Below are 107,062 nucleotides of genomic sequence, written 5' to 3' on the forward strand. Positions count from 1 at the left end.
CGCCCGAACCGCCATGGATGTTGGCGGTGGCGCGGGCGATCGCGGACATCGCCGTGCGCAGCTCGCCGACCGCGGCATTGAAGTCGCTCTGGAGCTTTGCGTAATCGGCCGGGAAGCCCTGCAGCTCGGCGGTGAGGTCGCCCGCGGCGAGCTTGCCGAGGCCCGCGCCGACTTCCTCGACGACATGCTTCTGCTCGGCATCGGCCTTGGCCTTGATGACGGCCGCCTTCTCCATCGCGACGGCATTGTCGCGGAAGACCAGTACGGCCTTGGCCATCGTGCCCACTTCGTCGCCGCGGTCGATGCCGGGCACGTCGAGCTTGGTCTCGCCGCCGGCAAGGCGACCCATCATGTCCTGCAGCCCGGCGAGCGGGCCGGTGATGCCGACGCGGGCGACGATGACGCCGAGACCGATGCCCAGGCCGATGCCGATCAGGCTGACCACGAGCATGGCGACCGCGGTTGCCGAGCTGTCGGCCGTCAGCGTCTCCGCTTCGTCCTTGCTCTCCTTGATCAGCTTGTCGTTGACGACCAGGCTAAACTCCGAAAATGCCTGAGCGTCGGCGTCGACGGCGACGAGTGTGGTCCGCGCGTCGAGGTCGTTATTCTGGAGCCCGAACTCGATGGCCTTCAGTGCATTCGCTCGAACCTTTTCGAGGAGATCGTCGAGCTTGCGCATATCGGCCGTGATCGCCGGCTGCTTCTCGATGGACGATTCGATCGCTTTCTTGGCCTGGTCATAAGCGCCGTCGGCGTCCTTGACGCTTTGTTGCGCCTCGGCGCTGGCGCCGTCATAGGCCATGGCGCGGTATGCCGCATAAGCGATCTGAGTGGTGGCGCGGTTTGCGCGCACGATTTGGGTCGTAGTCGGCAGCTTGTCGTGGACCAGCTCGCCATATTCGCTATTGACGCTCTTCAGCGTGTTGCTGCCGTAAAAAGCCCCGCCGAGGCTGATGACGCCCAGCAGCAGCAGCACGGCGACGATCTTCACCGAGATCTTCGCGTTCCTCAGAAATCCCATTTTGACTTGCTTTCCTTGCCAGCGGCTCGTGTCCGCCTCGATCTTGACGAGGCCGCTGCACGCAACCCCAGGCCGGCGCTGCGCGGCCCCCTTTGTGCTCTATAGGAAGGGAAATGAGCCGCTTCGGCGGACCAGTAATGGCACTGCAGTAGAGTTACGAGGACGCCACCGGGTCTCTTGTTGCGGCGCGCCTAGTGTTGGCGACGATTATTGCCCCCCGCCCTTAGCCCTTGCGTTTGGCGAGCCGCATCACGAAGCCGATGATCTCGGCCACGGCCTTATAATGTTCGGCCGGAATCGGATGGTCGATCTCGACCGACGCGTAGAGCGCGCGCGCCAGCGGCGGGCTCTCGACCACCGGCACCTTGTTGGCCGTCGCGATCTCGCGGATCTTGAGCGCGACCAGGTCGACGCCCTTGGCCACCACCACGGGCGCGGCCATGTCGCCATGCTCATATTTGAGCGCGACCGCATAATGGGTCGGGTTGGTGACGATCACGCTCGCGGTCGGCACCGCCTGCATCATCCGCTGGCGCGAGCGCTTGATGCCGATCTGGCGGATCTTGGCCTTGATCTTGGGGTCGCCCTCGCTCTGCTTGTGCTCGTCCTTCACTTCCTGGAGCGTCATCCGCATCCGCTTGAAGAAGGACCGGCGCTGGTAGACGAAATCGAACAGGGCGATCGCCCCGACCAGGATCGCCACCGCCTTCAGCATGACGAACACCAGTTCCAGCGCGACGTCGCCGATCCGCCCGGCGCCCGAGCCGATCAGCTGGTCGAGCCCGATCATCTTGGGCCAGACGACGACCGAGGCAACGATGATCACCGCCGCGAATTTGAGCAGGGTCTTGCCGAACTCGACCAGCGCCCGGACTCCGAACAGGCGGCCGAGCCCGGAGACCGGGTTGAGCTTCGACCATTTCGGCTTCACCCGCGACCAGGCCAGGGTCGGCCGTCCCTGCACGAACAGGGTCAGCAGGGCGAAGCCGGTGAGCAGGCCCAGGATCGGCGCCATCGCGAACGCCGTCTCGCCGGCAATGCCGGTGACGAGGCCCTGCGCGCCGTCCGGGTCCATGCGGAAATCCTCCGCCCCGCCCCATATCCGGACCAGGACCGCGCCGAGGCCGGAAAGCGTCATCGCCCCCAGCCCGCCGGCGACGATGATCGCGCCGACGAACATCATGGCGTGCTTCATCTCCGAGGAGATCGGCACGTCGCCCTTCAGCCGCGCATCCTCGAGCTTCTTGTCGGTCGGCTCCTGGGTCTTCTGGTCCTTGTCGGGCGCTTCGGACATCGGTCAGGCCCAGGTCGTCTGCATCCACTCCGCCATCGCCTGGGCGAAGGTGGAGAGCATGGTGCCGATCACGATCGCGAACAGCGCGATGCCGAGCATGATGTTGAGCGGCTGGGCGATGAAGAAGACCTGGATCGCCGGCGCCATGCGCGCGGTAAGGCCCAAGGCGACGTTGAAGACGATGCCGTAGACGAGCAGGGGCGCGGCGAGGCTCAGCGCCAGCGCCATCGACTGGCCGGTGACCTCGACTGCGAGCCGGGCGAAGTCCTCGCCGGGCGGCAGCCCGCCGACCGGGAACAGGCCGTAGGACTGGACGATCGAGGCGATCCAGAGATGGTGGACGCCGATGCCCATGCACACCAGAGCGGCGGCGACGCTGACGAACTTGCCGAGCGCGGCGGCGTGCCCGCCCTGGCCGGGGTCGAACAGCATGGCGGCGGAGAGGCCGATCTGGATGCTGACGATCGATCCCGCCATCGCGGCGGCCTGGAACATGATGCGGACGATCATGCCCATCGCCAGCCCGACCAAAGTCTCGGCGATGATCAGGCCAGGCAGCGCCGCGTCGCTCGCCACCGCGGGCCCGACCTTGGGCGAGACGATGCCCCACAAGGCGGCCGACATGCCGAGCGCGATCAGCAGCCGGATGCGGACCGGAACCGCTTCTTCGGAGAATACGGGCAGCAGCATCAGCACCGCGCCGACGCGGCAGAACAGGATCAGGAAGGTCGTCGCCTCGAGCGGAAAGCCGAGCATGGCCTCAGCCCGCTATGATCCGGTCGGCGAGGACGCCCATGAAGTTGGAAAGCGACGCTCCGATCATCGGCAGCGAGAGCAAGAGGACGACGCCCAGCACCAGCAATTTGGGCACGAAGGTCAGCGTCATCTCCTGGATCTGGGTCAACGCCTGGAACAGGCCGATCGCCACGCCGACGATCAGCGATGCGAACAGCATCGGGCCGGCGACGGTGAGCATCACCCACATCGCGGCCTTGGCCAGTTCCATGACGTCCGCCGGATCCATCGTCAGATTTGCATGCGCATGATGTCGGAATAGGCGTTCACGACGCGGTCGCGGACGGCGACGACGGTGTCGAGCGCCATTTCGGCGGCGCCGATCGCGGTGACGACGTCGACGAGGTCGCCCTTGCCGGCGACCTGCTTGGCGCTGGCCGCCTCGGCGGCGCGCATCGATCCGGCGGCGTCGGTCACCATCGTCTCGATCAGGCCGCCGAAGCCGCCGCCGGAAACCGCGCCGGCCTCTTCGCCGCCGCCGATCCCGCCGCCGATCCCGCCAATGCCGCCGGCCTTGCCGCCGCCGGAGATGCGGCCATAGGCCGAGGTCGCGTCGAGCGCTCCAATGGACATTGCTCTAATCCTTTATTTCAGAAGGTCGATGGTGCGCATGGTCAGGCTCTTGGCCGCCTCCAGCGCATTGAGATTGGCTTCGTAGGCGCGCTGCGCCGCCTTCATGTCGGCCGCTTCGACGAGGCTGTTGACGTTGGGCTTCAGCACATAGCCGGCGGCGTCCGCGGCCGGATTGCCCGGCTGGTAGACGCGCTGGAAAGCGCTCTTGTCGCCTTCGATGCCGGTGATCTTGACGCCCTCGGCGCCGTTCGCGCGGTCGACTTCGGCCTGGAAGGTGGTGACCTTGCGCCGATAGGGCTGGCCGCCGGGAGTCGTCGCGACGCTGTCCGCGTTGGCGAGATTCTCCGCGATCACGCGCATCCGCAGCGACTGGGCGCGAAGCCCGGAGGTCGACACTGCGACGCTGTCCTTCAGATCCATGACGTCTCCGTTCGAATGGCGGGGCGCCTGCGCGCCGTCTTCCGATCTTATAGGCAAATTTTTCCTAGCGGCCCGAAAGACCCTCAAAAATTAATCCTATAAGTTGGTCAAAGGAGAACGGCCTCATGTCCGCTGTCGAGGAAATCAAGGTTGACCTGGAGATCGTGCTGGGTTCGGCCCAGTTGCCGATCCGCCAGATATTGAAGATGAGCCGCGGCGCCATGATCCCGCTCGGCCAGAGCCATGACGAGCCGACCCGCGTCTATGTGAACAACCAGCTCGTCGCCGAAGGCAAGGTGCTGGTCGCGGGCGACCAGATGTCGCTCGAGATCACCGAGATCGTGAAGAAGAAGGCCGGCTAAGTGGACCTTCTCGCCCTCCTGCGCACTTTGGGCGCGCTCGGCACCGTGCTCGGCATGCTCGCCGGCGCGCTCTGGCTCGTGCGCCGCTACGACATCAAGCTGCCCGGCCGCGTCGCCGTCGACGCCCGCCGCCGCGTGGCCGTGGTCGAGCGCAGCGCGATCGACGCGCGCCGCTCGGTGGCGCTCATCCGCCGCGACGGCGTCGAGCATCTGCTGCTGATCGCGCCCGAGGGCCACGTCGTGATCGAGAGCAATATCGTCCGCGCACCCGAAGAGATCGCCGCCGCCGTCGAGGCTGCCGCCGGCGAAGAGGCGCGCACCGTCGCTCAGGATTTCGCCACCTTCCAGGAAGTGCTCGGCAAGGTCCGCGGCAAGGCCGAGATCGTCGCCGGCAAGGTCAAGCAGGCCCGCGCCACGCGCGCCCGGGCCAAGCTGCCGCCGCCGCCCGCGCCGCGCCGCGCGCCGGCCAAGCTCAAGGTCGTTGATCCCAAGGCTTCCGCCAAGGTCTCCACCCATGCGTAAGCTCGCCCGCTACGGCCTGCTCGCGCTCGCGGTCGCCACCCCGGCCGTCGCCTTCGCGCAGAGCGCCAACGTCAATCTCGGCGACGGCTCGCTCTCGGGCCGCGCCATCCAGCTCGTGCTGATGCTGACCGTGCTCAGCCTCGCGCCCGGCATCCTGATGACGGTGACCTCGTTCACCCGCATCGTCGTCGCCCTGTCGCTGCTCCGTACCGGCATCGGCGCGCCCGGCGTGCCGCCCAATCCGGTGATCATCAGCCTTGCCCTCTTCCTCTCCTTCTTCGTGATGGCGCCGACCATGGACACGGCGTGGAAGCAGGGCGTCACCCCGTACAATGAGGGCCGGATCAACGAGACCCAGGCGTTCGAGCGCACGTCCGCGCCGTTCAAGGCCTTCATGCTGAAGCATGTCCGGCCCGAGGACGTCCGCCTGTTCGTCGAGCTGTCGGGCAAGCCGGCGCCGTCGCGCGCCGACATGCCGCTCACCACTTTGATGCCGGCCTTCATGATCTCCGAGCTGCGCCGCGCGTTCGAGATCGGCTTCCTTTTGCTCCTCCCTTTCCTGGTCATCGACCTCGCGGTGGCGGCGGTGCTGATGGCGATGGGCATGATGATGCTGCCCCCGGCTACGATCTCGCTGCCGATGAAGATCATCTTCTTCGTCCTGGTCGACGGCTGGGCCCTGGTCGCCGGCTCGCTGGTCCGCAGCTTCGGCGGCCCGGGCTGACGGGCCGGCCCAGTGCGGACAAGAAATAGGCCGCGTCCCGGATGATCGGGGCGCGGCTTTTTTTGTTCGTTGGGAGATCAGGCCTGGTGGGAGAGGCGGCCGCCGCCGTAGCGGGAGTCCGGATCCTGCAGCCAGCGCGCGACGTCGTCGAACCGCAACACGTCGAAAAAGGCGATGCCCGCCTCGTCGCCGCGCACCCAGCGCACCGCGCCGCGGACGGTGGGCAGGCCCGGAATGGCGAGGGTGAGCTGGTCGCCCTCGCACACAGGCTCGGCAAGCCGGATGCGGGTGCCGCTCTGCGACAGATCGAGCAAAGAGGCGGGCAAGGTCCGTCCGTCGCAGCGCACCAGCACCATGCAGTCGGCCGCCATGCGCGGCGCGCGCGCCACCTGCTCGGCCGAGGCCATATTCGGCGCCAGCACCTGCTCGAGATCGACCGGGCCGTCGAACTGGACGCCCGCGGCCGGGCGGTCTGCCCAGACCACGGCGCCGTCGAGGATGCGGCCGTTGCGCAGCTCGAGCCGCACCCGGTCGCCGGAGCGCAAGGTGGCGGCGCTGTGCATCATCAGCCCGCCTTCGGAAATGTTCATGACCCGGCAGAGCTGGTCCGATTGCCCGGTGACCAGCCGTGCGACCAGCATGACGCGGGTCGCGCGCGGCGCGCGCGGCACCCGCGGCGTCGGGCCGGTCGGCAGCCCGAGTGCGCTGTCGCTTCCCCAGAGGCGGCGGCCCAGCATCAGGCCGGAGTCGCCTGGGTGACGGCGGCGCGGACGACGACGCCCTTGCCGAACGCCTCGTCGGCGGCCTCGGTCACGACCTTGCGGAACAGGCCGATATTGGGCAGCAGCCCGTCGGGCCCCGCCGCCAACGGCGTCCTGTAGGTGCGCATGTTGATCGCGTGGAGCAGCAATGGCAGCCGCGCGGCGACGAACTCGCTCTGGTCGGCACGGACCTCGAGCGCCATCTCGAACGCGACATAGCCCGAAAGCCGCCCGTCGGCGAAAACGAGGGGCGCCAGCACCTTGCCGGCGGGCACGAAGGCGGTTCCGGCCGCGCGCGCCTCCTCGGCCGGGCCGAGCAAAAGCCCGGTCGCATAAGCCGCGCCGCCGCCGACGCCGATGCCGGCGGTCAGGACGAGCAGGGAAAGCAGGGTCTTCTTCATGCGCCTCTCAGAATTTGAAGCTGACGTCGCTCGGCAGCGCGGGCGCCTCGCCGAGCACGACCACGGTGATGCGGCGATTCTCCGGCCGGTCCGGCTGGTCGGGGTAGATCGGCGCGGTGCCGGCCTTGGCGACGACCTCCGCGATGCGGTCGGGGGTCAGCCCTGCCCCCATCATCGCGGCGCGTGCGGACTGGGCGCGGTTGCCCGAGAGCCGCCAATTGCCGTCGCTCTGCCCGCCGGTGGAATCGGTATGGCCCTCGATCGCGATCCGCGAGCCGGACTTGGCGACGCTGCGCGCGATCCGCGCCAGCAGCCCCTTGGCATAATCGTTGAGCTCGGCGGTCGGGCCCTTGAACATCTGCTGGTTAGCGGTGTCCATCAGGTTGATGCGCAGGCCGTCACGCTCGGGATCGAGGCGCACGTTCTTTTGGCCGGGGTCCGACGGCGTGGAATCGATGGCGATCTTCAGTTCCTGCGCCAGCATCCGCATCGACGCGTCCGGCACGTTGGCGGTGCCGCCCCGCGCCGTTCCGGCCGTCGCCGCCTCGACCGTGGGCTGGCCGTTGGACGTGGTGCTGTCGGACTGCGCGCGGCGCGTGCGGCCGCCAAGGCCCGGAGTCTCGCCGGTCGAGCCCGACGGCGAGGGGTCGTTGGGCGTGAAATATTCGGCCAGCCCCCTCAGCTTCTCCTTGTCCGGGGTCGAGAGCAGCCAGAGCAACATGAAGAAAGCCATCATAGCCGTCACGAAGTCGGCGTAGGCAACCTTCCAGGCGCCGCCATGATGCGCCGCGGTCGCCTTCCTGCGGACCTTGCGGATTATGATGATCGGGCGCTCGTTGGCGCCGGGCGCGGCCATATTCAGGCCGCCCTGAGCGCGGCGCGGAGACGATCCTGGACCACGCCGAGACGGACGCCTTCGACCGCTTCGAGCGAATGCAGGCCGTTCGCCAGTCGCTCGAGCAGGTCGGCGCTCTCGTCGGCACGCTGGATGACGAGGTCGAAGGTCTGGAGCTGCTCGGTATAGGTCATCGCGAATTGCTCGTCCGCGACAAGGGTCTCGGCGAGCTGCTCCACCAGCCGGCGCAGGTCGCGTATTTCTTCCGCGATCGCCGCCTTCAGCGAGGGTGCGAGATGATCACTCTGGGACATAGTCTTTTATAGAGGGGCCGCGCCCCCTTGCGGGCATCGGGCCCAAGATTCAGAACAGTTCGAGGTCGCCGCCGAACGCGAATACCGGCGCCTTCTCGACCGGGACATACTCTGCGACGAGCGTGCAGCGCGCTTTGCCTTCGAAAGGCAGGAACTCGACCTTGCGCGCCTGGCGGCCGCCGATGTCGGCATGGCCGATGGCGATACCCTCGGTCTCCAGGAAACGGCGGGCGAAGGCGGCATTGCCGTGGCCGATCCCGCCGAGCCCTGCAACGACGTTGGCGCCGCCATAAAGCTGGGCGCGCATCCGCGAGCGCAGGCCGCCGAGCTTCATGATCTCGTTGATCAGCAACTCCATCGCGTGGATGCCGTAGCAATGCATGTCGGCTTCATCCACCACCGAGTCCGGATTGGGCTCGGACAGCAGGAAATGGTTCATCCCCCCGACGCGCACGACCGGATCGCGCAGGCACACGGCGATGCACGAGCCGAGCAGGGTGGTGATCATCACGCCGGGCTCGGCGACGACGCGATGTTCGCCCTGGACGATCGGGAAGCGCTTCATTGGGGGATCAGGTGAGCTCGCCGAAAACGCGCTCGATCTTCTCCTTGAGCGCGGCCGGGGCGAACGGCTTCACGACATAATTGTTGACGCCGAGCGCCGCCGCCTTCTGCACGATCTCCTTGTCGGCCGATCCGGTCAGCATGATGAAGACGGTCTTGCCGATCACCGGGTCCTTGCGGACGGCTTCCAGAAACTGGAGCCCGTCCATATCGGGCATATTGTAGTCGGAGATGATGAGGTGGACGCGGTCGCTCTTGACTGCGTCCAAGGCCTCGACCGGGCCGGCCTTGTCGCGCACGTCCTTGAACCCGAGATCCTGCAGCGCGCGACGGATCATCGCCCGCATCGACGCCTGATCGTCGACCACCATTACCTTGATTGCAGCAGCAGCTGGCATCGTCCGTTCCCAATCTTCAGTGCCGGCACGCCGCGAGGATCGCCTCGGGCATGGCGGATAAACTCAGCTCCCTTTCGACGGCGCCTCGTTCGAAGGCCGCCTTGGGCATTCCATAGACCACGCAGGTCGCGGCATTCTGGCCTAGCGTCCGCGCCCCGGCCTGCCGCATCGCGAGCAATCCTTCGGCGCCGTCCGCCCCCATGCCGGTCAGGATCACCCCGACCGCCGCCGCGCCCACTTTCGCGACCGAATGGAATAAGATGTCGACCGAAGGGCGATGGCCCGACACCAGATCCGCCGGGCGCAAACGGATCCGTCCGTTCACGCCGCCCGACAGCTCCATGTGCCGTTCGCCCCCAGGAGCAATATAGACGGTCCCACGCTCGACAGGCATGCCGTCGACCGCTTCGACGACCCGTATAGTGCAATCACGATCGAGCCGTGCGGCGAAGCCGCCGGTGAACGCGGCAGGCATGTGCTGGACGACCAGCACCGGCGGGCAATCGGGCGGGAGCGCGCCGAGCAGGCTGAACAACGCCTCGACCCCGCCGGTCGAGGATCCGACTGCGACGACGCAGTCGCGCAGCGCTCCGGCCGAGGCCTGGGCCGCTGCGGCAATCGCCTCCGGCGCGCGCCGCACCGACGATCGCGACGCGGCCTTGACGGTCGAGCAGAGCAAGGCGGCATTCCGGGCCATCTCGGCGGCATTGCCGCTCGGCTTCTGGATGCAGTCGACCGCGCCGAGCCGCAGCGCCTCGATCGTCGCGCCGGCGCCGCGCGCGGTCAGCGTCGAGCACATCACCACCGGCATCGGCCGCAGCCGCATGATCTTCTCTAGGAACGACAGGCCGTCCATCCCCGGCATCTCGATGTCGAGCGTGATGACGTCCGGGTTGAGGTCCTTGATCATCTGCCGCGCGGCATGCGGTTCGGGCGCCAGACCGATCACCTCGATCTCGGGATCGGAGCCCAGGATCCGGTTGAGCGCCGCGCGCATCGAGATGCTGTCGTCGACGATGAGGACGCGAACCTTGCCGCTCATCGGCGCGCCTCTTTGTGATAGATAGTATGGCCGGCCGGCTTCATCGGCGTCGCGCCGACGCCGATCAGCCGCTCGCTATGGCCGATATAGAGGTAGCCGCCGGGCGCGAGCATATCGACCAGCCGCGCCTCGAGTTCGGCTTTCGCGTCATCGTCGAAATAGATCATGACGTTGCGACAGAAGATGACGTCGTATTTCTGGCGCATCGGCCACGGCCCGAACAGGTTCAGCACGCGTGCGGTCACCATAGCCCGCACCTCGTCGGCCACCGCGTAATTCTGGCCCTCGGGGTGCAGCCAGGCGCGGCGATAGGCTTCCGGAATCGGCTCGACCGAGGAGGCGGAATAGACGCCGCGGCGTGCGGTCTCGACCACCTTGGGCGAAAGGTCGGTCGCGAGCAGCTTCACGTCGGCGCGGTCGAGCCAGGCGGCGGTCGAGCGGTCCTCGCCGCGCAGGCACATGGCGATCGAATAGACTTCCTCGCCGCTCGAGCAGCCCGCCGACCAGATGCGGATCGGGCGCTGCTCGGCATGCGCCTTCAGCCACGGCATCGCCGTCGCGCGAAGATGGTCGAAATGATGGTTCTCGCGGAAGAAGTGGGTGTGGTTGGTGGTGAGCGCCACCACCATCGCCGCCCGCTCCTCGGCGTTCGACTGGACCAGCTTCACATAATCCTTGAAGCTGGAGACGCCGTTGTCGCGCAGCCGCCGGCTCAGCCGCGAGTGGACCAGAGTGGCTTTGCTCTCCGCGAGGTGAATGCGCGCGTCACTCTGCATGATGGCGGCGATCGCGGCGAACTCTTTGGGTCCGAGCTCGCCGCTCAGCGCCACCCGCGCCGCTTCCGGAGCCGCCGGGCGCGACGCGACCTTGGCTCCGATCGACATCAGGCTGCGAGGTCGAGGTGCTGGGTGACCCTGAGGGCCTCGAGGTCGAGCAGCAGCACCATCGTCCCGCTGTCATTCTCGGCCGCTGCGCCATGGGCCTTGGTCGGAACCTGGACGAGGCCGGCGATCACGTCCTGCTCGCCGATCTCGACTTCCGGTGCCGGCTGCACGTCGCTTTCCTGGATCGGGATGATGTCCCGGACCTCGTCGACCAGGAAGCCGGCCTGCTTGCCGGCGATCTTCACGACCAGGATGCACGAGCGGGCGTGAAGCACGCTCGGCTGCCAGCCGAGGCGCTCGGACAGGCCGACGACCGGCACGACCGTGCCGCGCAAATTGGTGACGCCGCGGATATAGGCCGGGACGCTCGGCAGCGGCGTCGGCTCTTCCCATTCGCGGATCTCGATCAGCGACTTCATGTCGATGCCGAAGACCTGCTGGCCGAGGGTGAAGGTGACGATCTTCCGCTCCGCGGCGGCGATGGTCTCGACAGTGTTGGTCATGCTGCGATTCCTTTGTGGGCGTATTTGGTGTTGCCGAGGTTCGCGCCGGCGAGCAGCGCGTCCACGTCGAGGATGAGCGCGATCGAGCCGTCGCCGAGGATGGTGGCGCCGCCGATGCCGCGGATCGGGTGGAGATTCTCGTCGAGGCTCTTGATCACCACCTCGCGGCGGTCGTCGATCGTATCGACCATCAGGCCGACGCTGCCGGCCTCGCTCTCGACGATGATGACGAGCGAATCCTCGGCGCTGCGGCGGTCGTTGGCGGCGAGGCCGAACATCTCGCTGAGGCGCTTCACCGGCAGATAGGCGCCGCGCAGCTCGATCACCTCGGTGGTCGGGGTCATCGGCTGGACCTGGCCCGGCTCGGGCCGCACCGCCTCGATCACGTTCGGCAGCGGCAGCACGAAGCGCTGGTCGGCGAAGCGCACGATCATGCCATCGAGGATGGCGAGGGTGAGCGGCAGCGCCATGGTGAAGGTCGTGCCTTCGCCCGGCACCGACTGGATCTCGACGCGGCCGCCGAGCGCCTCGACGTTGCTGCGCACCACGTCCATGCCGACGCCGCGGCCGGAAATGTTCGAAATGGTCGCAGCGGTGGAGAAACCGGGCGCGCAGATCAGCTGGTCGATCTCTTCGTTGGAAAGAACCGCATCGGCGCTGATGATGCCCTTCTCGACCGCCTTGGCGCGGACGCGCTCGCGGTCGATGCCCTTGCCGTCGTCGGCGACGCGGATGAAGATGCGCGCGCCCTTCTGCTCGGCCGAGAGGCGGATCGTGCCTTCGGCCGGCTTGCCGGCGGCAGCGCGCTCGGCGGCGCTCTCGATGCCGTGGTCGACGGCGTTGCGGATCATGTGGGTCAGCGGGTCGCCGATCTTCTCGATCACGCCCTTGTCGACCTCGGTCATCTCGCCGGTCGTTTCGAGCACGATTTGCTTGCCGGTCTCGGACGAAAGGTCGCGCAGCATGCGCGGCACGCGGCTGAACGCCTGGCGGATCGGCTGCGCGCGCAGCGACATGACATTGTCCTGGATCTCGCGCGTCAGGCGGGCGAGTTCGGGCAGCTCGACCCGCTCCTGGTCGCGCGGCGACAGCCGGTCGGCCAGGATCGAGCCGCGGATCACGAGCTCGCCGACCAGGTTGAGCAGCATGTCGAGCTTGGTGAGATCGACGCGGATGGTCTGCGCCGCCGTCTCGCCCGAGCGTTCGGGCATTTCCCGCGCGGGAGCGGCAACCGCGACCGGGGCTGCTGCGACCACGGCCGCCTCGCCGTCGGCTTCTACCGGGGCGATCTCGGCATCCTGAGCTTCGGCCGCGGCGCGCTCGATCTCGATCACGGCATCCGGCGCGACGAAATCGAAGCATTCGCGGACGGCTTCCTCGGCGACGTTGCCCGGCACCCTGAGCGTCCAGCCGAGATAGGCCTCCTCGGGATCGAGGTCGCGCAATTCGGGCAGGGTCGAGCAATCGACCGCCGTCACCCGGCCGCCCAATTCCTCGAGCTCGCGGACGACGAGCATCGGCTCGGCGCCATTGGCCATGGCCGCGCGCGACGGTCGGAAGCGGATCGTCCAGTCGGCCGGCGCTGCGGGCCCGCCGTCGAGATCCTCGAGCGAGACTCCGACAGGCTCGAAGCCGAACGGGTCGAACTCGATCTCGGCGGCGACCGGCACGAAGCCGAACTCGTCGGCGTCCGGCTCGGCCGGAGCCGCCGCGGGCACTTCGGCCGCCGGCGCCGGCGCGTCGCCGGCCCCCTTGGCCTCGAGGATCCGGTCGAGCTCGGCGGCGACCGCTGCGTCGTCGGGCGTATCGTTCTTGCCCTGGGCGGCGCCGACATGGTCCGACAAGATGTCGAACGCGCTCAGCAGCGCCTTGGTGACTCCGGCGGTCGGCGCGATCTTTCCGGCGCGAACCTCGTCGAGCACATTCTCGAACCGGTGCGAGAAAGCGAGCAGGGCGGCATGCCCGAACGCGCCCGATCCGCCCTTGATCGAGTGGACGGCGCGGAACACGCCGGCGATCGTCTCGGCCGAAACGTCGCCGCCCGCCATCGCGGACAGGCCTTCCTCGGCAACCGCTAGGCCTTCGGCGCATTCCTCGAAGAAGATCGCCTGGATTTCGTCGAGTTCGTCGCTCACGGGCACACCCGGCGGATCGCCGCCCCCAATTTGGCCGCGTCGAACGGCTTGGTGATCCAGCCGGTGGCGCCGGCCTCGCGGGCCCGCGCCTTCTTGTCGTCGGAAAATTCGGTCGAAAGCACCAGGATCGGCAGGCCGCGGAACTGGGGAAGCTTGCGCACTTCCTCGATCAGCCCGAAGCCGTCCATCTTGGGCATGTTGATATCGGTGATGAGCAGGTCCGGATTGACCTCCTGGATCCGCTCGAGGCCGTGGACGCCGTCATTGGCGCCCTCGATGGCGAAGCCCTGCGCGGTGAGCGAGGTCTTCAGCAGCATGCGCATGCTGGCCGAATCGTCGACGGTGAGAATGAGTTTGCTCACTGAAGAATCTCTTCCTGTTCCACCCCGAACATCCCCCCCATCCCGCAGGCGCGGATGCGGTGCAGGAAGGCCGGGCTGGGATTGGCGATGGCGAAGCTCTGGCCGTTGCGCAGCGCTTCCTCGCGCGCCGCGACCAGCAGCTGGAGCACGGCCTGGCCGACGCTCTCGACCTCCGACGCATCGACCACGATGTCGCCATTGACGTCCGACGCCAGCACCAGGCGCACGCGCAGATCCTCGGCGATTACGGTCGTGCCGTGCGCGGGAAGGCGCAGGCCGTCGGCCCCGGCCTCGTCAAATGGGGATTGCATTGAGCTCATCTTTGGTCTCCTCGAGAGCGATCTCGAGCTGATGGAAAGTCGGCGCGTAGGACGAAGGCGTCATGCGCCGCGCGATCTCGATCGCGACCTGCACCGGGACGCCCTGGGCGTAAGCGACGATCGCAGTCTTTGCGATCGCGAACGGCTTGGAATCGGCCTCGACGATCTCGAGCAGCTTGGATGCGAGCGGCCCCACGAAGCAGTAAGCGAGCAGCACGCCGAGGAAGGTGCCGACCAAAGCGCCGCCGATCATCGCGCCGAGCACGTCGGTCGGCTGGTCGATCGAGGCCATCGTCTTGATGACGCCGAGCACCGCCGCGACGATGCCGAGCGCCGGCAGGCCGTCGGCCATCATCTGCAAGGCGTGCTGCGGCTGCAGCTCCTCGTGATGGTGCCGCTCGATGTCGTTCTCCATGGCTTCGGCCATCTGGTGGGGATCGTCGAAATTGACGGTCATCATGCGCAGATAGTCGCAGATGAACTCGATCAGGTGGCCATCGCCGAGCAGGCGCGGGTAGCGCTCGAACAGCGGGCTTTCCTCGGGCGTGTCGAGATGCTTCTCGATCGCCATCGCGCCGCCCTTCTTGAAGGTCGCGAGCAGCGCGAACAGCAGCGCGAGCAGGTCGCGATAATCGTCGTCCTTCCAACGCGCGCCCTTGAACACGCGCTTGATGCCGCGGCCGGCATTCTTGACCGTGGCCATCGAGTTGGCGACGAGGAAGGCGCCGGTCGCGGCGCCGCCGATCGCCAGCATTTCGTGCGGCAAGGCGTGCATGATGACGTCGAGGCTTCCGCCCGAGATCATGTAGCTGCCGAACACGCAGACCAGGATAACGAGGAAGCCGATACCGTTGAGCATGGAGGGGTCTACTTATTCAGAAGCCGGATGATGGAATTATAGAATGATCGACGCCCCTGCGGTCGCGGCCGGCCAAAACATCACCCACGCGGGGCGGGGCGGACGCTCGGCAACGGCAGGCTCATTATAGAGGGCGGGGCCAGGGCCTTGGGCGGTCGGCGAAAAATTTGCCTATTGATGCCGGTCGGGCCGCGCACGTCCTAGAATGAAGGGCAACCAAGGAGTTTCTATGTCGCTCGACGCCTATCGCCGTGTCCGCAGCATCGCCGAGACGCCCCGCGCCCAGGAATATCGCCTGATGAGCCAGATCACCGGCGAGATGATCAAGGCGCGCGACACCGGTCTTGCCGGCGCCGCGCTGATGCCGACCCTGCACCGCAACCGCGAGGTGTGGAGCACCTTTTCCGCGCTCTGCGGCGCGCCGGGCAACCAGCTGCCCGCCGAGCTGCGCGCATCGATCATCTCGATCGCGCTCTGGGTCGAGCGTTACACCAGCGACGTCGTCGCCGGCCGCGACACGATCGAGGAGCTGATCGAGGTCAACCGCTCGATCATCGAGGGCCTGGCGAGCGAGAATCTCCACGCCGCAGCCTGAGCGGCCCCCGTTTCCTCGTTTCCAAGAGCCTCTTCCGCCAGCGCGGGGGAGGCTTTTCTTTATCGGCCGCGCCGACGCGCCGGCCTTCGCGCGCGCGGCCGATTGTTTTTCTGGCCGCGCCGCCCCGCTTCCCATGCCGGCCCCTATAATTCATCTATCCTTACAATGAGAAAGACACAGATGATTGGTTTCACCACGCCGGTTCTGGCGAGCCGCGCCCGGCACATGCTCAGCTTGCTGGCTGCCGCCGCTGCCGCCACCGTCGGCCACGGCGCTGCCGTCGCCGCCCCGCTGCACGATGCGATCGGCGCACCCGAGAATTTCAAGCTCAAGGGCACGCACCGCTCGCGCTTTGAAGCGATCGACGGCCAGTTCCGCCCCACCGGTCCCGAGAGCGACGCGATGTGGTCGATGCGCACCCAGATCTCCGCCGAATATGATGCCGGCCCGATCCGCTTCGGCGCCGAAGTCATCGACGCCCGCGCCTATTTCCAGAAGGACAACAGCACGGCCGGCACCAGCGAGATCAACCCGGTCGAGCTCAGCCAGGCCTATCTGGCGATCGACCTCGACGACAGCGGCACCGGCTCGAAGGGCGCGTTCACGCTCGGCCGGTTCACCATGTCGGCCGGCTCCAAGCGCCTGATCGATTCCTACGGCTCGAGCAACCGCGTCTCCGCCTTCACCGGCGCCAATCTCGACTGGCGCAGCGCCGAGGGCGACCGCTTGCTGGCCTTCTGGGCCATGCCGCATCTGCGCGAGCCGTCCGACGCGGCAAGCGTGCGCGACAACGAGATCGAATGGGACAACGAGACCACCGATCTGCAATTTTACGGCGCCAGCTTCACCAAGGCGAAGCTGCTCGGCGGCAGCCTCGAACTCTATGGCTACGGCCTCCACGAGCGGGATTCGGCCGAGGTCCAGACGATGAACCGCCGCATCTTCACGCCCGGTGGCCGCTTCGCCCGCACGCCCGCAAAGGGCCGCTTCGATTACGAGTTCGAAGGTGCCTACCAGTTCGGCAAGATCCGCGCCTCCCGCGCCGCTGCCGACGTCACCGACCTCGACGTCTCGGCCTGGTTCGCTCACGCCGAGATCGGCCGCACCCTGGCCGGCGCATGGTCGCCGCGCGTCTCGGTCCATTTCGACCAGGCCAGCGGCGACAAGGCGAACCCGAACAGCTACAACCGCTTCGACGCCCTGTTCGGCGCCCGCCGCACGGACTTCGGGCCGGTCAGCCTGTACGGCCCCGTCAGCCGCTCCAATCTCGTCTCCGGCGGCCTCCGCCTCGACGTCGCGCCGAGCAAGCGCGTCGACGCCTCGATCATGGGCCGCGCTTTGTGGCTCGATTCCGCCACCGACAGCTTCGGCGCCACCGGTGTGCGCGATGCGCGCGGCGCGAGCGGCGAATATGCCGGCACCCAGATCGAGGGGCGCGTGCGCTACTGGATCATCCCCGGCGCGATCCGCGCCGACGCCGGCGCTGCGTGGCTGAACAAGGGCCGCTTCCTCAAGGATGCGCCGAATGCCCCAGGCACGGGCGACACGGCCTACGCCTACCTCGATCTCACGCTAGACTTCTAATCCGGTTTGCCCTCTCCTGCGTGCAGGAGGGGGCAGCCTCGGGGGGCGCATGATCCGACCGACTTTCGCATCCGTCCTCTCCTGCGCTTTGGCCTGCGCGCTCGCTTCGCCCGCACGCGCCGAGCCTGCAATCGTGGTCGACGCCGCCTACAAGGCCGAGGCCATGGCCGTCGTCGACGGCGGCCTTTCCCGCGGCATACGCCTGCTCGACAATCTCGACATCGTCCTCGATGCCGATCTCGACCGACTGGTCGGCTGGGGCGGCGCCCGCGGCCGGCTCTATTTCCTCAGCAACCAGGGCGGCGCGCCTAACGACTTGGCCGGCACCGCCCAGGGCGTCAGCAACATCGAGGTCGCCGATCATCGGGCTAAGCTCTACGAAGCGTGGATCGAGCAGGATCTGGCCGACGGCCGCGCCGCTTTGCTGCTTGGCCTCGCCGATCTCAACGCCGATTTCTACGCCAACGATGCCTCGGCCTTGCTGCTCGCGCCGGCCTTCGGCATCGGCTCGGAACTCGGCGCCACCGGTCCGAATGGCCCGTCCATCTTCCCCTCGACCGCCCTCACGGCGCGCCTGCGCGTCTCGCCGACCGATCAGAGCTACGTCCAGGCGGCGCTGATCAACGCGCGCGCCGGCGTGCTGGGCGATCCTGGCGGCGTGGATTTCGGCTTCGACGAGGGCGCGCTTGCGATCGCCGAGGCGGGCGTGACCGGCCGCGGCAAGATCGCGCTCGGCTACTGGCGCTACACCGAGCGGCAGGACGATATCCGCGCACTCGGTCCGGCCGGCGATCCGTTCCCCCGCATCGCCCAAGGCGCCTATCTCCTCGCCGAGCGCCGCCTGATGGGCGCGCCGGACGGCCCCGGCCTCGACGGCTTCGTCCGGCTCGGCCTTTCCGACGGTAAGACCACGCCCTTTCGCGGCGGCTGGCAGGCCGGCCTCCTGTTCGGCGGGATCGTGCCCGGACGACCCGACAGCCAGCTCTCCTTCGGCGTCCACCAGGCCTGGCTGAGCCGCGGCTACCGCGCCAATGCGCGCGATGCCGGCGAGGATCTGGCCGCGGCCGAGACCGGCTTCGAGCTCACTTATTCGGACCGTATCCTGCCCTTCCTCACGGTCCAGCCCGACATCCAATATGTGCTCGATCCGGCCGGCGAGCGTGCCGTCGAAGACGCGCTCGTGATCGGCCTGCGCCTCACCTTCGAGTTCGGCAGCCGCTAGGCTGGTGTGCTGTCCGGCAACAGGCCGGCGGTGAATGCGACGCGAAGCACATCGGGAAGACTCTTCACGTCGAGCTTCTCCATCAGGTTCGCGCGGTAAATCTCGACCGTGCGCGGGCTGATGGAGAGGTCGAATGCGATCAGCTTGTTCGAGCGGCCCTCGATCAGGCCGTCCAATACATCGCGCTCGCGGGCCGAGAGTTGGCCGACCTTGGCCTGGGCGTCGGCGACCAGAGCCGCCTCGGCATGGCTGTGCTCGAGCCGCGCGAAGGTCTGCTCTACCGTCGCCAGCAGGGTCGCATAATCATAGGGCTTCTCGAGGAAATCGAGCGCGCCCGCCTTCATCGCCTGGACCGCGACCGCGACGTCGCCATGGCCGGTGAGGACGATCGAGGCGAACTTGTCCTTCTCGCCGACCAGCACCTTCAGCACATCGAGCCCGGTCGCGCCCGGCATATGGAAATCGAGCAGGACGCAGCCCGGGTCGAGCTCGCCGATGCGCTCGAGGAAGGCGTCGCCCGAGCGGAACGTCCAAATCAAAGTGTTCGACAGCGTCGACAGCAGGCTCTGAAGCGAGGTCCGGACGTCGTCGTCGTCGTCCACGATATAGATGCTGCGGGTACTCATTCTACGAACTGGGCCTCCCTAAAAGCCTGAAGCGTGAAGCAAAATACGGCGCCGCCCTCGGGCCGGTTCTCCGCCGAGAAACGCCCGCCATGGGCCTCGACGATGCGCCGGCAGATCGAGAGGCCGACGCCCATCCCGTCCTTCTTGGTCGATGCGAACGGTTTGTAGAGCTGGCCGATCGCCTCGTCGGAAAGGCCGGGGCCATTGTCGCTGACGCTGATCTCGATCATCCCTTCGTCGTGGCGATAGTCCGAGGCGATGACGATTTCGCGATCCCCCACGGGCTGGTGGCTCAGCGCCTCGACTGCGTTGCGCAGGAGATTGACCAGCACCTGCTGGATCTGGACCCGATCGGCCAGCATGGTCTCGCCGGAGGGGTCGAACACGGTGCGCACCGCCACTTCGTGCTGGCCAAGGCTCGCCCGCGCCAGCGCGACCGCGTCGGTGACGACCTCCTCGACCGGCTCGGGCTGCTCCTGGACCTCGCCGCGCGACACGAAGGCACGCAGCCGGCGGATGATGATCCCGGCGCGCAGCGCCTGGGCATTGGCCATCTCGATAAGCTCGCGGATCTTGGCCTCGTCGGCGTCGCCGCGCGCGAGCAGCAATTCGGCGGCGCCGAGGAAATTGACCGCGGCCGCCAGCGGCTGGTTCAATTCGTGGGCGAGGCCGGACGCCATTTCGCCCATCGCGCTCAGCCGCGACACGTGCATCAATTCGGCCTGCAGCTCGCCGAAGCGCGCTTCGGCCGCCAGCCGTTCGGTCAGATCGCGGACGAAGCCCGTGAACAGCCGCTCGCCGCCGACCTGTGCCTCGCCGACCGCGATCTCGAGCGGCATCTCGCGCCCGTCGCGATGGCGCCCGCGCATCCGGATCGCCCCGCCCTTGCGGCTGCCGCGCTCCAGGAAGCGCTGGATGAAGCCCTCGGCGCTGACATCTTCGGGCACCAGCAAGGCGGCCGGCTCGCCGACCACCTCGTCTGCGGAAAAGCCGAACAATTGCTCGGCCGCGGCGCTGAACGTGCGGATCGCGCCGGCCTCGTCGACGATCACCATCGCGTCGGGCACCGTCTCCAGCACCGAGCGGAGCTGGGCCTCGCGCGCCTCCAGCGCCGCCTCCCACTGGTGGCGCTCGGTGACGTCGAGATTGACGCCGACGATGCGCTCGAGCTGCCTGTCGGCATCGTAGAGCAGGGTGGCGGAGCCCTCGATCATCCGGGTCTGGCCGTCCGGAAGCCTGAGGCGATAGCGATAGGCGGAGCGCGTCGAGCCGGCCGCGCCGGCGCCGGACAGGCTGCGCAAGACCGTCGCCGCATCGCCCGGATCGACCCGCGCGCGCCAGTCTTCGATCGTTCGGATCGTGCCGGGGGGGATCTCCATCCACCGTTCGATTTCGGGAGCGACGTCGAGCCGGCCCGACGCGATATCCCATTCGAAGATGCCGATCCGCGCCGCCTCCACCGCGAGCTTCAGCCGCGCCTCGCTGTCGCGCAAAGCCGCCTCCGCCCGGGTGCGGTCGCTGATGTCGGTCATCGACAGCACGAAAACCGGTTCGCCGCCGTGGCGCGGCTCGAGCCGCCGGGCATGTTCGAGGACGTGGAGCACGCTGCCGTCGGCGCGGTGCTCGACGATCTCCTCCTCCCACGCCACCTGCGTCGCCATCCGCGCGGCGAGCCGGTCGGCTCCCTCCGGCGCTTCCGACCGGAGCAGGTCATATTTGCGCCGTCCGTGCGCCGCCTCCGCGGACCAGCCGTAAAGCTGCTCGCACCCTGCCGACCAGTGCAGGATCCGTCCTTCGGTGTCGGTCAATGCGATCGGGGCCGAATCGAGCGCCCGGGTCAGCGCCCGCCGCGCCCTGTGCTCGCGCGTGATCCGCGCCGCCGACCACAGCAGGATCGCCGCCATCGCGACGATGTTGAGCGCGGTCTCGAGCAGATCGGCGGCGTCGTGCGGCAAGATCCGCTCGCGCTCCGTCCAGGCCTGGATCGCCTCGGTCGCGAACGGCGTCGCCAGCACCAGCAGCAGGATCGTGCGCATCACCCGCCCTTCGACGCCCTCGGCGACAAGCAAGGCCGGCCAGCCTTCGTCGCCGCGCCAGGCGAGCAAGGCCAGCGCCAGCGCCACCGTCGCCACCGCGGTCGGCAGCGAGATCACGACGTAGCGCAGCATCGGATCGGGCACGCCGATCGCGAGCGGGATCGCAACCAGCGACGTCGCCCCCATCACCACCACCGCGCTCGCCAGCGCCACCACCGCCAGCCCCCAGCGCCGCCCCGGCCGCGGCGCCAGCCATATCGCCAGCGCCATCAGCACCAGCACGATTGCCACCGACGCCCCCGGCCGTCCCGGATCCTTGCGGGCCTGCGGCGCCACCGCGTCGGCGAACAGCCAGGCGTCGCTGCCCAACGAAATGCCGGTCGCGTCCTGGAACAGGGTCAGCGCCGCAATCCCGAGCGGCACGGCCAGCAGGGCCAGCGCCGTCCTGCGCGCCCCGCGCGCCGTCGCCAGCGCCGCACCGGCCAGGCCGAGCAAAGCGGGCGCGGTCAGCGGCTGCATCAGATAGTCGCGAAAGCCGAATCCGGCGAGCGCCGGCAGGCCGAACGTCCAGCCGGCGAGCCCCGCCAGCGCGCAGGCCCAGGCGACCGCCACTGCGGCGACGACGTGCCGGCTTCCCGGGGGGCCGCTCTTTTGGCTTGGACTCAACGCTTTGCGCACATGCTCGTTTGTGGCCGGGGGCCGCCAGCCCGACAACCGCTAATGGCACGGTATAAACCACAGGCGGGCGCGCTCGCGCGGGCCCCTCCCGCTTGTGGCTCCCCTCGGGGAAGGCACGATATCTAGCGCCTCGATCGTCTCCTCCCCGCAACATCCAGTGGTTTATCCCCAGATTTTATCCACACCCCGTCTTTTTCCGGATAGCCTTTCCGGCCTCTTTCCCATAGCATCGGGAAATAGTAGAGACACGAACGAATAGGGAACAGGAGCGCGATATGGGCCTTCTCGAAGCCAGGAAGCAGTACAAGCCCTTTGAATACCCCTGGGCGTTCGATTTCTGGAAGCGCCAGCAGCAGCTCCACTGGCTGCCCGAGGAAGTGCCGCTCGGCGAGGATTGCCGCGACTGGGCGCAGAAGCTGACCGACCACGAGCGCAACCTGCTCACCCAGATCTTCCGCTTCTTCACCCAGGCCGACGTCGAGGTGCAGGACTGCTACCACGACAAATATGGCCGGGTGTTCAAGCCGACCGAGATCAAGATGATGCTGACTTCCTTCTCCAACATGGAGACGGTGCACATCGCCGCTTACTCGCACCTGCTTGACACGATCGGCATGCCCGAGAGCGAATATGGCATGTTCCTTCAGTATAAGGAGATGAAGGACAAGCACGATTATCTCTCGACGTTCGGTGTCGACACCGACGAGGACATCGCCCGCACGCTCGCCATGTTCGGCGGCTTCACCGAGGGGCTGCAGCTGTTCGCCAGCTTCGCGATGCTGATGAACTTCCCGCGCTTCAACAAGATGAAGGGCATGGGCCAGATCGTCTCCTGGTCGGTGCGCGACGAGTCGCTGCACTGCGAGGGCATCACCAAGCTGTTCCACGCCTTCTGCGCCGAGCGCGACTGTCTGACGGCCGCGGTCAAGCAGGACATTCGCGACGTCTGCCACACCACGGTGGGCCTCGAGGACGCCTTCATCGACCTCGCCTTCGAGCAGGGCCCGGTGCCCGGCATGACGCCCAAGGAGATCAAGAAGTATATCCGCTACATCGCGGACTGGCGCCTCGGCCAGCTCGGCCTGAAGCCGATGTTCATGATCGAAGATCACCCGCTGCCGTGGCTCGCGCCTCTCCTCAACGGCGTCGAGCACGCCAATTTCTTCGAGACCCGCGCCACCGAATATTCGAAGGCCGCGACCCGCGGAAACTGGGGCGAAGTCTGGGACAATTTCGACCGCCGCAAGCAGGCCAAGGCCAACGACACGGTCGAGGAAGCCGACGGCGCGGACATGTTCTCCCAGGCAGGAGTGGCCGCGGAGTAAGTCCTGGAGGCGGTCATGGCGGGTCCATCGACACAGGTCGAGATTCGCCAGACCGCCGACTACGACCGTTGGTTCTCTACCCTGCGCGACATCCGCGCACGCGCCCTGATCGATGCGCGTATCCGCCGCCTCTCGCTAGGCCATGTGGGCGACGCCAAGGCGCTCAGCGGCGGCATCAGCGAACTGCGCATCGATTACGGTCCAGGCTACCGCGTCTACTTTGCCCGACGCGGCGAAAGGCTGGTTCTTCTCCTCGCGGGAGGTGACAAATCGCGCCAATCGGCCGATATTGCACGCGCGCGTGCGCTTGCCGCTGCATGGAAGGCCGATTGATGGGCACCGAAACCAGCCGGTGGGACGCAGCCGAGCATCTGGACAGCCGAGAAGCCGTCTTGGCCTATCTCGAAGCCGCATTCGAAGATGGCGATCCAGAGTTGATCACTGCCGCCTTCGACGATGTGGCTAGGGCAAAAGACCTCACGGGCGCTCCGCTGCTTTCATCGACCGAAGTAGGCGAAATGCGCCGAATGCTGGAACAGGTTCAGGATGCCAGCGGCGCAATGTCTGTTTCGGATGAAACTTCGTCCGCTGAAGAGACGGTTATCCGCCGCGCCGCGCCGGCCCGCGCAACGCTTCCTCCAGGAAAGAGAAGTGGGTTGGCTTACAGGCGCAGGAAGGGCGGCGACACCTGGCATTGGTGCCGCAACTGCAGCACTTGGCCCACGCACGCTTACGACGAGCGGCCGACCAAGCCGAGTTCGGGCGACCTCTGCAACGAGTGCAGAGCCAAGGACGCCGCCGGCAATTGCGCAAGGTAGGCGGCGCTCAATGGAGCGCGGCGACGAACCGCTGATTGTCGGCCATGCCGAGCCGGAGTGCTCCGGCTTGCGCGGCGTCGCCAAACCGGCGCATCTTCCTGCAACAAGACGGGGAGGAACTGCCATGTCGGAAGCCAATGAAACGGTCGTCCGCGCCATTTATGCCTGCATGGCGGCGGGGGACGGGCCCGGGTTGATCGCGCGCATGGATCCGGACATCGTCTGGACCGAGGCCGAGAATTTTCCTTATGCCGATCGCAGTCCCTATCGCGGCCCGGACGCCGTCCTCGCCGGCCTGTTCGCGCGCTTCGGCAGCGAGTGGGACGGCTTCGCGGCGGTGCCGGACGAGTTTCTCGACGCCGGCGACACGATCGTCGTTCTCGGCCGTTATCGCGGCACCCACCGCGCGACCGGGCGCGCGCTCGACGCGCAATTCGCCCATGTCTGGACGGTAGAAGGCGGCCGTGCCGCGGCCTTCCGCCAATATACCGACACGCTCCAGGCGGCTCGGGTCACCGGCACCGACTGACCTAGAATTTCACGCCGACATTGACCATCACGCGCTTGCTGATCTCGCCGTTCGGCATGACCACGGAATCGACCGTGACGGTGCCGCGGACGCCATCGCCGAGCGCAATCCCGCTCTCGCGCGGGCCGCTTTCGTAGATTTTCGCCATGTCCTCGAGCGGATAGTCGCCGCCGGGCGGCGGGCGGCCGCAGACGACGATCTCGTCGGGCGTGGCGCCGGCGCAGGCGCGGCGCAGCACCGGCTCCGCGGGCTTGGCCCGGGCGAGGTCGAAATCGACCGGCGCGACCGCCCCGCGTCCGGCCGGGTCGGCCGCCGCCTGCAGCGCCAGCAGCAAAGTCAGGGTCATGCCGATCTCCCCCCATTGCCGCACAACGTCCGTCGCCATTGCGGCGGGGATAAGGCGGGCGATCCATCCATTCCGGACCGATCTTGCTCCGGAGCGGACCGGATTGTCCGCCTCCCTAAGCCGGCTTGCGCTAGGCTCCGCCCCGGAAGGAGAAGTGGGATGTCCTACAGGCGCAAGAGGGACCGGGACACCTGGCATTGGTGCCGCAACTGCAGCAACTGGCCGACGTCCGATTATGTCGAGCAGACGAACAAGCCCTCGGGCGAGCAGTGCAACGAGTGCAAGGGCAAGGACGCCAACGGCACCTGCACCAGGTGAACGCGCTCAATCGAGCGCGGCGACGAACCTTTGGTTGTCGGCCATGCCGAGCCGGACAATGCCGGCGCGCTTCACCGCCGCGGCGACCGCGTCGAAGCGGGCATAAGGCGCCTCGCCGTCGGCCTGGAGCACGAAATCGCTGTCGGGCGCGGCCGCCTGCAGCCGTGTCAGCCGCGCCTGCAATTCGGCGAGACCGACCGGCGCGCCGTCGAGCCGGACCGTCCCCGCCGCATCGAGCGTGATGCGGTGGATCACCGGCTCCTGCTGCGCGGCCGGACCATTGGGGAGATCGACCGCGACCTTGTGGCTCGCGATCGGGATCGTGACGATGAACATGATGAGCAGGACGAGCATCACGTCGATCAGCGGCGTCGTGTTGAGCGTGCCGATCGGCTGCTGCTCGGCAACGGCGTAAGCGGGGAGGGGACGGCGTCTGATCATGTCGCGCTCCTTATTGTGATGTGACAACATGACATAGCCGGAACGGTTGGGGAAGCCCCTGCCGCGGTACGGCCTCGCCGGTGCCCAGCCTCTCGATCGCCGGGTCGCGCGCGCGGTGGCCCGCACTCTCCTCCCGCTCGGGCCCTCCGCGCCTCCGCGCGAACCCTTACCCCGCTCGCGGAACAAACAACGAACTTGCCAAATAGGATTTCGTCTGATGGGATGAAACCGGCTCGGTTTCCCGCTGCACTAGCGGCAGTCCGGGAGACCTTCGCCACCCGCTCTTTCTCAGCTCGCAACACGTTTTCAGCCCGCCCGGGCGGATGGCACGGTCGCCGCCTGAGCAGTCGTCCTGGCGTGACCCAAGTGTGACCTTTCGCGCCATGCGCGCGCTCAGCGCGTCACGCGCACCAGGGTTCGCGGCGGCCGGTCCAGGTCCGGGCGAGGCCTTCGGCAACCAGCCTGTCGCCGAGGCTCCGCCCGTCGCGGGTCACCACGCGCAGCTTGCGGCCGTAGCGGTCTTCGTCGCGGTCGACGCGGTGGAGCTCGAACGGGCCCTCGTTCAAGAGCGCCTCCATCCGCCGCGTCGCGCGCGCGGCGAGCGCGCTCTCCTCCGGGCAGCGGCCGCGCACTTCGGGCGTGTCGATATCGGCCACGCGGATCTTGTCTTCGCCGAGCCAGAAGGTGTCGCCGTCGACGATCCGGATCGCCGCGTCGCCCGACGGCACGCCGGCCCGGCCGCTGTCGAACCCGGCATAAGCGAGCCCGCCGAGCACGCCGACGACCAGCATCAGGCGGATCTCGGGCCAGGCGAAACGGGGACGGCGCGCGGCGCGGCGGCCGGCGGGGCGGGTTTTGGGTCTGCGCATGGGAAGGGAGGCTAGAAGAGAGAGGTCGCCGCCCGGTTAACGGGTCCGCGCCTGTCCCGGCGATGAACGGCAGGTTTTGTTCGGTTCACGCAACCCGCACTAAACCGGGCTCGTTCTACCTCCAGAACAAGGAGAGTGACATGAGAAGCCTGATCCTCGCCGCTGCCATGGTCGCGGTCGCCGCGCCGGCAGCCCCGGCGCTGGCCAAGCCCGACAACAAGGCCGCCAAGGAATATCGCAAGGATGTCCGCAAGGCGCAGAAGGAGTATCGCAAGGACGTGCGCAAGGCGGAGCGCGACTGGCGCAAATACGGCAATTACGACTATAACCGCTACGAGAGCGGCCAGGACCGTTATTATGCCGACCGCTATTACCGCAACGGCTCTTATTACCCGACCCGGCGCCTTGCCGCGAACGACCGCATCTATCGCGGCTCGAACGGGCAATATTATTGCCGCCGCCCGGACGGCACGACCGGCCTCATCATCGGCGGCCTCGCCGGCGGCCTGCTCGGCAATCTGATCGCGCCGGGCGACAGCAAGACGCTGGCCACGATCCTCGGCGCCGCCGGCGGCGCGGTCGCCGGACGCGCGATCGACCGCAACAACGTGCGCTGCGACTGACGCAAGAAAGGGGCCGGCTCGGGTGAGCCGGCCCCTCCCAATTGCGGCGATGCGCTCAGAGCTTCTCGGTAAGCTCGGGCACGATCTTGAAGAGGTCGCCGACCAGGCCGATGTCCGCCACCTGGAAGATCGGGGCGTCCTCGTCCTTGTTGATGGCGACGATCGTCTTGCTGTCCTTCATGCCGGCGAGGTGCTGGATCGCGCCCGAAATGCCGATCGCGACATAGACTTCGGGGGCGACGATCTTGCCGGTCTGGCCGACCTGATAGTCGTTGGGCGCGTAGCCGGCATCGACCGCGGCGCGGCTGGCGCCGACCGCGGCGCCGAGCTTGTCGGCGAGCGGATCGATCACGGCATGGAACTGCTCGGACGAACCGAGCGCGCGGCCGCCCGAGACGATGATCTTGGCGCTGGTCAGCTCCGGCCGCTCGCTAGCCGCGATCTCGGCGCCGACGAAGCTCGACAGGCCGGCATCGCCCGGGCCGGAGACGGCCTGGATGTTGCCCGAACCGCCCTCGGCCGCGGCCTTCTCGAACGCGGTGCCGCGCACGGTCAGGACCTTCTTGGCGTCGGATGACTGGACGGTGGCGATCGCGTTGCCGGCGTAGATCGGGCGCGTGAACGTGTCCGGACCCTCGACCGAGAGGATGTCGGAGACCTGCATCACGTCGAGCAAAGCGGCGACGCGCGGCGCGATATTCTTGCCGGTCGTGGTCGCCGGAGCGACGAACGCGTCGTGATCGGCCATCAGCTGCGCGACCAGCGGCGCGACATTCTCGGCGAGGCCATGGCCATAAGCCGCGTCGTCGGCGACATGGACGGTACCGGCGCCCGCGATCTTCGCGGCCGCCTCCGCCACCGCGCCGACGCCTTGGCCGGCGACGACCAGGTTCACGTCGCCGAGCTTGGACGCGGCGGTCACCGCGGCGAAGGTCGCGTCCTTGAGCTGGCCGCCTTCATGTTCGACCCAGACGAGCGTCTTCATGCCACCACTCCCAGCGTCTTCAGTTTACCGATCAGCTCGTCGACCGAGCCCACCTTCACGCCGGCCTCGCGCTTCGACGGCTCGGTCACCTTGAGCGTCTTGAGGCGCGGCGTCACATCGACGCCGTAATCCTCGGGCGCCTTGGTCGCGAGCGGCTTCGACTTGGCCTTCATGATGTTGGGCAGCGAAGCGTAGCGCGGCTCATTCAAGCGAAGGTCGGTGGTGACGATCGCGGGCAGCTTGAGCTTCACGGTCTCGAGGCCGCCATCGACCTCGCGGGTGACGCTGACCTCTTCGCCGGCAACGTCGACCTTGGAGGCGAAGGTGCCCTGCGCCCAGCCCAGCAGAGCGGCGAGCATCTGGCCGGTCTGGTTGGAATCGTCGTCGATCGCCTGCTTGCCGAGGATCACCATCTTCGGCTGCTCTTCCTCGGCGACCTTGTGCAGGATCTTGGCCACGGCGAGCGGCTCGACCTCGGCATCGGTCTGGACCAGGATCGCCCGGTCCGCGCCCATGGCGAGCGCGGTGCGGAGCGTCTCCTGCGCCTTGGCGGGGCCGATCGACACGACCACGATCTCGGTCGCCACGCCCTTTTCCTTCAGGCGAATGGCTTCCTCGACCGCGATCTCGTCGAACGGGTTCATGCTCATCTTGACGTTGGCGAGATCGACGCCCGAACCGTCGGCCTTGACCCGCGGCTTGACGTTGTAATCGATCACGCGCTTGACCGGCACCAGCAGCTTCATGCTCGTTCCTTCTATCTTGTCGTCACCCGGGCGTGGTTACGCCGCCTCCTGCACCTGCGCGACGATCTTGCGGGCGGCGTCGCCCAGATCGTTGGCCGGCACGATCGGCAGGCCGGATTCGGCCAGGATGCGCTTGCCTTCCTCGACATTGGTGCCCTCGAGGCGGACCACCAGAGGCACCGACAAATTCACTTCCTTGGCGGCGGCGATGATGCCGTCGGCAATGATGTCGCAGCGCATGATGCCGCCGAAGATGTTGACGAGGATGCCCTTCACGGCCGGATCGCTGAGGATGATCTTGAACGCCTCGGTCACCTTCTCCTTCGAGGCGCCGCCGCCGACGTCGAGGAAGTTGGCCGGGAAGGCGCCGTTCAGCTTGATGATGTCCATCGTCGCCATGGCGAGACCCGCGCCGTTGACCATGCAGCCGATATTGCCGTCGAGCTTGATGTAGGCGAGGTCGTGCTTCGAGGCTTCGAGCTCCATCGGTTCCTCTTCGCTCTCGTCGCGCAGCGCCATCAGGTCGGCATGGCGGAACAAGGCGTTGGTGTCGAAGCCGACCTTGGCGTCGAGCACGAGCAGCTTGCCGTCGTCGGTGACCGCGAGCGGGTTGATCTCGATCTGCGAGGCGTCGGTGCCCATGAACGCGTCATAGAGCTTGGCGACCATCTTCTGCGCCTGCTTGGCGAGATCGCCCTCGAGCTCGAGGGCGGCGGCGACGGCGCGGCCGTGGTGCGGCATCAGGCCGGTGGCCGGGTCGACGGTGATCGTATGGATCTTCTCGGGCGTCGAATGCGCGACTTCCTCGATGTCCATGCCGCCCTCGGTCGAGGCGACGATGGCGATGCGGCCGGTGGCGCGGTCGACGAGCAGGGCGACGTAGAATTCCTTGGCGATGTCGACGCCGTCGGTGACGTAGAGGCGCTGGACCTGCTTGCCCTCGGCGCCCGTCTGGATCGTCACCAAAGTGTTGCCGAACATGTCCTGCGCCGCGGCGCGGACCTCGTCCTTGGAGCGGGCGAGGCGAACGCCGCCCTTCGCGTCGGGGCCCAGTTCCTTGAACTTGCCCTTGCCGCGGCCGCCGGCGTGGATCTGCGCCTTGACGACATAGAGCGGCCCGGGAAGCTGGTCGACGGCGGCGACCGCCTCCTCGACGCTCATCGCAGCGATGCCGGCGGGAACCGGTACGCCGAACTTCGCCAGCAGCTCCTTGGCCTGATATTCATGGATGTTCATGGGACGAGGAATCCTTCCGCGGACAGATTTTGCCACGGCCTTAAGCACAGTGATGCGGTGAAGGGAAGCGGCGGAAGCCCTCGCGGCCCCCGCGGCGGCTCAACCCTTCAGGGCGGCCGCGATTCGCCTGCGGTCGATCAGCCCGGCGCGGGCGGCGTGGAAACGGGCGATCACGGCCGGGTCCAGCCGGTAGAGGCGCCCCAGGAAGCCGGTGCGCGCCTCGCCGGGAAGCGCGAACAGCTGGCTGTTGTAGCCGCGGTAATATTCGCGCTTCTTCCACAGAAGCGACGCTTCCTCCTCGAACAGATCGTGCAGCGCCGCGCCGTCGAGGGTTTGCTGGTCGGCGAGCAGGACGGCCGCGCCGACCGCGTCGGGCAAGGCCGCGCCGGTCGCCGGGTGGAAGAATCCGCCGCGTATGCCGAGCTTGGCCACACGGGCGCCGCCGACCCGCCAGAAGGCGTTGAAATCGCCGCCGAGCGGCAGCGGCAGCTGTGACTGCTGCTCGCTCTCGACCTCAGCTGGAATCCAGCGGCGCCGTTCGAGATAGGCCTCGATCCGCGCGCCGGCCTCCGCCGGCTCCGAGTCGGGCGTCGCGCCGTGATCGACATATTCGACCAGCATGCGATCCTCCGACAGCGGCAGGCAGCGGAAGAAGCCGGTGCCGCCCGCGACCGTGGCGTCGATCAGCACCGGGCGATCGAGGCCGTGGGGGGCGGCGAAGCGATAGGTTCGGCCCACGCAGAGGCGCCAGCCGAGATCAAGCAGCGACAGGTTGGTGGCGCCACGCGCATCGACGGCGGCCTCCCCGCCCAGCTTCTCGCCGCCGGGCAGCACCAGCTCGTTGTCGCGCACGGCGACGATGCGGGTGCCGAGCCGATACTGGTCGGGCCGCAGCGTCTCGCGCATCACCGCATCGAGCCGCTCCGCGCTGATCGCGTGGAGGGGCGCCTTGAAATTGCGGCTCTGCCCCGGGAACGCGACATAGTAACCGGGCCAGCTCGCAGTGATCAGTGGTTCGAGCAGCCAGCGGTCGGCCGGGTCGATGTCGCTTTCGAAGAAGGTCCAGGTCCGGTCCCCGCCGCCGAAAGTCTCGCTCTCCTCGACCAGCAGCAGCGGCAGGTCCGGCCGCGCTTTCGCCATGGCCAGGGCGGCGAGGCAACCGGCCAGCCCCCCGCCTGCAATGAGCAGCCCGTCCCTTTTCCCCTTCGCCATAGTCGTTTGCATGTACAGAAGCGCTTCGCCTTAGGCCACGGATTGTTGTAAACCGACCACGGTCGCGTCATTTTGGCACTGTTTTCTTGGCGTTACGCCTGGGGACCGGAACTTCCGGGCGCGGCTGGCGCTGGGCCGCTATCCGGCGAGCAGGGGGAAAGACCATGAAACAAGCATTGCGCGTCGCGGCGCTGTTGCCGCTCCTGTTTTCGGCGCCCGCTCTGGCGCAGGCGACCGAGCCGGTTGACGACGGCCGCGACAATTTCACGCTCGGCCTCGGCGCGAGCTATACCGCCTCCTATGAGGGGTCCGACAATTATGTCCTGAGCGGCGCCGGCCTGGTGCGCGGCCGCGTCTCGGGCTTCAACTTCTACAGCCGCGCGACCGCCCTCTACTTCGACGTGGTCCGCGAACCGGTCGGTACGCCGCTCAACGTCGAGATCGGACCGATGGTCAACGTCCGCTTCGACCGCGCCGGCCGCATCCGCGACCCGCAGGTCAAGGCGCTCGGCGAACTCGACACGGCCATCGAAGCGGGCGCCTTCGTCGGCGTGACTCGCAACAAGGTCTTCCACGATTACGACTTCCTGACCTTCCGTCTCGACGCGATCCACGACGTGACCGACACGCACGACAGCATGATCGTCGCGCCCAACATTGAATATGGAACGCCGCTCAGCCCCACCTTCTTCCTCGGCGCGTCGCTGTCGGCCGAGCATGTCGGGGGCGGCTTCGCCGACACCTATTTCAGCGTCACGCCCGCCGGTAGCCTCGCCAGTGGCCTGCCGGTCTACGACGCCGACGGCGGCTTCAAGAATGTCCGATTCACCCTGCTCGGGACCCAGTCGCTCTCGGGGGACCTGCGCCACGGCCTCGCGATCTTCGGCGTCGCCAGCTACTCGCGTCTATTGGGCGACTTCAAGGATTCGCCCGTGACAAGTATTGCCGGCGACGCGGACCAGTTCTTCGGCGCACTTGGCCTGAGCTACACCTTCTGAGGCCTCCGCTTCCAAGGAACTCCCCTCGCTCTTTGTTCGTTAGAACGGCGAAGAACAGGGAATGATATAGTGCAGGTCTCCAAGCGCCCGATCGCTGCGGCGCTGATACTGCCTTTCGTCCTAATACAGCCCGCAATGGGCCAGGGATTGACAGACACGCGCAGCGCCCAGCGGACCGACATCATCGGTCCATCCTATGTCCCAGGGCCCGATCCGGCCAAGCGCCCGATCGCGTCGCAGGTGAGAAGCGGGCTCAGCGTCACCACCATGCCCTATGTCGAGGATGACGGCGCGTCCTCGGTCCGGCGCGGAGTCGTCGGCAGCATGCCGGTGTCGAGCCGGGCGGAATTCCGCGTCGGCCTGCTCGAGGTGACCCGCACCTCGCACAAGGAACGCGCGCTCGCGCGGACTCAGCCGATGAAGGAGGTCTACGGCCGCACCGACCGCATCGCCGCGATCGGCCTCAACATCAGCTTCTGACTTTTCCCAAGGCCGCGCCTCCGCTAAGAACACAGCGTGAACGACGCGCCGATCCGAAAGATCATCCACATCGACATGGACGCGTTCTTCGCGTCGGTCGAGCAACGCGACAATCCCGAACTGCGCGGCAAGCCGGTGGCGGTCGGCGGATCCACCGCGCGCGGCGTGGTCGCGGCGGCGAGCTACGAGGCGCGCAAGTTCGGGGTGCGCTCGGCCATGCCCTCGGTGACGGCGAAGCGGCGCTGCCCCGAGCTTATCTTCGTCAAAGGCCGTTTCGACGCCTATCGCGAAGTCTCGAACCAGATCCGCGCCATCTTCCGCGATTATACCCCGCATGTGGAGCCGCTCTCGCTGGACGAGGCCTATCTCGACGTCACCGAGGATCTGAAGGGGATCGGCGTCGCGACCGCCATTGCCGAGGAGATACGCGCGCGCATCCGCGCCGAGACCGGCCTCACCGCATCGGCCGGCGTCTCCTACAACAAGTTCCTGGCCAAGCTCGCGTCCGACCAGAACAAGCCAGACGGAATCTGCGTCGTCACGCCCAGGCAGGGGCCGGCCTTCGTCGCCTCGCTGCCGGTCAAGCGCTTCCGCGGCGTCGGCCCGGTCACCGCGGCCAAGATGGCGAGGCTAGGTATCGAGACCGGCGCGGACCTGCGCGCCTGCAGTCTCGAATTCCTGCAGGCGGCGTTCGGCAATTCCGCCGCTTATTATCACGACCTCGCCCGCGGCATCTGCCACCGTCAGGTGCGCGCCAATCGCGAACGCAAGTCGATCGGCGCCGAGGACACCTTCTTCACCGACCTTCGCGCCGAGCCGGATCTGCTCGCCGAGCTCGATCGGATCGCGACCACGGTCTGGACGCGCATCGCGGACAAGGCCGTGCGCGGCCGGACGGTCACGCTCAAGGTGAAATATCAGGACTTCCAGATCGTGACGCGGGCGCGGTCGCTGCCAGCGCCGGTCGCGGACCGCGAACAGTTTCTCGGCATCGGCGCCCATCTGCTCAAGACGCTGCTGCCGCCGCCCAAGGGCATCAGGCTGCTCGGCCTCACCCTGTCCGGCCTCGAAGCCGAGAAAGAGACGCCGCAGCTCGGCCTGCCTATCTGAAAAGGCCGACGACAAAAAAAGAGCGTCCCGAAAATACGCTCGGGACGCTCATCGATCGCGGAAAGGGAGCTGTCGCGATCTACTGGTTGTTCACGACCACATCGGCGTCGTCGATCGCCTCTTCCTTGGCCTCGCCGGTTTCGCGAACGACGTCGGCCTGGTCCTGGAGATTTTCCTCGACCGCTTCGCTGGTGGCGTTGTCGGCCATTGCGTCGAGGCTATCCGCCTTGGCTTCGGCCGCGTCGGCAACGTTGTCGCCCAGCGCGTCGTCACCCTGGCCGCCGCATGCTGCAAGCGCGAGCATGCTGCCGCCGATCATGACCTTGAGAAGCAACTTCATGTAATTCCCCTTTTTCCTTGGAAGGCGAGGCAGGAATCCGATTGCCGGCGCCATGCCCCAAGGGCCGCGCAGCGCAGCCGCACGCCCAGCCCGAGAACCTCAATTCGCCGGGAGGGCGGAAAGTTCCATGGGGGGAACCTTGCATGAGCTTCGCGCGCTGACTGGCCTTACACGCGGAGCACCGATGAAATATCCGATTACATTGACACCGGGCGAGGACGGCCGCGTGCTCGTCACCTTCCCGGACGTTCCCGAAGCAGTCTGTTGCGGGCCGAGCGAGGACGTAGCGATCGCGCGCGCCGGCCCGATCCTCGATATCATCCTGACCGGCTATGAGAGCGAAGGCCGCCCGATTCCGCGGCCTTCCAGGATCGCCGACGCTCCGACGGTGGCGACGCAGCGTTTCGGGCGGTAGCGCGTCAGCCGTTGTCGGCGACCAGCGCGGTCAGCAAATAAGCGGGGATCGCGACCGGGCTGACGAAGACGGTGAGCAGCACCATGGTCACGCGCACCAGCAGCGGATCGACATCCATCCAGCGGGCGAGGCCGGCGCAGACGCCCAGCATCTTGGCGTTGCTTTTGTCGAGTGCGTAGCGGCTGTTCATAGTCTCAAATCCTGCGTTTCTGTTCTTGTTGCTTCTTCTTCGGCGGGGCGGGGCCGGTCGCTCAGACGAACTGAGAGACCGGACCGACCGCTGCGGACACGAGAAGGACGGTGGCGAAGAGCGCGCCGACGACGGAAGCGGCGAACTGGTTGAGGCTGGCATAGGTCATTTTCTGTCTCCCTGAACCGGCTGCCGGACTGCCCGGCGGCCTTGCCAGAACATTAGCAGGGAGCGTGCCAGATGGCGCAAATGGCGGAAATCCGTGGATCGAGCAGTACGCAGGGGTAAAGTCGGGAATCCTAACCGCCGAACAATGGTGATTTGCACCACTTTCTGGGGCGGTATTTCGCAGCCAGTGTCCGGTTCGGTGACCGCACTGTCCGAAACCGGCCACTCCTTGAAGCGAACCGGCCGCCTGCCTAGTTCGTGGACTAGGAAGAGGAGCAATTATGGCCGAGCCGATGCTGTGCCCCGTCGATCGCACGCCGCTGGTGATGAGCGAGCGACAGAATATCGAGATCGATTATTGCCCGACCTGCCGCGGCGTGTGGCTGGACCGGGGCGAACTCGACAAGATCATCGAGCGCAGCGGGGCCGCCTCCGCGCCTCCCCGCGCGGCCGATCCGCCGCCGGCGGGCCATGCCCCGCGCCCGGGCTTTGGCGGCGGTTACGGAGGCGGCTATGAGCAGCCGTACCGGAAACGGAAGAAATCTTTCCTGGAAGAGCTGTTCGACTAAGCTTTTGCTAATCGAATCAGGGCTAAATATGGGTCGGGGGCGGTTCGATCAGGAAGCCCAAGCCGATGTCATTGTCGTCGCGTCTCTCTCAGGCCCTCGCGTCCGGCCGGCGAACCCGCTGGCGGCCGCAAAGTCGCGAACAGATACTCGCCCGCTTGCTGGTCAAGCGGGCCGAGGCGCAGCAGGCCGGCTTGCACGATCTCGAGGTGGCGCTGCGCAAGCAGATCGCCTGGTCGCTGCCGGTCCGGCGCGGCGACGAGGTTGAGGAATATCCGGATGCGAACGCTCTCGACCATAGGCTATGAAGGCAAGACCCAGCCCGAATTGCTCGAGGAGCTGAAAGCGGCCGGAGTCGCGCTGCTCGTCGACGTGCGCGCCGTTGCCGCCTCGCGCCGCCCCGGCTTCTCGAAGACCGCGCTCGGCAGTGCGCTGCGCGATCAGGGCATCGACTATCTCCATCTGCGCCCGCTCGGCACGCCGGCGGCGGGGCGGGAGGCGGCGCGCAAGGGCCGCATCGCCGAGATGCGCGCCATCTATGCCGAGCAGCTCGAGACTCCGGAAGCGTTGCTGGCGATGGAGCAATTGTTGGCGGAGGCCGGCGAGCGCCATGTCGCCTTGCTGTGCTACGAGAAGGAAGCGCCCTGCTGCCACCGCGCGATGCTGGCCGAGCGCATGCTCGAGCGCGCCGAGTTCGACGTCCGCAATCTCTAGCGCGGGCGCCGTTCCAGATAGAGGAAAGCAGGGCTGAACTCGCCCACCCGCTGCAGCCGCTCCCAATCATGGATCACGACTTCGCCGCTGCGGAAGGTGAGCAGTCCGTCGTCGCGCAGCTTCTTGAGCATGCGATTGACGTGCACGGAGGTGAGGCCGCACGCGTCTGAGATATCGGTCTGGGTCAGCGGCAGGCTGAAATGGAAGTCGCGCGCCAGCCCGACGATCTCGAGCCGCATGTAGAATTCGCACATCAGATGCGCGATCCGGGCGAGCGCCGTGCGGCGGCCGACCGAGAGAATGCGTTCGCGATGCAGCGCCGCGTCGAGCAAAGTCGAGAACCACAGCATGCGGGCGAGATGGGGGTGGCTTTCCGTGATCCCCCGAATTGCGTCGTGCGGCACGAGCGCGATCCGTACCGGCGTCATCGCCCCGACATTGTGCTCGAGCCGCTTCAGCAGGAAGCTGTGAAGATCGAGGAAGTCGCCCGGGACATGGACCTCCATGATCTGCCGCTGGCCGTCGGCCAGATCCTTGTAGCGCGCGACGAAGCCGTCGATGAGCAAGGTGCAGTCGCTCAAGGGAACGTCGGCCCGGACCAGCACCCGCCCCTGCGGAAACTCGCGGATGTCGCCCAGGACCTTGCGCAGAACCTCTTCTTCCTCCGCGGTAACGACATCGCGCGCCCGGAATTTGAGCAGGAGGCGCTCGACCGGGTCGACGGTCAGGGTCCGACTCGAATCATTCGCCACGCGCGGGCTCGCTCGTTGTATGAGGGCGCACGCCCGCGGCGGCGAGTTCGCGGTCGATCCGGCCGGTCAGCCACAGCGCCCACATGCGGAAGTCGGCGATCAGCGACCAGGCTGGATAGGTGAACGTCGCCGGCCGGTTGCGCTCGATCAGGGCATGGCTCCCCCAGGCGAAGGCGTAGCCGGCCACCGGCATCGCCAGCAGCAGCCACCAATTGCCGGTGACCAGCGCGATGAGCGCGATCGCCACCACCAAAGTGGTCCCGGCATAATGGAAGGCGCGGGTCCGCGGCTTGCTATGCTCGCGCAGGTAGAAGGGCCAGAATTCGGCGAAAGTCCTATAGGTTCGCATCGACTGCCTCCGGTTTGCGCGCGCGCGGCTCGACGAGATGGCTGGCGGCGAGCGCGCCCAGCAGCGGCGCGAGCACCGCCGAAATCTGCATCCACACCGGATGCGGGATCATCATGACATTGACCACGGCCGCGCAGGCGACGAGCCCCGCCACCGGCCAGGCCGCCCACCAGCGCCGGCAGATCCGCTTCGCCACGACGCCGCCGGCCAAAGCGCCGACAAGCCATGCGAAAATGACGACCAGTTTTGCGGGAAGGGGAATGGCAGCCACGACCTGCCCGGACGCCTCCGGATTGCGCAGTTCGAGATCGTCGGGAAGCGGGTAGGCCATGTGGCCGAGCAGCTCGACCAGGACGATGGTGGCGAACGCCGCCACAATTCCCAGCGCTATGCCGACGACAATGCGGACCATCGCGCCCCCTTTCCTGCCGATTGTATAGCACGAAAGGCGCAGGGTGACAGGGCTTCAGCCGTTGACGATCGTCCCCCCATTGGGGTGCAGCACCTGGCCCGACATGTAGCTCGAATCCTCGCAGGCCAGGAACAGGAAGCTCGGCGCAACCTCGTTGGGCTGGCCCGGCCGCCCCATCGGCGTGTCCTTGCCGAAATCGGGGATCTTCTCGGGCGGCTGCCCGCCGAACGGATTGAGCGGCGTCCAGATCGGCCCCGGCGCCACCGCGTTTACGCGAATCCCGTCCTCGATCAGGTTCTCGGACAGCGAGCGGGTGAAGGCCGTGATCGCGCCCTTGGTCGCGCTGTAGTCGAGCAGGATCTTGGCGCCCTTGTACATCGTCACCGACGTGCAGTTGACGATCGCCGACCCGGATTTCAGGTGCGGCCGCGCCGCCTGGACCAGATAGAACATGCTGAAGATGTTGGTCTGGAAGGTCCGCTTCAGCTGCTTCTCGCTGATGTCGGTAATATCCTGCTCATAATGCTGCTCGCCGGCATTGTTGACGAGGATGTCGAGCCCGCCGAGCTTGTCGACCGTCTCCTGCACGGCGCGGTCGCAAAAGTCCTTCTCGCCGAGATCGCCGGCGATGGTGATGGCGCGGCGGCCCTCGTGCTCGACGATCTCCTTGGTCTTGGCGGCGTCGTCATGCTCGCACAAATAGAGGATCGCGACGTCCGCGCCTTCGCGGGCGTAGAGCGCGGCGACGGCGCGGCCGATGCCGCTGTCGGCGCCGGTGATCAGCGCCACCTTGCCCTCGAGCCGACCCGATCCGGGGTAGCGCGGCTCCCAATCGGGCTTGGGCTCGAGCTCGCTCTCGTGTCCGGGAAGATCGTCCTTGTGCACCATGTCGACGATTTCGGTCTCTGACATTGCTTGTCTCCGCTGGTCCTCGGCTGGTTTTCCTCTAGAGCGCTCCAGCTTGGGGCCGGTTCCGGCCCGTTCGTCGAAGGTTCAGGCGACCTAGTCGAAAAGGGGCGCGCCGCGATCCGCTTCGGTGGAAGAGACGGGCCGCCGTGCTTGATGGAACGTAAAGGCCGGACGGCAGACGAAAAGGGGAAGGCATGAGGGTCCACGCGCTACGCCTGACGAAGGCGATGCTGCTGCTGTCGACGGCGTCGGCCGCGCCGGCCTCGGCGCAGGAAACGGGAAACGCCCCGCCCCCGGCGCCGACGCTCCCCGCCGCCCAGGGCGCCAAGAGCTACACCCCGGCCGACTTCGCCCGCTTCTCGCCCAAGACCGCGCTGGACATGCTGCGCCAGGTGCCCGGCTTCACGATCCAGCAGCAGGACGAACGCCGCGGCCTCGGCCAGGCGACCGCCAACGTGCTGATCAACGGGCAGCGCATGTCCGGCAAGTCGAATGACGTCGTTACCGAGCTCGGCCGCATTTCCGCGACGAACGTGGCCCGCATCGACATCGTCGACGGCGCGACCCTCGACGTTCCCGGCCTGTCGGGTCAGGTCGCCAATATCGTCACCGCCGCCAAGGGCCTGAGCGGCAGCTTCGCCTGGCGCCCTCAGGCCCGGCTGCGCCGCACCCCGCCGCGCCTGCTCAACGGCGAGGCATCGATCAGCGGCACCGCCGCGGGCATCGACTATACGGTGAGCCTTTCCAACGACAGCTATCGCAACGGCAATGCCGGGCCCGAAATCGTTTTCACGCCCGACCGGACGATCATCGACCGGCGCGCCGAAGTGCTCGACGTCCGCGGCGAGGTTCCCAAGATCAGCGGCAGCTTCCGCCGCCAGGGCTCCGACGGCTCGATCGCCAACCTCAACGCCTCGGCCTCGCTCGACTATCAGGATATCGAGGAAATCTCGCTGCGCTCCGGACCGGGCCAGCCGGACCGCGACCGCCTCCTCACCGAACGCCGCCGCGAATGGAATTACGAAGTCGGCGGCGATTACGAATTCGCGCTCGGCGGCGGCCGGCTGAAACTGATCGGCCTGCGCAGCTTCGAGCACACCCCCTACCGCCAGATACTCACCACCGATTTTGCCGACGGCCGGCCGCGCGTCGGCGACCGCTTCGAACAGGTCGCCGACGAGGCCGAGACGATTGCCCGCGGCGAATATCGCTGGAAAAGCGGCGGCGCCGACTGGCAGATTTCGGCCGAAGGTGCGCTCAACATCCTCGACGTCGCCAACAGCCTGTCGACGCTCGACGCGGCCGGCGCGTTCGTCGCCGTCCCGCTCCCCAATTCGGTGGCCACCGTCGAGGAGAAACGCGGCGAAATCATGCTGAGCTATGGCCGGCCGCTGTCCCCGGCGCTGACGCTGCAAAGCTCAGTCGGCGGCGAATATTCGCAGCTCAGCCAATCGGGCGAGGCCGGCCTCACCCGCACTTTCCTGCGCCCCAAGGGCTTCGTCTCTTTGGCCTGGAAGGCGTCGCCGCGGCTCGACGTCAGCGTCAAGCTCGAGCGCGAGGTCGGCCAGCTCAATTTCTTCGATTTCGTCGCCTCGGCCAATGTCAGCGGCGGCACCACCAATGCCGGCAACGTCAATCTCGTCCCGCAGCAGAGCTGGAACCTCGACATCGAGGCGACGCGCAACCTCGGCCCCTGGGGCACGGCCACCGCGCGCCTGTTCGGCCGCCAGATCACCGACATCGTCGACATCGTCCCGATCGGCGAGGCCGGCCAGGCGCCCGGCAATCTCGACAGCGCGACGATCTACGGCATGCAGTGGACGAGCACGCTCAATTTCGATCCGATCGGCTGGCGCGGCGCCAAGCTCGATCTCGACCTGCAATATCAGAAGAGCCGTCTCGAGGATCCGGTCACCGGCGTCCACCGCCCGATCAACGAGAACGAGTTCCGCCGCATCGTCGCGAATTTCCGGCACGACGTGCTCAAAACCGACTGGGCCTATGGTTGGGGGTTCGAGAATTACGGAAACACCGCCGGCTACCGGCTCGACCAGCGCTTCCGCTTCTTCAACAATCCCGGCAATCTGGGAATCTTCGTCGAGCACAAGGACGTTTACGGGCTGACGGTGCGCGGCAGCGTCGACAATATCCTCGGCACCAACGAAGCGTTCGACCGCAGCTTCTACGATCGCCGGCGCACCAACGATTTGCTGTTCACCGAAAGTCGCGACCGCTTCTACGGTCCGATCCTGACGGTCTCGATCAGCGGAAAGATCTAGCGGCTGGCGAGGCGGAGCTTGGCGAGGCTTTCGTCGCGCGAGGATGGCAGAGCATCGGCCTCAGGCAGCGCAACCTCTTCTGGGAACAGGCTCTGCGACACCGGCGCATCGGCGCGGCGGCACTGGGCAACGACCACCGGGAAGAGCAGGTCGGTATTGCGTTCCACCGCCGCGGCCGTTGCGTCGTTGCACGCGGCCTCACTCCGATAGACGGTGTCGGCCACGCTCACTTGCTGGCAGGCGGTATCCGCCTCGCCGCAGCCGAGAATCGCCAGTACGTAAATTGCCGGACCCATCACTGCCTCCGCTCCTTCTAAGAGCTAAATGCTTGAAGGTATTTGCAGTTCCTATTGTTTCGCTTGCATAACTTGGTGGGCCCGTCGCGCATCCCTATTTAGACGAGAATGCCTCCTGAAACGACGAACCTGACTTCGCGCGACGAACCCGGCTGGGCCGCCCTGCGGCGCTTCCTGCCCTATCTGTGGCCGGCCGGCGAAACCGGGCTGCGCGTGCGCGTCGTCCTGTCGCTGCTGCTCGTCTTCGTCTCGATCGTGGTGACTACCCTGGTGATGCCGCTCGCTTATGGCGAGGCGGTCAACCGGATGACCGAAGGCATGGAGGCAGGCGCCGCAGTCGCGATCGCTCTGGTCGTCGCCTATGCCGCGGCGCGGTTCACCGGCGTATTGTTCGACAATATGCGCAATGGCGTGTTCGAGCGGGTCGGCCAGGACGCCACCCGCCGGCTGGCCGAGACCACGTTCCGCCACCTCCACGATCTGTCGCTGCGTTTCCATCTCGAGCGGCGCACCGGCGCGGTCACCAAGATCATCGAGCGCGGCACCAAGAGCATCGACATGATGCTCTATTTCCTGCTGTTCAACATCGCCCCGACGGTGCTCCAGCTCGGCATCGTGCTCGTCATGTTCTGGGTGAAGTTCGGCCTCGGGCTGGTCCTCGCCACGGTCGCGATGGTCGCGGCCTATATCGTCTACACGCGCATCATCACCGACTGGCGCACCAAGCTGCGCGTCGAGATGAACGACCTCGACACCGGCGCGGTGGCGCGCGCGGTCGACAGCCTCTTGAACTACGAGACCGTCAAATATTTTAACGCCGAGGACCGCGAGGCGCGCCGCTACGGCCGGGCCGCGCGGCGCTATGCCGAAGCCGCGGTCAAGAACGAGACCTCGCTCGCCTGGCTCAACGTCGGCCAGTCGCTGATCACCAATCTGATGATGGCCGGGGCGATGGGCTATGTCGTCTGGGGCTGGGCGCGCGGCTGGTTCACGCCCGGCGACGTGGTGGTGGTGAACACCCTGCTGGCCCAGCTCTTCCGCCCGCTCGACATGCTCGGCATGGTCTATCGCACGATCCGCCAGGGCCTGATCGACATGGAGGCGATGTTCGATCTGGTCGATACGCCGGCCGAGGTCGTCGACGCGCCGAGCGCGCCTGCGCTCCACGTCGCCGCCGGCCATGTCCGCTTCGAGGACGTACATTTCGGCTACGAGCCCAATCGCGAAATCCTGAAGGGCATCGATCTCGACGTTCCGGCCGGGACGATGCTGGCCGTGGTCGGCCCCTCGGGCGCCGGCAAGTCGACTCTGTCGCGCCTCCTCTTCCGCTTCTACGAGCCGACCGGCGGCCGGATCACGATCGACGGCCGCGACATATCCGACGTGACCCAGCACAGCCTGCGCGCCGCGATCGGCATCGTCCCGCAGGACAGCGTCCTCTTCAACGACACGATCGGCTACAATATCGGCTATGGCCGCGACGGCGCGACCCAGGCCGACATCGAGGCGGCGGCGCGGGGCGCAGCGATCCACGATTTCATCCGCAGCCTGCCCGAGGGCTATGATTCGAAGGTCGGCGAGCGCGGCCTCAAGCTGTCGGGCGGCGAGAAGCAGCGCGTGGCGATCGCCCGGACCTTGCTCAAGGACCCGCCGATCCTGATCCTCGACGAGGCGACCAGCGCATTGGACAGCCGCACCGAGGCGGCGATCCAGGCGACTTTGCGCGACGTCGCGGCGCGGCGCACCAGCATCGTCATCGCCCATCGCCTTTCCACCGTGGTCGATGCCGACCAGATCGTCGTCCTCGACCAGGGCCGCGTCGCCGAGCGCGGCACCCATGCCCAGTTGCTCCGCAAGAACGGCCTCTATGCCGAGATGTGGACGCGCCAGCAGAGTGAGCGCGAGGCCGAGACGGAAGCCGCCGAATAGGAGACGAACCGGGCTCGACTTCGCTTCCTCCCGGTGCATAGGGTCGCCGCGTGACTGAACCCCTCGACATCCTCCACACGACCTTCGGCTTTCCCGCGTTTCGCGGCGTCCAGGAGCAGGTCGTCGGGCGAGTCATGGCCGGCGCCCATACGCTCGCCGTGATGCCGACCGGCGCCGGCAAGTCGCTCTGCTACCAGGTGCCGGCGCTGGCGCGGGAAGGGACGGCGCTCGTCATCTCGCCCTTGATCGCGCTGATGCACGACCAGATCAGGGCCGCCGACGCGTTCGGCATCCGCGCCGCCGCGCTCACCTCGGCCGACGACAACCGCCAGGAAACCGTGGCCCGGCTGCGCGCCGGCGAACTGGACCTGCTCTATGTCGCCCCCGAACGCGCCTCGGGCGAGGGCTTCCAGAGCCTGTTGCGCCAGATCCCGCTGTCGCTGATCGCGATCGACGAGGCGCATTGCGTGTCGGAATGGGGCCACGATTTCCGCCCCGATTACCGTCTCCTGCGGCCTCTGCTCGATCGCTTCCCGCATGTGCCGCGGCTGGCGCTCACCGCCACCGCCGACCGCCAGACGCGCGCCGACATCCTGCGGCAGCTCGGCATTCCCGAGGATGGGCTGATCCTCGCCGGGTTCGACCGGCCCAACATCCGCTACCATATCCGCCCGCGCGACGGCGTCGGCACGCAATTGAAGGCCTTGCTCGCCGAGCATGAAGGGCCGGGCATCGTCTATGCATCCAGCCGCGCCGCGACAGAGAAACTGGCCGATCAGCTCGGCACGCCCGGCCGCAGGGTACTGCCCTACCATGCCGGGCTCGACGCCGGCGTCCGTGCGCGCAATCAGGCCGCCTTTGTCGCGTCCGAGGACATGGTAATGGTCGCCACGATCGCCTTCGGCATGGGCATCGACAAGCCCGACGTGCGCTTCGTCGCCCACGCCGGCCTGCCCAAGTCGATCGAGGCTTATTATCAGGAGACCGGCCGCGCCGGCCGCGATGGCGACCCGGCCGAGGCGCACCTCTTCTGGGGCGCCGAGGATTTCGCCCGCGCCCGCCAGCGGATCGAGAGCGAGGTCGCCGAGGACCGGCGCCAGGGGGAGCGCCATCGCCTCAACGCGCTGGCCGGCCTGGTCGAGGCGGCCGACTGCCGTCGCGCCATCCTGCTCCACCATTTCGGCGAAGACCCGCCGGCGCGCTGCGGCAATTGCGACAATTGCCTGTCGCCGCCGAAAACGGTCGACGCGACCGAGGCGGCGCGCAAGCTGCTCTCGGCCGCCTTCCGCACCGAGATGCGCTTCGGCATCGGCCATCTGACCGATGTGCTCGCCGGCCGCGAGACCGACAAGGTCCAGAATTTCGGCCACCATCGGCTGTCCGTGTTCGGCATCGCCGATGCCGACGAGCTGGCGCTGATCAAGCCGGTGGCGCGAGCTTTGATGGCGCGCGACGCGCTCCGGGCCGACGATTATGGCGGCCTCTCCTTCGGGCCGGGCGCCCGGCCCGTGCTGAAGGGCGAGGAGGAAGTGCGGATCGTGCTGCCACCGCCCAAGACACGGCGGCGCCGCGGCGGCGGCGCGGCCGAGGATCATCCCCACGACCCGTTGTTCGAGGCGCTCCGCGCCTGCCGCCGCGACCTTGCCAGGGAAGCGGGCGTGCCGCCTTATGTGATCTTCCACGACAGCACGTTGCGCGAGATGGCGGGGCTCAAGCCGACGACCCTGTTCGGCCTTTCGCAGGTGTCGGGCGTCGGCACCGCCAAGCTCGAAAAATATGGCGATGCCTTCGTGGAGGCGATCCGCGCTTATGAATCGAGCGGAGTGAATTGATGCGGGCCATCGACGAGAGCATTTGCGTGTCCGGACAGGTCATGCCGGACCAGATCGAGGCGCTGAAGGCGGCCGGCTTTACGATGCTGGTCCAGAACCGTCCCGACGGAGAGGCGCCGGGCCAGCCAGGCAGCGCCGAACTGGCGGCGGCGGCGCAGGCGGCGGGCATGGCCTATCGCTACGTTCCGCTTGGGGCGGCCGGGCTCTCGCCGGAGCTGGTCGACGCCATGGGCGAGGCGCTCGATGCTGCGGAGGGGAAGGTGCTCGCTTTCTGCGCGGCCGGAATGCGCTCGACTTTCCTGTGGGCGCTGGCCCGCGCGGCGAGGGGCGACGATGCCGAAAGCCTGATCGCGAAGGCGGCGGCCGCAGGCTACGATCTGGGCCCTATTCGTCCGTATCTGGGCTGAGCAGGGCTGCCGCCTCCGCGCGGTCGCGTTCCTCGACCATCAGCCGCATCGGCGCGAGCATGCCAAGGCCGAGGCCGGCAACGCCCTGGTCGAACAGAATCGTTTCGATCCCCTCGGCCGCCAGCCGCGCCCGCGCCATCCCGGCGCTCATGCTGTCGTAGAACAGGGCGATCTCGACCAGCGCCATTACCAGGGCACGACCTCGCCGGCCGCAATCTCCTCGGGCCGTGGCGTCCGGCCGAGGACCGCATTGCGATGAGGAAAGCGGCCGAAGCGAGCGATGACGTCATGGTGCAATTGCGCGAAACGCAGCAGCTCCGGATCGCCCAGCGCGCCCATCAGCCGCACCGCCCGCTCCTGGTCGGCGAGCCTCTCGCTATGCTCGAACGGCATGTAGAGGAATGTGCGCTCGTTCTTGCCGAGTTGCTCGTCACAGCCGCGATCGACCGCCGCCCCGGCAATCGCCAGCGCGAGATGATCGGTGGCGAAGCTATCGGCATGGCCGCGGAACATGTTGCGCGGAAACTGGTCGAACAGGATCACGGCAGCCAGCGCCTCGCGGGGCGAACCGAGAAAGTCCTCGGGCAGGCGCTGCGCCTGCTCCTTCCAGAGGGCGCCGAACCGCTCGGTCGTTTCGGCGTCGAGCTCTGGGTCTGCCTTGAACCATTGCTCCGGCCGCAGCGCGAACCAGAAAGCGAGGACGTCGTCGGCCCAGGCGGTCATGCCGCCGTGCCGCCGATGGTCAGGCCTTCGATCAGCAGGGTCGGCTGGCCGACGCCGGCCGGGACCGACTGGCCGCCCTTGCCGCAAATGCCGATGCCTTCGTCCAGCTCCATGTCGTTGCCGATCGCGCGCACCTTGGTGAGCACCGACGGTCCGTCGCCGATCAGGGTCGCGCCCTTGATCGGCGCGCCCAGCTTCCCGTTCTCGATCTTGTAGGCCTCGGTGCAGGAGAAGACGAACTTGCCGCTGGTGATGTCGACCTGGCCGCCGCCGAAGCTCTTGGCGTAGATGCCATTCTTGGCCCGGGCGAGGATTTCGCCCGGATCGTCCTTGCCGCCGAGCATGAAGGTGTTGGTCATGCGCGGCATCGGCGCGTGGGCAAAGCTCTCGCGTCGACCGTTGCCGGTCGGCTCGACGCCCATCAGCCGGGCGTTGAGGCGGTCGTGGATGTAGCCCTTGAGGATGCCGTCCTCGATCAAGGTGTTGCACTGCGTCGGCGTGCCCTCGTCGTCGATCGACAGCGAACCGCGCCGCTCGCCGATCGAGCCGTCGTCGACCACGGTGACGCCCGGCGCCGCAACCCGCTCGCCGATGCGGCCGGAGAAGGCCGACGTGCCCTTGCGGTTGAAATCGCCCTCCAGACCGTGCCCGATCGCCTCGTGCAGCAGCACGCCGGGCCAGCCGGGGCCGAGCACGACCGTCATTTCGCCGGCCGGCGCCGCGACCGATTCGAGGTTCACCAGTGCCTGGGCGAGCGCCATGTCGACGCCGCGGTTCCACGTCGCCGGATCGAACAGGTCGTCATAGAGATAGCGTCCGCCGAGCCCGTGGAAGCCGGTCTCGCGCCGGCCGTTCTGCTCGACGACGATCTGGACGTTGAGGCGGACGAGCGGGCGCACGTCATGCGCGACGAAGCCGTCCGGGCGGACGATGTCGATCACCGACCAGGATCCGGCCAGCGAGACCGACACCTGCTGGACGCGCGGGTCGCGCGCCCGCGCCGCGGCGTCGATCTGCTGGCAGAGCGCGACCTTGCGGGCGAAGGGGATCGCGCTCAGCGGGTCGGTATCGGTGTAGAGCGTGGCGTTGGTGCGGCGCGGCGGCGCGGGCCGGGGGCCTTTGGCGGGATCGAGCACCGCCATCGTCTCGGCGGCGCGTCGGATGGCCGCCTCGGACAGTTCGTTGGCGTGGGCGAAGGCGGTGGTCTCGCCGGAGACGCCGCGCAGTCCAAACCCGGCCTGGGTGTTGAAGTCGGCGCTCTTCAGCCGGCCGTCGTCGAAGCTGAACGCTTCCGAAGCCGTATATTGGAGATAGAGCTCGCCATCGTCGCAGCTTTGCAGCGCGTCGGCGGTGAGGCGGAGGGCCGCTTCGGGGCTGAGCCCGTCACTGCGGTAGAGGAAGCGGCGGGGATCGGCGATGCTGTTCATGGCGCCGATATAGGGGCTTTAGGCCTCGTTGGCACCCTGATCCGCGGGCCCGCCCTTCAGGACGAACCTTTTGTCGCAATAGCCGCAATCGACGAAGCCCTTCTCGTCGATCTGCAGGTAGATGCGCGGATGGCCGAGCGCGGCGCTGATCTCGGTCGCGCCGTCGCAGGCGACGCGCGGCATGGTGACGTAGCTGATCTCGGGCGTGAAAGGATCGTCGGTCATGGCCGCGCCCTTAGCAACGGGACGGCCTGCAGGCAATCAGGCGAAAGCCGGCGCCGCCGTGGCGACCAGCGCAATGAACGCCGCGCCGATCGCCGAAAGCAACAATGCCCGGCTCGACCGAGATACGAGAGAAGCTGATCCGAGCATGGCCCCTGATCGCACGAGGCACGTAAAGCCCGCGTTGGCGTATAGGGTAAACATGTCCTTCTTGTTTGCGGCGACCGCAGGACGGGCTATGGCCCGGCCATGTCCGACAGCAGCGCCGCCATCTCGATCCGCAATCTGGAAAAGACCTACAAAGGCGGCAAGCGCGCGCTCGACGGCGTCAGCCTCGATGTGCCGCGCGGCCAGATCTTCGGCCTGCTCGGGCCGAACGGCGCCGGCAAGTCGACGATGATCAACATCCTCGCCGGCCTGGTGAACAAGACCGGCGGCAGCGCGGAGATCTGGGGCTTCGACATCGACAAGCACCCACGCAACGCCAAATATTCGATCGGCATCGTCCCGCAGGAAATCCTGTTCGACCCCTTCTTCACCCCGGCAGAGACGCTCGACCAGCAGGCCGGGCTCTATGGAGTACCCAAGGCGAAGCGACGGACGATGGAGCTGCTTCGCGCCGTCCACCTCGAGGACAAGGCCGGGGCCTATTCCCGCACCCTTTCCGGCGGCATGAAAAGGCGCCTGCTCGTCGCCAAGGCGATGGTCCATTCGCCGCCGATCCTGGTGCTCGACGAACCGACCGCCGGGGTCGACATCGAGTTGCGCCAGCAGCTCTGGGACTATGTTCGCCGTCTCAATACCGAGGGCGTGACCGTGGTGCTCACCACCCATTATCTCGAGGAGGCCGAGCAATTGTGCGATCGCATCGCGATCATCAACCACGGCCGCCTGATCGCCAACGAGCCAACCCGCGCGCTGGTCGGCATGGCCCAGGAAAAAGCCGTCGAGGTCACCGTCGACCGCGACATCACCGCCGCGCCGGACGCCTCCTGCTTCGACAAGATCGAGATCATCGGCGAGCGCACGCTCGCGATCACCTACCGCAAGGACCGGGTTAATGCGGGCGAAGTGCTGGCGGCGCTGCAGCGCGACGGCTTCGGCATCGTCGACGTCTCGACTCGCGAGGCGGACCTCGAGGACGTGTTCCTGAATCTCACCCGCGCCTCCAACGCCCATGGCTGATCACGCCTTTGACGTCATCGTCATCGGTTCGGGCGCAGCGGGGCTGAGCGCCGCCCTCAACGTTGCGCCGCACCTCAAGGTGGCGGTGCTGGCCAAGGGCGACATCTCCGCCGGATCGACCGCTTTTGCGCAGGGCGGCATCGCCGCGGTGCTCGAGGAAGGCGACACGTTCGAAAGCCATATCGAGGACACGATCGTCGCCGGGGCGGGGCTCAACGACCGCAAGACGGTCGAGTTCGTGGTCGAGAACGCCCCCGCGGCGATCGAGCGGCTGGCGCAGCTCGGCGTCCCGTTCAACCCGGGAGAGACCGACCGCTGGCATCTGACCCGGGAGGGCGGCCACAGCCATCGCCGCATCGTCCATGTCGACGATGCCACCGGCTGGGCGGTGCAGCAGGCGCTGGAGCAGGCCGCGCTGCGGCGGCCCAACATCACTTTGGTGCCGGACATGGTCGCTATCGACCTCGTCAGTGGCCGCCACACCGTCGCCGAAACCGACGCGAAGCATGTCTGGGGCGTCTATGCCGTGAACCGCAAGACGGGGCGGGTCGACCTGCTGACCGGCCGTGCAACCGTGCTGGCCACCGGAGGCGCCAGCCGCGCCTGGGTCTATTCGACAAATCCGCGCGGCTCGACCGGAGACGGCATTGCCATGGCGTGGCGCGCCGGCTGCCGCGTGTCGAACATGGAATTCAACCAGTTCCACCCGACGTGCCTCTACCACCATGACGTCAAGAATTTCCTGATCACCGAGGCGATGCGCGGCGAGGGCGGACAGCTGAAGATCCCGGGCACCGGCTACCGCTTCATGCCGGACTTCGATCCGCGGGCGGAGCTGGCGCCGCGCGACATCGTCGCCCGCGCGATCGACCATGAGCTGAAGCGGCTCGGCCTCGATTTCGTCCATCTCGACATCAGCCACCGCGATCCCGAATTCATCGGCCAGCATTTTCCGACGATCCAGGCCAAGCTGGCCGAGCTCGGCATCGACATCACGCGCGATCCGATCCCGGTCGTGCCCGCCGCCCATTATACGTGCGGCGGCGTGATCGTGGATCTCGACGGTCGGACCGACGTCGCCGGCCTCTACGCGGCCGGAGAGGTGACACAATCGGGCCTCCATGGCGCCAACCGGCTGGCGTCCAATTCGGTGCTCGAATGCATCGTCTTCGGCCTTGCCGCGGCCGGGCATATCAACAGCAATTGGGCGGAGCTCCCCCCGCCGCCGCCGATCCGAGCGTGGGACGAGAGCCGCGTGACCGATTCGGACGAGGAGGTCGTCGTCCACCACAATTGGCGCGAGATCCGCCGCTTCATGTGGGATTATGTCGGCATCGTCCGCACCACCAAGCGGCTGGAGCGCGCGCTCAATCGGGTCAATCTGCTGCGCCAGGAAACCGAGGAATATTACGGCAATTTCCGCGTCACGCCGGATTTGGTCGAATTGCGCAACCTGGTCGAGGTCGCCGGCCTGATCGTGCAGTCCGCGCTGACCCGGCAGGAGAGCCGGGGCCTCCATTACACGCTCGATTATCCGGACCTGTTGCCGGACGCGGTCGATACGGTGCTGTCGCCCTAACCGGCGAGGAAGGCCTTCAGCTCGGCGCGGAATTTCGCGGGCTGGTCGTACATGATCATGTGGCCGCTATTGGCGATCGCCGCGAGCCGCGCCTTGGGGGCGCGGGCGTAGGCGCGGCGATAGTTCGCCGCGACCCGCTCGGGAGGCACGTTTCCGCCCGGCGCCGGCGTCGCAAACACCACGGTCATCGGCGCGGCGATCCTGGGCAACTCCGGCGTCAGGTCGAGCAAAGCGAGTTCGTGGCTGGCGCGGGCAACGACGTCGGGGTCGCTCTTCGGCCCATTGGGTTCGTCGCTGCCGAACCGGCCCATCAGCGAGCTCATTAGCTGCCGCCCGCCAGGCGAGGACCCGAACAGGTCGCGCAGGCTGTTGGCCAGCGGCGCGATCCCGCTCGCGCTGGCGCCGAGGAGGCCGGCCGGCTCGGGCAGCATGTCGACGACCATCAGCCGCCCGACTTTGGCCGGATGGCGCACGGCGACCATCATCGCCAGCGTGCCGCCCATCGAATGGCCGACCAAGGCCGGCGCGCGCAGCCCCTCGGCCTCGATATAGCGGGCGATCTCGGCGGCAAGCGGCTGCAGGATCGCGCCCTTGGCGTTGCCGCCCGCCGGATGGCCGGCAAAGCCGGCGACCTGGACGAGGTGGTAGCGATGGCCGGGCACAGCCGCGACCGTACCGTTCCAGATCGCGCGCGAGGCCGTAAGCCCCGGGATCATGATCACATCGGGCCCGCTGCCGTGCACGGTTACCGAAATCCTGTTGGACGCGAAGCGCGGGGCGGCGAGCAACGGCGACGGCATGACGCCACAGAAGCCGATCGCGAGCGCGGACTGGAGGAAGGACCTGCGGTTCATGATGCTGTCCCTGCCACCGCCGGGTTGAACGGGGGATTACGAAAGGGCGCGGCGATCCCCACACGCTGTCGCACCCCCTCCCATTGGCCGGACGACTAGGCTAGACCCGGCCGATGTCCTCCCAGCATCTCTACCTCGTCGACGGCTCGAGCTACATTTTCCGCGCCTTCCACCGGTTGCCGCCGCTGACAAACCGGCACGGACTCAATGTCGGTGCCGTCTATGGCTATACGACGATGCTGTGGAAGCTGGCCGAGAGCCTGCACAAGCAGGATGGCCCGACGCATCTGGCGGTGATCTTCGACGCGTCGTCCAAGACGTTCCGCAACGAGATGTACGACAAGTACAAGGCGCATCGGCCGCCGCCGCCGCCCGAATTGATCCCCCAATTCCCGCTGATCCGCGACGCCACGCGCGCCTTCTCGCTGCCTTGCATCGAGGAAGAAGGGCTGGAGGCGGACGACATCATCGCCTGCTATGCCAAGGCGGCGTTGCGCGAGGGCTGGAACGTCACGATCGTCAGCTCCGACAAGGATCTGATGCAGCTGATCGAGCCCGGCCTCGACATGCTCGACACGATGAACGACCGCCGCATCGGCCCGGATTATGTGATCGAGAAATTCGGCGTCCCGCCCGAGCAATTGGGCGAAGTGCTGGCGCTGATGGGCGACAGCGTCGACAATATTCCCGGCGTGCCCGGCATCGGCCCCAAGACGGCGTCGAAGCTGATCATCGAATATGGCGACGTCGAAGCGGTGCTCGCCGCCGCGCCGTCGATGAAGCCTTCAAAGATGCGCGACAATCTGATCGAGCATGCCGACAATGCGCGGCTGTCGCGCGAGCTCGTCCGGCTGGTCTGCGATTCGCCTCTGCCCGAGCCGCTCGAAGACCTGACGATGAAGGGCATTCCCGACGCCCCGCTGCGCGAATTCCTGGAGGACCAGGGCTTCCGGTCGTTGCTCGCCAAATTGAACGGCAATTCGCAGGTCCAGGCACCGTCCACTTCGCCGTCGGCGACCCCGGTCCAGTCCGAGGTCCGCCCGGAGCCGAAGATCGACCGCTCGGCCTATGCCATGGTCACCGACGAGGCCGAACTCGACCGCTGGATCGCCGAGGCGCGCAAGAACGGCTTCATCGCGCTCGATACCGAGACCAATTCGGTCGACTGCGTCAGCGCCACCCTGGTCGGCATCAGCCTCGCCACCGAATGCGGCAAGGCCTGCTACATTCCGCTCGAACATGGCGGCCACGATCTGCTCAGCGAGCGCCCCCACCAGCTCCCCGCCGCGCTCGTGCTCGGCAAATTGAAGCCGTTGCTCGAGGACCCGGCCGTCCTCAAGATCGGCCATAATTTCAAGTTCGACTGGGTCGTGCTCGATCGCCGCGGGATCAAGGTCGCGCCGCTCGACGACACGCTCGTGATGAGCTTCGACCTCGATGCCGGCGGGCTCAACAGCCATTCTATGGACGATCTCGCGCGCAAGCATCTCGATCACGAATGCCTCACGTTCAAGGAATTGTGCGGCACCGGCCAGAAACAGATCAGCTTCGACCAGGTGCCGATCGCGCGCGCGACGGAATATGCGGCCGAGGATGCCGACGTCACCTTGCGCCTGTGGAATCGCTTCAAGACGCGGCTGGCACACGAGCGCGTCGCCCGCATCTACGAAATGGTCGACCGCCCTCTGGTACCGGTCGTCGCGCGCATGGAGCGCGAGGGCGTGAAGGTAGACCGCGAGGAGCTGCAGAAGCTCTCGGCCGAATTCTCCGCGCAGATCGGCGAGCTCGAAGAGCGGATCTGCGGCGAGGCCGGCTGCCGCTTCACGATCGGCTCGCCCAAGCAGTTGGGCGAAATCTTGTTCGACAAGATGGCGCTGAAGGGCGGCCGCAAGGGCAAGTCCGGCGTCTGGTCGACCGACGTCACCGAACTCGAGCGGCTCGCCAAGGACGGAGTGCCGATCGCCAACCTCGTGCTCGAATGGCGCCAGCTCTCGAAGCTCAAGTCGACCTATACGGACGCGCTGCAGGAGCAGATCAACAAGGATACCGGGCGGGTCCATACCAGCTACTCGCTGTCGGGCGCGCAGACCGGCCGGCTGTCCTCGACCGACCCCAACCTGCAGAACATCCCGATCCGGACCGAGATCGGCCGCCGCATCCGCGACGCCTTCATCGCCGAGGAGGGCCATGTCATCCTCGCCGCAGACTACAGCCAGATCGAGTTGCGCCTCGCCGCGCACATGGCCGACGTGCCGCAGCTCCGCCAGGCCTTCGAAGAGGGCGCGGACATTCACAACATGACCGCGCAGGAGCTGTTCGGCGAGGTCAACCGCGACACCCGCGCCAGCGCCAAGACGATCAACTTCGCGATCCTCTACGGCATCTCGCGCTGGGGCCTGGCCGGACGCCTTGGCGTCACCGCCGACGAGGCGCAGGCGATCATCGACCGCTATTTCGAGCGCTTCCCCGGCATCAGCAACTATATCGCCGATACGCTCACCAAGGCGCGCGATGTCGGTTTCACCACCACCTTGTTCGGCCGCAAGACGCATTTCCCGCGCATCAAGGCCAAGAATCAGGGCGAGCGGCAGGGCGCCGAGCGCGCCGCGGTCAACGCGCCGATCCAGGGTACCAGCGCCGACATCATCAAGCGCGCGATGGCGCGGATGTGCCCGGCGCTGGAGGCGGCCGGCCTGGGTTCGACGCGCATGCTGATGCAGGTCCATGACGAACTGGTGTTCGAAGTGCCCGAGGCCGATGTCGAACGCGCCAGCATCGTGATCCGGCAAGTGATGGAGGGCGCCGCCGAGCCGGCGGTGAAGCTGTCGGTGCCGCTCGGCGTCGAGATCGGCACGGGCCCCAATTGGGGCGCCGCGCATTGAACACGACTGCCCCGGCCGACGACGACATCGCCGCGCTGGCGAAAGGCGGGCGGACCAATTTCTTCGGTTTCCTGCTGAGGCTGGCGGCCCGGCTCCCCTTCCTGTTCATCGCCGGCCGCATCTACGGCCCCGAGGCGCTGGGCCGGTTCGCCTACGCCGTCCTGATCGTTGAGTTCGCGGCGCAGCTCGCCACATTGGGCCTGAAGCGCGGCCTTGCGCAGCAGCTTTCGTCGACCGACAAGCCCCATGTCTGCGTCGTCGCAGACGCGATGCTGGTAGCCTTCCTGGCCTCCGCCGTGGCGACGATCCTGCTCGCCATCTTCCCGCAGGCGATGTTCCCGAACAGCGCGATTCACGGGCTCGAATGGCTGTTGCCGCTGATCGTGTTCGCCGTGGCCGGGTCCGACGTCGCGCTGGCGGCCCTGGCCTATCGCCACAATGTCCGGGCCACCGTGACGGCGCGCGCGATCGTCGAGCCGTGGACGATCAGCATCGCCGCCTTCCTGCTCGCCTTCGTGTCGTCGCGCGACGGCCTGATCATCGCCTACGTGCTGTCGATGCTCGCGGCCCTGCTCGCGTCGCTATGGCCGCTCTACAAGAGCTACGGCCTGCCGCGCGGCTGGCGCCCCCAGCCCGGCGTCCTGTGGGCGCTCGCCCGGCGCAACACCCCGCTCGCCATGGCCGACGCGATCGAATGGGGATCGCGGCGCATCGACATCGCCATCCTCGGCCTGTTCTTCTCTCCGGCCGTGGTCGGCATCTATTATGTCGCGCAGCAGGTCGCCTCGCTGCCGCAGAAATTGAAGACCAGCTTCGACCCGATCCTCGGGCCGGTCATCACCGAGAAGCTCGCCGAGGGCGACCGCAAGGCCGTCGCTAACCAGGTGCGCCAGGTCGGCTTCTGGATCATCGCCGCCCAGGCCGGCATCGCGCTCGCGCTCGGCATTCCCGGCGAGGCGGTGATGGGCCTGGTCGGCCCGCAATTCGTCGGCGGCACCGGCGCGCTCGCCTTCCTGCTCGCCGCCGAAGCCATCGCCGCCACCGCAGCCGTCTCGGAAGCGGCGCTGGTCTATGTCGCCCGCCACCGCAATCTGATGATCTCGCTGCTGATGATCGTGGTCCAGATTGGCTTGTCGGTCGCGTTGATCCTCGGCATGCGCGCGCTCGACTGGCCGATCATTTTCCAGGCCGCGGGTCCTGCGATCGCCTTGTGCCTGGCGCTCGGGCTCTCCTCGATCCTCAAGGCGCGGCTGCTCAGCCGGCTGCTGGAGGCGCCGGTGCAGGGCTGGCGCTGGCCGCTCGTCTGGGCCGCCGCCGCGGCCGCCCTGGTCGGCTACGTCATTACGATCCTGCCGCAGTCGTTCGAATGGTTCGAGCTGGTCGTCGGCATCCCGCTCATCCTCGGCACCTTCGGAATCGTCGTGTGGAAGCGCGGTTTCACCCACGAGGACCGCATCCTTTTCCGGATGAAGAAGCCGAAGGAAGTTACTCTTCCGCCGCCGCCAGGGGCTTCACCGCCGGCCCGTTGAGGACCTGCCCGTCCGGCGCGAATTGCGAGCCGTGGCAGGGGCAGTCCCAGCATTTCTCAAACCCGTTCCAGTGGACGAGGCAGCCCATATGGGTGCAGGCGGCCGAGCGGCGGACAACGGTGCCGTCCTCCGCCTTGTAGGTGGCGATCTTGCTCAGCCCTTCGCGGATGACGGCGCCTTCGCCCGGCGCGAGATCGTCGGCCGAGGCGACCTGCCCCGGCGTCAGATATTCGGCGAAGTTCTTCGCGGCGCCGGCCTGGCCCTTCAGGAACTCCTTCGCAGCAGTTGGCGCGGCCGACTTACGCGCCGGATCGAAGACGGGGGCGTAGCGGCTGTCCTCCCCGATGATCAGCGGCAGGATGGTCAGGCTGCCGGCGACGCCGTTGGTGATGCCCTGCCCGGAATCGCCGGTGTGGATGTAGATGTTGGTATTGCCCGGGTTGCGTCCCGAGAACGGCATGAAGTCGATCGGCTCGAGAACCTGGCCCGACCAGCGATATTCGGCGCGGGTGAAGCTCGGATAGCGCTCGCGCGTCCACCCTTCCAGCGCGGCAAGCCGCTCGTCCATGTCGGCGGCCTCGCCGCTGCGATGGTCCTCGCCGCCGACGATGAGCAGGTCCTCGGTGTCGCTCAGCGGCTGGATGCGGACATAATGATAGGCGTCATAGGTGTCCCACGCGAGTGCGTCGGGCACCGAGCCCTTCGCCACCCGGCCGGCAATCGCATAGGTGCGGGCGGGAAGCTGCTTGGCGTGGATCGCGACCTTGTCGTTGGTCGGCGAGTTCGTGCAGAAGACCGCTGCCGACGCACGGATCACATGCCCGGCCTCGGTCGTGATCTCGACGCCGCCGTCGACCTCTTCGTCGGATACGTGGGTCGTGTCGGAATGGAGTCGGCCGCCGCGCGCGGCGATGGCGCTGGCCAGGCCAGCGAGATATTTCATCGGGTGCAGGCGGCCCTGATTTGGGAAACGCAGCGCCGGCCCGGTGTCGATGCCCGGGATGGGCGCACGATCGGCCCATTCGACCGGCACGCCGATCGTCTGGCAGGCCTGATATTCTTCCTCCAGATCGGCGCGATGCTCGGCCTCGGCGGGGAACAGATAGCCGTCGACCCGCGCGAAATCGGCATCGATGCCCTCGTCGCGGCAGATCGCCTCGATGCGGTTTACGGCGGCAACCTGGCTGTCGTGGTAAAGCCGCGCCTCGTCCGCGCCGCGGACCCGGATCAGCTCGGAATAGAAATCGTCGAGCTCGGTGGCGAGGTGCGCGGTGGTTCGCGCGGTCATGCCCCAGCCGATCCTGCCGCGGTCGATGACGATCACGCGGCGGCCGAAGCGCGAAAGCTCGTAGGCCGTCGACAGTCCGGCGATGCCCGATCCGATGACGACGACGTCGCATTCGGCGTCGGTCGTGAGCGGCGGCGCGTCGATCGCAGGCCCGGATTCCATCCAGCAGGAGGTGCTGCGCTCGTCGCCGACGTTCATGTGCGTCTCCCTTGTTCTTGGGAGCGCCAACGGACTTGCGCGCGGAATCGTTCCGGCTGCGGCGACCTGCCGCAGCCGGGTGGACGCCGCGCTTAGTGGCGGAAGTGGCGCATGCCGGTGAACACCATCGCCAGCCCGGCTTCGTCGGCGGCGGCGATCACTTCCTCGTCGCGAATCGAGCCGCCCGGCTGGATCACCGCGGTGGCGCCGGCCTCGACCGCCGCGAGCAGCCCGTCGGCGAACGGGAAGAAGGCGTCCGAGGCGACCGCCGAGCCGATCGTGCGCGGCTGGGCCCAGCCGGCCTTCTCGGCCGCATCCTTGGCCTTCCACGCGGCGATGCGCGCGGATTCGAGGCGGTTCATCTGGCCGGCACCGACGCCGGCGGTGGCCCCGTCCTTGGCATAGACGATTGCGTTCGACTTGACGTGCTTGGCCACCGTCCAGGCGAACAGGGCGTCGGCCAGCTCCTGTTCGGTCGGCGCGCGCTTGGTGACGACCTTCAGCGCCTCGCGCGTCACCCGGCCGTTGTCGCGGGTCTGGACGAGGTAGCCGCCGGCGATCGATTTCAGCATGAAGCCGGTGCGGGCCGGATCGGGCAGCGCCCCGGTCAGCAGCAGGCGCAGATTCTTCTTTCTGGCGAAGACGGCGCGGGCCTCGGCGTCGGCGTCGGGCGCGATGATCACCTCGGTGAAGATCTGGGTCATCGCCTCGGCGACCTCTCCGGTCAGCGGCTGGTTGACGGCGATGATGCCGCCGAACGCCGAGACGGTGTCGCAGGCGAACGCTTCCTCATAGGCCTTGAGCAAGGTCGGCGCGGAGGCGACGCCGCAGGGATTGGCGTGCTTGACGATGACGCATGCCGGGCCGGCGTCGCGGAACTCAGCCGCCAGCTCGAGCGCCGCATCGGCGTCGTTGTAATTGTTGTAGCTGAGCTCCTTGCCCTGGACCTGCTCTGCCTGGGCGATGCCACGGCTGTGCGGGCCGGCGGGAAGGTAGAGCGCCGCCTTCTGGTGCGGGTTCTCGCCGTAGCGCAGCTCCTCGCCCTTGTTCATGATCGCCGGCAGCATGTCCGGGAAGAATTGCTGCTGATCGGCGAAGGCAAACCAGGAGGCGATCATCGAATCGTATGCCGCGGTAGCGGAAAAGGCCTTGGCCGCCAGCCGCTTGCGGAAATTGAGTGACGTCATGCCGCCATTCGCGTCGAGCGCCTCGATCAGTTCGGCATAATCGGACGGGTCGGTGACGATCGCGACGTGGGCGTGGTTCTTGGCGGCCGAACGGACCATCGAAGGGCCGCCGATATCGATATTCTCGATGATCTCGTCGCGGCCCGCGCCCTTGGCGACGGTCTGGGCGAATGGGTAAAGGTTGACCACGACCAGATCGATCGCGCCAATTTCATGCTCCTGCATCGAGGCGACATGCTCGGGATTGTCGCGGACGGCGAGCAGGCCGCCATGGACCTTCGGGTGCAGGGTCTTCACCCGTCCATCCATCATTTCCGGGAAGCCGGTCAGGTCCGAAATGTCGCGAACGTCCAGGCCCGCATCGCGCAGCGCCTTGGCCGTCCCGCCGGTCGAGACCAAGTCGACGCCGTGGCGCGCCAGGGCCTGGCCCAGTTCAACGAGGCCGCTCTTGTCAGAAACGGACAGGAGCGCACGGGTGATTTTCACGTCGGACATGATGGTTCCTGTTGGGACGGCGCGGGACGCGCGGCCAATGTTGGCGCCCCCATAACGCCATCGTCGCCGACCGTCACCCCGGGGCGGCGCCCTAACCGGCCCGTTTCAGGACCCAGCTGATCGTCATCCCGTCGGCGGGCGTTTCGCCCGAAACCACCAGTTGCAGGCTGGGATGCGGCTTGGCGTCGCCGTCGATCCAGAGGCTGTCCTCGATTGTCAGCTGGCCGCCGCGGCAGCGGAACTGCCAGGTCGTGTGGCCGCGGATCCGGAGCAAAGCGCCCTGCCCGTCGGCGGTGCTGGTCACTTCCACCGCCGGCGCGAGATGGAAGCGCACCGCGAAGGGGATGGGTTCGGCGCGGCGGCGCCGGCCGCCCGGCATCAGGCAATCCTCGCCCTTCAATTCACGGCCGTCGGCAGAGAGGAGGAGCTGACGCTGGTGGAGGAGGCCGAAACGGCGAACATAGCCGTCGTGGCTGGCCTCGACCATCGTCGTGCCGCCAGTCTCGTCGCGCGAGAGCTCGACCTGGCTGACGCCCTTGCCGAGGCTGCCATCGTCATGAACCGCGGTGGAATTGCGATCGCCGAGCGTGACCGTCGTATGCGCCGCGGTCGTGCGCAAGCCCTGGATCAACGCGTCGGGGAGAGCTGGCGGGCGGGCGCCGCCGCAATTGACGATCAGCCGGTCCGGTCCGTCGCTGAACTCGAACGCGAGGGTGGAGGCGCAGCCGCCCGCGATCGTGCGGCTCGGAGGAGGCGGCGCCGCGTCGAAGATCGCGATGCTCTTGCGCGCCTCGAGGCGATGATAGCCCCAGCCGCGCGCCTGGCGCAGCGCACGGGTGCTGACGCCGGAACCCTCGATCGCCGCCAGCACGCGTCGGGCCGAGACCATGTTGCCGCCCTGCCAGCTCGACAGCGCGTCGTCGCCGAGCGTGACCGACAGCAAGGCGGCGACGCTGCCCGAGAGCGCGTCGGCAATCTCTTCGGGCATGTCGCGCCGGGCGGCATTGTAGACGGTGCGCAGCTGCGAAAGGATTTCGACCAGGCGCAATTGGTCGGTCGGGGACCGGCTGACCAGGCCGCCATCCTCGTGCAATGCCGTCGCCAAGGCCCGGATCAGCCCTGCTTCGCCGGCGCCGAGCCGCGCGGGGCCGCCCTGCACGACCACCGCGGCGGTGATGACTCCTGCCCAGGCGGTGACGCGCTGCAGTCCGGCCGGCGCCTTGTCGGCGCTGCGGTCGAGGTGGCGGGCGCCGCGCGCGAGCGCGTTCAGGACCGCCGAGCGGTAGACGAGGTCGCGGCTCGACAGGACGTAAGGCGCATAAGCGGTCCAGAACAGGATGCGGCGCCCCCAGAGGTCCGCCCGCCACGCCCGTTCCGAGATGGTATCGGCATGGCTGTCGAGCCATTTGCGGACGAGTCTTTCGGCGATCTGGCAGGCCTTTTCGCGGGTGGCGGCGGCGGCGAGGTCGCGCAGCCAGGCGAAGCTCTGCAGATAATCGGCGAAATCCTGCGGGATCGTGGGGTCGGCGAAGTCGAGCTTGTCGATCGGGACCGAGCGGCCGCGGTGGAGGATCTGGCCCTGGAGAATGGCCGTGCCGGCAGCCTTGTCGCCGGCGATCGGGTCCTTGGGAACGGCGAGCAGCTTCAGCGGGAAGCGGCCGCGAAGCCGGAGGGTGTGGAACGGAGTGCGCCAGGCGAGGCGGTGGAGGCGGTAGGCGACACGTTCGGAGAGGGACAGGCCGCGGTCGTCCCCGACACGGATCAGCCGCTTGCCCTGTTCGATCTCGTCTTCAGTGCCGGTGGCGTCGATCCGCTCCAACAGGGTCATGGTCCCCTAAGCCCCCTGATATTCTCCGCATATTTCTCCGGGCCGCCGCGGAAGGTGGCGGTGCCGGCGACCAAAGCGTCGGCCCCCGCCTCGATGATCCGGCGGCAATTATTCTGGTCGACACCGCCGTCGACCTCGAGGTCGATCGGCTTGCCCAATTTGTCGATCTGCTTGCGGATCGCCTCGATCTTGCGCAGCTGGCTCTCGATGAAGCTCTGCCCGCCGAAACCGGGATTGACGCTCATCACCAGGACAAGGTCGATCTCCTCGAGCACGTAATCGAGCATCTTGGCCGGGGTCGCCGGGTTGAGCGACACGCCCGCTTTCTTGCCGAGCGACTTGATGCGCTGGATCGTCCGGTGGAGATGCGGACCGGCCTCCGGGTGCACCGTGATCATGTCGGCGCCGGCTTCCGCGAAGGCATCGAGGAAGCTGTCGACCGGCGAGATCATCAGATGGACGTCGAAGGGCTTGGCCGTGTGGGGCCGCAGCGCCTTCACGACGCCGGGTCCGATCGTGATGTTGGGGACGAAATGGCCGTCCATCACGTCGACATGGATCCAGTCGGCGCCGGCTTCGTCGATGGCGCGGACCTCCTCGCCCAGCCGGGCGAAATCGGCGGAGAGGATCGAGGGGGAGATACGAACAGGCTGTTGCACAGCGAATCATTAACCCCCGCGAGTCGCGGGGGCAAGAAAGCCGCGCACTTTATCCCCGGTTAATTGCAGAGCGCTGCGATCAGCTCCGCCGGAAACGCGCCATGAAGAAGCCGTCGGCCCCGCCGTGCTCCGCAAAAGTGCCCGGCAGGATGCGGAGCAGGCCGTTATTGGGCCGCATCTCGGCGGGGACTTCCGACGGGTCGATCGGATCGATCCTGAAGTCGCGACGGGCGGCGAGGAACGCCTCGACCACCTTCTCGCCCTCCTCGGGCTCCAGCGAGCAGACCGAATAGACGAGTGTCCCGTCCGGCTTCAGCCAGCCGGCCGCGCGGGTCAGCATCGCCTTCTGGCCTTCGGCCAGCTCGGCAATCGCGCGCGGACGGACGCGATGCAGCACGTCGGGATGGCGGCGGAAGATGCCGGTTGCCGAGCAGGGAGCGTCGAGCAGGATCGCATCGACCTGCTGCGGCGGGCTCCACTTCATGACGTCGGCGGCGCGGATGTCGGCCTTGAAGCCGGTCCGCTCCAGATTCTCGCGAAGTCGCGCCAGACGACTTTCCGAAGCGTCGATCGCGGTCACGTCGAAGCCGGCCGCAGCAAGCTGCATCGTCTTGCCGCCCGGCGCGGCGCAGAGATCGAGCGCCCTGCGGCCCTCGCCCTGCCCCAGCAATCGCGCCGGAATGGAGGCGGAAATATCCTGCACCCACCAGTCGCCTTCGCCGAAGCCGGTCAGGCCGGCGACGGCGGCGCCGCGCTCCAGGCGGAGGTGGCGCGGCATCAGGCTTACGCCTTCCATGCCCTCGGGCGGTGCGTCCGACGCGAAGATCAAATCGAGCGGCGGCGGTACGGCCATGGCCACGGCTGCGGCGCGCGCGACCGCGCTGCCCCAGGCTTCCTCCCATCTTTGCTGCACTTGCGGCGGCAGGGTGGGGATCTCGGGAAGCATGGCGCCGTTGCGGATCAGGGTGCCGAACACGCCGTGGACGAGCTTCCGCGGCCCGCCGTCGACCAGCGGCAGAACCGTCGAGATGGCCGCATGCGCCGGCGTATCCAGCGCGAGCGCCTGGACCAACGCGATGCGGAGCGCGAAGCGCGCCTTGGCGTCATCGGGCAAAGGCTTGCGGGTCGCGCTGTCGATCAGCGCGTCGAGATCGGCGAGGCGGCGCAGCGTCTCGGCAACGATCGCATGCGCGAAGCCGCGGTCGTCGGCGCGGTCGAGGTCGCGCGCAGAGCTGTCGAGCGCCGCTTCGAGCGGGAGCCCCTTGCGGAGCACCGCATCGAGCAAGCGAAGGGCGGCACGGCGCGAAGCGGTGCCGATCGGTTCGTTATTATTCAGCGTCTGCGGCCTAACGGATCAAGCGCGCTCGAGGCGCGGCGGGTTTTGGGGACGGAGGTGTGCGGCGCGCTGCCCCGGCTGTGTGCGAGAGGCGGCGGAGAATGGAGGCCCATCTCGCCGGCGAGATCCTCCAGCGCGGCGATGCGGTTGCCGGTGTCGGGATGGGTCGAGAACATGCTGTCGCGCCCGGTGCCCGACGGGACGATGTAGAGCGAAGCGGCGGCGGGATTGCGCAGCGACACCGGGTTGGGAACCCGCGCCGCGCCCGCGGCCAGCTTCGCAAGCGCCGAAGCGAGCGCGCGCGGATTGCCGGAGATTTCCGAGCCGGTCCGGTCCGCTTTATATTCGCGGGTGCGGCTGATCGCCATCTGCACGATCATCGCCGCGAACGGGGCGATGATCACCGCCGCGATCATCGCCAGCGCATTGCCGCGATTGTCGTCGCCGGAGCGGAAGAACAGGCCGAAATTGGCGAGGAAGGAGATCGCGCCGGCGATCGTCGCCGTCATCGTCATGATCAGCGTGTCGCGATTCCTCACATGCGCCAGCTCGTGCGCCATCACGCCGGCAATCTCGTCGCGGTCGAGCATGGCGAGCAGGCCGGTGGTCGCGGCGACGGCGGCATTCTCCGGGTTGCGGCCGGTGGCGAAGGCATTGGGATGCGGCGATTCGACCAGATAGACTTTCGGCATCGGCAGGTTCGCGCGTGCCGCGAGCTGCTGGACGATCCCGACCAGCTCGGGCGCGGTGCGGCCGTCGACCTCGCGCGCATTGTGCATTTTGAGCACGATCTTGTCGGCGTTCCAGAAGGTGAACAGGTTCATGCCGGCCGCGATCACGAGCGCGAGCAGGGCGCCGCCCTCGCCGCCGAGCGTATAGCCCAGGCCCATGAACAAGGCGGTCATCGCCGCCAGCAGCATCAAAGTCTTCAACGAGTTCATCTTGCGTCCGCGCCTTCCACGCCCGAAATGTGGGGTCAAGCACTCCCTCGTTCAATCGGACCCGCCATGCCAGGACAGCGCCCCGCTTTCGTCAAGCCGCCCGCTCATCTCTCGAAAAGCCCGCCCGTGCCGGTGCCCCAAGCCGTCGAACCGGCCGGCGCCGAAGAGCATGGCGGCCCCAATGGCGAGGAGCCGACCCGCTACGGCGACTGGGAGAATAAGGGCATCTGCTGGGACTTCTAACCCGTCACACGCCCTCGGAGCGAAGCGGGCGGGAGAGCAATTCCTCCACCACCTCGTCGATCGACGCATTGCCGCCGAGCAAGGCGCACACGCCCTCCACGATCGGCATGTCGACGCCCATCGCCTTGGCGGCGCGGTTCAGCACCGGCGCGGTGAACGCGCCCTCGGCCACGGTGCGGCGGTCGGCGAGCAATTCCTCCGCGCTGCGTCCCTCGCCGAGCCCCTTGCCGAGGCTGAAATTGCGCGAGCTCGTCGAGGAGCAGGTGAGCACCAGGTCCCCGAGGCCCGACAGGCCGGCCAGAGTCTCGGCGCGGGCGCCGCGGGCCAGGCCGAAGCGGGTCATCTCGGCAAAGCCGCGCGAGATCAAGGCCGCGCGCGCATTGAGGCCGAGGCCGCGCCCCTCGACCACGCCGCAGGCGATGGCGAGCACATTCTTGACCGCGCCGCCGATCTCGGCCCCGACCACGTCGTCGGACAAATAGGGCCGGAACCAGGGCCTGGCCAGGCGCGCGCGGAGCTGCTCGCCCACGATCTGGTCCTCGACCGCGAGCGTCACCGCCGCCGGCAGGCCCGCGGCAACCTCGTGCGCGAAGGTCGGCCCGGACAGCACCGCGATTGGCGAATCCGGCTGCTCCTCATGGGCCACGTCGTGCATCAGCTTGGTGGTCGATTCCTCCATGCCCTTGGCGCAGAGGATGAGCGGCGTGCCGGGCGCGACCAGCCCGCGCAGCACCGACCGCATATGCTGGGCCGGCGTGACCACCAGCAATGCGTCGCACTGTGCGAGATCGGCCAATTCGGAGGTCGCCCGGATCGACGGGCTGAGCGGAATTCCGGCGAGGAACATCGCATTTTCGTGGCGGGCGTTGACGCTCTCCACGACCTCGGGTTCGCGCACCCACAATAGGGTTTCTTCGCCCCCGTTCGCCGCGACCTGCGCCAGCGCCGTGCCCCAGGCGCCGCCGCCGATCACGCCTACTCGTCCGATCATGCCTTTACCCCCGCGCCGCGCGCTTTCTCCGCATTGGGATCGAGCGGCCAGCGCGCCCGCGCCGGCGCGTCGAGCCCGTCGACCAGCCCCTGCTCGAAGCGCAGCGCGCCGGCCCAGGCGATCATCGCCGCATTGTCGGTGCAGAGCCACAGAGGCGGCGCCACGAACGGCAGATCATGTTCGGCCGCCAGGGCGGTGAGCGCGCCGCGCACCGCCTGATTGGCCGCCACGCCGCCGGCAACGACAAGCGCGGTCACGCCTCCCGCCTCGCCGAGCGCGCGGCGGGTGCGGTCGACGAGGCAATCGACCACCGCCTGCTGGAACGAAGCGGCGATGTCTTCCGCGCTGTAGCGTCCGGAATCGCGCGCGCGCAGCACCGCGCTCTTGAGGCCGGCGAAGGAGAAATGCGGCTCGTCGGTGCCAACCAGCGGGCGCGGCAGCGGCACGGCCCTCGGGTCGCCACGCTGCGCCGCCCGCTCGACAGCCGGCCCGCCCGGAAAGCCGAGACCGAGCAATTTGGCGCTCTTGTCGAAGGCTTCGCCGGCGGCGTCGTCGATCGTGGTCGCCAGGCGCCGGTAGCGGCCGACGCCCTCGACGAGCAGAAGCTGGCAGTGGCCGCCGGAGACGAGCAGCAGCAGATAGGGGAAAGCGAGATTCGGCTGGGCCAGCATAGGCGAGAGCGCATGGCCCTCGAGATGGTTGACCGCGACCAAAGGCTTGTTCGCCGCCAGCGCCAGCCCTTTGGCGGTCACCAGGCCGACCATGACCCCGCCGATCAGCCCCGGCCCCGCCGTGGCGGCGATCGCATCGACCTCGTCGAGCGCGATGCCGGCCTCGCGCAGCACGTCCTCGACCAGCGGGGGCAGGATCTCGACATGCGCGCGCGCCGCAATCTCGGGAACGACGCCGCCGAACGGGCGGTGCTCGCTCTCCTGCGTGGCCAATTTGTGCGCCAGGATCCGCCCTTCGGAGGTCACCAGCGCCGCCGCGGTCTCGTCGCAGCTCGATTCTATGCCAAGGATGAGGCTCATACGACTTCCCTGCCACCGCCTTACCCGCTAGCACAAGCGCGCCATGACCCCCCTGCGTATCGGAACCCGCGGCTCTCCCCTTGCCCTCGCCCAGGCCCGCATGGTCGCGGAGGCCTTGCGCGACACGCATGATTGGGGGCCCGAGCGCATCGAGATCGTGCCGATCACCACCACCGGCGACGTCATCCAGGATCGTCCGCTCGCCGAGGTCGGCGGCAAGGCCCTGTGGACCAAGGAGCTCGACCGCAGCCTGTTCGAGGGCCGCACCGACGTCTCGGTCCATTCGATGAAGGACGTCGAGACCTTCCGCCCGGCCGAATTGTGCATCGCCGCGATGCTGCCGCGTGAGGACGTGGAAGACCGCCTGATCGGCGCCCCCAGCCTCGACGCCCTCCCGCACGGCGCCCGCCTCGGCACCTCGTCGCCGCGCCGCGCCGCGCAAATGCTCGCGCGCCGCCCCGACCTCGCCATCGTGCCGCTGCGCGGCAACGTCGCCACCCGCTTGCGCAAGCTCGATCTCGGCGAGGTGGATGCGACCCTGCTCGCCTCGGCCGGGCTCATCCGCCTGGGCCATCCCGAGATCGGCGCGGTCATTCCCGACCTGCTGCCGGCGCCGTCGCAGGGCGCGGTCGGCATCGAAGTGTGCAGCGACAACAAGAAGGTCCGCGCGCTGGTCGCGGCGATCGACGATCACGTCACCCATCTCTGCGTCGCTGCCGAGCGCCGGCTGCTGGAAGGGCTCAACGGCACCTGCCATTCGCCCATCGCCGCTTTGGCCGTGATGGACGGCGACCTCCTTCATCTCCGCGCCGAAATCCTGACCGAGGACGGGCGCGAGTGCGCGCGGATCGAAGGCCGCTTTCCGCCCAGCGACGGCGAGGCGCCGCTGCTCCTCGCGCGCCAGTTGCTCGACCGCGCCAGCCCGGCCGTGAGGGCGCTTTTCGGCGCGTGACCGCGGTCCTCATCCTGCGGCCCGAGCCCGGCGCGTCGGACAGTGCGGCGCGCGCGGAAGCGCTCGGGCTCGAACCGGTCACCGCCCCTATCTTCGTGGTCCGGCCGCTCGCCTGGGAGGCGCCCGATGCTGCCTCGGTCGACGCGCTACTCCTCACCAGCGCCAACGCGATCCGGCACGGCGGCGGCGGAGTCGGACGATTTACCGGCCTGCCCTGCTATTGCGTCGGGCCGGCCACCGCTGCCGCGGCGCGCGCAGCCGGGTTCGGCGACATCCGGGTCGGCCCCGGCGACGGCAAGGCGGCCATCGCGATGATGGTCGCCGACGGGGTCGCAAGCGCGCTGCATCTCAGCGGGCGTGACCATGTCGGCCTTGCCGACCCGGCCCTCAGGCTGGAGCGCCGCCTGGTCTATGCCGCCGAGCCGGTGCGCGTGCTCCCCGACGAGGCGGCCAAGGCGCTTGGCCGCGGCGCGCTGGTGCTGCTCCATTCGCCGCGCGCGGCCGCCGCCTTCGCGGCGCTGATCGACGCGGCCGGGATCGAGCGGGGCGACATCGCGCTGGCGGCGATCAGCGCGGCGGCTGCGGATGCGGCCGGCGAAGGCTGGCGCGCGAAGCATGCGGCGGGCGAACCGCGCGACGAGGCATTGCTGGAGCTTGCCGCCAAGCTGTGCAAGACTGCGGCCGATCGCGAGACGAAGGTGGACGAGAATGGACTATGAGCGGGTCGAAAGCACGGCGCGGCCGCGGCGCTCCTTGCTCTCGCTGCTGCTACTGCCGACCATCGCCTTCCTGCTCGGGCTGGCCGCGATGGGGTGGCTGCTGACGCGCTGGGATGCGGCGGCGGCCTATCTCGGCATTGCGCCCGCCCCCCAGGTTCAGGCTCAGCCGGCTCCGCAACCCGCGGCGGCTGTCGAGGCGGTCGGAGTGTCGGACGGGGGCGAGACGCAAAGGCTGATTATCGATCCCGAGACGATCCGCCGCGTCACCCAACTCGAGCAGCGCATCGGCCAGATCGATTCCCAGTCGCGTGCCGCGGTCGGCAATGCCGACCGGGCCGAGGGCCTGCTCGTCGCCTTTGCCGCGCGGCGCGCGCTCGATCGCGGCGTCCCGCTCGGCTTTCTCGAAAGCCTGCTCCGCCAGCGTTTCGGCGACACCCAGCGCCAGGCTGTCGCGACGATCATCACCGCCGCCCGCCAGCCGGTGACGCTGGAGGAACTGCAGGAAGGCCTGCTCGAAGTCGGCGAGAGCCTGACCGGGGCCGGGCCCAACCCCAATTGGTGGGACGCGCTGAAGGCGGAATTGTCCGGCCTCGTCACCATCCGCAAGGCGGGGACGCCCTCGACCATGCCGGTCGAGCGGCTGCGCCGGGCGACGCGTCGGCTCGAGGCGGGGCAGGTGGACGTCGCCTTGGCCGAGGTGCTGCGCATGCCCGGCCGCGAGAATGCGGCGGAGTGGATCGCCGATGCGCGCCGCTACATCGCCGCCCGCCGCGCGCTCGACACGATCGAGACGGCGGCTTTGCTCGATCCGCGCAATCCGCCGCGCGAGGCGCAGCCCGAACCGGTCGCCTCGCCCAGGCCCGCGGGCTAGATTTCGATCAGGGCGTAAGGGCGCCCGGTCTCGGCCTCGACCACGAACTGCGCGCAATTGTAGACCGGGACCTGGCGTGGCGTTGCCCCGCGAAAGCGGCCGCGATGGGCATGGCCGTGCAGCACCGCCTTCACATTGTCGAAGCGGTCGACCGCATTGGCGAGGCGCGACGAACCCAGGAACGGGAAGATTTCGAGCGGTTCGCCTTCGACCGTCTCGGCGATCGGCGAATAATGCAGCACCGCGACGGTGCGGTCGGTGCGCAGCGACCGCAGCTGATTCTCGAGCTTGCGCGCCTCGTTGCGCGATTCGTCGACGAACGCCTTGATCGAAGCCTCGCCGAACGCGCCCAACTCGCCGCGCCCGAAGCCGCCGACGAACCCTTTGACCCCGGCAAAGCCGACGCCCTCGACGACCACCGCCTGCTCGTCGAGGATGGTGACGCCGGCCTGGTGGAGGATGCGCACCACTTCCTCGGGCTGGCCGCATTCATAATCGTGGTTGCCGAGCACCCCGACGATGGGGATCGTGCAGGCGAGGAGATCCTCCGCCAGGATCTCCGCCTCGCGCGTCTTTCCGAAATTGGTGAGGTCGCCGCACAATGCGAGGACATCGGCCTGGTCGGAAATCTCGGCGAACATGTCGCGATAGCGATGCTCGCTCGTCTCGGAGACATGGAGGTCGCCGATCGCGGCGAGCGTTATGGTGTCAGTGCGCTGGTCGCTCATGCTTTTCGTCGATTCCCTTTCCGACCACGTCGGCGAAGCCCCATTCGCTGACGTCGATCACGAAGTCCGTGGGGCTGAGCAGGCGACCGCGGCAGATCTTCATCCCGGACGGCGGCATCTCGCTCTGCGCGCGCACCCGCTCGAGCAATTCGTCGAACAGCCAGCGCGGGATGAGGTCGCGCTCGGTCGGGTAGATGAAGCGGAAATTGAGGATGTTGATCAGCAGCACCTCCCAATAGAGCTCGAGCGAGGAGAGCAGCCATTTCCAGTCGATGTCGGCATGCTTGATCAGGATCGTATGCGCGACGTCCGCGCCGTCATAGCGGTAGCGGGTTTGTAGGAAGAGCTTGGACAGGATGAACTGGGTCGGCGGCGTGATGCGGACCGTCGTGCCGTACACTTCGGCGCGATAGGTCTCCTCGAACCATTCGTCGGTGATCGGGATGCTGGCCGAGGAGATGTTGTAGATGACGTCGAAGAAATTGTCGTCCTTCCACACCTTGCCGATCCAGCGCTCGTCCTCGATCTCGATATGGTAGCCGCGCGCCTTGAAGAAGGAGAGGATCTTGGGCGCGTCGCTCGGCTTGCAGAAGACGTCGAGGTCCTTGGTCGGGCGGACGATGCCGGTGAAGCAGCTCAGCGCATAGGTGCCCGAGAGCAGGAAGGGCACGCCCGATTCCTCGAGCAGCTTCAGGCTCTCCACGTAGAAATCGACCGCTTCGGGCGGCGGCTCGAAGGCGGAGGCGTCGAGGATCTGCGGTTGTGCGAGCATCGTGACCTTGATGTTGGCCGGCGGAAACGGCGTGGATCGCCGCGCGGCCCCGGGACAGGATGAACGGCGCGAACGGCCAAGCGTTCCGTGGGGATCGGGATGCGCACGCCAATGGCTGTCGGCCCCATCGGCAGGCCAACATGGTGTGCGGACCGCTGATCCGGCCGGTGCTAGTATGATGCTGTCTGGAAAGACTGGAGCGGGCGAAGGGATTCGAACCCTCGACCCCAACCTTGGCAAGGTTGTGCTCTACCCCTGAGCTACGCCCGCTCGGCGGACCGGGCGGCTCGTTGCCCCCGATCAAGGTGAGGGGCGGTTAGCATCGGTTTTTCAGGGCCGCAACCCGTTTTCGCGGAATTTCTCGCGGGGTTGGCAGAGGCGGGCTTCATCCCACATAGGGGCGGTACGAACAGGGAGACGATTGTGGCGACGTTGGGCATGAGCGCGGCCGAGAAGGAAGCGCTGGATTCTTTCAAGCGCGACGTGATCGACCCGTCGATGACGTCGCTGGTGATTCTCGACTTCTGGGCTGAATGGTGCGGCCCGTGCAAGCAGCTGACCCCGGTGCTGGAAAAGGTCGCCGCCGATTATGCGGACCGCGGCGTGCGGCTGGTCAAGGTCGATGTCGACGAGAACAAGCTGATCGCGGCGCAATTCCGGATTCAGACGATCCCCACCGTCTATGCCGTCTTCCAGGGCCAGCCGGTCGCCGACCTCACCCCGGCGCGCACCGAGGGGCAGCTCACGCGCATCCTCGACCAGCTCCTCGCACAGCTCCCGATCGAGGGCGACGCGCAGCAGGCCGAAGCCGAGGTCGCGCCTTTGATCGAGATGGGCGAGCAGGTGCTGGCCGACGGCGACGGCGAACGCGCCGCTTCGATCTTCGGCCAGATTATCGAGATGGCGCCCGAGAATCCGGACGCGGTCTCTGGGCTGGCGCGCGCGCTGGTCGCGACGGGCCGCGTCGACGAGGCCACGGCCCTGCTCGATCAGGTTCCGGAAAAGATCGCCGCCGAGCCCGCCATCGCCCGCGCTCGCTCGGCCATCGCCCTCGCGTCCGCAGCCGAGCCCGGCGTCGACACCAGCGCCTTCGACGCGCGAATCGCCGCCAATCCCGACGATCTCGAGGCGCGCTACGAGCTCGCCGGCGCGCTGATGAGCCGCGACCGCCAGGCGGCGGCGGACCAATTGTTCGAAATCATCCAGCGCGACCGCGACTGGAACGACGGCGCCGCGCGCAAGCGTTTGCTGCAATTGCTCGAAGTGGTCGGCCTGGAAGATCCCTGGGTGTCGCAGCAGCGCCGCCGCCTCTCGTCGATCCTGTTCACCTGATGGCGAAGGCCGGCCTCCTACGGGTGCCGATCTTCCCGCTCGCCGGGGCCGTGCTGTTTCCGCGCGCGCAATTGCCGTTGCATATTTTCGAGCCGCGTTACCGCGCGATGGTGCGCGACGCGCTCGCCAGCGACCAGCGGATCGCGATGGTCCAGCCCAGGGATTCGGGGGAGCCGCCGGGGCTCTTCGAAGTCGGCTGCATCGGCCGCATCGTCGGTTCGGAGGAACTGGACGACGGCCGCTTCAACATCGTCCTCGAAGGGGTCTCGCGCTTCCGCATCGCTGGCGAGGCTGACGTCATGACGCCCTACCGGCAGGTGGATGCGGACCGCAGCGGCTTCGACGACGAGGAGGATGCCGAGCCGCTCGCCAGCATCCAGCGCGCCGAGCTCGAGCGGGAGGCGCGCCGCTACGCCGACGCGCTCGGCTATGCCGTCGACTGGGAGGCGGTCGGCCGGCTCGACGACGAGATGCTGGTCAACGGCATCGCCCAGATCGCCCCGCTCGACGTCGGCTCGAAGCAGGCTCTGCTCGAAGCGGCCGACCTTGCTGCGCGCACCGACCTGCTCGTCCAGTTCATGCATTTCCAGCGCATCCTGCCCGGCGGCGCGGACGGTCCCGAGACGCTGCAATGAGCGGCGACATCGATCCGGCGCTGCTCGCCAAGCTGGTCTGCCCGGCGACCCGCACGCCGTTGCGCTACGATCGCGAGCGGAGCGAGCTGGTTTCGGACGAAGCCGGCCTCGCTTATCCGGTCCGCGACGGGCTGCCGGTGCTGTTGGTCGAAGAAGCCCGCCGCCTAGATGGTCAGGCCGCGTAGCAGCAACGGCATGTCGCCGCTCTCGCCACGAGCCTCGGCCATCAGTTGGTCCTTGAGCGGTCGGATGCGCTGCACCGCGCTCATGCCGAAGCGGCGGACCGCCGAAGCGGTCTTGCCGGGGATGCCGTAAAGACGGGTCAGCGCGTCGGTAGTGGCGGCGACCGTGAAAGTGTCGAGGCTGCGCCAGCGCTCATAACGCGCCAGCAATTGTGCGTCGCCGAGATCGAGCCCGATCCGTGCCCCTTCGACCAGCACTTGTGCCAATGCGGCGGCGTCGCGGAAGCCGAGATTGAGGCCCTGGCCGGCGATCGGATGGATGCCGTGGGCGGCGTCGCCGACCAGCGCGAGCCGCTCGCCGGTGATGGTCGCGGCATGGTGGAAACCGAGCGGATAGCTGGAACGCGGCCCCGCCAGCGTGATCGCGCCGAGGAAGCCGCCCATCCTCTTCTCGATCTCGGCCGCGAGCGCGCGCTCGGGCAGATCGATGATCGCGGCGGCATCGTCGGCGTTGACCGACCACACGATCGCCGAGCGATGCATGCCGTTCTCGGCGGCCAGCATTGGCAGGATCGCGAACGGGCCGGCCGGATAGAAGATCTCATAGGCCACATTTTCGTGGCTGCGCTCGTGGTTGACGGTGGCGATGATCGCGACATGGTCGTAGCGCCAGCGCGCGACCGTGATGCCCGCGGCCTCGCGCGACGGCGAATTGCGGCCTTCCGCGCCGATCAGCAGAGGCGCGGCGATCAGGCGGCTGTCGTCGAGCGCGACGCGGACGCCGGTCGAGTCCCGCACCACTTCACCCGGGCGAGCCGGCATAACCAGATTGACGCCCTTGGCCGCCATGGCCGTGTCGCGCAACGCTGCGCGCAGCAGCCGGTTCTCAAACATGATGCCGAGCGGATCGTCGTCGGCCGGCGGATCGAACACGAGTCCGCCAGGCTCGAGCCCGTCGCTGACCCGGATCGAGCGGATCGCGCAGCCCTTGTCGTCGAGCCGCTCGCCTACTCCGATCGCCTCCAGCATCCGCCACGACGAGCTCGAGACCGCGGTGGTCCGGCCATCATATTGCGGGGTGAGGGTTTTTACCGGGTCCGCCGGATCGACGACGATGCTGGACAGGCCGTGCTTGTCGAGGGCAATGGCCAGCGTCAGCCCGACCAGGCCTCCGCCGAGGATGATGACGTCCGCGCGCTCCATTTTCCCGCTCTAGCGATGCAGACGGGCAACGCCAAGCGCTTGACCGCGGACTCCCGGCCAGCGCATTAAGCATAAGAGAACATTTGGGGCACGGACGTGGCATCATCAGCGGCGCGCGGGGGCCGGAAGGGCCGGATGGCCCAGTGGCGGAACGGCATGAAGAAAGGCGCGATGCGCTCGGGCACCCTGCTCGGCGGGATCGCCTTGATAGCTGCTGCCTTGCTCGCCGTGCTGGCATTGGTGAGCTACCACCCCACCGATCCCTCGCTCAACACCTCCGCCGCGGGGCCTGTTCAGAACTGGCTCGGCGCGCCCGGCGCCTTCGCGTCCGATCTTCTGCTCAGCCTGTGGGGCCCGGTCGTGGGCCTGCTCGTGCCCCTGGTCCTGCTGCTGGGCCTGCGCCTGGCGCGTGGCACCGAGCCGGGCCGCTGGATCCGCGCCCTCCTGCTCAGCATCCTCGGACTGATCCTGCTCGGCACCGCCGTCGCCCTGCTGTTCGGCGGCGCGGTCAATGGCCTGCCCGCAGGCTGGGGTGGCGCCTTCGGCCTGTCGCTGGCGCGGCTCACCGACTGGGGAATCGGCCTGATCGGCGAGCCCGGCATCGCCGAGCCGTTCCGGGTCGTCACGGTCGCACTGTTCGCGCTCGCCGGCCTGTTCCTCTGGTATCTCGGTCTCGGCCTGCGCGCCGAGGAGCGGCAGTGGCTGTTCACGCGCCGAGAGCGCGCCGCCTCCACGATCGAGGATTATGACGAGATCAACGAGGAGGATCTCGCCGAGAAGCCCGCGCGCGCGCCGGTGATCACCCCGGCCGAGCCGCCGCGGACCGTCATCGCCGACCGCAAGCCGCCCGACACCAGCCGCCGGCCGCAACGCGAGCGCCAGCCGTCGCTGGCGCTGGGCGATGCCTACACGCTGCCGACGCTCGATCTTTTGAATCCGCCGCCGCCGCCGGCCACCGGCAAGCTCGACAAGGCGGCGCTGGAGCGCAACGCCCGTTTGCTCGAATCGGTGCTCGAGGATTTCTCGGTAAAGGGCGAGATCGTCGAAGTTCGGCCTGGCCCGGTCGTCACCATGTACGAGCTCGAGCCGGCGAGCGGCATCAAGGCGAGCCGCGTCATCCAGCTTGCCGACGACATCGCGCGCAACATGTCGGCCCTGTCGGCGCGCGTCGCGACCATCCCGGGCCGCAGCGTGATCGGCATCGAACTGCCCAACGCCAAGCGCGAGATGGTGACTTTGGCCGAGCTGATCGCGTCCGAGGCGTTCGAGGACCAGGTCGCCTCGCTTCCCCTGATCCTCGGCAAGAATATCGCCGGCGATCCGGTCATCGCCGATCTCGCGCCGATGCCGCACCTCCTCGTCGCCGGCACCACCGGCTCGGGCAAGTCGGTCGGCCTCAACTGCATGATCCTGTCCCTGCTCTACCGGCTGACGCCCGAGCAGTGTCGCATGATCATGATCGATCCGAAGATGCTGGAACTCAGCGTCTATGACGACATCCCGCACCTCCTGTCGCCGGTCGTCACCGAGCCCGCGAAGGCGGTGCGCGCGCTGAAATGGACCGTCGAGCAGATGGAGGAGCGCTACCGGATGATGGCGTCGGTCGGCGTCCGCCAGCTCTCCAGCTTCAACGCCAAGGTGCGCGAGGCCAAGCAGAAGGGCCAGTCGCTCGGGCGCCGCGTCCAGACCGGCTACGACCAGGAAACCGGCCAGCCCAAATATGAGATGGAGGAGCTCGACTTCGACCTGCTGCCGCAGATCGTCGTCGTCGTCGACGAGCTCGCCGACCTGATGATGACCGCGGGCAAGGAGGTCGAGTTCCTGATCCAGCGCCTCGCCCAGAAGGCGCGCGCCGCCGGCATCCACCTGATCATGGCGACGCAGCGCCCCTCGGTCGACGTCATCACCGGCGTGATCAAGGCCAACCTGCCGACCCGTATCTCCTTCTCGGTCACCTCCAAGATCGATTCGCGCACCATCCTCGGCGAGCAGGGCGCCGAGCAGCTGCTCGGCAAGGGCGACATGCTCTACATGCCGGGCGGCAAGCAGATCGCGCGCGTCCACGGGCCCTTCGTCACCGACGAGGAGGTCCGCGCCGTCGCCGATTACTGGCGCGGCCAGGGCCATCCCGAATATGTCCAGTCGGTCACCGAGGAGCCCGCGGACGGCGGCTACATGTTCGAGGGCCAGCCGACCGGCGAGGACGATCCCGACAGCCAGCTCTATCGCAAGGCGGTGCAGACCGTGGCGGAAAGCCAGAAGGCATCGACCAGCTACATCCAGCGCCAGCTGCGCATCGGCTACAACAATGCCGCGCGCCTGATCGAGCGGATGGAGAAGGAAGGAATCGTCAGCGCACCCGACCATGTCGGCCGCCGCGAAGTCCTGATCGACGCCGAAGGCCACGCCATCTGAGTCTGAACGGAATGGAACGGAGGGGTTCAGTAGGCATTCAAGCCAGCAACCCCATATCCCTTCCAAACATTATACGGAGACACTGCATGTTGCGTTTCACGACGCTTGCCCTGGCCGCCGTGCCGCTGACGATTGCGTCCGTGACGCCGGCGACGGCGGCCGCGCAGGCCGCGTCGCCGCTCAATCAGGTGACCCAGCATCTGCGCGCGGTCGACACGATGACCGCCAATTTCGTTCAGACCGACCGCAAGGGCCAGTCGCTGGGCGGGACGCTGACGATGAAGCGGCCCGGCAAAATCCGCTTCCAGTATCAGAAGGGCGTGCCGCTGCTGATCGTCGGCGACGGCAAGGCCCTGACCATGATCGATTACGAGGTGAAGCAGGTCTCGCGCTGGCCGATCGGCAATTCGCCGCTGTCGGTGCTGCTCAACCCCGACAAGAAGCTCGACGGCATCGCCAAGGTCGTCACCAATAACGACCAGGTGCTGATGATTCAGGCGCGCGATCCCAAGAAGCCGGAATTCGGCACCATTTCGATCGCCTTCGCCAAGATCGGAAGCGCGCCGCAGGGACTGATGCTGCAGGGTTGGACGACGATCGACGCGCAGAACAACCGCACGACGATCAAGTTGTCGAACCAGCGCTTCAACGTGGCGGTGGCGGAATCGGCATTCCGCTGGACTGACCCGCGTCGCAAGGGCCCGCGCGGATAAGTGTCGAAATAGTTAACGCCATTCATCGCGGCGACAGGTACGGCTCTTTATAGAGAGGGGTGCAATTGCGAATCCCCCCGGGTTTCCCCCCTGTTGCCCGGCCGGACGTCGCAATTGACCTCGCGTCGCAAAACGCTTGGACGGCCCTCGTTCCACGCCCCCGGAGCGAGGGCCTTTTCCTGTGTGGCGCGGTGCTTGTCGACAGATTCGAGACCGGACGCTAAACGCCGCTGATGCCTGCCACGCTGAAGATCGCCTCCTGGAACATCAACTCCGTTCGCGCCCGCCTCGGCATCGTCGAACAGTTCCTCATCGACCACCGCCCGGATATCCTGTGCCTGCAGGAGACCAAGGTGGTGGACGGGGATTTCCCGCGCGCCCTGTTCCACAAGCTCGGCTACGACCACATCATGCTTTGCGGCCAGCGCATGCACCATGGCGTCGCGATCATCAGCCGTGTGCCGATGCGCGAGGACGACCGCTTCGACTGGCAGGACAATGGCGAGGCGCGCCATCTCGGCGTGCAGCTCGAATGCGGCATCCGGCTGGAGAATGTCTATGTCCCCGCCGGCGGCGACATCCCCGATCGGAGCGTCAACACCAAGTTCGGGCAGAAGCTGGATTTCATCGAGCGGATGACGCGCTGGTCCGAGCAGTGCAAGCGCCCCACACTCCTGGTAGGCGACTTCAACGTCGCGCCGCTCGAATGCGACGTGTGGAGCCACAAGCAGTTGCTCAACGTCGTCAGCCACACCCCGATCGAGGTCGAGGCGCTGAACCGCCTGCAGCAGAGCGGCGACTGGGCCGACCTCGGCCGCCATTTCCATCCGGCGCCGAAGCGTCTCCACACCTGGTGGAGCTACCGTTCGCCCGATTTCACCAAGAACGACCGTGGCCGCCGGCTCGACCATATGTGGGCGACCCAGGACGTGGCGAAGCTCGCCGTCGCCCACGAGGTACTCGAGCACTGCCGCAGCTGGATCAAGCCGTCGGACCACGTGCCGCTCGTCACCGAGTTCGCCATTTGACCGGCGGGCGCGATGTCGCCCGCGCCATCGATGCGCTGCGGCGCGGCTGGCCGATCGCCATCGACGGCACCTCTTTCCTCGCCGTCGAGACGGCGGATCCGGAGGGCCTGGCCGCGTTCGACGCGGCCGGCCCGTCCGATATCCTCATTTCGGGCAATCGCGCGGTGACGCTGAAGCTGGCCAACCAGCGCGAGGCGGTTCCGACAGGGCCGGTCCGGATCGAGCGTTCGCCATGGATCGACCTCACCGAAGCGACCGCGATCGCCGACCCCGCGCTCGATCTCAGCCGGCCGATGAAGGGACCGTTCCGCACGGTCGCCGGCGATTGCCCGGAAGCGGCGCAGGCCGCGCTCCGTCTTGCGCGGCGAGCGGGGCTCCTGCCCGCTTTCTTCGTCGGCGGCGGCGGCGACCCCGAAGTGGCGCTGAGTTCGACCGTCGTCGCCGATTACGACCGCACGCCCTCGCTCACGATCGCGTCGCGGGCACGCCTACCGATCCGGGGCGCCGAGAAGGCCGAGATCGTCGCCTTCCGCTCCGGCGAGGACGCGGCCGAGCATGTCGCTCTGGTCATCGGCAGTCCGAGCGGCAAGCCGCCTTTGGTGCGGCTGCACAGCGAGTGCCTGACCGGGGACGCGCTGGGCTCATTGAAATGCGATTGCGGCCCCCAGCTCAACGACGCCATCGCCGCCATCGCCAACGAGGGATGGGGCATCTTGCTCTATCTGCGCCAGGAAGGGCGCGCGATCGGCCTAGTCAACAAGCTGCGCGCCTACGCGCTCCAGGATCAGGGCTTCGACACGGTCGACGCCAACGTGCGCCTCGGCTTCAGCGACGACGAGCGGGATTTCTCGGTCGCCGTGCGCATGCTCCAATTGCTCGGCCAGAAGGAAGTCCGGCTGCTGACCAACAATCCGCGCAAGGTCGCCGGGCTGGAGGGGGCCGGCATCGGGGTCGTCGAGCGGGTGCCGCTCAAGACCGGGGCCAATCCCCACAACCAAGCCTATCTCGACACCAAGCGCCTGCGCAGCGGGCACCAGCTCTAGCGACCGAGCAGCGCGGCGACCTCGTCGAAATTCGTCGCGATGTGCTGGACGCCGAGCGTGCGCAGCCGATCGGCATGGCCGGGCAGGCAGTGGCTGCCCGCACACAATCCGACGACTGTAGCCCCGGACGCGACCGCGCCGGCAACGCCGACCGGCGAATCCTCGATGATCAGGGTGCGGCTTATGTCGACGCCCATCGCGGCGGCGGCGTGCCAATAGATGTCGGGCGCGGGCTTGCCGCGCGCGACATGCTCGCGGCCGCTGAAGATCCTGTCGCCAAAGTGGTGGCGCAGGCCGAGATGGTCGAGATGGGTCTGGATCCAGTGGCTGCGGCTGGACGATGCGATCGCCTTGGGCAGCTCCGGCGGCAGCGATTCGATGAAGGCGACGGCGCCCGCCACCGCTTCGATCCCTTCGCTCAGGACACGCGCATCCTCGGCGGCGCGCGTGTCGTGGAAGTCCTCGGGCAAGGCGCGGCCGATCCATCGCTCGATCGCCGCCAAGAAGTCCGTCCCGCTCAGCCCCATGAAATGGTGCATCGACTCCTCGGGAGTCGTGGGATGACCCCTGGCCGTCAGATATTCGGCGATCTGCCGGTTGCCGACATATTCGCTCTCGAGCAGCACCCCGTCGAAATCGAATATCAGGCAGTCGAACGTCATTCGCGCGCGCCGAACAAAGCGGTGCCGACACGGACATAGGTGGCGCCGGTCATGACCGCCGTTTCAAAATCGCCCGACATGCCCATGCTGAGCCCCGGCAGTTCGTGGCGGCGCGCCAGCTTGGCGAGCAACGCGAAGTAGGGCGCGGGTTCGACATCGGCAGGGGGAATGCACATCAGCCCTGCGATATCGAGGCCGGCCTCGCGGCACTGGTCGAGCAGCGCCGGAAGCTCCGCCGTCGGGCAGCCGCCCTTCTGCGGCTCGTCGCCGATATTGACCTGGACGAAACAGGCCGGCCGGCGGCCGCTCTTCTCCACCGCCTTGCCGAGGGCGGCGACCAGCGACGGACGGTCGACCGAATGGATCGCGTCAAACAGGGCCACCGCTTCCTCGGCCTTGTTGGACTGGAGCTGGCCGATCAGGTGAAGCCGGACATCGGGGAAAAGCGCACGCAGCGCGGGCCATTTTGCTTCCGCCTCCTGCACCCGATTCTCGCCGAAGCTGCGATGCCCGGCCTCGAGCAGAGGCACGATCGCGTCGGCGGGATGGGTCTTGGAGACCGCGATCAGCTCGATCGCGTCCTCCTTGCGGCCGGCAAGGGCGGCGGCCTTGGCGATGCGGTCGCGGACTTCGGCCAGGCGGGCGGCGGTTGATGCGTCGTTCATGGGCGCTGCTATAGAAAGGGGCATGCACCGCCGCCAGCCTCTGCCGCGCCTGTGGCTGATGACCGACGAACGCCAGGGCGAGGCTCTCTGGACCGCGATCGCGCGGCTGCCGCGCGGCGCCGGCATCGTCTTCCGCCACTATAGCCTGCCGGACCCGGAGCGCCGCGCGTTGTTCGAGCGCGTCAAGGCGGCCGCCCGGGAGCGCGGCCTGGTCTTGCTCGCGGGCGGAACGGAACGGTGGGGCGGAGACGGCACGCACGGACGCGGACGGCGCCTTCATGGCGGGCTGCGCACTGCACCGGCTCACAATCTGCGGGAGATTCGCGCCGCCGAGCGCAGCGGCGCCGACGCCGTCTTCCTGTCACCCGTCTTCGCGACTCGCTCGCATCCGGAGGTCGAGCCGTTGGGCCCGCTGCGCTTCCGCGCGCTGGCGCGGCGCACCCAGCTACCGGTCATTGCACTGGGCGGGATGGAAGCGGATCGCGCCCGAAATCTCGGGGCTTATGGATGGGCCGCAATCGACGCCTGGAGCGCCTGAGCGGGATCAGAAGCGGAAGGCGGTTCCGATATAGACGGCCTGGCTGTCGCGCCGGTCGTCCTCGAGAGCCTCGAGCCGGTCATGCTGAATGCGATAGCGCACGCCGCCGGTGAGATCGAGGTTGCGAGTCAGGCGGTACGAACCGCCGACGTCGACCGAATAGCTGCTTTCCTTGGGCAGGACGAGCGGGGCGGTGCCGTCGCTGCGCTCGGCGCCCACGGCCAGGCGGCCGGTGAACTTCTTGAGCGAATAGCTGACGCCGACTTCGGCCGCCTCGCGACCGCCCGGGACCGGGCCGCCATCGACCTTGGCGACATCGCCGGAGAGCGCGAAGCGCTTCCAGCCGACCGAGACTCCGAGATTGTAGGCGGTCGGCGTGATCGCCGTGACGGCGCTCGCGGAATTCTCACCGCCGCGCGCCGCAAGGGCGGCAGCGCCGGAACGGGCGCGAACCGCGACCCGAACGGCCTTGCTCTTGTCGCCGGAGGCCGACGAGGGCGTGAAGCGGAAGCTCGACTGGAGGCCGCGGCGGGCGAATTCGGCGGCGAGGCGCGGGTCGGCGATCGCCGGCGTGAAGCCGTTGCCACTACCGAGCGACAGGCTGGGCGCGGCCTTCTTTGCCTTCTGGGGCTGGTTGGAGGCGGCGATGGCAGGAGTCAGCAAAAGCGACAGCGCAACAAGCGCTGTGCCTCCAACTGCACCGATCCCCGCCAACTTCATCACTGCCTTACGACTCCCCGATTGAAGGTCATGTAATATGCCAGAGCGCATGAAACCAGCAAAGCGCTCCCCCGTCGAACGAATCGTTCCGGGTTGTTGCATCTTTTCCACAACCTGTGCTGCAGACCGATGACATCCCCACCCCTTCGGTCCGCCGGCCGCCTCTAGTGGCCAAGACGGCTTGCCGCAAGCGCGGGGATACCTATAACGGCTGCCGACCGTAAATTTCGAGGAATCCCTGATGGCCCGCGCTGTTTCTATCGGCATGGCGATTGTGTGTGTCGCGACGCTTTCCGCCTGCGCGAGCAATCGCGAAATCCCCAAAGCCGATCTTGCCGCTTCGGCGGTGACGACGATCGGCGTGAACTCCTATCTGTGGCGTGCCGCGCTCGACACCTTGTCGTTCGCGCCGATGGCCCAGGTGGATTCCAACGGCGGCGTCATCGTCACCGATTGGTACGCCAACCCGAATTCTCCGAACGAGCGGGTCAAGGTGACCGCGACCATCCTCGACCGCGACCTTCGCGCCGACGCGCTGCGCGTCGCCGCCTCGCGCCAGGTCTACCAGAACGGCCAGTGGATCGAGGCGCCCGTCGCCGCCGCCACCGTCCAGAAGCTGGAAGAGATCATCCTGACCAAGGCACGCGACCTGCGTCGCAGCGCCGTCAGTAGCTAAGCGTTTCAATTCAAAAGGTAAGTTCAAGAGATGGCATCGCGCTTCAATCCGCTTAAGGCCGATGCGCACTGGCAAAAGATCTGGGAGGAGCGAGGCTCCTTCCACGCCTCCGACGACAGCGACAAACCCAAATCCTACGTCCTGGAGATGTTCCCTTATCCGTCGGGGCGCATCCACATGGGCCACGTCCGCAACTATACGATGGGCGACGTGCTTGCCCGCTATCGGCGGATGAAGGGCTTCGAAGTGCTCCATCCGATGGGCTGGGACGCGTTCGGCATGCCCGCCGAGAATGCGGCGATGGAGAAGAAGGTCCATCCGGGCAGCTGGACCCGCCAGAATATCGCGACGATGCGCGCCCAGCTGAAGCGCCTCGGCTTCGCGCTCGACTGGAGCCGCGAGGTCGCGACCTGCGAGCCCGATTATTACGGGCACGAGCAGGCCCTGTTCCTCGATCTCTATGAGGCCGGGCTCGTTTATCGCAAGCAGAGCGAGGTGAACTGGGACCCGGTCGACATGACCGTGCTCGCCAACGAGCAGGTGATCGACGGCAAGGGCTGGCGCTCGGGCGCCGCCGTCGAGCGGCGCAAGCTCAGCCAGTGGTTCCTGAAGATCACCGATTTCGCCGACGAACTGCTCGACGGCCTCGGCACGCTCGACCAGTGGCCCGACAAGGTCCGGCTGATGCAGGAGAACTGGATCGGCAAGAGCGTCGGCATGCGCTTCCGCTTCGCGATCGACCATGGCGCGGTGCGCAGGGACATTCACGGCGTGGCGGGCTCGCACGCGGTCGATGCAGGTGCTCTGGACGCGCTTCCGGACGCGCTCGAGGTCTTCACGACCCGGCCCGACACGATCTTCGGCGCCAGCTTCGCCGCAGTCTCGCCGGATCATCCCATCGCGCAGACGCTGGCCGCGCGCGACGATGCGGTCGCGGCGTTCGTTGCCGAGTGCAAGAAGGGCGGCACCACCGCGGCCGAGCTCGAGACGATGGAGAAAAAGGGCTTCGATACCGGCCTCTCCGTTATCCACCCGCTCGATCCGAGCTGGAAGCTGCCGCTCTACATCGCCAATTTCGTGCTGATGGATTACGGCACCGGCGCCGTCTTCGGCGTGCCGGCGCACGACCAGCGCGACTTCGAATTCGCCACCAAATACGCGCTGCCGATCAGCCGCGTCGTCGCGCCGACCGCGGCGCAGGCCTCCGACCCGGTCGAAGGCGAGGCGTTCAGCGGCGGCGGCGTGATCGTCAATTCGCGCTTTCTCGACGGCATGGAGGTCGAGGCGGCCAAGGCCGAGATTATCCGCCGCGCCGAGGAAGCGGGCTGGGGCGAGGGCACCACCGTATGGCGCCTGCGCGACTGGGGCGTGTCGCGCCAGCGTTACTGGGGCACGCCGATCCCGATCGTCCATTGCGAGACGTGCGGCCCGGTCGGCGTCCCCAAGGACCTGTTGCCGGTCGTGCTGCCCGAGGACGTCAGCTTCGACATCCCCGGCAACCCGCTCGAGCGCCACCCGACGTGGAACAAGGCCGATTGTCCCAAGTGCGGCGCTCCCGCGCGGCGCGAGACCGACACGCTCGACACCTTCGTCGATTCGTCCTGGTACTTCATCCGCTTCGCCAGCCAGCCGACGGACAAGCCGTTCGACAAGGCGGTGGCCGAGAGCTGGCTGCCGGTCGACCAATATATCGGTGGCGTCGAGCATGCGATTCTGCACCTGCTCTACGCCCGCTTCTGGATTCGCGCGCTGAAGCGGATCGGCAAGCTCGACATCGAGGAGCCGTTCAAGGGTCTCTTCACGCAGGGCATGGTGACGCACGAGACCTACAAGGCGCCCGACGGCCGCTGGCTGTCGCCCGAGGAGGTCGAGCACCGGCTGGGCGGCGTGATCATCGCCGAGACCGGCGAACCGGTGACCACCGGCCGCATCGAGAAGATGTCCAAGTCCAAGAAGAACACCGTCGATCCCGAGCCGATCGTCGATCAGTACGGCGCCGACGCGGTGCGCTGGTTCATGCTCTCGGACAGCCCGCCCGAGCGCGATCTGCCGTGGAGCGAATCCGGCATCGAGGGCGCGTGGCGCTTCGTCCAGCGGCTGTGGCGGATGGGATCCGAGGTGCAGACCGGGCAGGGCGAGGACAGGGCGCTCGACCGCAAGCTCCACCAGACGATCGCCAGCGTCGCCGCCAATATAGAGGCGCTCGCCTTCAACAAGGCCGTCGCCAACGTCTACGAGCTCGCCAATGCGGTCGAGAAGGCGGCGCCGTCTGCCTCGCGCACCAAGGCGGCCGAAACTTTGCTGCTGCTGGTGGCGCCGATGGTGCCGCATCTCGCCGAGGAGGCCTGGGCTGCGCTCGGCCACGACGGCCTGATCGCCGACCAGCCCTGGCCCGCGATCGATCCGGCCTTGCTGGTCGAGGAGGAGGTGACGATCGCCGTCCAGATCAACGGCAAGCTGCGCGATACGCTCACTGTCCCCAAGGGCGCGCCCAAGGAAGCGCTCGAGCAAATGGCGCTAGCCTCCGAGAAGGTGGTGCGCATCCTGGAAGGCAAGGCGCCGCGCAAGGTGATCGTCGTTCCCGACCGCCTGGTGAACCTGGTCGCATGATCCGGATCGCCGCCCTAGCTCTCGTCCTGGCGCTCGGCGGCTGCACGCTGCGGCCGCTTTACGGCGGCGGCGGCAGCGGCGTGGTCGCGCAGACGCTGCAGGCGGTGCAGGTCGCCCCCATCCCCGGCCAGTCGGGCTGGCTGGTCCGCACGGCGCTCGAGGATCGGCTGGGCGCCGGTAGCACGACGCCGCGCTACCGGCTCGAGGTCGAGCTCGACGACGACATCACCGGCTTCGGCATCCGCCGCGACGACGCCGTCACGCGCGAGCGGCGGACGCTGCGCGCGCGCTATCGCCTCGTCGACGCTGCGGTCGGCACCGTGCTGCTCGACGCCACCGCGGGATCCGATGCCGGCATCGACGTCGTCAGCTCCGAATATGCCACCGTCGCCGCCGAGCAGACCGCGCTCGAGCGGCTGTCGCGCGAGATCGCCGACCAGATTGTCTCCCGCGTCGCGCTCTACGTGTCGCGGACGGGCGGGGGCCAGTGAAGGCCAACAGGGCGCAGATCGAGAAGGCGCTGCGGGCGCCGACCGCCGACACCCGCTTCTTCCTCCTCTACGGGCCCGACGAGGCCGGCTCCCGCGCCCTCGCCATGCTTTTGGCCAAGAGCGTCGGCGACGATGCCGAGCGGATCGAACTCAGCGGCGCCGAACTCAAGTCCGATCCGGCGCGGCTTGCCGACGAGGCGGCGTCGATCTCGCTGTTCGGCGGGTCGCGATACATCCTCGTCGACGCCAATGGCGACGAGGTGCTTCCCGCCGTCGAGGCGCTGCTGGAGGTGCCGACCGCCGGCAATCCGGTGGCGATCGTCGCCGGGGCGCTCAAGCCCACCTCCAAGCTGGTGAAGCTCGCTCTGGCCGAGAAGGCGGCGCTGGCCTGCGCCTCCTACGTCCCCGAGGGCCGCGACGCAGAGCGCCTCGTCGCGGACATGGCGCGCGAGGTCGGAATCACCGTCCATGGCGATCTCGCCCGTCGCATCGCCGATTTCACCGGCGGCAACCGTGCGATCATCGCCCAGGAACTGCAGAAATATGCGCTCTATGTCGATGCGGCGCCGGACCGGCCGCAGGCGATCGACCATGACGTGATCGACGCCGTCGGCGCGGCCAGCGAGGAGGGCGACTTGAGCCGCCTCGTCGACAGCGTCAGCGGCGGCAACCCGGCCATGCTCCAGTCCGAGCTGCTACGGCTGAAGAGCGAAGGGATCGAGGGGATCCCGCTGATCCGCGCGGTGCTGCGGCGGATGACCCTGCTCGCGCGGCTGCGCGCCGAGGTCGACCGCGGCAGCAATGTCGGCGCCGTCATGGCGTCACACGGCAAGGCCGTGTTCTGGAAGGAAAAGGACGCGGTCGCCGCGCAGGTGTCGCGCTGGCGCTCCGACCTCATTGCGAAGGGCATGGGTCGCCTGCTCGAAGCGGAGCGGCAGGCGAAGGCTTCGGGCGGGCTCGGCCCGCTCGCGGTCGACGAAGAATTGTTCGCGATCTGCCGCCAGGCCGCGCGCTTGCGCTGATCCCGTCATTGCGAGGAGCGCAGCGACGCGGCAATCCACCAAGGCTGCGGTGCCAAGCTGGATTGCTTCGCTACGCTCGCAATGACGAGTGCGCTCAGAGCGCCTTCACCCCCTAGATCTTCTCGCCGCTGAGGCGCTGGCAGATCATGTCGAGCTGGTCGAGCGTCGAATAGCTGAGCGCGACCTGCCCGCCGGCCGGGCCGTGGCTGATCTGCACCTTGAGACCGAGCATGTCGCCGAGCTGGCGCTCGAGCGCCTCGATGTCGGCGCTGCCGCCCTTGCTCTCGGCCTTGGCCTGGCCCGCCTTCTTCGGCTTGCCGGAGCGGGCCAGCTTCTCGGTCTCGCGGACCGAAAGGTCGCGATTGATCACTTCGAGGGCCAGCGCTTCGGGATCGTCGGCCGTGATCAGCGCGCGGGCATGGCCCATGCTGAGCTCCCCCGACGCAACATAGGCCCGAACCTTCTCAGGAAGTTCCAGCAATCTCAATAGGTTAGCAACGTGACTGCGCGACTTGTGGACGAGCTTCCCGAGCGCGTCCTGGGTGTGGCCGAATTCCGCGATCAGCCTCTTATAGGCCTCGGCCTCTTCGATCGCGTTGAGGTCCTGGCGCTGGATATTCTCGAGGATCGCGACTTCGAGCGTCTCGGATTCGTTGAAGTCGCGGACGATGACCGGGACTTCGTGCAGACGCGCCCGCTGCGCCGCACGCCAGCGCCGCTCGCCGGCGACGATCTGGTAGCCGCCGTCATGGGGACGGACGACGATCGGCTGAATCAGGCCGCGCGCGCGGATCGACTCGGCCAGCTCGTCCAGCGCATCCTCGGCGAAATGGCGACGGGGCTGGTGCGGGTGCGGCGCCATGGCTGCGACCGACAGCATCTGGATGCCGTTGCGGACGCCGGCGCCGCTGATCGGCGCTTCCTGGGCGACTTCGCCGAGCAGGGACGAGAGGCCGCGGCCAAGCCCGGAGGGCCGCTTGCGCATGGCTGCGTCCTCGCTCATGCGGCGGCCGCCGGCTTGGGCAGGCGCCCGATCAGCTCGCGCGCGAGCGACATATAGGCCTCCGATCCTGGGCAGCGCATGTCGTAGATGAGGGCGGGGACGCCGTGGCTGGGCGCTTCCGACAGCCGCACGTTGCGCGGAATGACGGTGTCGAACACGACCTTGCCGAGCACGGCGCGGACATCGTCCGCCACTTGGGACGACAGGTTGTTGCGGCGGTCGTACATGGTGAGCGCGACGCCGAGGATCGACAATTGCGGGTTGAAGCCGGCGCGCACGCGCTCGACGGTTTTCAGCAGCTGGCTGAGGCCCTCGAGCGCGAAGAACTCTGCCTGGAGCGGCACCAGCACCGAGCGCGACGCGATCAGGGCGTTGATCGTAAGCAGACCGAGCGAGGGCGGGCAATCGATCAGGCACACGTCCCAGCGGCCGGGCGTGGCGCTGTCGAGCGCCATTTCGAGGCGATGGGTGCGCTGGTCGAAATCGACCAGTTCGACTTCCGCGCCCGACAGATCGACGGTGGCGGGCACGATATCGAGGCGCGGGACCGGAGTGGCGACGACCGCCTCGGGCAGCGTGCAATCGCCGCGCAGCAGCTCGTAGCTCGAGGATTCGCGCTGGCCGTGATCGATGCCGAGCCCGGTCGACGCATTGCCCTGCGGGTCGAGATCGACCAGCAGCACCTTCCAGCCGGTGGCGGCGAGCGCCGTGGCGAGGTTGATGGCCGTGGTGGTCTTGCCGACCCCGCCTTTCTGATTAGCCACTGCGATACGGATCATGGCTTACGCGTCCCCTTGCCCCTGCGGCGAACCTGCTCCCCGACGATGATCTGTGCATCTGCGTCGGTGAGGCTGGGTTCGAGCTGGAAGACACCCTGCCACGAAGATTCGACCGCTTCCAGTTCGGACTTCGCGTTTCGCCCCTTCGGTAGGACCCAACGTGTCCCAGGCGTGGCGAATGGCGCGCCGAGATCGAGCAATTTGGCGAGCGGAGCGAAGGCCCGCGCACTGATCGCGTCGAATGGGCGCGCCTCGAAACGCTCCACCTTCGACGGGATTACTTCCGATTTGCGTTCGATCCCGAGCAACTCGGAGGCGCGGTGGAGGAAATCCACGCGCATGCGCCGCTCCTCGACCATCGTCACGCGGGCCGGATGTAGAGCCGCGACAATAAGACCCGGGAAACCTGCGCCGGTGCCGAGATCGAGCCACGTCGCGGCGAGGGGTGCGAAACGAATCAGCTGGGCCGAATCGAGGATGTGACGGGTCCAGATCGAATCGAGTGTTCCACGTGAAACAAGGTTTTGGCGCTCATTCTCATCGCGCAAGAAAGCCACGAAGGAATCGAGCCGCTCGAATGTTTCACGTGAAACACCGAGTTCTACCCTGAGCCACTGCCGCGCCGCCGCTTCGTCCATTACGCGGCCTTGCGCCGGGCATGGACGAGGATCGCCGCCAGGGCCGCCGGAGTGATCCCCCTGATGCGGCCCGCGGCACCGAGAGTCGGAGGTCGCGTCGTCAACAATCGCTCGACCATCTCATTCGAGAGCCCGGCGATAGCGCGATAATCGAGATCAGCCGGGATCCGGACCGCCTCGTCGGCTTTGAGCCGCGCGATCTCGCCCTGCTGCCGGATCAGATAGGGGGCGTAACGATGGTCCTGGACGGCCTCATCCAGAACGGCGCGGCTGTGCTCGGCAAGGGCAGGGGCGATCCGCAGCAGCGCGTTCGCGTCCACTTCCGGGAAGCGAATCCAGTCCGCAAGGCTGCGTTTGCCGCCCTCGTCGCGGACACCCACGCCGACCTGAGTGAGTTCAGCCGCGCTGTGCTTGCCCGCGAACAGGCCCTCGATTGCGGCGCGCTCGGCTTGCCATGCTTCGAACGCGCGCTGCCTTTCTTCGCTCACGCAGCCGGCTGCGATCGCCTGGGGAGTCAGCCGCGCATCGGCATTATCGGCACGCAGTCGCAGCCGATACTCGGCGCGGGCGGTCAGCATGCGATAGGGCTCGGTCACGCCCTGCAAGGTGAGGTCGTCGATCATCACGCCGATATAGGAGTCGCTGCGATCGAACAGGATCGGGGTCTTGCCGAGCGCATGGGCTGCCGCATTTAAACCCGCGACCAGACCTTGGGCTGCCGCTTCCTCATAGCCGGTTGTGCCGTTGATCTGGCCGGCCAGATAGAGGCCCTCGACGTCGCGTACGCCGAGCGTCGGCTCGAGGATGCGCGGGTCGACATGGTCGTACTCGACCGCATAGCCGGGTTGGACGATCTCGGCGCGTTCCAGCCCTGGCAGGGAACGAACCAAGGCAAGCTGCACGTCCGCGGGGAGGGAGGTCGAGATTCCGTTGGGATAGACGGTGGCATCGTCGAGCCCTTCGGGTTCGAGGAAAACCTGGTGGCCGTCGCGGTCGCCGAAGCGGTGGACCTTGTCCTCGATCGACGGACAGTAACGCGGGCCTACGCCGGTGATCTCGCCGGCAAAGAGCGGCGAGCGATCGAGCGAGCCGCGAATGATCTCGTGCGTGCGGGCATTCGTCCGCGTGATCGCGCAGAAGAGCTGCGGCGCAACGCGGCCCCCACCGAGCGACGACATCGTCCAGTCGCCATCATCGCTCGGCTGCCGCTCGAGCGCCGCCCAGTCGATCTTCCGCCCGTCGAGGCGCGGCGGCGTGCCGGTCTTGAGCCGGGCGAGCGGCAGCTTCAGCGCGCGCAACTGCTCCGCCAGCGTGACCGCCGCGCGCTCGCCGACCCGTCCGCCAACGCAGTTAGTCATCCCGAAATGCAGCTTGCCGTTGAGGAAGGTGCCGGTGGCCAAAACGACCGCACCCGCGCCGAGGTCGCGCCCGTCCGCCAGCGCCAGGCCTGCGACGCGCGTACCGTCAAAACGCAGCGCCGCAGCCTCGCCCTCTACGATCGTCAGACCTTGCTGGGCATCCAGCAAAGCGTAAATCGCTTCCTTGTATCGGCGCCGGTCGGCCTGCACGCGCGGGCCGCGCACGGCAGCGCCCTTGCTCGCGTTGAGCATGCGATAGTGGATCGCGGCATGATCGGCGGCGCGCGCGATCAGCCCGTCGAACGCATCGACCTCGCGTACGAGATGGCCCTTGCCGAGCCCGCCGATCGCCGGGTTGCAGGACATAGCCCCGATCGATTCGCGCGCGAAGCTCACCAGCGCCACCGACGCGCCCATCCGCGCGGCGGCCGCCGCAGCCTCGCAGCCGGCATGGCCTCCACCGACGATGATGATGTCGTACCGCTCGCTCATGCGCTGGCCCTTAGCCGAAATCCTCCTGGGGGCGAAGACGAGAATGCCGCGCCTGTTCCACGTGGAACATCACTTGCCGATGCAGAATTGCCCGAACAGGGCGTCGAGCATATCTTCGACCCCGGCGCGGCCGGTGATCCGATCGAGCGCGCCGCGGGCATGGCGCAGCGCCTCGGAAGCGATGATCAGGTCGTGCGCCCCCGCCGCCTCGCGCAGCGCTGCCAGGCATTCCGCCACCAGCGCCCGATGCCGCGCGTTGATCGCGACTTCGCCTTCGCGCGGCAGCAGGGTCCGGGTGCGCTCGACGAGCAATGCGACAAGCTTGTTCATTCCGGCGCCGGTCTCGGCCGAAATGCTGATATCGGCGCTAGCGTCCACCTGGCCGCGGAGGTCCGACTTGGCGGCGACGACGATCGTGCGCTCGCCATCGGGACGCTCGCCGGGATCGCCGAGCCACAGGATCAGGTCGGCGTCGGCGAGGCTTTCTTTGGCCAGCCCCACGCCGATCGTCTCGATCTCATCGCCGCTCTCCCTGAGACCCGCCGTGTCGACCAGCAGGAACGGCGAGCCGCCGATTGCGGTGGGTGCCTCGACCCTATCGCGCGTCGTGCCGGCGATCGGCGAGGTGATCGCCGCCCGACGACCCGCTAGCGCATTGAGAAGGCTTGATTTTCCGGCATTCGGAGGACCTGCGATGACGACCCGCACCCCGTCTCGGAGACGTTCGCTGCCGGGCCGGCTCAGCATTTCAGCCAATTCGTCCACGAGCGCGCGGAGGAAGGGCGAATCGGCCAGAGAGACTTCTTCCTCGACGTCCCCCTCGTCGGCGAAGTCGAGTGCCGCCTCCACCTGCGCGGCGAGCGCCAGCAATCGCTGCTGCCACTGCTCGACCTGGCGGCTGAGCGCGCCCCCGGCCAAAGCGAGCGCGGCGCGGCGCTGCGAATCGGTCTCGGCCATTAAGAGGTCAGCGAGCCCTTCGGCTTCTGCGAGGTCGATGCGGCCATTCTCGAAGGCGCGGCGGGTAAACTCCCCGGGCAGGGCCGGGCGTAGCCCCGCCGCCGCCGTGAGCGCCTCGAGCACCGCCGCGACCACCGAGCGGCCGCCATGAAGGTGGAATTCGACGAGGTCCTCGCCGGTCGAGCTGTTCGGGCCGGGAAAGCGGATCACGAGCGCATTGTCGAGCAAGTCGCCCAGCGCGGGATGGCGCAAGGTCGCCAGGCTCGCCCGCCGCGGCTCGGGCAACCTCCCGGCCAGCATCCGCACCGCCTCGTCGGCCATCGGCCCGCTCACCCGCACAACCGCGATCGCGGCCGGCGGATTGCCCGAGGACAAAGCGTAGATCGTATCGGCGGCCGCTTGGCTCACTTCTTCCCGCTCATCTGGCCCAGCATCCCGCTCCACAGGCTCATGCCGGCTTCACTCATCGGCCCCCAGGCCTTCATCATGTCGCCGACCATTTCGGGGGTGACGCCGTCCGCCACCAATTTCTGCAGCCGCTCGACATAGGCCTCATGGACCGGCGCCAAATCCGGCAATCCGAGGAAATGGCGTGCCTCTTCCGGCGTGCAATCGACATCGACCGTGATTTTCATCGGCTTCACCTCCTCGGGCGGTTGCGGGCCCCGCCGGGTCTATGTGTATAGTCCCGCCCCACCCCGCAAGCCGGAACACATGAGGAGACCCCGATGGCGATGACCGAGATCCGCACCCTGGACGGCGATCAGGCCTTCAACGCCTATGTGGCGCGCCCCGCCGGCGATCCCAAGGCGGCGGTGATCGTCATCCAGGAGATTTTCGGGGTCAACGAAGGCATCCGTCGCAAGGCCGACCATTGGGCCGGGCTCGGCTATCTCGCGATCGCGCCCGATCTCTTCTGGCCGCTCGAGCCGGGCGTCGAGCTCAACCCCGACGTTCCGGAGGAATTCCAGGCCGCGCTCGGACTGATGAACCGCTTCAACCAGGACCGCGGGATCCGGGACATCGAGGCCACGATCCGCGCCGCACGCGCGATGATGCCCGACGGGGGCAAGGTCGGCGTGGTCGGCTACTGCCTGGGCGGCCGGCTCGCTTACATGACGGCGGCGCGCACCGACGTCGACGCAAGCGTCGGCTATTATGCGGTCGGCCTCGACGGGCTGCTGCAGGAGAAGCACGGCATCGCGCGGCCGCTGATGCTCCACATTGCCGGCGCCGACCATTTCGTGCTGCCCGACGTTCAGGCCAAGATGCACGAGGGCCTGGACGATCATCCCCGAGTCACGCTCCACGATTATCCCGGCGAGGACCACGGCTTCGCCGCCGAGATGGGCCAGCGCCGCAGCGAGGACGCGGCCCGGCTCGCCGACAGCCGCACCGAAGACTTTTTCGCGCAGCACCTGGCATGACCGAAGCCTATCGCATTGCAATGCGGGAGACGGGCGGGCCCGAGGTCCTCGAGCGCGAACCGCTAGGAAAGCTCGCGCCCGGCGACGGCGAATTGCTGGTCCGCAACGAGGCAATCGGCCTCAACTTCATCGACACTTATTATCGCTCGGGCCTGTACCCGACTCCATTGCCGAGCGGCCTCGGCAACGAATCCGCGGGGATCGTCGAGGCCACAGGAGACGGCGTGGAGGGCTTCCGGCGGGGGGATCGAGTCGGAGTCTTTTCCGGCCCGCTCGGCGCTTACGCCACACACCGGATCGTCGCTGCCGAGCGCGCTGTGAAGCTGCCCGACGCGATCGGATCGGAGGTCGCCGCCGCCGCGATGCTGAAGGGCTGCACCGCCGAATTTCTGATCGAGCGCTGCGCCCGGGTGGAGCCCGGCCAGACCGTCCTCGTCCATGCCGCGGCGGGCGGTGTCGGCTCGATCCTGGTGCCGTGGCTAAAGGCGATCGGCGCGGGCGTGATCGCGCATGCGGGCAGCCCGGCCAAGGCGCAGCAGGCGCGCGAAGCGGGGGCCGACGAGGCTTTGTCCTGCCCGATGGAAGAGCTTGCCGCGCAGGTACGTGCGCTGACCGACGGCAAGGGCGTGCCGGTCGTCCTAGACGGCGTCGGCGCCGCGAGCTGGGAGGCTTCGCTGCAGTCCACGGCACGTCGCGGCCTGATCGTCACCTACGGCAACGCCTCGGGGCCGGTTCCCCCCTTCACGCCGCTCGATCTGGTCCGCGCCGGCTCGCTGTTCGTCACGCGGCCGACCTTGTTCGATTATATCGCCACGCCGGATGAAATGCGGGCGTCGGCCGCCCGGCTGTTCGAGATGATCGGCAGCGACGCCGTGCCGGTGCGGATCGGCGCGCGCTATCCGTTGTCCGACGCGGCCGAAGCCCATCGCGCGCTCGAATCGCGGAACACGACAGGTTCTACCCTGCTGATTCCGTGATCCGGGCGCCGAAGGCGTCGATCAGGCGAAGAGGGTGGTGATGCCTACCGACGGATCGATAAAGCCATCGTAGATCATCTTGATCGCGACGTAGACGATCACCAGGAGGCCGACCCAGGCGATCCAGCGATAGCGCTCGATATATTTCGCCAGGACGTTCGCGGCGATGCCCATCAGCGCAACCGACAGGATCAGGCCGATCACGAGGATGCCGGGATGGTCGCGCGCCGCGCCGGCGACCGCGAGCACGTTGTCGAGGCTCATCGAGACGTCCGCCACCGCGACCGCCCAGGCGGCGGCCGCAAAGCTCTTGGCCGGCTTCAGGCCCGAATGCTCGTCACCCGCGATCTCGGCCGAGCCGGGCGATTCCGCGGTGTGGCGAAGGTCGCGCCACATCTTGAACGCGACCCAGAGCAGCAGCAGGCCGCCCGCGAAGACCAGCCCGACGATGCCGAGCAACCACGTCACCGCGAGCGCGAAGATGATGCGCAGGACCAAGGCGGCGATGATGCCGATCATGATCACCTTGCGGCGCTGATCGGCGGGCAGGCCCGCGGCAAGCGCGCCGACGACGATCGCATTGTCGCCGGCAAGCATGATGTCGATCATCAGCACCTGGCCGAACGCGGCCATAGCCGAAGGCGAGCCCAGGTTCGAGAAATCGGCGACGATATGGTCCCAGATGTTGCCGGGACTGCCCAGTGACAGCGAGAAATTCAGGATGAAGTCGAGCATCGTTCGCGAACGCCTCCGCGGCTTACTGGTTCATCGAGGCGAAGAAATCCTCGTTGGATTTCGCGTCCTTCATCTTGTCGAGCAGGAACTGCATCGCGTCGATCGTGCCCATCTGCATCAGGATGCGGCGCAGGACCCACATCTTGGAGAGGGTCGCCGGATCCACCAGCAACTCTTCCTTGCGGGTGCCGGACTTGCCGACGTCGAGCGCCGGGAAGATGCGCTTGTCCGCAACCTTGCGATCGAGCACGATTTCCGAATTGCCGGTACCCTTGAACTCTTCGAAGATGACCTCGTCCATCTTGGAGCCGGTGTCGATCAGGGCGGTGGCGATGATCGAGAGCGAGCCGCCTTCCTCGATATTGCGCGCGGCGCCGAAGAAGCGCTTGGGGCGCTGCAGCGCGTTGGCGTCGACGCCGCCGGTCAGGACCTTGCCCGAGCTCGGCACGACGGTGTTGTAGGCGCGGCCGAGGCGCGTGATCGAGTCCAGGAGGATGACGACATCCTTCTTGTGCTCAACGAGGCGCTTGGCCTTTTCGATCACCATCTCGGCGACTTGGACGTGGCGCTGCGCGGGTTCGTCGAATGTCGAGGAGATGACCTCGCCCTGGACCGAGCGCTGCATGTCGGTGACTTCCTCAGGCCGCTCGTCGATCAGCAGTACGATCAGGAAGACCTCGGGATGGTTCTCGGTGATCGCCTTGGCGATATTCTGCAGCAGCACCGTCTTGCCGACGCGCGGCGGCGCGACGATCAGGGCGCGCTGGCCCTTGCCCTGCGGGCTGACGATATCGATGACCCGGGCGGACTTGTCCTTCTGGGTCGGATCGAGCGTGTCGAGCCGCAATTTCTCGTCGGGATAGAGCGGGGTGAGGTTGTCGAAATTGACGCGATGGCGGACCGCATCGGGATCGTCGAAATTGACCGAGACCAGGCGGGTCAGCGCGAAATAGCGCTCGCCGTCCTTGGGACCGCGGATCTCGCCCTCGATCGTGTCGCCGGTGCGCAGGCCGAATTTCCGGACCTGGTTGGGCGCGACATAGATGTCGTCGGGGCCGGCGAGATAATTCGCCTCGGGGCTGCGGAGGAAACCGAACCCGTCGGGCAGGACCTCGATCGTCCCCATGCCCATGATCTCCTGGCCGTTTTCGGCCTGGACCTTGAGGATGGAGAACATCAGTTCCTGCTTGCGGAGCGTGGATGCGCCCTCGATGCCAAGCTCTTCGGCCATGGCCACCAGATCGGCGGGGGTCTTCTGCTTCAAATCTTTGAGATGCATGAGGATTCTCGGGAAAGCGGGATACGGTCGTCCGAAGCGCTGAGAGATCAGAATGCGGCTGGATGCCCGCAAAGGACTGCGAGCTAACGACTTGAGGGTGCGTTAGGCTCCGCCCTGATTCAAGTCAATATGTACTAAAAGGGGCGAACGATCACCAGGATGACGATGATGGCCGTGGCAATGCCGGGCACTTCGTTCATGATGCGCAGCGCCTTGCCGCTCACAGGCCGCTCACCGCGGGCGAGCTTCTTGCCATAAGCAACCATCCAGCCGTGATAGCCGGACAGAGCGATGACGAGCGCGAACTTGGCGTGGAACCAGCCCTGCGACCAGGCGCCGGTCATGAAGGCGAGGGTCAGGCCGAACACCCACACCATCGCCATGGCTGGCGTGATGATGATATTGCGGAGCTTCTTCTCGCGGTCGATCCAGCGCTTCTCCTCGACCGATCCGGGCGTCGCCTCCTGATGGTAGACGTAGTAGCGGGGCAGCATGAACAGGCCCGCGATCCAGAAGATCACGAAGATGACGTGCGCAGCCTTAATCCAGGCGTAGGTCAATTGAAGAGCCGTTTCGAAATCATAGCCGGTCACTGGCGCACCAGTTGGAGGAGTTGCTCGACATGAGCGATCGGCGTGTCCGGCAAGATGCCATGCCCCAAGTTGAAGATATGCGGCCTATCTTCGAGCGCTGATATGATACGGGCAACCGCCTTTTCAAGCGCGTCGCCGCCGGCGATCAGCGCGAGCGGATCGAGATTGCCCTGGACGGGGAGACCAGCGGGCAGGGCGGAATGGGCCCAGGCCGGATCCACCGTTTCGTCGAGGCCGAGCGCGTCGACCCCGGTTTCGCGCGCATAAGCGGGGAGCTTGCCGCCCGCGCCCTTGGGAAAGCCGATCACAGGAATATCGGGATGGCGCGCCTTGAAGGCGGCGATGATCCGCGCGTTGGGCGCGATCACCCATTGTTCGAACTGGGCCGGCGCCAGGCTGCCCGCCCAGCTGTCGAACAATTGCACGGCCTCGACCCCGGCTTCGACCTGGCCTGACAGATAGTCGACGGTCATGTCCGCGACGGCGTCGATGATTTCCTGGAACGCCGTCGGATCACGATAGGCGTAGCGCCGGGCGTCGGCCTGCTCCTTGCTGCCCTTGCCCGCGATCATATAGGTCGCGACCGTCCACGGGCTGCCTGCAAAGCCCAGGAAGGTGGTTTCAGGCGGCAATGCTCGCTTCACCTTATCCACGGTCCGGTAAACCGCCTCCAGACGCTCTGGCACGGCCTCAAGCGAGGCGAAGGCAGCATCGACGAGCGGCGGCGACAGTCGCGGCCCCTCGCCAGCCTCGAAGCGTAGATCCTGGCCGAGCGCATAAGGCACGATCAGGATGTCGGAGAAGAGGATGGCCCCATCGAAGCCGAACCGGCGGATCGGCTGGAGCGTGACCTCGGCTGCCGCGTCGGTATCGTAAACCAGCTCGAGGAAGCCGCCCCTGTCGGCCCTCAACGCGCGGTACTCGGGCAGGTAGCGGCCGGCCTGGCGCATCAGCCATATCGGCATTTTTCCCGGATTTCCGCCGTTCAGCACGGTGAGCAGGGGCTTATTCGATCCGGACATAAGGGGCGCGGGCTCCGCCTCTCTTATCTAAAGAGTCTTATTAGAAGAGAGTCTGATGAAGGTTGTAGGGCGTCGGATCAGGGGGTTTATTGAATCGCACCGTTTTTGCAAACAGCTTGACTCGGGAGGCCCCCACGGGCCGCTGCAGATTCGCCGGAACGATCCCCGCTATCCACAATCTGGGGATGGAACTTATCCGGTGTTCGGCGAACTGTGGATGGAATCCGGACAACGGGGGCGAATCGATTTCTTGAAAGCGCCCCGAAGCTTCCGCTAGCGCTTTCCCCAGGCTTTTCCACAGGCGGATTCTTGATGGGTCAGTTCCACCTCCACCTCCTCTCGGATTCCACGGGCGAGACGCTGGAAGTCGTTGCAAAGGCGTGCCTGGCCCAGTTTGACGGGGTCGAGGCGCTGCGCCATTTCTGGCCGATGATCCGGTCGGAAGGGCATCTCGATCGCGTGCTCGACGATATCGAGCGTCGGCCTGGGCTCGTCCTCTACACGCTGGTGAACAGCAATATCCGCCGCGAGCTCGAGCAGAAATGCCGCCGCCGCGGCATCCATGCGGTGTCGGCGCTCGATCCGGTGATCGACGCTTTGTCCGCCGTGCTCGGCCAGGAGGCCAAGGCGCGGCCAGGACGCCAGCATGCGCTCGACGCGGCTTATTTCGCGCGCGTCGACGCGATCCAGTTTTCGATCGCGCATGACGACGGCGTCAACGCGCAGAATTGGGAGGAGGCCGACATCGTCCTCGCGGGCGTGTCCCGCACTTCGAAGACGCCGACCTCCATCTATCTCGCCAATCGCGGCTACAAGGTCGCCAATATCCCGCTTGTCCCGGAATCGCCGCCGCCGCCATCGCTTTTCTCGCTCAAGCATCCGCTGGTCGTGGGTCTGACCACCGGCTCGGACCGGCTGATCCAGATCCGCCGCAATCGCCTGCTCGCGCTCAACCAGGCGCCGGAAACCGATTATGTGGATGCCGATGCAGTGGCCGCCGAGCTCGCCTTCGCACGGCGCCTATTTGCGGATAACGGTTGGCCTGTCATCGATGTAACTCGCCGCTCGATTGAAGAAACGGCGTTTGCGATCGTTAAATTGTGCAACGAACGAATGGACGGGTCTGAATGAAACTTCTCCTCGCATCGATGAGCACTACTCGCCGCGGCATGCTGGAGGCGACCGGCGTCGCCTTCGATGCTGTGCCGGCGATGATCGACGAGGACGCGCGCAAGGCGGAGCTGCAGCATGACGGCCTCGCCGCCCATGTCGTCGCCAAGACGCTGGCCGAGATGAAGGCGCTGAGCGTGCTCGACGCGGTCGGCACCCTGATCATCGGCTGCGACCAGACGCTGGAATATGGCGACGGCGAGACGTTCGATAAGCCGAAGACGCGCGACGAGGCGTTCGACCAGTTGAAGACGCTCAGCGGCCGCAGCCATTTTCTCCATTCCGCCGTCGCTGTGGCCGAGAACAAGAAGATCGTGTGGCGCCATTCGGATACCGTGCGCCTGACGATGCGCACGCTCAGCGACGAGTTCATCGATTCCTATCTCGACGTGGAATATGAGGACGTCCGCAACAGCGTCGGCGGCTATCATATCGAGGGGCGGGGCGCGCAATTGTTCGATTGGGTCGAGGGCAGCCATTTCGCCATCCAGGGCCTGCCGCTGCTGCCTTTGCTCAAATATCTCCGCGAGCGCAGCATCTTGATGGCATGATCACGCTCGGCCTCACAGGCTCGATCGGCATGGGCAAATCCACGGTCGCCGCGATGTTCGCCGAAGCGGGCGTGCCCGTGTTCGACGCCGACGCTGCGGTTCACCGGCTGCAGGGACCCGAGGGAGCCCTGGTGGCCGCCATCGAATCCGATTTTCCCGGCACCACTGGCCCGGCCGGAGTCGACCGGACCAGCCTCGCCGAGGCAGTGCTCGGCCAGCCCGAGGCGCTGCAGCGGCTGGAGGCCCTGGTCCATCCCGCCGTCGCCGCAGAGCGCGAGCATTTCCTCGCCGCACATCGCGCGGATCCGCTGGTCGTGCTCGATATCCCGCTGCTGTTCGAAAAAGGCGGCTGGTCGCATGTCGACAGGATCGCGGTCGTCTCTGCGCCCGCCGAAATCCAGCGGGCGCGCGTCCTGACTCGGCCCGGCATGACCGAGGACCGGTTCGAACAGATATTGGCGCTGCAGATGCCGGATTCGGAGAAACGCGCGCGCGCCGATTTCGTGATTCCGACAGGGGGTTCGTTGGACGAGACGAAAGCGGCGGTCCGAGCACTGATCGCTGGACTGAAAGGACGTCCGGATTCATAAGGGTCCGATGCGGGAAATCATCTTCGACACCGAGACCACGGGGCTCAATCCGCTCACTGGCGACCGGATGGTCGAGATCGGCTGCGTCGAATTGATCAACCGGGTCGAAACCGGCCGGACTTTCCACGCTTATTTCAATCCCAAGCGGTCGATGCCGGCGGAGGCGCAGGCGGTGCACGGACTGTCCGACGCCTTCCTGGCCGACAAGCCGTGCTTCGACGAATTGTGCGAGGATCTGCTCGAATTCGTCGGCGACAGCCCGCTGGTCGCACACAATGCCAGCTTCGACTTCGGATTCCTGAACCACGAATTGAGCCAGTGCGGGCGACCACTGGTCTGCATGACCCGGATGGTCGACACGCTGGTGCTGGCGCGGCAGCGTCATCCCGGCGCTAAGCACAGCCTCGACGCCTTGTGCACCCGCTTCGGCGTCGACCGCAGCCTCCGCGTCAAGCATGGCGCGCTGATCGACGCCCAGCTCCTGGCCCAGGTCTATATCGAGCTGACCGGCGGCCGGCAGATCGGCTTCTCGCTGGCCACGACCAAGGTCGAGCAGGACATCGCCGACGCCGCGCGGCTGGCCGACGCCGCCCCGATCGTGCTCAAGGTCCGCCCGCCGCGGCCGCATTTCGCGTCGGAAGAGGAACTTCAGCGACACGCCGCATTTGTAGCCGCATTGGTCGACCCCATATGGCACCGGCTGGACGGGCGCGGTTGACCCCTGACTGTCGCCGCGCCTAAGCCGCGCCCGACAAATAAGTGTGGAGAAGATGATGGAAATCCGGGTCTCTGGTCATCAGGTCGATACCGGCGAAGCGCTTCGGACGCATGTCGAAGAGCGCCTTAACGCGATCGGCGAGAAGTATTTCTCGCGCACGCTTTTCGCCAACGTGACCTTCGGCAAAGGTCCCCACGATTACCAGTTCACCTGCGACATCATCGCCCACGTGCCGCAAGGCGTGATCCTCAAGGGCTCGGGCCGCGCGGCAGAAGCGCACCCCGCGTTCGACCAGGCCGCCGATCGGATCGAGCGCCAGCTGCGCCGCTACACCAAGCGGCTGAAGGATCGCAGCGGCGCGCCGACGGTCGCCGAAGCGCTGGCCGAGATCGCTGCCGATGCCGCCTACACTGTGTTCCAGTCGCACGAGGAGGAGCAGGAGCCGGCCGACAACCCGCCGATCATCGCCGAAACCCGGGTCGACATTCCCGACGCCAGCGTCTCCGACGCGGTGATGATCCTCGATCTGCGCAACACCAACGCCTTGCTCTTCCGCAACAGCGGCACCGGCAAGTTCAACATGGTCTATCGTCGCGGCGACGGCACGATCGGCTGGGTCGAACCGCAGCGCGACTGAGCGCAAGCCGGGGGGCCGAGCTTTTCCTGAATTGGCGCGGGGGCCGTCCGGCCCCCATATCGGTGCATACATGAATGATCTGACTTCGATCCTGGGCGGGGACGCCGTCGACGCTGGGCTGAGCGTCGCGAACAAGAAGGCGCTGTTCCAGCAGCTCGCCGCCGCCGCCTCCCGCCTCACGGGGATCGCGGCGAAGGCCATCGTGGCGGCGCTGAACGAGCGCGAGCGGCTCGGGTCGACCGGCTTCGGCAACGGCATCGCCATTCCCCACGGCAAGCTGCCCGGGCCCGACCGGGTCTTCGGCTATTTCGTGCGGCTCAACGCCCCGATCGATTTCCAGTCGATCGACAATCTCCCGGTCGATCTCGTCTTCCTTTTGCTCTCGCCGATCGATGCCGGGGCCGACCATTTGAAGGCGCTGGCCGGCGTCAGCCGCGCGCTGCGTGACAAGCAGACCCTGGCGAAGCTCCGCGGTGCGCGCTCGAAGGACGCGATCTACGCCTTGCTGGCCGGGGAGGCGGCGCATGCCGCCTGAGGAATCCGGCGCGCTCGCCCATTATCGGGCGCTGGAATCGCTCTACCGCCGGGCCCCGGTCAATCGTCTGTTCCAGAGCGAGCTCGAGATCGTCGACGAGGGCTTTGCGCGGATCCGCTTCGAGGTCGAGGAGAGGGTCTATCACGCCGCCGGCGCCGCCCACGGCACCATCTATTTCAAGATGCTCGACGACGCCGCTTTCTATGCCTGCAACAGCCTCGTCACCGACCGCTTCCTGCTGACCACGGCTTTCAACCTGCTGTTCACGCGCCCGCTGAAGGCCGGACCGGTCGTGGCAGAGGGGCGCTGGGCCAGTGGCAAGCGCCGGGTCTATGTCGCCGACGCGCGCCTGATCGATTCCAGCGGGGAAGAGGCGGCGCGCGGAACCGGCACGTTCATGCGCTCGCACATCCCTCTGTCCGGCCTCGACGGCTACCGCGCCGAATGACGCAGGCCCGTCTCGCGGCGTCGGTGCTGATCACCGGCCTGGCGCGCAAGGCGGAGGCCGAAGGCGGATTTGCCGCGGTCCTGTCGAAGGGCGATGCGACCGCCGGTTCGATCATCGTGGTCCTGGTCGAGCGCGGCGGCGATCCGCGCGTCCTCGAGAGGATTCTGCAAGGCGACGGCCGCTATGCCTGGCGCGAGGCGGTGGCGGGTAACCCCGCCGCCGTCCAGAAGTTCCTCGAAAAGCGGCGCGGATTCGATCCCGACGTCTGGATTTTGGAACTGGACGTCCCATCGTGGGAACGGTTCGCCGCTGAAATGATCGATTTTTGTTGACCCTCTGGCGGCGCGATATCATTACGCGCCCATCACTTTTCGAGCGGGGGGCCGCACAAGACGCCAGGGGTTCGGCGTCGTGGCCACAGCGAGACGGGGGGACGACCCAGGGCGGGTTTTTTCTGAGCGCCTGAAGGTCCGAGAACCGCACAGTCCAGAGACTTGATGCTTCGATACATTCGCGCCACCGGCATTGCCGGGGCAGCTATGACGTTGGCCGCGGGTGCGGCCTACGCCGACACCTCGATGGCTCCCGAAACCGATACGGCCAACGCCGTTCGCTACATTGACCATGCCGCCGCCGATCTGGACGGCGCCACCCTCGCTTCGGCGAGAATGGAGACGCCGGCAATCCGGGCGCAGCAGGTCGACTTTTCCACTTCCGTTCCCGATCACGCCGTCGCCACCGTCGACGAGCCCGTCATCGCCCCCGAGCCCGCGCCAAAGTCGCGCTCGCTGCGCGAACTGGTCGGGGAACATGCGCGTTCTAAGGTCGCCGACGCCGAGCATGAGTGCCTCGCCGAGGCCGTCTATTTCGAATCGAAGGGCGAGCCGCTCGAGGGCCAGCTCGCCGTCGCCGAGGTCGTGATCAACCGCGCCGAATCCGGCCGCTATCCCTCCACCCTCTGCGGCGTCGTCCGCCAGCGCGGCCAGTTCTCGTTCGTGCGCGGCGGCCGCATCCCCGACGCGCCGAGCGGCACCGAGGCGTGGCGCAAGGCCGTGGCGATCGCCCATATCGCCCGCGAGGAACTCGCCGAGAGCAAGGCCGAGAATGCGATGTTCTTCCATGCGACCCGCGTCCGTCCGTCGTGGCGCGGCCTGAAGCGCGTCGCCGCGGTGGGCAACCACATCTTCTACCGCTGATCGCTTAAAGCGCCGGGAAATGGCCCGCTCTCCGGTTGGAGGGCGGGCTTTTTCGTGCCCGTCCCTTTATCCTGTTCCCTTTTCATTCTAGCGTCAGGCGATGGCTTCCCTCCCGAGTCTCGACGGCTGCTTCGCCGATTCGCCGCTCATTGCGCAGGATGTCGCGCGCGGGGTGACGCGGCTGTTCTTCCGCCAAGACCTGTTCGGACTCTGCGAAGTGCCGCTGCCCAACGGCCGGCGTGCGGACTTGATGGCCGTGTGCGGCAAGGGGCTTCTGACGATCGTCGAGATCAAGGTGTCCAAGGCGGACCTGCTCGGCGACCAGAAGTGGCGCGACTATCTCGATTATTGCGACCGATTCTTCTGGGCCGTGCCGGCCGGCTTCGATCTCGCCTTGCTCGAAGGCGAAGCGCAGGGCCCCGACGTGTCGGGGCTGATCGTCGCCGATCGCTACGATGCGGCGGTGGTCCGCGATGCGCCGATGCGCCAGCTCGCCGCGGCCCGGCGCAAGGCGGAGACGTTGCGTTTCGCCCGCCGGGCGGCGCGCCGACTGGTAGGCGGAATCGATCCCGGGCTGGCCGGCCTCGACTAGAGGACGGGGCCGGAGACTGCCTTGGCGGGCTTGGCCGGGGTCTCGAGCAGCTTCACGATGCTGGCCGCGCGCGGATCGCGCTTGGCATAATCGATCGCGGAATAGCCGGTGCTGCTGTCGGCCTTGCGCGGATCGGCGCCGCGCGCCAGAAGCAGCCGCACCATCGGCACGTCGCGATTCAGCACCGCGAGGATCAGCGGCGTCTCGCCGCGCTTGTTGGCAGCGTTGGGCGATGCCTTGCGGGCGAGCAGGAATTCGGCGCCTTCGGCCCAGCCGATCTGCGCCGCCAGCGAAAGCGCGGTGTTGCCCTCGCGATTCTCGCTGTCGACGCGTGCACCCTTGCCGACGAGGAAGCGGAGCCAGGTGAGGTCGCGCTCGCGGGTGACGACGTGGAGGACGGAGTCGCCGCTGGCATGGTCGCGGGTGTTGATGATCGTGGTCGAGGGCTTCGACAGCAGATTGGTGACCTTGTCGCCGTCCCGCTTCTTGACCGCCTCCATCAGGGCGAAACCGTCCGACGTGAGCTGCTGCGCCGCCGCCGGTGCGGCAACCAGGGCCAGCGCGGCGGCCGCGAACAACGCTTTGGATATCCGGATCACGATTTCTACCCCGCCTCAGTACCAGCTTGATTGTCGGCCTGTAGCAAAGCAAGGCTGGCCGCGCCATGAATGAACGCCGCTTTCTCGCTTCGCTCGCCCTCCTCCTGACACTGCTGCTCGGCGCCTGCGGTCCCAAGGCGGAAGAGACGCCGCCGCTGGCCGGAGCGTCGCTCGGGGGGCCGTTCACGCTGACCGACCAGGACGGCAAGCAGGTCTCCGACACGGATTTCGACGGCCGCTACCGACTCGTCTATTTCGGCTTCACTTACTGCCCGGACGTGTGCCCGGTCGATCTCCAGGTGATCGGACAGGGCTTCCGCCAGCTCGAAAAGAGCGACCCGGCGATCGCGGCCAAGGTCCAGCCGATCTTCATCAGCGTCGACCCCGAGCGCGACACGCCGCCGGTGGTGAAGGAGTTCGTGTCGGCCTTCCATCCCCGGCTGGTCGGCCTCACCGGCACGCCCGAGCAGATTGCCGAGGTGGCGAAGCGCTACGGCATTTATTATATCAAGGAGCAGTCGGAAGGCGCGAGCGGCTATCTGGTGAACCATTCGCGTAACACCGTCCTGTTCGGCCCGAAGGGCGAGCCGATCGCGATCGTCCCGCACGACCAGGGGCCGGAGACGGTGGCCGCGGAGCTCAAACGCTGGGTGAAATGAACTTCTGGGAAAAACCGCTCGTACAGCTCACCCGCGAGGAATGGGAAAAGCTGTGCGACGGCTGCGGCAAATGCTGCCTCCACAAGGTGGAGGATGCCGACACCGGCGAGATCTACAACACCAACGTCACCTGCAAGTTGCTCGACAGCCATAGCGGGCTTTGCACCAACTATAAGGGGCGGCGCAGCTTCGTGCCCGATTGCGTCCAGCTCACCTACCAGAAGGCCGGCACGCTGCCCTGGCTGCCCTCGACCTGCGCCTATCGGCTGCGCGCCGAGGGCAAGCCGCTTCCGGGCTGGCATTACCTGATCACCGGCAGTCGCGACACGGTTCACGAGGCCGGCCAGTCGGTCCGCGGCTGGACGGTCCCTGAGGGCGAGGCCGGGCCGCTCGAATATCATCTCTCCGACCGTGAGCTCTGAGCTTCGCTTCGAGGGCGGCTCGGTGAGCGCCGTCCTCACGCTGAAGACTTCGGCGCGGGCCAAGGTGATGCGCCTGCGCGTCGATCCCCGCACCGGTGCCGTGATCCTCACCGTGCCGCGGCGCGTGTCGCAACGGCGGGCGCTGCAATGGGCCGCCGGGCATCGGGACTGGATCGAGAAGACGCTGTCCGCAATCCCGGCGCCGCTCGCGCTCGCCCACGGCAGCGAGATTCCGCTCGGGGGCGTGCCGCATGCGATCGACTGGCGCCCGGATCGCTCGCGCATCGCGCGGGTCGAGGACGGCCGCATTCTGATCGGCGGGCCGGAGGAAACGCTCGTCCCCAGGATGCAGCGCTGGCTGCGGCGCCAGGCGCTGGACGTGCTGACCCGCGAGACCCACGAATATGCCGCCAAGGCCGGAGTGACGGTCAGCCGCGTCGGCGTCGGCGATACCGTGTCGCGCTGGGGAAGCTGCTCCTCGGCTGGGACCATCCGTTACAGCTGGCGCCTCATCCTGGCGCCCGATTGGGTGCGGCGGGCGACGGTGGCGCATGAAGTGGCGCACCGTGTTCACATGGACCACAGCCCGCGCTTCCACGCCTTGGTCGAGCAATTGTTCGGCGCCGATCCGACGCCGGCGCGCTTATGGCTGCGCCGGAACGGGGCGGCGCTCCACCGGATCGCGCGCGCTTAGCTGGCGCGGCGGCGGGGCCTGGCGCGGCGCGGGGGGCGGTGCCCTTTCCCGGCCGACGGCTCGATCCAGCCATTCCTGGTTGAGCTCTTCGCGCCTCGGATCATCGGCCGGTGCCGGGAGCGGCTGCGGCGCGACGTCGATCGGCTGGCCCGGCTGCGGTGCGATCGGATTGCCGTCAGGATCGACCATCATGCCGGGGTCGCCGGGGATGGCGGGGCCGTTCTCGGGCTCGCCGAACCAGGCTTCCTCGTCGGGCTCCATCTCCCAGTCGGGCAGAGCGACCTCGATGTCGAACTTCTCGACCGGGCGCTTGGCCACCGCGCGGACCATATGGTCGCGGAAGGCGCGGGCGGGCGAGGTGCCGCCCTGCAGTCCCGGCAGCGCCTTGGCGTCGTCGCGGCCCATCCACACGCCGGTGGTGAGGCCGCTCGAGAAGCCGATGAACCAGCCGTCCTTGTTCGAATTGGTCGTGCCCGTCTTGCCGGCGACGGGACGCCCAATCTGGGCGGCGCGGCCGGTGCCGGTCAGCACCGCCGCCTGCAGCAGGTCGGTCATCTGCGCGGCGACCCACGGCGCGACGAGGACGCGCGATTGGTCGACCTCGTGCTGGTAGAGGACGCTGCCGTCGGGCGTGGTGACCCTGCGGATGCCATAGGGCACCACCGCCACGCCCTTCTGGCTGACCGAGGCGAAGGCGCGGGTCATGTCGATCAGGCGCACGTCGGACGTCCCCAATACCATCGAGGGCTGGGTGTTGATCTCGGTGGTGATGCCGAAGCGCTGCGCCATGTCGGCAATGGTGCGGAAGCCCACTTCCTGTCCCAGCCGTGCGGAGATCGTGTTGATCGAACGCGCAAAGGCTTCGCGGATCGTCACCGGCCCCGAATGGCTCCGGCTGCTGTTGCGCGGGCTCCAGCCGCCGATCGTGATCGGCTCGTCGACGACTGTGTCGTCGGGCGTGTAGCCGGCCTCCAATGCGGAGAGATAGACGA

General features: G+C 67.4%; 124 protein-coding genes and 1 tRNA gene (2 of these 125 only partly in view). 58 read left to right on the forward strand and 67 right to left on the reverse strand.

The features are described from left to right. The 6 genes from SH591_RS09005 to flgC all read right to left on the reverse strand — a co-directional run. A protein-coding gene (locus SH591_RS09005) for a methyl-accepting chemotaxis protein (protein ID WP_324748843.1) crosses the window boundary here: on the reverse strand, positions 1 to 1,021 show its 5' portion. 839 nt of this gene lie to the left of the window's left edge; 1,021 of the gene's 1,860 nt are visible here — the first part of the coding sequence; its start codon is at positions 1,019 to 1,021; its stop codon lies beyond the left edge, outside the window. Positions 1,022 to 1,244: 223 nt separating this feature from the next. Further along, positions 1,245 to 2,315, reverse strand: a complete 1,071-nt coding sequence (gene flhB, locus SH591_RS09010; RefSeq protein WP_324748844.1) for a flagellar biosynthesis protein FlhB — start codon at positions 2,313 to 2,315, stop codon at positions 1,245 to 1,247. A gap of 3 nt (positions 2,316 to 2,318) precedes the next feature. Next, positions 2,319 to 3,071 (reverse strand): flagellar biosynthetic protein FliR, encoded by a 753-nt coding sequence (gene fliR, locus SH591_RS09015; RefSeq protein WP_322831174.1) that lies wholly within the window; start codon positions 3,069 to 3,071, stop codon positions 2,319 to 2,321. Positions 3,072 to 3,075: 4 nt separating this feature from the next. Beyond that, positions 3,076 to 3,339 (reverse strand): flagellar biosynthesis protein FliQ, encoded by a 264-nt coding sequence (gene fliQ / locus SH591_RS09020; RefSeq protein ID WP_324748845.1) that lies wholly within the window; start codon positions 3,337 to 3,339, stop codon positions 3,076 to 3,078. 2 nt (positions 3,340 to 3,341) lie between these two features. Beyond that, complete coding sequence (gene fliE / locus SH591_RS09025) at positions 3,342 to 3,683, reverse strand: flagellar hook-basal body complex protein FliE (protein WP_324748846.1); 342 nt, start codon at positions 3,681 to 3,683, stop codon at positions 3,342 to 3,344. 12 nt (positions 3,684 to 3,695) lie between these two features. Then, a complete protein-coding gene (gene flgC / locus SH591_RS09030) occupies positions 3,696 to 4,103 on the reverse strand; it encodes a flagellar basal body rod protein FlgC (protein ID WP_324748847.1) in 408 nt (135 codons plus the stop codon). A gap of 125 nt (positions 4,104 to 4,228) precedes the next feature. Here flgC and SH591_RS09035 point away from each other — a divergent pair, with 125 nt between their 5' ends. Genes SH591_RS09035 through fliP form a run of 3 tightly spaced genes read left to right on the forward strand, consistent with a single transcriptional unit; the run spans position 4,229 to position 5,711 of the window. After that, positions 4,229 to 4,465 carry a FliM/FliN family flagellar motor C-terminal domain-containing protein gene (locus tag SH591_RS09035; protein ID WP_322831178.1) on the forward strand — a complete coding sequence of 79 codons (237 nt, stop codon included), beginning with the start codon at positions 4,229 to 4,231 and terminating at the stop codon, positions 4,463 to 4,465. Next, entirely contained in the window at positions 4,466 to 4,987 is a 522-nt protein-coding gene (locus SH591_RS09040; RefSeq protein ID WP_324748848.1) for a flagellar biosynthetic protein FliO, read from the forward strand. After that, complete coding sequence (fliP, locus tag SH591_RS09045; RefSeq protein WP_324748849.1) at positions 4,980 to 5,711, forward strand: flagellar type III secretion system pore protein FliP; 732 nt, start codon at positions 4,980 to 4,982, stop codon at positions 5,709 to 5,711. The genes SH591_RS09040 and fliP overlap by 8 nt, the downstream gene beginning before the upstream one ends. A gap of 77 nt (positions 5,712 to 5,788) precedes the next feature. On the opposite strand, the gene SH591_RS09050 is transcribed toward fliP, so the two are convergent. From SH591_RS09050 to motA, 13 genes are read right to left on the reverse strand one after another with little or no spacing between them, the layout of a single operon-like run. Continuing rightward, positions 5,789 to 6,448, reverse strand: coding sequence for a PilZ domain-containing protein (locus SH591_RS09050; RefSeq protein WP_324748850.1), 660 nt, complete (start codon positions 6,446 to 6,448; stop codon positions 5,789 to 5,791). Then, the gene (locus SH591_RS09055) at positions 6,448 to 6,873 is read right to left on the reverse strand and encodes a hypothetical protein (protein WP_324748851.1); all 426 of its coding nucleotides are present in this window, start codon (positions 6,871 to 6,873) and stop codon (positions 6,448 to 6,450) included. The genes SH591_RS09050 and SH591_RS09055 overlap by 1 nt, the downstream gene beginning before the upstream one ends. Before the next feature lie 7 nt (positions 6,874 to 6,880). Continuing rightward, the gene (locus SH591_RS09060) at positions 6,881 to 7,729 is read right to left on the reverse strand and encodes a flagellar motor protein MotB (protein WP_324748852.1); all 849 of its coding nucleotides are present in this window, start codon (positions 7,727 to 7,729) and stop codon (positions 6,881 to 6,883) included. 2 nt (positions 7,730 to 7,731) lie between these two features. Continuing rightward, positions 7,732 to 8,022 (reverse strand): hypothetical protein, encoded by a 291-nt coding sequence (locus SH591_RS09065; RefSeq protein WP_324748853.1) that lies wholly within the window; start codon positions 8,020 to 8,022, stop codon positions 7,732 to 7,734. A 49-nt stretch (positions 8,023 to 8,071) separates the two neighbouring features. After that, a complete protein-coding gene (locus tag SH591_RS09070; protein ID WP_324748854.1) occupies positions 8,072 to 8,587 on the reverse strand; it encodes a chemotaxis protein CheD in 516 nt (171 codons plus the stop codon). A 7-nt stretch (positions 8,588 to 8,594) separates the two neighbouring features. Next, positions 8,595 to 8,984, reverse strand: a complete 390-nt coding sequence (locus SH591_RS09075; RefSeq protein ID WP_322831186.1) for a response regulator — start codon at positions 8,982 to 8,984, stop codon at positions 8,595 to 8,597. Positions 8,985 to 9,000: 16 nt separating this feature from the next. Continuing rightward, positions 9,001 to 10,026, reverse strand: coding sequence for a protein-glutamate methylesterase/protein-glutamine glutaminase (locus SH591_RS09080; RefSeq protein WP_324748855.1), 1,026 nt, complete (start codon positions 10,024 to 10,026; stop codon positions 9,001 to 9,003). After that, positions 10,023 to 10,910 (reverse strand): CheR family methyltransferase, encoded by an 888-nt coding sequence (locus tag SH591_RS09085; protein ID WP_324748856.1) that lies wholly within the window; start codon positions 10,908 to 10,910, stop codon positions 10,023 to 10,025. Before SH591_RS09085 ends, SH591_RS09080 begins: the two co-directional genes overlap by 4 nt. Next, on the reverse strand, positions 10,910 to 11,413 hold the full coding sequence (locus SH591_RS09090) for a chemotaxis protein CheW (RefSeq protein ID WP_324748857.1): 504 nt from the start codon (positions 11,411 to 11,413) through the stop codon (positions 10,910 to 10,912). Before SH591_RS09090 ends, SH591_RS09085 begins: the two co-directional genes overlap by 1 nt. After that, positions 11,410 to 13,548: a chemotaxis protein CheA gene (locus tag SH591_RS09095; protein WP_324748858.1), complete on the reverse strand. Its 2,139-nt coding sequence runs from the start codon at positions 13,546 to 13,548 to the stop codon at positions 11,410 to 11,412. Before SH591_RS09095 ends, SH591_RS09090 begins: the two co-directional genes overlap by 4 nt. Then, positions 13,545 to 13,910 (reverse strand): response regulator, encoded by a 366-nt coding sequence (locus SH591_RS09100; protein ID WP_322831191.1) that lies wholly within the window; start codon positions 13,908 to 13,910, stop codon positions 13,545 to 13,547. Before SH591_RS09100 ends, SH591_RS09095 begins: the two co-directional genes overlap by 4 nt. After that, a complete protein-coding gene (locus SH591_RS09105) occupies positions 13,907 to 14,221 on the reverse strand; it encodes an STAS domain-containing protein (protein WP_324748859.1) in 315 nt (104 codons plus the stop codon). Before SH591_RS09105 ends, SH591_RS09100 begins: the two co-directional genes overlap by 4 nt. Then, the gene (gene motA, locus SH591_RS09110; protein WP_324748860.1) at positions 14,205 to 15,089 is read right to left on the reverse strand and encodes a flagellar motor stator protein MotA; all 885 of its coding nucleotides are present in this window, start codon (positions 15,087 to 15,089) and stop codon (positions 14,205 to 14,207) included. Before motA ends, SH591_RS09105 begins: the two co-directional genes overlap by 17 nt. 229 nt (positions 15,090 to 15,318) lie before the next feature. Between motA and flaF the strand changes: the two genes are divergently transcribed. The 3 genes from flaF (at position 15,319) to SH591_RS09125 (ending at position 18,490) form a co-directional block, all read left to right on the forward strand. Beyond that, positions 15,319 to 15,684: a flagellar biosynthesis regulator FlaF gene (flaF, locus tag SH591_RS09115; protein WP_322831194.1), complete on the forward strand. Its 366-nt coding sequence runs from the start codon at positions 15,319 to 15,321 to the stop codon at positions 15,682 to 15,684. Between the two features lie 180 nt (positions 15,685 to 15,864). Beyond that, positions 15,865 to 17,268: an alginate export family protein gene (locus SH591_RS09120; protein WP_324748861.1), complete on the forward strand. Its 1,404-nt coding sequence runs from the start codon at positions 15,865 to 15,867 to the stop codon at positions 17,266 to 17,268. 49 nt (positions 17,269 to 17,317) lie between these two features. Continuing rightward, on the forward strand, positions 17,318 to 18,490 hold the full coding sequence (locus tag SH591_RS09125) for a carbohydrate porin (protein WP_324748862.1): 1,173 nt from the start codon (positions 17,318 to 17,320) through the stop codon (positions 18,488 to 18,490). Here SH591_RS09125 and SH591_RS09130 read toward each other — a convergent pair. Together SH591_RS09130 and SH591_RS09135 are read right to left on the reverse strand one after the other, a co-directional pair. Continuing rightward, positions 18,487 to 19,116 (reverse strand): response regulator transcription factor, encoded by a 630-nt coding sequence (locus SH591_RS09130; RefSeq protein WP_322831197.1) that lies wholly within the window; start codon positions 19,114 to 19,116, stop codon positions 18,487 to 18,489. The genes SH591_RS09125 and SH591_RS09130 overlap by 4 nt on opposite strands. Continuing rightward, the gene (locus tag SH591_RS09135; RefSeq protein WP_324748863.1) at positions 19,113 to 21,764 is read right to left on the reverse strand and encodes a PAS domain-containing sensor histidine kinase; all 2,652 of its coding nucleotides are present in this window, start codon (positions 21,762 to 21,764) and stop codon (positions 19,113 to 19,115) included. Before SH591_RS09135 ends, SH591_RS09130 begins: the two co-directional genes overlap by 4 nt. Positions 21,765 to 22,105: 341 nt before the next feature. Here SH591_RS09135 and SH591_RS09140 point away from each other — a divergent pair, with 341 nt between their 5' ends. From SH591_RS09140 to SH591_RS09155, 4 genes are all read left to right on the forward strand, one after another. Beyond that, positions 22,106 to 23,155 carry a ribonucleotide-diphosphate reductase subunit beta gene (locus SH591_RS09140; protein WP_324748864.1) on the forward strand — a complete coding sequence of 350 codons (1,050 nt, stop codon included), beginning with the start codon at positions 22,106 to 22,108 and terminating at the stop codon, positions 23,153 to 23,155. Between the two features lie 15 nt (positions 23,156 to 23,170). Next, positions 23,171 to 23,488 carry a type II toxin-antitoxin system RelE/ParE family toxin gene (locus SH591_RS09145; RefSeq protein WP_324748865.1) on the forward strand — a complete coding sequence of 106 codons (318 nt, stop codon included), beginning with the start codon at positions 23,171 to 23,173 and terminating at the stop codon, positions 23,486 to 23,488. Then, entirely contained in the window at positions 23,488 to 23,973 is a 486-nt protein-coding gene (locus tag SH591_RS09150; RefSeq protein WP_324748866.1) for a helix-turn-helix domain-containing transcriptional regulator, read from the forward strand. Before SH591_RS09145 ends, SH591_RS09150 begins: the two co-directional genes overlap by 1 nt. A gap of 124 nt (positions 23,974 to 24,097) precedes the next feature. Next, positions 24,098 to 24,502: a nuclear transport factor 2 family protein gene (locus SH591_RS09155; protein ID WP_324748867.1), complete on the forward strand. Its 405-nt coding sequence runs from the start codon at positions 24,098 to 24,100 to the stop codon at positions 24,500 to 24,502. Position 24,503: 1 nt separating this feature from the next. Here the strand turns inward: SH591_RS09155 and SH591_RS09160 are convergent, their stop codons facing one another. Next, positions 24,504 to 24,887 (reverse strand): hypothetical protein, encoded by a 384-nt coding sequence (locus SH591_RS09160; RefSeq protein WP_324748868.1) that lies wholly within the window; start codon positions 24,885 to 24,887, stop codon positions 24,504 to 24,506. 120 nt (positions 24,888 to 25,007) lie between these two features. Between SH591_RS09160 and SH591_RS09165 the strand changes: the two genes are divergently transcribed. After that, positions 25,008 to 25,166, forward strand: a complete 159-nt coding sequence (locus SH591_RS09165) for a hypothetical protein (protein WP_324748869.1) — start codon at positions 25,008 to 25,010, stop codon at positions 25,164 to 25,166. Between the two features lie 6 nt (positions 25,167 to 25,172). Here the strand turns inward: SH591_RS09165 and SH591_RS09170 are convergent, their stop codons facing one another. Further along, positions 25,173 to 25,607, reverse strand: coding sequence for an ExbD/TolR family protein (locus tag SH591_RS09170; RefSeq protein ID WP_324748870.1), 435 nt, complete (start codon positions 25,605 to 25,607; stop codon positions 25,173 to 25,175). 401 nt (positions 25,608 to 26,008) lie between these two features. Beyond that, positions 26,009 to 26,476 carry a thermonuclease family protein gene (locus SH591_RS09175; protein ID WP_324748871.1) on the reverse strand — a complete coding sequence of 156 codons (468 nt, stop codon included), beginning with the start codon at positions 26,474 to 26,476 and terminating at the stop codon, positions 26,009 to 26,011. A gap of 140 nt (positions 26,477 to 26,616) precedes the next feature. Here SH591_RS09175 and SH591_RS09180 point away from each other — a divergent pair, with 140 nt between their 5' ends. Then, on the forward strand, positions 26,617 to 27,099 hold the full coding sequence (locus tag SH591_RS09180; protein WP_324748872.1) for a glycine zipper 2TM domain-containing protein: 483 nt from the start codon (positions 26,617 to 26,619) through the stop codon (positions 27,097 to 27,099). A gap of 55 nt (positions 27,100 to 27,154) precedes the next feature. Here the strand turns inward: SH591_RS09180 and SH591_RS09185 are convergent, their stop codons facing one another. The 4 genes from SH591_RS09185 to crtY form a co-directional block, all read right to left on the reverse strand. Next, on the reverse strand, positions 27,155 to 28,084 hold the full coding sequence (locus SH591_RS09185) for an electron transfer flavoprotein subunit alpha/FixB family protein (protein WP_324748873.1): 930 nt from the start codon (positions 28,082 to 28,084) through the stop codon (positions 27,155 to 27,157). Next, positions 28,081 to 28,830, reverse strand: coding sequence for an electron transfer flavoprotein subunit beta/FixA family protein (locus SH591_RS09190; protein WP_324748874.1), 750 nt, complete (start codon positions 28,828 to 28,830; stop codon positions 28,081 to 28,083). Before SH591_RS09190 ends, SH591_RS09185 begins: the two co-directional genes overlap by 4 nt. Before the next feature lie 36 nt (positions 28,831 to 28,866). Then, positions 28,867 to 30,066, reverse strand: a complete 1,200-nt coding sequence (gene sucC / locus SH591_RS09195) for an ADP-forming succinate--CoA ligase subunit beta (RefSeq protein ID WP_322831210.1) — start codon at positions 30,064 to 30,066, stop codon at positions 28,867 to 28,869. Between the two features lie 99 nt (positions 30,067 to 30,165). Next, the gene (gene crtY / locus SH591_RS09200) at positions 30,166 to 31,278 is read right to left on the reverse strand and encodes a lycopene beta-cyclase CrtY (protein WP_324748875.1); all 1,113 of its coding nucleotides are present in this window, start codon (positions 31,276 to 31,278) and stop codon (positions 30,166 to 30,168) included. Between the two features lie 164 nt (positions 31,279 to 31,442). Here crtY and SH591_RS09205 point away from each other — a divergent pair, with 164 nt between their 5' ends. From SH591_RS09205 to dinB, 3 genes are all read left to right on the forward strand, one after another. Beyond that, a complete protein-coding gene (locus SH591_RS09205; RefSeq protein WP_324748876.1) occupies positions 31,443 to 32,276 on the forward strand; it encodes a MipA/OmpV family protein in 834 nt (277 codons plus the stop codon). 135 nt (positions 32,277 to 32,411) lie between these two features. Then, positions 32,412 to 32,756, forward strand: coding sequence for a hypothetical protein (locus SH591_RS09210; protein WP_324748877.1), 345 nt, complete (start codon positions 32,412 to 32,414; stop codon positions 32,754 to 32,756). Positions 32,757 to 32,831: 75 nt separating this feature from the next. Continuing rightward, positions 32,832 to 33,866 (forward strand): DNA polymerase IV, encoded by a 1,035-nt coding sequence (gene dinB, locus SH591_RS09215; protein WP_324751359.1) that lies wholly within the window; start codon positions 32,832 to 32,834, stop codon positions 33,864 to 33,866. Between the two features lie 79 nt (positions 33,867 to 33,945). Here dinB and SH591_RS09220 read toward each other — a convergent pair whose 3' ends face one another. Beyond that, positions 33,946 to 34,206 carry a hypothetical protein gene (locus tag SH591_RS09220; RefSeq protein ID WP_322831215.1) on the reverse strand — a complete coding sequence of 87 codons (261 nt, stop codon included), beginning with the start codon at positions 34,204 to 34,206 and terminating at the stop codon, positions 33,946 to 33,948. 184 nt (positions 34,207 to 34,390) lie between these two features. On the opposite strand from SH591_RS09220, the gene SH591_RS09225 reads away from it, so the two are divergent. Further along, positions 34,391 to 34,621, forward strand: a complete 231-nt coding sequence (locus SH591_RS09225) for a type II toxin-antitoxin system HicB family antitoxin (RefSeq protein WP_324748878.1) — start codon at positions 34,391 to 34,393, stop codon at positions 34,619 to 34,621. A 4-nt stretch (positions 34,622 to 34,625) separates the two neighbouring features. Here the strand turns inward: SH591_RS09225 and SH591_RS09230 are convergent, their stop codons facing one another. Next, positions 34,626 to 34,811, reverse strand: coding sequence for a PspC domain-containing protein (locus SH591_RS09230; RefSeq protein ID WP_324748879.1), 186 nt, complete (start codon positions 34,809 to 34,811; stop codon positions 34,626 to 34,628). 449 nt (positions 34,812 to 35,260) lie between these two features. On the opposite strand from SH591_RS09230, the gene SH591_RS09235 reads away from it, so the two are divergent. The 3 genes from SH591_RS09235 (at position 35,261) to SH591_RS09245 (ending at position 36,259) form a co-directional block, all read left to right on the forward strand. Next, complete coding sequence (locus SH591_RS09235; RefSeq protein ID WP_322831218.1) at positions 35,261 to 35,548, forward strand: TFIIB-type zinc ribbon-containing protein; 288 nt, start codon at positions 35,261 to 35,263, stop codon at positions 35,546 to 35,548. 155 nt (positions 35,549 to 35,703) lie between these two features. Continuing rightward, the gene (locus SH591_RS09240) at positions 35,704 to 35,853 is read left to right on the forward strand and encodes a hypothetical protein (RefSeq protein ID WP_322831219.1); all 150 of its coding nucleotides are present in this window, start codon (positions 35,704 to 35,706) and stop codon (positions 35,851 to 35,853) included. Further along, positions 35,825 to 36,259 (forward strand): DUF488 domain-containing protein, encoded by a 435-nt coding sequence (locus SH591_RS09245; protein WP_324748880.1) that lies wholly within the window; start codon positions 35,825 to 35,827, stop codon positions 36,257 to 36,259. Before SH591_RS09240 ends, SH591_RS09245 begins: the two co-directional genes overlap by 29 nt. Here SH591_RS09245 and SH591_RS09250 read toward each other — a convergent pair. From SH591_RS09250 to SH591_RS09265, 4 genes are read right to left on the reverse strand one after another with little or no spacing between them, the layout of a single operon-like run. Continuing rightward, a complete protein-coding gene (locus tag SH591_RS09250; protein WP_324748881.1) occupies positions 36,256 to 37,011 on the reverse strand; it encodes a Crp/Fnr family transcriptional regulator in 756 nt (251 codons plus the stop codon). The genes SH591_RS09245 and SH591_RS09250 overlap by 4 nt on opposite strands. Then, positions 37,001 to 37,360, reverse strand: a complete 360-nt coding sequence (locus SH591_RS09255) for an Mpo1-like protein (protein WP_324748882.1) — start codon at positions 37,358 to 37,360, stop codon at positions 37,001 to 37,003. The genes SH591_RS09250 and SH591_RS09255 overlap by 11 nt, the downstream gene beginning before the upstream one ends. Beyond that, positions 37,347 to 37,772 carry a hypothetical protein gene (locus SH591_RS09260; protein WP_324748883.1) on the reverse strand — a complete coding sequence of 142 codons (426 nt, stop codon included), beginning with the start codon at positions 37,770 to 37,772 and terminating at the stop codon, positions 37,347 to 37,349. Before SH591_RS09260 ends, SH591_RS09255 begins: the two co-directional genes overlap by 14 nt. A 54-nt stretch (positions 37,773 to 37,826) precedes the next feature. Beyond that, complete coding sequence (locus tag SH591_RS09265) at positions 37,827 to 38,684, reverse strand: SDR family oxidoreductase (protein WP_324748884.1); 858 nt, start codon at positions 38,682 to 38,684, stop codon at positions 37,827 to 37,829. Positions 38,685 to 38,875: 191 nt separating this feature from the next. Between SH591_RS09265 and SH591_RS09270 the strand changes: the two genes are divergently transcribed. After that, a complete protein-coding gene (locus SH591_RS09270) occupies positions 38,876 to 40,960 on the forward strand; it encodes a TonB-dependent receptor plug domain-containing protein (protein ID WP_324748885.1) in 2,085 nt (694 codons plus the stop codon). On the opposite strand, the gene SH591_RS09275 is transcribed toward SH591_RS09270, so the two are convergent. Beyond that, complete coding sequence (locus SH591_RS09275) at positions 40,957 to 41,256, reverse strand: hypothetical protein (protein WP_322831226.1); 300 nt, start codon at positions 41,254 to 41,256, stop codon at positions 40,957 to 40,959. The two genes, SH591_RS09270 and SH591_RS09275, sit on opposite strands and share 4 nt — an antisense overlap. Before the next feature lie 108 nt (positions 41,257 to 41,364). Here SH591_RS09275 and SH591_RS09280 point away from each other — a divergent pair, with 108 nt between their 5' ends. Genes SH591_RS09280 through SH591_RS09290 form a run of 3 tightly spaced genes read left to right on the forward strand, consistent with a single transcriptional unit; the run spans position 41,365 to position 45,424 of the window. After that, positions 41,365 to 43,185 (forward strand): ABCB family ABC transporter ATP-binding protein/permease, encoded by a 1,821-nt coding sequence (locus SH591_RS09280; RefSeq protein WP_324748886.1) that lies wholly within the window; start codon positions 41,365 to 41,367, stop codon positions 43,183 to 43,185. 50 nt (positions 43,186 to 43,235) lie between these two features. Beyond that, a complete protein-coding gene (gene recQ / locus SH591_RS09285; protein WP_324748887.1) occupies positions 43,236 to 45,017 on the forward strand; it encodes a DNA helicase RecQ in 1,782 nt (593 codons plus the stop codon). Continuing rightward, positions 45,017 to 45,424 carry a protein tyrosine phosphatase family protein gene (locus SH591_RS09290; protein ID WP_324748888.1) on the forward strand — a complete coding sequence of 136 codons (408 nt, stop codon included), beginning with the start codon at positions 45,017 to 45,019 and terminating at the stop codon, positions 45,422 to 45,424. Before recQ ends, SH591_RS09290 begins: the two co-directional genes overlap by 1 nt. On the opposite strand, the gene SH591_RS09295 is transcribed toward SH591_RS09290, so the two are convergent. From SH591_RS09295 to SH591_RS09310, 4 genes are read right to left on the reverse strand one after another with little or no spacing between them, the layout of a single operon-like run. After that, complete coding sequence (locus tag SH591_RS09295) at positions 45,402 to 45,611, reverse strand: putative signal transducing protein (RefSeq protein ID WP_324748889.1); 210 nt, start codon at positions 45,609 to 45,611, stop codon at positions 45,402 to 45,404. The two genes, SH591_RS09290 and SH591_RS09295, sit on opposite strands and share 23 nt — an antisense overlap. Next, positions 45,611 to 46,147 (reverse strand): DUF924 family protein, encoded by a 537-nt coding sequence (locus SH591_RS09300; protein ID WP_324748890.1) that lies wholly within the window; start codon positions 46,145 to 46,147, stop codon positions 45,611 to 45,613. The genes SH591_RS09295 and SH591_RS09300 overlap by 1 nt, the downstream gene beginning before the upstream one ends. Next, the gene (tldD, locus tag SH591_RS09305) at positions 46,144 to 47,574 is read right to left on the reverse strand and encodes a metalloprotease TldD (RefSeq protein ID WP_324748891.1); all 1,431 of its coding nucleotides are present in this window, start codon (positions 47,572 to 47,574) and stop codon (positions 46,144 to 46,146) included. The genes SH591_RS09300 and tldD overlap by 4 nt, the downstream gene beginning before the upstream one ends. Positions 47,575 to 47,592: 18 nt before the next feature. Beyond that, positions 47,593 to 47,799 (reverse strand): zinc-finger domain-containing protein, encoded by a 207-nt coding sequence (locus SH591_RS09310; protein WP_322831233.1) that lies wholly within the window; start codon positions 47,797 to 47,799, stop codon positions 47,593 to 47,595. A 246-nt stretch (positions 47,800 to 48,045) separates the two neighbouring features. Here SH591_RS09310 and SH591_RS09315 point away from each other — a divergent pair, with 246 nt between their 5' ends. Together SH591_RS09315 and nadB are read left to right on the forward strand one after the other, a co-directional pair. Beyond that, complete coding sequence (locus tag SH591_RS09315; RefSeq protein ID WP_322831235.1) at positions 48,046 to 48,981, forward strand: ABC transporter ATP-binding protein; 936 nt, start codon at positions 48,046 to 48,048, stop codon at positions 48,979 to 48,981. Then, complete coding sequence (nadB, locus tag SH591_RS09320; RefSeq protein ID WP_324748892.1) at positions 48,974 to 50,560, forward strand: L-aspartate oxidase; 1,587 nt, start codon at positions 48,974 to 48,976, stop codon at positions 50,558 to 50,560. The genes SH591_RS09315 and nadB overlap by 8 nt, the downstream gene beginning before the upstream one ends. Here the strand turns inward: nadB and SH591_RS09325 are convergent. Then, complete coding sequence (locus SH591_RS09325) at positions 50,557 to 51,414, reverse strand: alpha/beta fold hydrolase (RefSeq protein WP_324748893.1); 858 nt, start codon at positions 51,412 to 51,414, stop codon at positions 50,557 to 50,559. The genes nadB and SH591_RS09325 overlap by 4 nt on opposite strands. A gap of 113 nt (positions 51,415 to 51,527) precedes the next feature. Between SH591_RS09325 and polA the strand changes: the two genes are divergently transcribed. Both polA and SH591_RS09335 read left to right on the forward strand, forming a co-directional pair. Next, the gene (polA, locus tag SH591_RS09330) at positions 51,528 to 54,296 is read left to right on the forward strand and encodes a DNA polymerase I (protein ID WP_324748894.1); all 2,769 of its coding nucleotides are present in this window, start codon (positions 51,528 to 51,530) and stop codon (positions 54,294 to 54,296) included. Then, positions 54,293 to 55,825 carry a lipopolysaccharide biosynthesis protein gene (locus SH591_RS09335; RefSeq protein WP_324748895.1) on the forward strand — a complete coding sequence of 511 codons (1,533 nt, stop codon included), beginning with the start codon at positions 54,293 to 54,295 and terminating at the stop codon, positions 55,823 to 55,825. The genes polA and SH591_RS09335 overlap by 4 nt, the downstream gene beginning before the upstream one ends. Here SH591_RS09335 and SH591_RS09340 read toward each other — a convergent pair. The 6 genes from SH591_RS09340 to htpX all read right to left on the reverse strand — a co-directional run bounded on the left by SH591_RS09340 (position 55,782) and on the right by htpX (position 63,757). Beyond that, on the reverse strand, positions 55,782 to 57,311 hold the full coding sequence (locus tag SH591_RS09340) for an FAD-dependent oxidoreductase (protein ID WP_324748896.1): 1,530 nt from the start codon (positions 57,309 to 57,311) through the stop codon (positions 55,782 to 55,784). The two genes, SH591_RS09335 and SH591_RS09340, sit on opposite strands and share 44 nt — an antisense overlap. Positions 57,312 to 57,403: 92 nt before the next feature. Continuing rightward, entirely contained in the window at positions 57,404 to 58,993 is a 1,590-nt protein-coding gene (gene purH, locus SH591_RS09345; RefSeq protein ID WP_324748897.1) for a bifunctional phosphoribosylaminoimidazolecarboxamide formyltransferase/IMP cyclohydrolase, read from the reverse strand. A gap of 91 nt (positions 58,994 to 59,084) precedes the next feature. Further along, entirely contained in the window at positions 59,085 to 60,821 is a 1,737-nt protein-coding gene (locus tag SH591_RS09350; protein WP_324748898.1) for a heparinase II/III family protein, read from the reverse strand. Beyond that, complete coding sequence (rpe, locus tag SH591_RS09355; RefSeq protein ID WP_322831243.1) at positions 60,818 to 61,480, reverse strand: ribulose-phosphate 3-epimerase; 663 nt, start codon at positions 61,478 to 61,480, stop codon at positions 60,818 to 60,820. Before rpe ends, SH591_RS09350 begins: the two co-directional genes overlap by 4 nt. Before the next feature lie 79 nt (positions 61,481 to 61,559). Next, positions 61,560 to 62,816 (reverse strand): RsmB/NOP family class I SAM-dependent RNA methyltransferase, encoded by a 1,257-nt coding sequence (locus SH591_RS09360; protein WP_324751360.1) that lies wholly within the window; start codon positions 62,814 to 62,816, stop codon positions 61,560 to 61,562. Continuing rightward, on the reverse strand, positions 62,813 to 63,757 hold the full coding sequence (gene htpX / locus SH591_RS09365; RefSeq protein WP_324748899.1) for a zinc metalloprotease HtpX: 945 nt from the start codon (positions 63,755 to 63,757) through the stop codon (positions 62,813 to 62,815). Before htpX ends, SH591_RS09360 begins: the two co-directional genes overlap by 4 nt. A 66-nt stretch (positions 63,758 to 63,823) precedes the next feature. On the opposite strand from htpX, the gene SH591_RS09370 reads away from it, so the two are divergent. Continuing rightward, positions 63,824 to 64,000, forward strand: coding sequence for a DUF1674 domain-containing protein (locus tag SH591_RS09370; protein WP_324748900.1), 177 nt, complete (start codon positions 63,824 to 63,826; stop codon positions 63,998 to 64,000). A gap of 4 nt (positions 64,001 to 64,004) precedes the next feature. Here SH591_RS09370 and SH591_RS09375 read toward each other — a convergent pair whose 3' ends face one another. Together SH591_RS09375 and tsaD are read right to left on the reverse strand one after the other, a co-directional pair. Next, positions 64,005 to 64,991: an NAD(P)H-dependent glycerol-3-phosphate dehydrogenase gene (locus SH591_RS09375; protein ID WP_324748901.1), complete on the reverse strand. Its 987-nt coding sequence runs from the start codon at positions 64,989 to 64,991 to the stop codon at positions 64,005 to 64,007. Continuing rightward, positions 64,988 to 66,022, reverse strand: a complete 1,035-nt coding sequence (gene tsaD, locus SH591_RS09380; protein ID WP_322831247.1) for a tRNA (adenosine(37)-N6)-threonylcarbamoyltransferase complex transferase subunit TsaD — start codon at positions 66,020 to 66,022, stop codon at positions 64,988 to 64,990. The genes SH591_RS09375 and tsaD overlap by 4 nt, the downstream gene beginning before the upstream one ends. A 43-nt stretch (positions 66,023 to 66,065) precedes the next feature. On the opposite strand from tsaD, the gene hemC reads away from it, so the two are divergent. From hemC to SH591_RS09395, 3 genes are read left to right on the forward strand one after another with little or no spacing between them, the layout of a single operon-like run. Then, complete coding sequence (gene hemC / locus SH591_RS09385; protein ID WP_324748902.1) at positions 66,066 to 66,974, forward strand: hydroxymethylbilane synthase; 909 nt, start codon at positions 66,066 to 66,068, stop codon at positions 66,972 to 66,974. Continuing rightward, positions 66,971 to 67,693, forward strand: coding sequence for a uroporphyrinogen-III synthase (locus SH591_RS09390; RefSeq protein WP_324748903.1), 723 nt, complete (start codon positions 66,971 to 66,973; stop codon positions 67,691 to 67,693). Before hemC ends, SH591_RS09390 begins: the two co-directional genes overlap by 4 nt. Then, entirely contained in the window at positions 67,683 to 68,564 is an 882-nt protein-coding gene (locus SH591_RS09395) for a hypothetical protein (protein WP_324748904.1), read from the forward strand. The genes SH591_RS09390 and SH591_RS09395 overlap by 11 nt, the downstream gene beginning before the upstream one ends. On the opposite strand, the gene SH591_RS09400 is transcribed toward SH591_RS09395, so the two are convergent. The 3 genes from SH591_RS09400 to SH591_RS09410 form a co-directional block, all read right to left on the reverse strand. Continuing rightward, entirely contained in the window at positions 68,561 to 69,292 is a 732-nt protein-coding gene (locus SH591_RS09400; RefSeq protein ID WP_324748905.1) for a metallophosphoesterase family protein, read from the reverse strand. The two genes, SH591_RS09395 and SH591_RS09400, sit on opposite strands and share 4 nt — an antisense overlap. Then, entirely contained in the window at positions 69,273 to 70,064 is a 792-nt protein-coding gene (locus tag SH591_RS09405) for a nucleotidyltransferase family protein (protein WP_322831252.1), read from the reverse strand. The genes SH591_RS09400 and SH591_RS09405 overlap by 20 nt, the downstream gene beginning before the upstream one ends. Before the next feature lie 195 nt (positions 70,065 to 70,259). Continuing rightward, positions 70,260 to 70,334, reverse strand: a tRNA-Gly gene (locus SH591_RS09410). 153 nt (positions 70,335 to 70,487) lie between these two features. Between SH591_RS09410 and SH591_RS09415 the strand changes: the two genes are divergently transcribed. The 3 genes from SH591_RS09415 to SH591_RS09425 are packed head-to-tail and all read left to right on the forward strand — an operon-like array spanning position 70,488 to position 72,216. Next, positions 70,488 to 71,396, forward strand: coding sequence for a tetratricopeptide repeat protein (locus tag SH591_RS09415; RefSeq protein ID WP_324748906.1), 909 nt, complete (start codon positions 70,488 to 70,490; stop codon positions 71,394 to 71,396). Then, positions 71,396 to 72,031 carry an LON peptidase substrate-binding domain-containing protein gene (locus SH591_RS09420; RefSeq protein WP_322831254.1) on the forward strand — a complete coding sequence of 212 codons (636 nt, stop codon included), beginning with the start codon at positions 71,396 to 71,398 and terminating at the stop codon, positions 72,029 to 72,031. Before SH591_RS09415 ends, SH591_RS09420 begins: the two co-directional genes overlap by 1 nt. Beyond that, positions 72,028 to 72,216 (forward strand): Trm112 family protein, encoded by a 189-nt coding sequence (locus SH591_RS09425; RefSeq protein WP_324748907.1) that lies wholly within the window; start codon positions 72,028 to 72,030, stop codon positions 72,214 to 72,216. The genes SH591_RS09420 and SH591_RS09425 overlap by 4 nt, the downstream gene beginning before the upstream one ends. On the opposite strand, the gene SH591_RS09430 is transcribed toward SH591_RS09425, so the two are convergent. Beyond that, positions 72,196 to 73,416, reverse strand: coding sequence for a UbiH/UbiF/VisC/COQ6 family ubiquinone biosynthesis hydroxylase (locus SH591_RS09430; RefSeq protein WP_324748908.1), 1,221 nt, complete (start codon positions 73,414 to 73,416; stop codon positions 72,196 to 72,198). The genes SH591_RS09425 and SH591_RS09430 overlap by 21 nt on opposite strands. Before the next feature lie 135 nt (positions 73,417 to 73,551). On the opposite strand from SH591_RS09430, the gene SH591_RS09435 reads away from it, so the two are divergent. The 4 genes from SH591_RS09435 (at position 73,552) to ribA (ending at position 78,615) form a co-directional block, all read left to right on the forward strand. Beyond that, a complete protein-coding gene (locus SH591_RS09435) occupies positions 73,552 to 75,831 on the forward strand; it encodes an FtsK/SpoIIIE family DNA translocase (RefSeq protein ID WP_324748909.1) in 2,280 nt (759 codons plus the stop codon). Positions 75,832 to 75,917: 86 nt separating this feature from the next. Next, positions 75,918 to 76,544, forward strand: coding sequence for a LolA family protein (locus SH591_RS09440; protein WP_324748910.1), 627 nt, complete (start codon positions 75,918 to 75,920; stop codon positions 76,542 to 76,544). Positions 76,545 to 76,777: 233 nt separating this feature from the next. Beyond that, complete coding sequence (locus SH591_RS09445; RefSeq protein ID WP_324748911.1) at positions 76,778 to 77,572, forward strand: exodeoxyribonuclease III; 795 nt, start codon at positions 76,778 to 76,780, stop codon at positions 77,570 to 77,572. After that, complete coding sequence (gene ribA, locus SH591_RS09450) at positions 77,569 to 78,615, forward strand: GTP cyclohydrolase II (RefSeq protein WP_324748912.1); 1,047 nt, start codon at positions 77,569 to 77,571, stop codon at positions 78,613 to 78,615. Before SH591_RS09445 ends, ribA begins: the two co-directional genes overlap by 4 nt. Here ribA and SH591_RS09455 read toward each other — a convergent pair. Then, complete coding sequence (locus SH591_RS09455; protein ID WP_324748913.1) at positions 78,612 to 79,277, reverse strand: HAD family hydrolase; 666 nt, start codon at positions 79,275 to 79,277, stop codon at positions 78,612 to 78,614. The genes ribA and SH591_RS09455 overlap by 4 nt on opposite strands. Next, a complete protein-coding gene (locus tag SH591_RS09460) occupies positions 79,274 to 79,942 on the reverse strand; it encodes a YggS family pyridoxal phosphate-dependent enzyme (RefSeq protein WP_324748914.1) in 669 nt (222 codons plus the stop codon). The genes SH591_RS09455 and SH591_RS09460 overlap by 4 nt, the downstream gene beginning before the upstream one ends. Before the next feature lie 22 nt (positions 79,943 to 79,964). On the opposite strand from SH591_RS09460, the gene SH591_RS09465 reads away from it, so the two are divergent. After that, positions 79,965 to 80,480 (forward strand): thiamine phosphate synthase, encoded by a 516-nt coding sequence (locus SH591_RS09465; RefSeq protein ID WP_324748915.1) that lies wholly within the window; start codon positions 79,965 to 79,967, stop codon positions 80,478 to 80,480. A gap of 6 nt (positions 80,481 to 80,486) precedes the next feature. Here SH591_RS09465 and SH591_RS09470 read toward each other — a convergent pair whose 3' ends face one another. Then, positions 80,487 to 81,200 (reverse strand): porin, encoded by a 714-nt coding sequence (locus SH591_RS09470; protein WP_324751361.1) that lies wholly within the window; start codon positions 81,198 to 81,200, stop codon positions 80,487 to 80,489. Between the two features lie 265 nt (positions 81,201 to 81,465). Between SH591_RS09470 and SH591_RS09475 the strand changes: the two genes are divergently transcribed. The 4 genes from SH591_RS09475 to holA are packed head-to-tail and all read left to right on the forward strand — an operon-like array spanning position 81,466 to position 85,999. Further along, the gene (locus SH591_RS09475) at positions 81,466 to 81,876 is read left to right on the forward strand and encodes a DUF3576 domain-containing protein (protein ID WP_416222332.1); all 411 of its coding nucleotides are present in this window, start codon (positions 81,466 to 81,468) and stop codon (positions 81,874 to 81,876) included. Between the two features lie 30 nt (positions 81,877 to 81,906). Next, positions 81,907 to 84,486 (forward strand): leucine--tRNA ligase, encoded by a 2,580-nt coding sequence (gene leuS, locus SH591_RS09480; RefSeq protein ID WP_324748916.1) that lies wholly within the window; start codon positions 81,907 to 81,909, stop codon positions 84,484 to 84,486. Further along, positions 84,483 to 84,977, forward strand: coding sequence for an LPS assembly lipoprotein LptE (gene lptE, locus SH591_RS09485; RefSeq protein WP_324748917.1), 495 nt, complete (start codon positions 84,483 to 84,485; stop codon positions 84,975 to 84,977). Before leuS ends, lptE begins: the two co-directional genes overlap by 4 nt. Next, positions 84,974 to 85,999, forward strand: a complete 1,026-nt coding sequence (gene holA, locus SH591_RS09490; protein WP_324748919.1) for a DNA polymerase III subunit delta — start codon at positions 84,974 to 84,976, stop codon at positions 85,997 to 85,999. The genes lptE and holA overlap by 4 nt, the downstream gene beginning before the upstream one ends. Before the next feature lie 112 nt (positions 86,000 to 86,111). Here the strand turns inward: holA and SH591_RS09495 are convergent, their stop codons facing one another. The 6 genes from SH591_RS09495 to SH591_RS09520 form a co-directional block, all read right to left on the reverse strand. Next, positions 86,112 to 87,002: a ParB/RepB/Spo0J family partition protein gene (locus SH591_RS09495; protein ID WP_324748920.1), complete on the reverse strand. Its 891-nt coding sequence runs from the start codon at positions 87,000 to 87,002 to the stop codon at positions 86,112 to 86,114. Then, the gene (locus tag SH591_RS09500) at positions 86,999 to 87,781 is read right to left on the reverse strand and encodes a ParA family protein (protein ID WP_324748921.1); all 783 of its coding nucleotides are present in this window, start codon (positions 87,779 to 87,781) and stop codon (positions 86,999 to 87,001) included. Before SH591_RS09500 ends, SH591_RS09495 begins: the two co-directional genes overlap by 4 nt. Continuing rightward, positions 87,778 to 88,419: a 16S rRNA (guanine(527)-N(7))-methyltransferase RsmG gene (gene rsmG, locus SH591_RS09505; protein WP_324748922.1), complete on the reverse strand. Its 642-nt coding sequence runs from the start codon at positions 88,417 to 88,419 to the stop codon at positions 87,778 to 87,780. The genes SH591_RS09500 and rsmG overlap by 4 nt, the downstream gene beginning before the upstream one ends. Then, positions 88,419 to 90,269, reverse strand: coding sequence for a tRNA uridine-5-carboxymethylaminomethyl(34) synthesis enzyme MnmG (gene mnmG / locus SH591_RS09510; RefSeq protein WP_324748923.1), 1,851 nt, complete (start codon positions 90,267 to 90,269; stop codon positions 88,419 to 88,421). The genes rsmG and mnmG overlap by 1 nt, the downstream gene beginning before the upstream one ends. A 69-nt stretch (positions 90,270 to 90,338) precedes the next feature. Then, positions 90,339 to 91,634: a tRNA uridine-5-carboxymethylaminomethyl(34) synthesis GTPase MnmE gene (mnmE, locus tag SH591_RS09515; RefSeq protein WP_324748924.1), complete on the reverse strand. Its 1,296-nt coding sequence runs from the start codon at positions 91,632 to 91,634 to the stop codon at positions 90,339 to 90,341. After that, the gene (locus SH591_RS09520; protein ID WP_324748925.1) at positions 91,631 to 91,861 is read right to left on the reverse strand and encodes a DUF6489 family protein; all 231 of its coding nucleotides are present in this window, start codon (positions 91,859 to 91,861) and stop codon (positions 91,631 to 91,633) included. Before SH591_RS09520 ends, mnmE begins: the two co-directional genes overlap by 4 nt. Positions 91,862 to 91,954: 93 nt before the next feature. On the opposite strand from SH591_RS09520, the gene SH591_RS09525 reads away from it, so the two are divergent. Continuing rightward, the gene (locus SH591_RS09525) at positions 91,955 to 92,653 is read left to right on the forward strand and encodes a dienelactone hydrolase family protein (RefSeq protein WP_324748926.1); all 699 of its coding nucleotides are present in this window, start codon (positions 91,955 to 91,957) and stop codon (positions 92,651 to 92,653) included. Further along, the gene (locus SH591_RS09530; RefSeq protein WP_324748927.1) at positions 92,650 to 93,630 is read left to right on the forward strand and encodes a quinone oxidoreductase family protein; all 981 of its coding nucleotides are present in this window, start codon (positions 92,650 to 92,652) and stop codon (positions 93,628 to 93,630) included. Before SH591_RS09525 ends, SH591_RS09530 begins: the two co-directional genes overlap by 4 nt. Positions 93,631 to 93,651: 21 nt before the next feature. Here SH591_RS09530 and SH591_RS09535 read toward each other — a convergent pair whose 3' ends face one another. The 4 genes from SH591_RS09535 to hemE all read right to left on the reverse strand — a co-directional run bounded on the left by SH591_RS09535 (position 93,652) and on the right by hemE (position 97,259). After that, entirely contained in the window at positions 93,652 to 94,365 is a 714-nt protein-coding gene (locus tag SH591_RS09535) for a TerC family protein (protein ID WP_324748928.1), read from the reverse strand. 22 nt (positions 94,366 to 94,387) lie between these two features. After that, positions 94,388 to 95,644 (reverse strand): transcription termination factor Rho, encoded by a 1,257-nt coding sequence (gene rho, locus SH591_RS09540; protein WP_322831278.1) that lies wholly within the window; start codon positions 95,642 to 95,644, stop codon positions 94,388 to 94,390. Positions 95,645 to 95,778: 134 nt separating this feature from the next. Continuing rightward, entirely contained in the window at positions 95,779 to 96,237 is a 459-nt protein-coding gene (locus SH591_RS09545) for a CopD family protein (protein WP_322831279.1), read from the reverse strand. Further along, a complete protein-coding gene (gene hemE, locus SH591_RS09550; protein WP_324748929.1) occupies positions 96,234 to 97,259 on the reverse strand; it encodes a uroporphyrinogen decarboxylase in 1,026 nt (341 codons plus the stop codon). The genes SH591_RS09545 and hemE overlap by 4 nt, the downstream gene beginning before the upstream one ends. A 312-nt stretch (positions 97,260 to 97,571) precedes the next feature. Between hemE and SH591_RS09555 the strand changes: the two genes are divergently transcribed. The 10 genes from SH591_RS09555 (at position 97,572) to SH591_RS09600 (ending at position 103,696) form a co-directional block, all read left to right on the forward strand. Further along, on the forward strand, positions 97,572 to 98,390 hold the full coding sequence (locus SH591_RS09555; protein WP_322831281.1) for a pyruvate, water dikinase regulatory protein: 819 nt from the start codon (positions 97,572 to 97,574) through the stop codon (positions 98,388 to 98,390). A 17-nt stretch (positions 98,391 to 98,407) separates the two neighbouring features. Further along, entirely contained in the window at positions 98,408 to 98,980 is a 573-nt protein-coding gene (locus tag SH591_RS09560) for a Maf family protein (protein ID WP_324748930.1), read from the forward strand. Next, positions 98,977 to 99,570, forward strand: coding sequence for a dephospho-CoA kinase (coaE, locus tag SH591_RS09565; RefSeq protein ID WP_324748931.1), 594 nt, complete (start codon positions 98,977 to 98,979; stop codon positions 99,568 to 99,570). The genes SH591_RS09560 and coaE overlap by 4 nt, the downstream gene beginning before the upstream one ends. Positions 99,571 to 99,577: 7 nt before the next feature. Further along, entirely contained in the window at positions 99,578 to 100,288 is a 711-nt protein-coding gene (gene dnaQ, locus SH591_RS09570) for a DNA polymerase III subunit epsilon (RefSeq protein ID WP_324748932.1), read from the forward strand. 55 nt (positions 100,289 to 100,343) lie between these two features. Next, entirely contained in the window at positions 100,344 to 100,925 is a 582-nt protein-coding gene (gene hpf / locus SH591_RS09575) for a ribosome hibernation-promoting factor, HPF/YfiA family (protein ID WP_324751362.1), read from the forward strand. A 70-nt stretch (positions 100,926 to 100,995) separates the two neighbouring features. Further along, entirely contained in the window at positions 100,996 to 101,460 is a 465-nt protein-coding gene (locus SH591_RS09580; RefSeq protein ID WP_324748933.1) for a PTS sugar transporter subunit IIA, read from the forward strand. After that, positions 101,450 to 101,908 carry a PaaI family thioesterase gene (locus SH591_RS09585; protein WP_324748934.1) on the forward strand — a complete coding sequence of 153 codons (459 nt, stop codon included), beginning with the start codon at positions 101,450 to 101,452 and terminating at the stop codon, positions 101,906 to 101,908. The genes SH591_RS09580 and SH591_RS09585 overlap by 11 nt, the downstream gene beginning before the upstream one ends. After that, the gene (locus SH591_RS09590; RefSeq protein ID WP_324748935.1) at positions 101,905 to 102,240 is read left to right on the forward strand and encodes a DUF1491 family protein; all 336 of its coding nucleotides are present in this window, start codon (positions 101,905 to 101,907) and stop codon (positions 102,238 to 102,240) included. Before SH591_RS09585 ends, SH591_RS09590 begins: the two co-directional genes overlap by 4 nt. Positions 102,241 to 102,447: 207 nt before the next feature. Beyond that, complete coding sequence (locus tag SH591_RS09595; protein WP_324748936.1) at positions 102,448 to 103,104, forward strand: cell wall hydrolase; 657 nt, start codon at positions 102,448 to 102,450, stop codon at positions 103,102 to 103,104. Between the two features lie 100 nt (positions 103,105 to 103,204). Continuing rightward, positions 103,205 to 103,696 carry an MmcB family DNA repair protein gene (locus SH591_RS09600; protein WP_324748937.1) on the forward strand — a complete coding sequence of 164 codons (492 nt, stop codon included), beginning with the start codon at positions 103,205 to 103,207 and terminating at the stop codon, positions 103,694 to 103,696. Here SH591_RS09600 and SH591_RS09605 read toward each other — a convergent pair. Continuing rightward, a complete protein-coding gene (locus SH591_RS09605; RefSeq protein ID WP_322831291.1) occupies positions 103,693 to 104,295 on the reverse strand; it encodes an ankyrin repeat domain-containing protein in 603 nt (200 codons plus the stop codon). The genes SH591_RS09600 and SH591_RS09605 overlap by 4 nt on opposite strands. A gap of 65 nt (positions 104,296 to 104,360) precedes the next feature. Here SH591_RS09605 and SH591_RS09610 point away from each other — a divergent pair, with 65 nt between their 5' ends. From SH591_RS09610 to SH591_RS09620, 3 genes are read left to right on the forward strand one after another with little or no spacing between them, the layout of a single operon-like run. Further along, entirely contained in the window at positions 104,361 to 104,954 is a 594-nt protein-coding gene (locus SH591_RS09610) for an SCO family protein (protein WP_324748938.1), read from the forward strand. Next, positions 104,951 to 105,376 carry a YcgN family cysteine cluster protein gene (locus SH591_RS09615; RefSeq protein ID WP_324748939.1) on the forward strand — a complete coding sequence of 142 codons (426 nt, stop codon included), beginning with the start codon at positions 104,951 to 104,953 and terminating at the stop codon, positions 105,374 to 105,376. The genes SH591_RS09610 and SH591_RS09615 overlap by 4 nt, the downstream gene beginning before the upstream one ends. After that, positions 105,366 to 106,070 (forward strand): M48 family metallopeptidase, encoded by a 705-nt coding sequence (locus tag SH591_RS09620; RefSeq protein WP_322831294.1) that lies wholly within the window; start codon positions 105,366 to 105,368, stop codon positions 106,068 to 106,070. Before SH591_RS09615 ends, SH591_RS09620 begins: the two co-directional genes overlap by 11 nt. On the opposite strand, the gene SH591_RS09625 is transcribed toward SH591_RS09620, so the two are convergent. Continuing rightward, positions 106,020 to 107,062, reverse strand: partial view of a transglycosylase domain-containing protein gene (locus tag SH591_RS09625; RefSeq protein WP_324748940.1) — the end only. The gene runs 1,081 nt beyond the window's last position; 1,043 of the gene's 2,124 nt are visible here — the last part of the coding sequence; its start codon lies off the right edge, out of view; it ends in the stop codon at positions 106,020 to 106,022. The two genes, SH591_RS09620 and SH591_RS09625, sit on opposite strands and share 51 nt — an antisense overlap.

It is taken from the genome of Sphingomonas sp. LY54 (assembly GCF_035594035.1).
Lineage (GTDB): Bacteria > Pseudomonadota > Alphaproteobacteria > Sphingomonadales > Sphingomonadaceae > Allosphingosinicella.

Bases quoted from the DNA above. Each gene is read 5' to 3' on its own strand.
- flhB (WP_324748844.1), bottom strand. From the start codon at position 2,315: ATGTCCGAAGCGCCCGACAAGGACCAGAAGACCCAGGAGCCGACCGAC.
- fliR (WP_322831174.1), bottom strand. From the start codon at position 3,071: ATGCTCGGCTTTCCGCTCGAGGCGACGACCTTCCTGATCCTGTTCTGC.
- fliQ (WP_324748845.1), bottom strand. From the start codon at position 3,339: ATGGATCCGGCGGACGTCATGGAACTGGCCAAGGCCGCGATGTGGGTG.
- fliE (WP_324748846.1), bottom strand. From the start codon at position 3,683: ATGTCCATTGGAGCGCTCGACGCGACCTCGGCCTATGGCCGCATCTCC.
- flgC (WP_324748847.1), bottom strand. From the start codon at position 4,103: ATGGATCTGAAGGACAGCGTCGCAGTGTCGACCTCCGGGCTTCGCGCC.
- SH591_RS09035 (WP_322831178.1), top strand. From the start codon at position 4,229: ATGTCCGCTGTCGAGGAAATCAAGGTTGACCTGGAGATCGTGCTGGGT.
- fliP (WP_324748849.1), top strand. From the start codon at position 4,980: ATGCGTAAGCTCGCCCGCTACGGCCTGCTCGCGCTCGCGGTCGCCACC.
- SH591_RS09050 (WP_324748850.1), bottom strand. From the start codon at position 6,448: ATGCTGGGCCGCCGCCTCTGGGGAAGCGACAGCGCACTCGGGCTGCCG.
- SH591_RS09055 (WP_324748851.1), bottom strand. From the start codon at position 6,873: ATGAAGAAGACCCTGCTTTCCCTGCTCGTCCTGACCGCCGGCATCGGC.
- SH591_RS09060 (WP_324748852.1), bottom strand. From the start codon at position 7,729: ATGGCCGCGCCCGGCGCCAACGAGCGCCCGATCATCATAATCCGCAAG.
- SH591_RS09065 (WP_324748853.1), bottom strand. From the start codon at position 8,022: ATGTCCCAGAGTGATCATCTCGCACCCTCGCTGAAGGCGGCGATCGCG.
- SH591_RS09070 (WP_324748854.1), bottom strand. From the start codon at position 8,587: ATGAAGCGCTTCCCGATCGTCCAGGGCGAACATCGCGTCGTCGCCGAG.
- SH591_RS09075 (WP_322831186.1), bottom strand. From the start codon at position 8,984: ATGCCAGCTGCTGCTGCAATCAAGGTAATGGTGGTCGACGATCAGGCG.
- SH591_RS09080 (WP_324748855.1), bottom strand. From the start codon at position 10,026: ATGAGCGGCAAGGTTCGCGTCCTCATCGTCGACGACAGCATCTCGATG.
- SH591_RS09085 (WP_324748856.1), bottom strand. From the start codon at position 10,910: ATGTCGATCGGAGCCAAGGTCGCGTCGCGCCCGGCGGCTCCGGAAGCG.
- SH591_RS09090 (WP_324748857.1), bottom strand. From the start codon at position 11,413: ATGACCAACACTGTCGAGACCATCGCCGCCGCGGAGCGGAAGATCGTC.
- SH591_RS09105 (WP_324748859.1), bottom strand. From the start codon at position 14,221: ATGCAATCCCCATTTGACGAGGCCGGGGCCGACGGCCTGCGCCTTCCC.
- motA (WP_324748860.1), bottom strand. From the start codon at position 15,089: ATGCTCAACGGTATCGGCTTCCTCGTTATCCTGGTCTGCGTGTTCGGC.
- flaF (WP_322831194.1), top strand. From the start codon at position 15,319: ATGTCGCTCGACGCCTATCGCCGTGTCCGCAGCATCGCCGAGACGCCC.
- SH591_RS09120 (WP_324748861.1), top strand. From the start codon at position 15,865: ATGATTGGTTTCACCACGCCGGTTCTGGCGAGCCGCGCCCGGCACATG.
- SH591_RS09125 (WP_324748862.1), top strand. From the start codon at position 17,318: ATGATCCGACCGACTTTCGCATCCGTCCTCTCCTGCGCTTTGGCCTGC.
- SH591_RS09130 (WP_322831197.1), bottom strand. From the start codon at position 19,116: ATGAGTACCCGCAGCATCTATATCGTGGACGACGACGACGACGTCCGG.
- SH591_RS09140 (WP_324748864.1), top strand. From the start codon at position 22,106: ATGGGCCTTCTCGAAGCCAGGAAGCAGTACAAGCCCTTTGAATACCCC.
- SH591_RS09145 (WP_324748865.1), top strand. From the start codon at position 23,171: ATGGCGGGTCCATCGACACAGGTCGAGATTCGCCAGACCGCCGACTAC.
- SH591_RS09150 (WP_324748866.1), top strand. From the start codon at position 23,488: ATGGGCACCGAAACCAGCCGGTGGGACGCAGCCGAGCATCTGGACAGC.
- SH591_RS09155 (WP_324748867.1), top strand. From the start codon at position 24,098: ATGTCGGAAGCCAATGAAACGGTCGTCCGCGCCATTTATGCCTGCATG.
- SH591_RS09160 (WP_324748868.1), bottom strand. From the start codon at position 24,887: ATGGCGACGGACGTTGTGCGGCAATGGGGGGAGATCGGCATGACCCTG.
- SH591_RS09165 (WP_324748869.1), top strand. From the start codon at position 25,008: ATGTCCTACAGGCGCAAGAGGGACCGGGACACCTGGCATTGGTGCCGC.
- SH591_RS09170 (WP_324748870.1), bottom strand. From the start codon at position 25,607: ATGATCAGACGCCGTCCCCTCCCCGCTTACGCCGTTGCCGAGCAGCAG.
- SH591_RS09175 (WP_324748871.1), bottom strand. From the start codon at position 26,476: ATGCGCAGACCCAAAACCCGCCCCGCCGGCCGCCGCGCCGCGCGCCGT.
- SH591_RS09180 (WP_324748872.1), top strand. From the start codon at position 26,617: ATGAGAAGCCTGATCCTCGCCGCTGCCATGGTCGCGGTCGCCGCGCCG.
- SH591_RS09185 (WP_324748873.1), bottom strand. From the start codon at position 28,084: ATGAAGACGCTCGTCTGGGTCGAACATGAAGGCGGCCAGCTCAAGGAC.
- SH591_RS09190 (WP_324748874.1), bottom strand. From the start codon at position 28,830: ATGAAGCTGCTGGTGCCGGTCAAGCGCGTGATCGATTACAACGTCAAG.
- sucC (WP_322831210.1), bottom strand. From the start codon at position 30,066: ATGAACATCCATGAATATCAGGCCAAGGAGCTGCTGGCGAAGTTCGGC.
- crtY (WP_324748875.1), bottom strand. From the start codon at position 31,278: ATGGCGAAGGGGAAAAGGGACGGGCTGCTCATTGCAGGCGGGGGGCTG.
- SH591_RS09205 (WP_324748876.1), top strand. From the start codon at position 31,443: ATGAAACAAGCATTGCGCGTCGCGGCGCTGTTGCCGCTCCTGTTTTCG.
- SH591_RS09210 (WP_324748877.1), top strand. From the start codon at position 32,412: ATGGGCCAGGGATTGACAGACACGCGCAGCGCCCAGCGGACCGACATC.
- dinB (WP_324751359.1), top strand. From the start codon at position 32,832: ATGGACGCGTTCTTCGCGTCGGTCGAGCAACGCGACAATCCCGAACTG.
- SH591_RS09220 (WP_322831215.1), bottom strand. From the start codon at position 34,206: ATGAAGTTGCTTCTCAAGGTCATGATCGGCGGCAGCATGCTCGCGCTT.
- SH591_RS09225 (WP_324748878.1), top strand. From the start codon at position 34,391: ATGAAATATCCGATTACATTGACACCGGGCGAGGACGGCCGCGTGCTC.
- SH591_RS09230 (WP_324748879.1), bottom strand. From the start codon at position 34,811: ATGAACAGCCGCTACGCACTCGACAAAAGCAACGCCAAGATGCTGGGC.
- SH591_RS09235 (WP_322831218.1), top strand. From the start codon at position 35,261: ATGGCCGAGCCGATGCTGTGCCCCGTCGATCGCACGCCGCTGGTGATG.
- SH591_RS09245 (WP_324748880.1), top strand. From the start codon at position 35,825: ATGCGAACGCTCTCGACCATAGGCTATGAAGGCAAGACCCAGCCCGAA.
- SH591_RS09255 (WP_324748882.1), bottom strand. From the start codon at position 37,360: ATGCGAACCTATAGGACTTTCGCCGAATTCTGGCCCTTCTACCTGCGC.
- SH591_RS09260 (WP_324748883.1), bottom strand. From the start codon at position 37,772: ATGGTCCGCATTGTCGTCGGCATAGCGCTGGGAATTGTGGCGGCGTTC.
- SH591_RS09265 (WP_324748884.1), bottom strand. From the start codon at position 38,684: ATGTCAGAGACCGAAATCGTCGACATGGTGCACAAGGACGATCTTCCC.
- SH591_RS09270 (WP_324748885.1), top strand. From the start codon at position 38,876: ATGAGGGTCCACGCGCTACGCCTGACGAAGGCGATGCTGCTGCTGTCG.
- SH591_RS09275 (WP_322831226.1), bottom strand. From the start codon at position 41,256: ATGGGTCCGGCAATTTACGTACTGGCGATTCTCGGCTGCGGCGAGGCG.
- SH591_RS09280 (WP_324748886.1), top strand. From the start codon at position 41,365: ATGCCTCCTGAAACGACGAACCTGACTTCGCGCGACGAACCCGGCTGG.
- SH591_RS09290 (WP_324748888.1), top strand. From the start codon at position 45,017: ATGCGGGCCATCGACGAGAGCATTTGCGTGTCCGGACAGGTCATGCCG.
- SH591_RS09295 (WP_324748889.1), bottom strand. From the start codon at position 45,611: ATGGCGCTGGTCGAGATCGCCCTGTTCTACGACAGCATGAGCGCCGGG.
- SH591_RS09300 (WP_324748890.1), bottom strand. From the start codon at position 46,147: ATGACCGCCTGGGCCGACGACGTCCTCGCTTTCTGGTTCGCGCTGCGG.
- tldD (WP_324748891.1), bottom strand. From the start codon at position 47,574: ATGAACAGCATCGCCGATCCCCGCCGCTTCCTCTACCGCAGTGACGGG.
- SH591_RS09310 (WP_322831233.1), bottom strand. From the start codon at position 47,799: ATGACCGACGATCCTTTCACGCCCGAGATCAGCTACGTCACCATGCCG.
- SH591_RS09315 (WP_322831235.1), top strand. From the start codon at position 48,046: ATGTCCGACAGCAGCGCCGCCATCTCGATCCGCAATCTGGAAAAGACC.
- nadB (WP_324748892.1), top strand. From the start codon at position 48,974: ATGGCTGATCACGCCTTTGACGTCATCGTCATCGGTTCGGGCGCAGCG.
- SH591_RS09325 (WP_324748893.1), bottom strand. From the start codon at position 51,414: ATGAACCGCAGGTCCTTCCTCCAGTCCGCGCTCGCGATCGGCTTCTGT.
- polA (WP_324748894.1), top strand. From the start codon at position 51,528: ATGTCCTCCCAGCATCTCTACCTCGTCGACGGCTCGAGCTACATTTTC.
- SH591_RS09340 (WP_324748896.1), bottom strand. From the start codon at position 57,311: ATGAACGTCGGCGACGAGCGCAGCACCTCCTGCTGGATGGAATCCGGG.
- purH (WP_324748897.1), bottom strand. From the start codon at position 58,993: ATGTCCGACGTGAAAATCACCCGTGCGCTCCTGTCCGTTTCTGACAAG.
- SH591_RS09350 (WP_324748898.1), bottom strand. From the start codon at position 60,821: ATGACCCTGTTGGAGCGGATCGACGCCACCGGCACTGAAGACGAGATC.
- htpX (WP_324748899.1), bottom strand. From the start codon at position 63,757: ATGAACTCGTTGAAGACTTTGATGCTGCTGGCGGCGATGACCGCCTTG.
- SH591_RS09370 (WP_324748900.1), top strand. From the start codon at position 63,824: ATGCCAGGACAGCGCCCCGCTTTCGTCAAGCCGCCCGCTCATCTCTCG.
- SH591_RS09375 (WP_324748901.1), bottom strand. From the start codon at position 64,991: ATGATCGGACGAGTAGGCGTGATCGGCGGCGGCGCCTGGGGCACGGCG.
- tsaD (WP_322831247.1), bottom strand. From the start codon at position 66,022: ATGAGCCTCATCCTTGGCATAGAATCGAGCTGCGACGAGACCGCGGCG.
- hemC (WP_324748902.1), top strand. From the start codon at position 66,066: ATGACCCCCCTGCGTATCGGAACCCGCGGCTCTCCCCTTGCCCTCGCC.
- SH591_RS09395 (WP_324748904.1), top strand. From the start codon at position 67,683: ATGGACTATGAGCGGGTCGAAAGCACGGCGCGGCCGCGGCGCTCCTTG.
- SH591_RS09400 (WP_324748905.1), bottom strand. From the start codon at position 69,292: ATGAGCGACCAGCGCACTGACACCATAACGCTCGCCGCGATCGGCGAC.
- SH591_RS09405 (WP_322831252.1), bottom strand. From the start codon at position 70,064: ATGCTCGCACAACCGCAGATCCTCGACGCCTCCGCCTTCGAGCCGCCG.
- SH591_RS09420 (WP_322831254.1), top strand. From the start codon at position 71,396: ATGGCGAAGGCCGGCCTCCTACGGGTGCCGATCTTCCCGCTCGCCGGG.
- SH591_RS09425 (WP_324748907.1), top strand. From the start codon at position 72,028: ATGAGCGGCGACATCGATCCGGCGCTGCTCGCCAAGCTGGTCTGCCCG.
- SH591_RS09430 (WP_324748908.1), bottom strand. From the start codon at position 73,416: ATGGAGCGCGCGGACGTCATCATCCTCGGCGGAGGCCTGGTCGGGCTG.
- SH591_RS09435 (WP_324748909.1), top strand. From the start codon at position 73,552: ATGGCCCAGTGGCGGAACGGCATGAAGAAAGGCGCGATGCGCTCGGGC.
- SH591_RS09440 (WP_324748910.1), top strand. From the start codon at position 75,918: ATGTTGCGTTTCACGACGCTTGCCCTGGCCGCCGTGCCGCTGACGATT.
- SH591_RS09445 (WP_324748911.1), top strand. From the start codon at position 76,778: ATGCCTGCCACGCTGAAGATCGCCTCCTGGAACATCAACTCCGTTCGC.
- SH591_RS09455 (WP_324748913.1), bottom strand. From the start codon at position 79,277: ATGACGTTCGACTGCCTGATATTCGATTTCGACGGGGTGCTGCTCGAG.
- SH591_RS09460 (WP_324748914.1), bottom strand. From the start codon at position 79,942: ATGAACGACGCATCAACCGCCGCCCGCCTGGCCGAAGTCCGCGACCGC.
- SH591_RS09465 (WP_324748915.1), top strand. From the start codon at position 79,965: ATGCACCGCCGCCAGCCTCTGCCGCGCCTGTGGCTGATGACCGACGAA.
- SH591_RS09470 (WP_324751361.1), bottom strand. From the start codon at position 81,200: ATGAAGTTGGCGGGGATCGGTGCAGTTGGAGGCACAGCGCTTGTTGCG.
- SH591_RS09475 (WP_416222332.1), top strand. From the start codon at position 81,466: ATGGCGATTGTGTGTGTCGCGACGCTTTCCGCCTGCGCGAGCAATCGC.
- leuS (WP_324748916.1), top strand. From the start codon at position 81,907: ATGGCATCGCGCTTCAATCCGCTTAAGGCCGATGCGCACTGGCAAAAG.
- lptE (WP_324748917.1), top strand. From the start codon at position 84,483: ATGATCCGGATCGCCGCCCTAGCTCTCGTCCTGGCGCTCGGCGGCTGC.
- SH591_RS09495 (WP_324748920.1), bottom strand. From the start codon at position 87,002: ATGAGCGAGGACGCAGCCATGCGCAAGCGGCCCTCCGGGCTTGGCCGC.
- SH591_RS09500 (WP_324748921.1), bottom strand. From the start codon at position 87,781: ATGATCCGTATCGCAGTGGCTAATCAGAAAGGCGGGGTCGGCAAGACC.
- rsmG (WP_324748922.1), bottom strand. From the start codon at position 88,419: ATGGACGAAGCGGCGGCGCGGCAGTGGCTCAGGGTAGAACTCGGTGTT.
- mnmG (WP_324748923.1), bottom strand. From the start codon at position 90,269: ATGAGCGAGCGGTACGACATCATCATCGTCGGTGGAGGCCATGCCGGC.
- SH591_RS09520 (WP_324748925.1), bottom strand. From the start codon at position 91,861: ATGAAAATCACGGTCGATGTCGATTGCACGCCGGAAGAGGCACGCCAT.
- SH591_RS09525 (WP_324748926.1), top strand. From the start codon at position 91,955: ATGGCGATGACCGAGATCCGCACCCTGGACGGCGATCAGGCCTTCAAC.
- SH591_RS09530 (WP_324748927.1), top strand. From the start codon at position 92,650: ATGACCGAAGCCTATCGCATTGCAATGCGGGAGACGGGCGGGCCCGAG.
- SH591_RS09535 (WP_324748928.1), bottom strand. From the start codon at position 94,365: ATGCTCGACTTCATCCTGAATTTCTCGCTGTCACTGGGCAGTCCCGGC.
- rho (WP_322831278.1), bottom strand. From the start codon at position 95,644: ATGCATCTCAAAGATTTGAAGCAGAAGACCCCCGCCGATCTGGTGGCC.
- hemE (WP_324748929.1), bottom strand. From the start codon at position 97,259: ATGTCCGGATCGAATAAGCCCCTGCTCACCGTGCTGAACGGCGGAAAT.
- SH591_RS09555 (WP_322831281.1), top strand. From the start codon at position 97,572: ATGGGTCAGTTCCACCTCCACCTCCTCTCGGATTCCACGGGCGAGACG.
- SH591_RS09560 (WP_324748930.1), top strand. From the start codon at position 98,408: ATGAGCACTACTCGCCGCGGCATGCTGGAGGCGACCGGCGTCGCCTTC.
- coaE (WP_324748931.1), top strand. From the start codon at position 98,977: ATGATCACGCTCGGCCTCACAGGCTCGATCGGCATGGGCAAATCCACG.
- dnaQ (WP_324748932.1), top strand. From the start codon at position 99,578: ATGCGGGAAATCATCTTCGACACCGAGACCACGGGGCTCAATCCGCTC.
- hpf (WP_324751362.1), top strand. From the start codon at position 100,344: ATGGAAATCCGGGTCTCTGGTCATCAGGTCGATACCGGCGAAGCGCTT.
- SH591_RS09580 (WP_324748933.1), top strand. From the start codon at position 100,996: ATGAATGATCTGACTTCGATCCTGGGCGGGGACGCCGTCGACGCTGGG.
- SH591_RS09585 (WP_324748934.1), top strand. From the start codon at position 101,450: ATGCCGCCTGAGGAATCCGGCGCGCTCGCCCATTATCGGGCGCTGGAA.
- SH591_RS09590 (WP_324748935.1), top strand. From the start codon at position 101,905: ATGACGCAGGCCCGTCTCGCGGCGTCGGTGCTGATCACCGGCCTGGCG.
- SH591_RS09595 (WP_324748936.1), top strand. From the start codon at position 102,448: ATGACGTTGGCCGCGGGTGCGGCCTACGCCGACACCTCGATGGCTCCC.
- SH591_RS09600 (WP_324748937.1), top strand. From the start codon at position 103,205: ATGGCTTCCCTCCCGAGTCTCGACGGCTGCTTCGCCGATTCGCCGCTC.
- SH591_RS09610 (WP_324748938.1), top strand. From the start codon at position 104,361: ATGAATGAACGCCGCTTTCTCGCTTCGCTCGCCCTCCTCCTGACACTG.
- SH591_RS09615 (WP_324748939.1), top strand. From the start codon at position 104,951: ATGAACTTCTGGGAAAAACCGCTCGTACAGCTCACCCGCGAGGAATGG.